General features: G+C 73.3%; 111 protein-coding genes and 4 tRNA genes (1 of these 115 only partly in view). 62 read left to right on the forward strand and 53 right to left on the reverse strand.

The genetic code is table 11. The annotated features are described in order from the left end of the window. Positions 1-110: 110 nt before the first annotated feature. Entirely contained in the window at positions 111-767 is a 657-nt protein-coding gene (locus LIV55_RS07975; protein WP_123093085.1) for a DedA family protein, read from the reverse strand. 143 nt (positions 768-910) lie between these two features. Between LIV55_RS07975 and LIV55_RS07980 the strand changes: the two genes are divergently transcribed. Beyond that, positions 911-1,558 carry a TrmH family RNA methyltransferase gene (locus tag LIV55_RS07980; protein ID WP_123093087.1) on the forward strand — a complete coding sequence of 216 codons (648 nt, stop codon included), beginning with the start codon at positions 911-913 and terminating at the stop codon, positions 1,556-1,558. A gap of 65 nt (positions 1,559-1,623) precedes the next feature. Here LIV55_RS07980 and putP read toward each other — a convergent pair whose 3' ends face one another. Next, positions 1,624-3,132, reverse strand: a complete 1,509-nt coding sequence (gene putP, locus LIV55_RS07985) for a sodium/proline symporter PutP (protein WP_191563553.1) — start codon at positions 3,130-3,132, stop codon at positions 1,624-1,626. A 251-nt stretch (positions 3,133-3,383) separates the two neighbouring features. Between putP and LIV55_RS07990 the strand changes: the two genes are divergently transcribed. Beyond that, entirely contained in the window at positions 3,384-4,205 is an 822-nt protein-coding gene (locus LIV55_RS07990; RefSeq protein WP_123093091.1) for a response regulator transcription factor, read from the forward strand. Between the two features lie 164 nt (positions 4,206-4,369). Here LIV55_RS07990 and LIV55_RS07995 read toward each other — a convergent pair whose 3' ends face one another. Continuing rightward, positions 4,370-5,668, reverse strand: a complete 1,299-nt coding sequence (locus LIV55_RS07995; RefSeq protein ID WP_191563554.1) for an acyltransferase family protein — start codon at positions 5,666-5,668, stop codon at positions 4,370-4,372. Positions 5,669-5,762: 94 nt separating this feature from the next. Here LIV55_RS07995 and LIV55_RS08000 point away from each other — a divergent pair, with 94 nt between their 5' ends. After that, positions 5,763-6,383 (forward strand): LysE family translocator, encoded by a 621-nt coding sequence (locus LIV55_RS08000; RefSeq protein WP_123093095.1) that lies wholly within the window; start codon positions 5,763-5,765, stop codon positions 6,381-6,383. Here the strand turns inward: LIV55_RS08000 and LIV55_RS08005 are convergent. Together LIV55_RS08005 and LIV55_RS08010 are read right to left on the reverse strand one after the other, a co-directional pair. Beyond that, a complete protein-coding gene (locus LIV55_RS08005; RefSeq protein ID WP_229299859.1) occupies positions 6,343-7,821 on the reverse strand; it encodes a hypothetical protein in 1,479 nt (492 codons plus the stop codon). The genes LIV55_RS08000 and LIV55_RS08005 overlap by 41 nt on opposite strands. After that, complete coding sequence (locus LIV55_RS08010; RefSeq protein ID WP_123093099.1) at positions 7,818-8,342, reverse strand: SigE family RNA polymerase sigma factor; 525 nt, start codon at positions 8,340-8,342, stop codon at positions 7,818-7,820. The genes LIV55_RS08005 and LIV55_RS08010 overlap by 4 nt, the downstream gene beginning before the upstream one ends. Positions 8,343-8,455: 113 nt before the next feature. Here LIV55_RS08010 and LIV55_RS08015 point away from each other — a divergent pair, with 113 nt between their 5' ends. The 5 genes from LIV55_RS08015 to LIV55_RS08035 all read left to right on the forward strand — a co-directional run bounded on the left by LIV55_RS08015 (position 8,456) and on the right by LIV55_RS08035 (position 13,047). Further along, entirely contained in the window at positions 8,456-9,655 is a 1,200-nt protein-coding gene (locus tag LIV55_RS08015) for an aminotransferase class I/II-fold pyridoxal phosphate-dependent enzyme (RefSeq protein ID WP_229299860.1), read from the forward strand. Between the two features lie 108 nt (positions 9,656-9,763). Further along, positions 9,764-10,390, forward strand: coding sequence for a hypothetical protein (locus LIV55_RS08020; RefSeq protein WP_229299861.1), 627 nt, complete (start codon positions 9,764-9,766; stop codon positions 10,388-10,390). A 114-nt stretch (positions 10,391-10,504) separates the two neighbouring features. Then, positions 10,505-11,539 (forward strand): class II fructose-bisphosphate aldolase, encoded by a 1,035-nt coding sequence (fbaA, locus tag LIV55_RS08025; protein WP_123093105.1) that lies wholly within the window; start codon positions 10,505-10,507, stop codon positions 11,537-11,539. A gap of 1 nt (position 11,540) precedes the next feature. After that, the gene (locus LIV55_RS08030; protein WP_123093107.1) at positions 11,541-11,948 is read left to right on the forward strand and encodes a DUF3151 domain-containing protein; all 408 of its coding nucleotides are present in this window, start codon (positions 11,541-11,543) and stop codon (positions 11,946-11,948) included. A 313-nt stretch (positions 11,949-12,261) separates the two neighbouring features. Then, positions 12,262-13,047 (forward strand): helix-turn-helix transcriptional regulator, encoded by a 786-nt coding sequence (locus tag LIV55_RS08035; protein ID WP_163562428.1) that lies wholly within the window; start codon positions 12,262-12,264, stop codon positions 13,045-13,047. 33 nt (positions 13,048-13,080) lie between these two features. Here LIV55_RS08035 and LIV55_RS08040 read toward each other — a convergent pair whose 3' ends face one another. Continuing rightward, positions 13,081-14,370: an adenylosuccinate synthase gene (locus tag LIV55_RS08040; protein WP_123093111.1), complete on the reverse strand. Its 1,290-nt coding sequence runs from the start codon at positions 14,368-14,370 to the stop codon at positions 13,081-13,083. Positions 14,371-14,556: 186 nt separating this feature from the next. Here LIV55_RS08040 and LIV55_RS08045 point away from each other — a divergent pair, with 186 nt between their 5' ends. Beyond that, complete coding sequence (locus tag LIV55_RS08045; protein WP_068272198.1) at positions 14,557-14,736, forward strand: DUF5302 domain-containing protein; 180 nt, start codon at positions 14,557-14,559, stop codon at positions 14,734-14,736. An 82-nt stretch (positions 14,737-14,818) separates the two neighbouring features. Here the strand turns inward: LIV55_RS08045 and LIV55_RS08050 are convergent, their stop codons facing one another. Together LIV55_RS08050 and LIV55_RS08055 are read right to left on the reverse strand one after the other, a co-directional pair. Continuing rightward, positions 14,819-17,056: a HelD family protein gene (locus tag LIV55_RS08050; RefSeq protein WP_229299862.1), complete on the reverse strand. Its 2,238-nt coding sequence runs from the start codon at positions 17,054-17,056 to the stop codon at positions 14,819-14,821. An 83-nt stretch (positions 17,057-17,139) separates the two neighbouring features. Beyond that, positions 17,140-18,144 carry a LuxR C-terminal-related transcriptional regulator gene (locus tag LIV55_RS08055; RefSeq protein ID WP_229299863.1) on the reverse strand — a complete coding sequence of 335 codons (1,005 nt, stop codon included), beginning with the start codon at positions 18,142-18,144 and terminating at the stop codon, positions 17,140-17,142. Between the two features lie 269 nt (positions 18,145-18,413). Here LIV55_RS08055 and purD point away from each other — a divergent pair, with 269 nt between their 5' ends. Next, positions 18,414-19,694 (forward strand): phosphoribosylamine--glycine ligase, encoded by a 1,281-nt coding sequence (purD, locus tag LIV55_RS08060; RefSeq protein ID WP_229299864.1) that lies wholly within the window; start codon positions 18,414-18,416, stop codon positions 19,692-19,694. An 89-nt stretch (positions 19,695-19,783) separates the two neighbouring features. Here purD and LIV55_RS08065 read toward each other — a convergent pair whose 3' ends face one another. After that, positions 19,784-21,196: an MFS transporter gene (locus tag LIV55_RS08065; RefSeq protein ID WP_229299865.1), complete on the reverse strand. Its 1,413-nt coding sequence runs from the start codon at positions 21,194-21,196 to the stop codon at positions 19,784-19,786. A 54-nt stretch (positions 21,197-21,250) separates the two neighbouring features. On the opposite strand from LIV55_RS08065, the gene soxR reads away from it, so the two are divergent. From soxR to LIV55_RS08080, 3 genes are all read left to right on the forward strand, one after another. After that, positions 21,251-21,715 carry a redox-sensitive transcriptional activator SoxR gene (gene soxR, locus LIV55_RS08070; protein ID WP_229299866.1) on the forward strand — a complete coding sequence of 155 codons (465 nt, stop codon included), beginning with the start codon at positions 21,251-21,253 and terminating at the stop codon, positions 21,713-21,715. Positions 21,716-21,822: 107 nt separating this feature from the next. After that, the gene (locus LIV55_RS08075; protein WP_151914995.1) at positions 21,823-22,293 is read left to right on the forward strand and encodes a hypothetical protein; all 471 of its coding nucleotides are present in this window, start codon (positions 21,823-21,825) and stop codon (positions 22,291-22,293) included. 166 nt (positions 22,294-22,459) lie between these two features. Beyond that, positions 22,460-23,425, forward strand: a complete 966-nt coding sequence (locus LIV55_RS08080; protein WP_229299867.1) for a phosphoribosylaminoimidazolesuccinocarboxamide synthase — start codon at positions 22,460-22,462, stop codon at positions 23,423-23,425. A gap of 68 nt (positions 23,426-23,493) precedes the next feature. Here the strand turns inward: LIV55_RS08080 and LIV55_RS08085 are convergent, their stop codons facing one another. Together LIV55_RS08085 and LIV55_RS08090 are read right to left on the reverse strand one after the other, a co-directional pair. After that, positions 23,494-25,254: an alpha/beta hydrolase gene (locus LIV55_RS08085; RefSeq protein ID WP_229299868.1), complete on the reverse strand. Its 1,761-nt coding sequence runs from the start codon at positions 25,252-25,254 to the stop codon at positions 23,494-23,496. Positions 25,255-25,446: 192 nt separating this feature from the next. Then, positions 25,447-27,210 (reverse strand): alpha/beta hydrolase, encoded by a 1,764-nt coding sequence (locus LIV55_RS08090; protein WP_229299869.1) that lies wholly within the window; start codon positions 27,208-27,210, stop codon positions 25,447-25,449. Positions 27,211-27,738: 528 nt separating this feature from the next. On the opposite strand from LIV55_RS08090, the gene LIV55_RS08095 reads away from it, so the two are divergent. The 4 genes from LIV55_RS08095 to purL are packed head-to-tail and all read left to right on the forward strand — an operon-like array spanning position 27,739 to position 31,363. After that, a complete protein-coding gene (locus LIV55_RS08095; RefSeq protein WP_229299870.1) occupies positions 27,739-28,086 on the forward strand; it encodes a hypothetical protein in 348 nt (115 codons plus the stop codon). Between the two features lie 42 nt (positions 28,087-28,128). Then, positions 28,129-28,422, forward strand: a complete 294-nt coding sequence (gene purS / locus LIV55_RS08100) for a phosphoribosylformylglycinamidine synthase subunit PurS (RefSeq protein ID WP_123093754.1) — start codon at positions 28,129-28,131, stop codon at positions 28,420-28,422. Then, positions 28,419-29,090 (forward strand): phosphoribosylformylglycinamidine synthase subunit PurQ, encoded by a 672-nt coding sequence (purQ, locus tag LIV55_RS08105; RefSeq protein ID WP_191564764.1) that lies wholly within the window; start codon positions 28,419-28,421, stop codon positions 29,088-29,090. The genes purS and purQ overlap by 4 nt, the downstream gene beginning before the upstream one ends. After that, positions 29,087-31,363, forward strand: coding sequence for a phosphoribosylformylglycinamidine synthase subunit PurL (purL, locus tag LIV55_RS08110; protein ID WP_191564765.1), 2,277 nt, complete (start codon positions 29,087-29,089; stop codon positions 31,361-31,363). The genes purQ and purL overlap by 4 nt, the downstream gene beginning before the upstream one ends. A 31-nt stretch (positions 31,364-31,394) precedes the next feature. On the opposite strand, the gene LIV55_RS08115 is transcribed toward purL, so the two are convergent. Continuing rightward, a complete protein-coding gene (locus LIV55_RS08115; protein WP_191564772.1) occupies positions 31,395-32,570 on the reverse strand; it encodes an MFS transporter in 1,176 nt (391 codons plus the stop codon). A 123-nt stretch (positions 32,571-32,693) separates the two neighbouring features. Between LIV55_RS08115 and LIV55_RS08120 the strand changes: the two genes are divergently transcribed. Then, the gene (locus LIV55_RS08120) at positions 32,694-33,158 is read left to right on the forward strand and encodes a MarR family winged helix-turn-helix transcriptional regulator (protein ID WP_229299871.1); all 465 of its coding nucleotides are present in this window, start codon (positions 32,694-32,696) and stop codon (positions 33,156-33,158) included. A 22-nt stretch (positions 33,159-33,180) separates the two neighbouring features. Beyond that, entirely contained in the window at positions 33,181-33,855 is a 675-nt protein-coding gene (locus tag LIV55_RS08125; RefSeq protein WP_191564767.1) for an HAD family hydrolase, read from the forward strand. On the opposite strand, the gene LIV55_RS08130 is transcribed toward LIV55_RS08125, so the two are convergent. The 5 genes from LIV55_RS08130 to LIV55_RS08150 all read right to left on the reverse strand — a co-directional run bounded on the left by LIV55_RS08130 (position 33,816) and on the right by LIV55_RS08150 (position 38,850). After that, the gene (locus LIV55_RS08130) at positions 33,816-34,676 is read right to left on the reverse strand and encodes an ABC transporter ATP-binding protein (RefSeq protein WP_191564768.1); all 861 of its coding nucleotides are present in this window, start codon (positions 34,674-34,676) and stop codon (positions 33,816-33,818) included. The two genes, LIV55_RS08125 and LIV55_RS08130, sit on opposite strands and share 40 nt — an antisense overlap. After that, positions 34,673-35,686, reverse strand: a complete 1,014-nt coding sequence (locus tag LIV55_RS08135) for a FecCD family ABC transporter permease (RefSeq protein ID WP_191564769.1) — start codon at positions 35,684-35,686, stop codon at positions 34,673-34,675. Before LIV55_RS08135 ends, LIV55_RS08130 begins: the two co-directional genes overlap by 4 nt. Positions 35,687-35,757: 71 nt before the next feature. After that, positions 35,758-36,813, reverse strand: a complete 1,056-nt coding sequence (locus LIV55_RS08140; RefSeq protein ID WP_123093748.1) for a FecCD family ABC transporter permease — start codon at positions 36,811-36,813, stop codon at positions 35,758-35,760. Positions 36,814-36,820: 7 nt separating this feature from the next. Then, complete coding sequence (locus LIV55_RS08145) at positions 36,821-37,861, reverse strand: iron-siderophore ABC transporter substrate-binding protein (RefSeq protein ID WP_191564771.1); 1,041 nt, start codon at positions 37,859-37,861, stop codon at positions 36,821-36,823. A 176-nt stretch (positions 37,862-38,037) separates the two neighbouring features. Next, positions 38,038-38,850 (reverse strand): spermidine synthase, encoded by an 813-nt coding sequence (locus LIV55_RS08150; protein WP_229299872.1) that lies wholly within the window; start codon positions 38,848-38,850, stop codon positions 38,038-38,040. A 33-nt stretch (positions 38,851-38,883) separates the two neighbouring features. Here LIV55_RS08150 and LIV55_RS08155 point away from each other — a divergent pair, with 33 nt between their 5' ends. Beyond that, positions 38,884-39,243, forward strand: a complete 360-nt coding sequence (locus tag LIV55_RS08155; RefSeq protein WP_229299873.1) for a sterol carrier family protein — start codon at positions 38,884-38,886, stop codon at positions 39,241-39,243. 1 nt (position 39,244) lies between these two features. Here LIV55_RS08155 and LIV55_RS08160 read toward each other — a convergent pair whose 3' ends face one another. After that, positions 39,245-40,324: a Gfo/Idh/MocA family protein gene (locus LIV55_RS08160; protein ID WP_229299874.1), complete on the reverse strand. Its 1,080-nt coding sequence runs from the start codon at positions 40,322-40,324 to the stop codon at positions 39,245-39,247. Between the two features lie 60 nt (positions 40,325-40,384). Between LIV55_RS08160 and LIV55_RS08165 the strand changes: the two genes are divergently transcribed. Together LIV55_RS08165 and purF are read left to right on the forward strand one after the other, a co-directional pair. Further along, positions 40,385-40,693 (forward strand): hypothetical protein, encoded by a 309-nt coding sequence (locus tag LIV55_RS08165; RefSeq protein WP_201467850.1) that lies wholly within the window; start codon positions 40,385-40,387, stop codon positions 40,691-40,693. A gap of 39 nt (positions 40,694-40,732) precedes the next feature. Then, entirely contained in the window at positions 40,733-42,304 is a 1,572-nt protein-coding gene (purF, locus tag LIV55_RS08170) for an amidophosphoribosyltransferase (RefSeq protein ID WP_123093744.1), read from the forward strand. A 129-nt stretch (positions 42,305-42,433) separates the two neighbouring features. Here purF and LIV55_RS08175 read toward each other — a convergent pair whose 3' ends face one another. From LIV55_RS08175 to LIV55_RS08185, 3 genes are read right to left on the reverse strand one after another with little or no spacing between them, the layout of a single operon-like run. Beyond that, positions 42,434-43,645 carry an MFS transporter gene (locus tag LIV55_RS08175; protein ID WP_229299875.1) on the reverse strand — a complete coding sequence of 404 codons (1,212 nt, stop codon included), beginning with the start codon at positions 43,643-43,645 and terminating at the stop codon, positions 42,434-42,436. Between the two features lie 14 nt (positions 43,646-43,659). Beyond that, on the reverse strand, positions 43,660-44,100 hold the full coding sequence (locus tag LIV55_RS08180) for a MarR family winged helix-turn-helix transcriptional regulator (RefSeq protein WP_229299876.1): 441 nt from the start codon (positions 44,098-44,100) through the stop codon (positions 43,660-43,662). Positions 44,101-44,148: 48 nt separating this feature from the next. Next, positions 44,149-44,706, reverse strand: a complete 558-nt coding sequence (locus LIV55_RS08185) for a DinB family protein (protein ID WP_191562991.1) — start codon at positions 44,704-44,706, stop codon at positions 44,149-44,151. Positions 44,707-44,845: 139 nt separating this feature from the next. Here LIV55_RS08185 and purM point away from each other — a divergent pair, with 139 nt between their 5' ends. Both purM and LIV55_RS08195 read left to right on the forward strand, forming a co-directional pair. Next, on the forward strand, positions 44,846-45,952 hold the full coding sequence (purM, locus tag LIV55_RS08190) for a phosphoribosylformylglycinamidine cyclo-ligase (RefSeq protein WP_123093741.1): 1,107 nt from the start codon (positions 44,846-44,848) through the stop codon (positions 45,950-45,952). Beyond that, positions 45,952-46,572, forward strand: coding sequence for a helix-turn-helix transcriptional regulator (locus LIV55_RS08195; protein ID WP_229299877.1), 621 nt, complete (start codon positions 45,952-45,954; stop codon positions 46,570-46,572). Before purM ends, LIV55_RS08195 begins: the two co-directional genes overlap by 1 nt. An 18-nt stretch (positions 46,573-46,590) precedes the next feature. On the opposite strand, the gene LIV55_RS08200 is transcribed toward LIV55_RS08195, so the two are convergent. From LIV55_RS08200 to LIV55_RS08220, 5 genes are all read right to left on the reverse strand, one after another. Then, on the reverse strand, positions 46,591-46,788 hold the full coding sequence (locus LIV55_RS08200) for a DUF3073 domain-containing protein (RefSeq protein ID WP_123093739.1): 198 nt from the start codon (positions 46,786-46,788) through the stop codon (positions 46,591-46,593). Positions 46,789-46,939: 151 nt separating this feature from the next. Continuing rightward, a complete protein-coding gene (locus tag LIV55_RS17175) occupies positions 46,940-48,079 on the reverse strand; it encodes a glycosyltransferase (protein ID WP_229299878.1) in 1,140 nt (379 codons plus the stop codon). Then, positions 48,076-49,806, reverse strand: a complete 1,731-nt coding sequence (locus LIV55_RS17180; RefSeq protein ID WP_308012891.1) for an ATP-binding cassette domain-containing protein — start codon at positions 49,804-49,806, stop codon at positions 48,076-48,078. Before LIV55_RS17180 ends, LIV55_RS17175 begins: the two co-directional genes overlap by 4 nt. Beyond that, positions 49,793-50,668: an ABC transporter permease gene (locus LIV55_RS08215; RefSeq protein WP_229299879.1), complete on the reverse strand. Its 876-nt coding sequence runs from the start codon at positions 50,666-50,668 to the stop codon at positions 49,793-49,795. Before LIV55_RS08215 ends, LIV55_RS17180 begins: the two co-directional genes overlap by 14 nt. Before the next feature lie 32 nt (positions 50,669-50,700). After that, positions 50,701-51,960 carry a nucleotide sugar dehydrogenase gene (locus LIV55_RS08220; protein ID WP_229299880.1) on the reverse strand — a complete coding sequence of 420 codons (1,260 nt, stop codon included), beginning with the start codon at positions 51,958-51,960 and terminating at the stop codon, positions 50,701-50,703. A gap of 132 nt (positions 51,961-52,092) precedes the next feature. On the opposite strand from LIV55_RS08220, the gene LIV55_RS08225 reads away from it, so the two are divergent. Beyond that, positions 52,093-53,496 (forward strand): UDP-N-acetylglucosamine--LPS N-acetylglucosamine transferase, encoded by a 1,404-nt coding sequence (locus LIV55_RS08225; RefSeq protein WP_229299881.1) that lies wholly within the window; start codon positions 52,093-52,095, stop codon positions 53,494-53,496. On the opposite strand, the gene LIV55_RS08230 is transcribed toward LIV55_RS08225, so the two are convergent. Beyond that, a complete protein-coding gene (locus LIV55_RS08230) occupies positions 53,484-54,041 on the reverse strand; it encodes a hypothetical protein (protein WP_191562984.1) in 558 nt (185 codons plus the stop codon). The two genes, LIV55_RS08225 and LIV55_RS08230, sit on opposite strands and share 13 nt — an antisense overlap. Before the next feature lie 104 nt (positions 54,042-54,145). Here LIV55_RS08230 and LIV55_RS08235 point away from each other — a divergent pair, with 104 nt between their 5' ends. The 4 genes from LIV55_RS08235 (at position 54,146) to LIV55_RS08250 (ending at position 59,549) form a co-directional block, all read left to right on the forward strand. Next, positions 54,146-55,120, forward strand: coding sequence for a glycosyltransferase (locus LIV55_RS08235; RefSeq protein ID WP_229299882.1), 975 nt, complete (start codon positions 54,146-54,148; stop codon positions 55,118-55,120). Beyond that, positions 55,117-56,274 (forward strand): glycosyltransferase family 2 protein, encoded by a 1,158-nt coding sequence (locus LIV55_RS08240; RefSeq protein ID WP_229299883.1) that lies wholly within the window; start codon positions 55,117-55,119, stop codon positions 56,272-56,274. Before LIV55_RS08235 ends, LIV55_RS08240 begins: the two co-directional genes overlap by 4 nt. Positions 56,275-56,337: 63 nt before the next feature. Next, a complete protein-coding gene (gene wecB, locus LIV55_RS08245) occupies positions 56,338-57,429 on the forward strand; it encodes a non-hydrolyzing UDP-N-acetylglucosamine 2-epimerase (RefSeq protein ID WP_123093730.1) in 1,092 nt (363 codons plus the stop codon). After that, positions 57,426-59,549 (forward strand): acyltransferase family protein, encoded by a 2,124-nt coding sequence (locus LIV55_RS08250; RefSeq protein WP_229299884.1) that lies wholly within the window; start codon positions 57,426-57,428, stop codon positions 59,547-59,549. Before wecB ends, LIV55_RS08250 begins: the two co-directional genes overlap by 4 nt. A 154-nt stretch (positions 59,550-59,703) precedes the next feature. On the opposite strand, the gene LIV55_RS08255 is transcribed toward LIV55_RS08250, so the two are convergent. The 12 genes from LIV55_RS08255 to LIV55_RS08310 all read right to left on the reverse strand — a co-directional run bounded on the left by LIV55_RS08255 (position 59,704) and on the right by LIV55_RS08310 (position 71,560). Beyond that, on the reverse strand, positions 59,704-61,866 hold the full coding sequence (locus LIV55_RS08255) for a glycosyltransferase family 4 protein (protein ID WP_229299885.1): 2,163 nt from the start codon (positions 61,864-61,866) through the stop codon (positions 59,704-59,706). A 20-nt stretch (positions 61,867-61,886) separates the two neighbouring features. Beyond that, positions 61,887-63,764 carry a glycosyltransferase family 2 protein gene (locus LIV55_RS17185; protein ID WP_229299886.1) on the reverse strand — a complete coding sequence of 626 codons (1,878 nt, stop codon included), beginning with the start codon at positions 63,762-63,764 and terminating at the stop codon, positions 61,887-61,889. Positions 63,765-63,831: 67 nt separating this feature from the next. Then, positions 63,832-64,734, reverse strand: a complete 903-nt coding sequence (locus LIV55_RS08265) for a cation diffusion facilitator family transporter (RefSeq protein WP_229299887.1) — start codon at positions 64,732-64,734, stop codon at positions 63,832-63,834. After that, a complete protein-coding gene (locus LIV55_RS08270) occupies positions 64,731-65,135 on the reverse strand; it encodes an ArsR/SmtB family transcription factor (RefSeq protein WP_191562977.1) in 405 nt (134 codons plus the stop codon). Before LIV55_RS08270 ends, LIV55_RS08265 begins: the two co-directional genes overlap by 4 nt. Positions 65,136-65,246: 111 nt before the next feature. Then, positions 65,247-66,110 (reverse strand): NAD(P)-dependent oxidoreductase, encoded by an 864-nt coding sequence (locus tag LIV55_RS08275; RefSeq protein WP_229299888.1) that lies wholly within the window; start codon positions 66,108-66,110, stop codon positions 65,247-65,249. Positions 66,111-66,184: 74 nt separating this feature from the next. After that, positions 66,185-67,636, reverse strand: coding sequence for an HNH endonuclease signature motif containing protein (locus LIV55_RS08280; RefSeq protein ID WP_229299889.1), 1,452 nt, complete (start codon positions 67,634-67,636; stop codon positions 66,185-66,187). 132 nt (positions 67,637-67,768) lie between these two features. Beyond that, positions 67,769-68,326, reverse strand: a complete 558-nt coding sequence (locus LIV55_RS08285) for a DUF2231 domain-containing protein (RefSeq protein WP_229299890.1) — start codon at positions 68,324-68,326, stop codon at positions 67,769-67,771. Between the two features lie 252 nt (positions 68,327-68,578). Further along, positions 68,579-68,652 (reverse strand) — tRNA-Phe (locus LIV55_RS08290). A 25-nt stretch (positions 68,653-68,677) separates the two neighbouring features. Beyond that, a tRNA-Asp gene (locus tag LIV55_RS08295) sits at positions 68,678-68,751 on the reverse strand. 44 nt (positions 68,752-68,795) lie between these two features. Next, positions 68,796-68,868 (reverse strand) — tRNA-Glu (locus LIV55_RS08300). A gap of 102 nt (positions 68,869-68,970) precedes the next feature. Next, positions 68,971-70,035, reverse strand: coding sequence for a PHP domain-containing protein (locus LIV55_RS08305; RefSeq protein WP_229299891.1), 1,065 nt, complete (start codon positions 70,033-70,035; stop codon positions 68,971-68,973). Between the two features lie 88 nt (positions 70,036-70,123). Further along, on the reverse strand, positions 70,124-71,560 hold the full coding sequence (locus tag LIV55_RS08310) for a GuaB1 family IMP dehydrogenase-related protein (RefSeq protein WP_229299892.1): 1,437 nt from the start codon (positions 71,558-71,560) through the stop codon (positions 70,124-70,126). Between the two features lie 40 nt (positions 71,561-71,600). On the opposite strand from LIV55_RS08310, the gene LIV55_RS08315 reads away from it, so the two are divergent. The 7 genes from LIV55_RS08315 (at position 71,601) to LIV55_RS08345 (ending at position 76,366) form a co-directional block, all read left to right on the forward strand. Next, the gene (locus LIV55_RS08315; RefSeq protein WP_229299893.1) at positions 71,601-72,866 is read left to right on the forward strand and encodes a DUF445 domain-containing protein; all 1,266 of its coding nucleotides are present in this window, start codon (positions 71,601-71,603) and stop codon (positions 72,864-72,866) included. Between the two features lie 47 nt (positions 72,867-72,913). Continuing rightward, complete coding sequence (locus tag LIV55_RS08320; protein WP_123093599.1) at positions 72,914-73,351, forward strand: VOC family protein; 438 nt, start codon at positions 72,914-72,916, stop codon at positions 73,349-73,351. A gap of 1 nt (position 73,352) precedes the next feature. Further along, on the forward strand, positions 73,353-73,952 hold the full coding sequence (locus tag LIV55_RS08325; protein ID WP_123093587.1) for a helix-turn-helix domain-containing protein: 600 nt from the start codon (positions 73,353-73,355) through the stop codon (positions 73,950-73,952). A gap of 75 nt (positions 73,953-74,027) precedes the next feature. Further along, positions 74,028-74,966: a hypothetical protein gene (locus LIV55_RS08330; RefSeq protein ID WP_229299894.1), complete on the forward strand. Its 939-nt coding sequence runs from the start codon at positions 74,028-74,030 to the stop codon at positions 74,964-74,966. Between the two features lie 2 nt (positions 74,967-74,968). After that, positions 74,969-75,331 carry a hypothetical protein gene (locus LIV55_RS08335; RefSeq protein ID WP_123093585.1) on the forward strand — a complete coding sequence of 121 codons (363 nt, stop codon included), beginning with the start codon at positions 74,969-74,971 and terminating at the stop codon, positions 75,329-75,331. A gap of 92 nt (positions 75,332-75,423) precedes the next feature. Next, positions 75,424-76,131 carry a response regulator transcription factor gene (locus LIV55_RS08340; RefSeq protein WP_229299895.1) on the forward strand — a complete coding sequence of 236 codons (708 nt, stop codon included), beginning with the start codon at positions 75,424-75,426 and terminating at the stop codon, positions 76,129-76,131. Positions 76,132-76,293: 162 nt separating this feature from the next. After that, positions 76,294-76,366, forward strand: a tRNA-Lys gene (locus tag LIV55_RS08345). Positions 76,367-76,381: 15 nt separating this feature from the next. Here LIV55_RS08345 and LIV55_RS08350 read toward each other — a convergent pair. Continuing rightward, a complete protein-coding gene (locus LIV55_RS08350) occupies positions 76,382-77,113 on the reverse strand; it encodes a FadR/GntR family transcriptional regulator (RefSeq protein WP_123093583.1) in 732 nt (243 codons plus the stop codon). 146 nt (positions 77,114-77,259) lie between these two features. Here LIV55_RS08350 and LIV55_RS08355 point away from each other — a divergent pair, with 146 nt between their 5' ends. From LIV55_RS08355 to LIV55_RS08395, 9 genes are all read left to right on the forward strand, one after another. Continuing rightward, entirely contained in the window at positions 77,260-79,005 is a 1,746-nt protein-coding gene (locus LIV55_RS08355) for an L-lactate permease (protein ID WP_191562968.1), read from the forward strand. Further along, a complete protein-coding gene (locus LIV55_RS08360) occupies positions 79,002-79,802 on the forward strand; it encodes a (Fe-S)-binding protein (protein ID WP_123093581.1) in 801 nt (266 codons plus the stop codon). Before LIV55_RS08355 ends, LIV55_RS08360 begins: the two co-directional genes overlap by 4 nt. Further along, positions 79,799-81,262: a lactate utilization protein B gene (locus LIV55_RS08365; RefSeq protein WP_191562966.1), complete on the forward strand. Its 1,464-nt coding sequence runs from the start codon at positions 79,799-79,801 to the stop codon at positions 81,260-81,262. The genes LIV55_RS08360 and LIV55_RS08365 overlap by 4 nt, the downstream gene beginning before the upstream one ends. After that, on the forward strand, positions 81,259-81,909 hold the full coding sequence (locus LIV55_RS08370; protein WP_229299896.1) for a LutC/YkgG family protein: 651 nt from the start codon (positions 81,259-81,261) through the stop codon (positions 81,907-81,909). Before LIV55_RS08365 ends, LIV55_RS08370 begins: the two co-directional genes overlap by 4 nt. A 14-nt stretch (positions 81,910-81,923) precedes the next feature. Continuing rightward, positions 81,924-82,655: an enoyl-CoA hydratase/isomerase family protein gene (locus tag LIV55_RS08375; protein ID WP_163562421.1), complete on the forward strand. Its 732-nt coding sequence runs from the start codon at positions 81,924-81,926 to the stop codon at positions 82,653-82,655. Positions 82,656-82,714: 59 nt separating this feature from the next. Further along, a complete protein-coding gene (locus tag LIV55_RS08380; protein WP_123093577.1) occupies positions 82,715-83,263 on the forward strand; it encodes a hypothetical protein in 549 nt (182 codons plus the stop codon). 255 nt (positions 83,264-83,518) lie between these two features. Continuing rightward, complete coding sequence (locus LIV55_RS08385; protein ID WP_123093576.1) at positions 83,519-83,716, forward strand: hypothetical protein; 198 nt, start codon at positions 83,519-83,521, stop codon at positions 83,714-83,716. Between the two features lie 78 nt (positions 83,717-83,794). Then, positions 83,795-84,418, forward strand: coding sequence for a DUF47 domain-containing protein (locus LIV55_RS08390; RefSeq protein ID WP_229299897.1), 624 nt, complete (start codon positions 83,795-83,797; stop codon positions 84,416-84,418). 3 nt (positions 84,419-84,421) lie between these two features. Continuing rightward, positions 84,422-85,414: an inorganic phosphate transporter gene (locus LIV55_RS08395; RefSeq protein WP_068269976.1), complete on the forward strand. Its 993-nt coding sequence runs from the start codon at positions 84,422-84,424 to the stop codon at positions 85,412-85,414. A 101-nt stretch (positions 85,415-85,515) separates the two neighbouring features. On the opposite strand, the gene pstB is transcribed toward LIV55_RS08395, so the two are convergent. The 8 genes from pstB to LIV55_RS08435 all read right to left on the reverse strand — a co-directional run bounded on the left by pstB (position 85,516) and on the right by LIV55_RS08435 (position 94,589). Beyond that, entirely contained in the window at positions 85,516-86,295 is a 780-nt protein-coding gene (gene pstB, locus LIV55_RS08400) for a phosphate ABC transporter ATP-binding protein PstB (protein WP_123093575.1), read from the reverse strand. Positions 86,296-86,323: 28 nt separating this feature from the next. Then, entirely contained in the window at positions 86,324-87,442 is a 1,119-nt protein-coding gene (gene pstA / locus LIV55_RS08405) for a phosphate ABC transporter permease PstA (protein WP_123093574.1), read from the reverse strand. Further along, entirely contained in the window at positions 87,442-88,386 is a 945-nt protein-coding gene (gene pstC, locus LIV55_RS08410; protein ID WP_123093573.1) for a phosphate ABC transporter permease subunit PstC, read from the reverse strand. The genes pstA and pstC overlap by 1 nt, the downstream gene beginning before the upstream one ends. 96 nt (positions 88,387-88,482) lie before the next feature. After that, complete coding sequence (pstS, locus tag LIV55_RS08415) at positions 88,483-89,595, reverse strand: phosphate ABC transporter substrate-binding protein PstS (RefSeq protein WP_224766741.1); 1,113 nt, start codon at positions 89,593-89,595, stop codon at positions 88,483-88,485. A gap of 201 nt (positions 89,596-89,796) precedes the next feature. Then, positions 89,797-90,756, reverse strand: coding sequence for an NUDIX hydrolase (locus tag LIV55_RS08420; protein WP_191562961.1), 960 nt, complete (start codon positions 90,754-90,756; stop codon positions 89,797-89,799). Then, complete coding sequence (locus tag LIV55_RS08425) at positions 90,756-93,005, reverse strand: RNA degradosome polyphosphate kinase (protein ID WP_123093571.1); 2,250 nt, start codon at positions 93,003-93,005, stop codon at positions 90,756-90,758. The genes LIV55_RS08420 and LIV55_RS08425 overlap by 1 nt, the downstream gene beginning before the upstream one ends. A 7-nt stretch (positions 93,006-93,012) precedes the next feature. Then, positions 93,013-93,900, reverse strand: a complete 888-nt coding sequence (mshD, locus tag LIV55_RS08430) for a mycothiol synthase (protein WP_229299898.1) — start codon at positions 93,898-93,900, stop codon at positions 93,013-93,015. Next, positions 93,897-94,589, reverse strand: a complete 693-nt coding sequence (locus LIV55_RS08435; RefSeq protein WP_068269953.1) for a winged helix-turn-helix transcriptional regulator — start codon at positions 94,587-94,589, stop codon at positions 93,897-93,899. The genes mshD and LIV55_RS08435 overlap by 4 nt, the downstream gene beginning before the upstream one ends. A gap of 42 nt (positions 94,590-94,631) precedes the next feature. On the opposite strand from LIV55_RS08435, the gene LIV55_RS08440 reads away from it, so the two are divergent. Then, positions 94,632-95,459 carry a hypothetical protein gene (locus LIV55_RS08440; RefSeq protein ID WP_229299899.1) on the forward strand — a complete coding sequence of 276 codons (828 nt, stop codon included), beginning with the start codon at positions 94,632-94,634 and terminating at the stop codon, positions 95,457-95,459. 80 nt (positions 95,460-95,539) lie between these two features. Then, a complete protein-coding gene (locus tag LIV55_RS08445) occupies positions 95,540-96,034 on the forward strand; it encodes a heme-binding beta-barrel domain-containing protein (protein ID WP_068269948.1) in 495 nt (164 codons plus the stop codon). Positions 96,035-96,064: 30 nt separating this feature from the next. On the opposite strand, the gene LIV55_RS08450 is transcribed toward LIV55_RS08445, so the two are convergent. Further along, positions 96,065-97,084 carry an LCP family protein gene (locus LIV55_RS08450; protein ID WP_229299900.1) on the reverse strand — a complete coding sequence of 340 codons (1,020 nt, stop codon included), beginning with the start codon at positions 97,082-97,084 and terminating at the stop codon, positions 96,065-96,067. 55 nt (positions 97,085-97,139) lie between these two features. Here LIV55_RS08450 and LIV55_RS08455 point away from each other — a divergent pair, with 55 nt between their 5' ends. The 7 genes from LIV55_RS08455 to LIV55_RS08485 all read left to right on the forward strand — a co-directional run bounded on the left by LIV55_RS08455 (position 97,140) and on the right by LIV55_RS08485 (position 101,743). Continuing rightward, complete coding sequence (locus LIV55_RS08455; RefSeq protein ID WP_123093567.1) at positions 97,140-97,577, forward strand: Fur family transcriptional regulator; 438 nt, start codon at positions 97,140-97,142, stop codon at positions 97,575-97,577. Beyond that, positions 97,574-98,602, forward strand: coding sequence for a CAF17-like 4Fe-4S cluster assembly/insertion protein YgfZ (ygfZ, locus tag LIV55_RS08460; RefSeq protein ID WP_229299901.1), 1,029 nt, complete (start codon positions 97,574-97,576; stop codon positions 98,600-98,602). Before LIV55_RS08455 ends, ygfZ begins: the two co-directional genes overlap by 4 nt. A 194-nt stretch (positions 98,603-98,796) precedes the next feature. Then, entirely contained in the window at positions 98,797-99,321 is a 525-nt protein-coding gene (locus tag LIV55_RS08465; protein WP_229299902.1) for a helix-turn-helix domain-containing protein, read from the forward strand. Positions 99,322-99,344: 23 nt separating this feature from the next. Further along, positions 99,345-99,962 carry a hypothetical protein gene (locus LIV55_RS08470; protein ID WP_068269933.1) on the forward strand — a complete coding sequence of 206 codons (618 nt, stop codon included), beginning with the start codon at positions 99,345-99,347 and terminating at the stop codon, positions 99,960-99,962. Positions 99,963-99,996: 34 nt separating this feature from the next. Beyond that, complete coding sequence (locus LIV55_RS08475) at positions 99,997-100,977, forward strand: asparaginase (protein WP_229299903.1); 981 nt, start codon at positions 99,997-99,999, stop codon at positions 100,975-100,977. 2 nt (positions 100,978-100,979) lie between these two features. Further along, positions 100,980-101,438 carry a D-aminoacyl-tRNA deacylase gene (dtd, locus tag LIV55_RS08480; protein WP_229299904.1) on the forward strand — a complete coding sequence of 153 codons (459 nt, stop codon included), beginning with the start codon at positions 100,980-100,982 and terminating at the stop codon, positions 101,436-101,438. Further along, the gene (locus LIV55_RS08485; protein ID WP_068269924.1) at positions 101,435-101,743 is read left to right on the forward strand and encodes a DUF2516 family protein; all 309 of its coding nucleotides are present in this window, start codon (positions 101,435-101,437) and stop codon (positions 101,741-101,743) included. The genes dtd and LIV55_RS08485 overlap by 4 nt, the downstream gene beginning before the upstream one ends. Here LIV55_RS08485 and LIV55_RS08490 read toward each other — a convergent pair. Beyond that, entirely contained in the window at positions 101,732-102,535 is an 804-nt protein-coding gene (locus LIV55_RS08490) for a class I SAM-dependent methyltransferase (protein WP_229299905.1), read from the reverse strand. The genes LIV55_RS08485 and LIV55_RS08490 overlap by 12 nt on opposite strands. 33 nt (positions 102,536-102,568) lie before the next feature. Here LIV55_RS08490 and LIV55_RS08495 point away from each other — a divergent pair, with 33 nt between their 5' ends. The 4 genes from LIV55_RS08495 to LIV55_RS08510 are packed head-to-tail and all read left to right on the forward strand — an operon-like array spanning position 102,569 to position 105,917. Next, positions 102,569-103,357, forward strand: a complete 789-nt coding sequence (locus LIV55_RS08495; protein WP_201467801.1) for a hypothetical protein — start codon at positions 102,569-102,571, stop codon at positions 103,355-103,357. Between the two features lie 20 nt (positions 103,358-103,377). Next, complete coding sequence (gene mshA / locus LIV55_RS08500; protein ID WP_229300359.1) at positions 103,378-104,619, forward strand: D-inositol-3-phosphate glycosyltransferase; 1,242 nt, start codon at positions 103,378-103,380, stop codon at positions 104,617-104,619. After that, positions 104,616-105,176: a type III secretion system chaperone family protein gene (locus LIV55_RS08505; RefSeq protein WP_229299906.1), complete on the forward strand. Its 561-nt coding sequence runs from the start codon at positions 104,616-104,618 to the stop codon at positions 105,174-105,176. The genes mshA and LIV55_RS08505 overlap by 4 nt, the downstream gene beginning before the upstream one ends. A gap of 9 nt (positions 105,177-105,185) precedes the next feature. After that, positions 105,186-105,917, forward strand: coding sequence for a phosphoglyceromutase (locus tag LIV55_RS08510; protein WP_191680641.1), 732 nt, complete (start codon positions 105,186-105,188; stop codon positions 105,915-105,917). A gap of 186 nt (positions 105,918-106,103) precedes the next feature. Here the strand turns inward: LIV55_RS08510 and phoU are convergent, their stop codons facing one another. Continuing rightward, positions 106,104-106,763, reverse strand: a complete 660-nt coding sequence (phoU, locus tag LIV55_RS08515; protein WP_123093558.1) for a phosphate signaling complex protein PhoU — start codon at positions 106,761-106,763, stop codon at positions 106,104-106,106. 165 nt (positions 106,764-106,928) lie between these two features. Here phoU and LIV55_RS08520 point away from each other — a divergent pair, with 165 nt between their 5' ends. Next, on the forward strand, positions 106,929-108,107 hold the full coding sequence (locus tag LIV55_RS08520; protein WP_191562948.1) for a sensor histidine kinase: 1,179 nt from the start codon (positions 106,929-106,931) through the stop codon (positions 108,105-108,107). Beyond that, entirely contained in the window at positions 108,104-108,784 is a 681-nt protein-coding gene (locus LIV55_RS08525; protein ID WP_068269902.1) for a response regulator, read from the forward strand. Before LIV55_RS08520 ends, LIV55_RS08525 begins: the two co-directional genes overlap by 4 nt. Positions 108,785-108,901: 117 nt before the next feature. On the opposite strand, the gene LIV55_RS08530 is transcribed toward LIV55_RS08525, so the two are convergent. Beyond that, positions 108,902-109,426, reverse strand: coding sequence for a hypothetical protein (locus tag LIV55_RS08530; RefSeq protein WP_229299907.1), 525 nt, complete (start codon positions 109,424-109,426; stop codon positions 108,902-108,904). 127 nt (positions 109,427-109,553) lie between these two features. On the opposite strand from LIV55_RS08530, the gene LIV55_RS08535 reads away from it, so the two are divergent. Together LIV55_RS08535 and ispD are read left to right on the forward strand one after the other, a co-directional pair. After that, on the forward strand, positions 109,554-110,036 hold the full coding sequence (locus tag LIV55_RS08535; RefSeq protein WP_068269899.1) for a CarD family transcriptional regulator: 483 nt from the start codon (positions 109,554-109,556) through the stop codon (positions 110,034-110,036). Positions 110,037-110,046: 10 nt separating this feature from the next. Next, positions 110,047-110,760 carry a 2-C-methyl-D-erythritol 4-phosphate cytidylyltransferase gene (gene ispD, locus LIV55_RS08540; protein ID WP_229299908.1) on the forward strand — a complete coding sequence of 238 codons (714 nt, stop codon included), beginning with the start codon at positions 110,047-110,049 and terminating at the stop codon, positions 110,758-110,760. Here the strand turns inward: ispD and LIV55_RS08545 are convergent. Then, on the reverse strand, positions 110,699-111,515 hold the 3' portion of the coding sequence (locus LIV55_RS08545; protein WP_229299909.1) for an NAD(P)-binding domain-containing protein. Its footprint extends 305 nt past the window's final position; the window shows 817 of its 1,122 coding nt (coding positions 306-1,122); the start codon falls outside the window, past its right edge; its stop codon occupies positions 110,699-110,701. The two genes, ispD and LIV55_RS08545, sit on opposite strands and share 62 nt — an antisense overlap.

Below are 111,515 nucleotides of genomic sequence, written 5' to 3' on the forward strand. Positions count from 1 at the left end.
CCCCCCGTGTTCATCCCCTGGCCCGCCCCCTTGCGCCCGCGGGGGTTGGCCAAGGGCCGCGCGGCGGGGGGTCATGGGAGCCCGATTGCCATACCTCGGCGAGCCGGGGCTCAGCGATCGGTGCCGGCCTCGAGGTCGATGTGGTCGTCCGGGTCGTGCGAGCGACGCCGCGAGCGGCGCACGAGGAAGCCGACCCACACGAGGAAGGTCACGATGATGAGGACGTAGACGACCTTGCTGATCGGGTCGATGTACTGCTCCACGAGGTGGTAGCGGCTGCCCAGCGCGTACCCGGCGCTGACGAGGGCGGTGTTCCACAGCGCGCTGCCTGCCAGGGTCATGAGGAAGAAGCGCCCCATCGGCATGCGGTCGACACCGGCGGGGATGGAGATGAGGCTGCGGATTCCGGGGATGAGCCGGCCGAAGAAGACCGCCTTGCTCCCGTGCTTGCTGAACCACACGTCGGCCTTGTCGACGTCCGAGACGTCGACGAGCGGCATCTTCTGGGCGACGAGGCGCAGCCGGTCCATCCCGACGACCGCGCCGATCGCGTACAGCAGGAGCGCGCCGGCGACCGAGCCGAGCGTGGCCCAGGCGATGGCCTCGACGATCGTGTACTCGCCGTTGGCGGCGGTGAACCCCGCGAGCGGCAGGACCACCTCGCTCGGGATCGGCGGGAAGACGTTCTCGAGGAAGATCGCCAGCGCGATCCCCGGACCGCCGACGGACTCCATGACCGAGAGGACCCAGTCGATGAGCTGTTGCATGCCGCCCTTCCCGCGGTTGGTGGCCGTCCCGGTCGGGACGGGCCGCGACCCAGGGTAGAGGTCCGGGCCTGGGAGAGCGCTGGACGGACCGCCGGGCGAGGGGGCGAAGGGGGACCCGCCCGCCCCGCGTAGGTTGGGCCCCCGTGAGCGAGGAGCGCGAGGTCGGGGTCGGTCCGTGGCAGGGCCCGTGGCCGCAGGACGACCGTCTCGACCCGGCCCTGCTCGAGGCGGGGGACCGGCGCAACGTCGTCGACCGCTACCGGTACTGGAGCCATGACGCGATCGTCGCCGACCTCGCGACACGACGTCTCGGCTTCCACGTCGCCATCGAGAACTGGGAGCACGACTTCAACATCGGCTCCGTCGTGCGCACGGCGAACGCGCTCGGCGCCGCCGCCTTCCACGTCGTCGGGCGACGCCGGTGGAACAGGCGGGGCGCGATGGTCACCGACCGCTACCAGGTCGAGCACCACCACGCCGACGCCGAGGCGCTGCACACGTGGGCCCAGACGGCGGGAGAGGGGGGCGCACCCCTTCGCCTCGTCGCCGTCGACAACGTGCCCGGCGCGCTGCCGCTGGAGACCTACGACCTGCCCCACGGGTGCGTCCTCGTCCTCGGGCAGGAGGGGCCGGGCATCACCGCGGAGATGCTCGCGGTGTGCGACGACGTCGTCGAGATCGGTCAGCACGGCTCGACCCGCTCGATGAACGCCGGGGCCGCCGCCGCGATCGTCATGCACGCGTGGGTGCGCCGCCACGTCCACCACCAGCGCCCCGTCGCCTCCGGCTGACGGCCCCGTGACGCACGACGCCCTCCCCGGGTGACCCGGGGAGGGCGTCGTCGTGAGGTCTGCGCTCAGACGGTGACGCGGGGGCGGTCGAGCTCGACCATCATCTGGTCGAACTCCTCGTCGACGCCCGGCTGGTCGGTCGCCGTGAGGCGGCTGACGACGACGGCGACGAGCAGCGCGGCGAGGAAGCCGGGGACGATCTCGTACATCTCGTCGGAGAGGGCGTCGATGTTGCCCCAGACGAAGACGACGACCGCGCCGGTGATCATGCCGGCGAGGGCGCCCATGGCCGTCAGGCGGCGCCAGTACAGCGACAGCAGGACGATCGGGCCGAAGGCGGCGCCGAAGCCGGCCCACGCGAAGGCGACGAGCTCGAGGATCGCCGAGTCGGAGTCGAGCGCGAGGACGAAGGCGACGAGCGCGACGGCGAGGACGCCGAGGCGGCCGTACGCGAGGAGACGCTCAGGGCTGGCCTTGCGGCCGGTGAGGTTGACGAGGTCCTCGACGAGGGCCGAGGAGCACACGACGAGCTGGCTGCTCATCGTCGACATGATCGCGGCGAGCACCGCGGCCAGGACGAGACCGGCGATGAGCGGGTGGAAGAAGATCTGGCTCAGCAGGAGGAAGACCGTCTCCGGGTCCTCGATCGGCTTGGCGGGGTCGCCCGCGAAGTACGCGATGCCGATGAGGGCGGTGCCGACGGCGCCGAGGGCGGTGATGACCATCCACGTCGTGCCGACGCGACGGCCGATCTTGGCCTCGGCCGGGGTGCGCAGCGCCATGAAGCGCACGATGATGTGCGGCTGCCCGAAGTAGCCCAGGCCCCACGCCGCGGTGGAGATGATCCCCACGACCCACGCGATCGCGCCGCCGTCGATGCCGGTGAAGAGGTTGAAGGCGTCGGGGTTGACGCTCTCGGCCTGCGCGACGACGTCACCGAGGTCGCCGAGCTTGACGAGGGCGACGACCGGCACCGCGACGAGCGCGGCGAACATCAGCAGGCCCTGGGCGACGTCGGTGAGCGTGGCGCCGAGGAAGCCGCCGAAGAGCGTGTAGGCGAGGGTGATCACTGCGACGAGGACCATCCCGCTGAGGTAGCCCCAGCCGAAGGAGCTCTCGAAGAACTTGCCGGCGGCGACCATGCCCGAGGACACGTAGAAGGTGAAGAAGACGAGGATGACGAGGGCGGCGACGACGCGCAGCAGCCGCGTCGTGTCGCGCGTGCGGCGCTCGAAGAAGCTCGGGATCGTGATCGAGTCGCCGGCGATCTCGGTGTAGGCGCGCAGCCGGGGCGCGACGAAGGTCCAGTTGAGGTAGGCGCCGATGGTCAGGCCGATGGCGATCCATGCCTCGATGAGCCCCGAGGTGTAGATGGCTCCGGGCAGACCCATGAGCAGCCAGCCGGACATGTCCGAGGCGTTCGCGGACAGGGCGGCGACCGAGGGGCGCAGCCCGCGCTCGGCGAGCATGTAGCCGTCGATGTTCCGCGTGCGGGTGTAGGCGTAGTAGCCGATGCTCAGCATCGCGGCGAAGTAGATCGCGATGGCGATGAGCTGGTATGTCGTCTCTGACACGAGGTCGTGCCCTTCTGGTGTGTGGCGTGGCCGTCGCAGGGGATCGCGGCGGGTGGCACCCTACCCACGACTCCCCTTATCACACCAAACCGCCCGAAGGGGGAGATACGTGACGAACTCGCGGCGACCCCTTCGCGACCTCTCGGTGGACGGGATCGCGGGTGCCGCACGCGGTCACGGGTCGCACGCCGGTGGGATGCTGGGCGGAGGCGGGCCGCGGAGGGGTGGCCCCGGCCCGGAGGGGGCCGTCGATGGTGGCCGACCCGTACGCCCGGCGCGCCGCGCTGGTGCGCGAGACCGCTGAGATCGCCCACGCCGTCGTCGACGGCGACGACGTCGGGCCCGACCTCCTGGCCCTGCTCGCGCGGCACGTCGGCGCCGACACGACGACCCTGTCGGTCGACCTCGGCCTCGACCTCGTGCACCCGGTGCCGCGGGTCCTCGTGCACGGCGACGACCTCACCGAGACCGAGCGTGCGCGGTGGCGGGAGCTGCTCCCGACCCACCCCTACGCCCGGTACCTCGCGAGCCGGCCGACGCTGACCACCCGGATGACCGAGTGCGTCGTGCCCGAGGACGTCTGGGGGTCGCAGGTCTACGAGGAGCTGCTCGCGCCGCGCGGGATGCGCTACCAGGCAGCCGCGACGCTCGGGAGCGGGCCGACGACGATGACGCTGGTGTGCCTGTGGCGCCAGACCCACGACTTCGACGACGCGGCGCTCGAGGTCGTCGAGGGGGTGCGGGCCGCCGTGCACGACGCCGTGCTCCTGCGCCGCCGCCTCGTCGGCCTCGCCGACCCGGCGCAGCCGCGCTCGGACTGGTCGGGCGGGCCGGACGAGGTGCGGCTGACCCCGCGCCAGCTCGAGGTCGTCGTCCTCGTCGCCCGTGGGCTGACGAACGCGCAGATCGGTCGCAGGCTGTCGATCTCGGAGCGCACCGTGCGCAAGCACGTCGAGGACCTCTTCGAGCGGGTCGGGTGCGCGAGCCGCTCGCAGCTCGCGGCGTGGTGGAGCCGAGGTGGCGCATTCGCCACCTCGACCGATCCTCCTGCGGCGCCGATCCTGGAGCCCTGACCGTGTGGGCGAGCACAGGGGGCTCACTCGTGCGGCCAGGGCAGGCGACGAGGGCATGACCGCGGAGGGGTTCGACGGCCGGCCGACGCCGTACCGCCGCGCGCGCCGGTGCCGTCACACGACGGCACCGGCGCTCTGCGTGGTCTGCCCGGGTCGCGGTCGGCTCAGATCCCGGCCCGCCGGCGAAGGGGGATCACCCGCGTCGCGACGAGCCCGGCGACGGGCAGCAGGGGCCACACCCACTGGACGCCGTCGTCACCGACGATCCCCGACCTCGCCATGACGGCGAGCCCGCCGCAGACGGCGACCGTCGCGAGGAGCGGCTGCCAGGTGCGCGGGGCGGGCCGCGTCTCGGCCGGCGGGTCCTCGAGCCGCCCGAGCCCGGCGACGAGGGCGAAGGTCACCGCGGCGAGCACGGCGACCCAGACCGGACGGGTCTGCCACCACTGCGCCGTGCCCGGATCGATGTCCATCCCCGGCCCGCCGAGGAGCACGCCGACCCCGACGACGACGACCATCGCCGTGAGGTGCCACAGGTAGAGCGTCATGATCCGGGCGTTGACCGCGACCGTCGCCGTCCACGGCCCGCGACGCTGCAGCCAGCGCTGCAGCGGGGCCTCGGCGAGCAGGGCGAGCCCGATCTGGGCCATGCCGAGCAGAGCCATCGTGATGCGCGTCGGGTAGGAGTTCTCGACCTCGCCGCCGATGCCGATCATCGACAGCGGGTAGGGCCCGAGCGCGACGAGGGTCGTCACGCCGACGAGCCCGACGAGCGAGAGGCCGAGCCGGCGGCCGGTGCCGTCGAGGCGCCCGTCGCGCCAGGCGTAGCCGAGCTGGTGCACCGTCGCCCAGACGACGAGGTAGTTGACGAAGCCGACGAGCACCTGACCGGTGCTGATCGAGACGTAGTCGACGAGTCCCCCGAGCGTCAGACCGCCGAGCACGCTCCACCAGCCGAGGCGCTCCCACAGCCGCAGGGTCACCGGGGTGACGGCGACGACGAGGACGTAGGCCGCGAGGAACCACGTCGGCACGAGCGCCGTCTGCGACGCGGTGCGCAGCAGGTCGGCGGGCACCCCGGCGGCGTGCGCGACGCTCACCATGACGAGCCAGGTGAGGAGCAGGGGCACGACCGGGGTCATGAGGCGCCGCAGCCGGGCCCGCTGCCACCCGGCCCAGGTCGCCCCCTTCGCCCGCGCGGAGCGCCACGACGTGGCGTTCGCGTAGCCGCCGACGAGGAAGAAGAGGGGCATGACCTGGAAGACCCAGGTGAGCCCCTGGAGGACCGGCACCCGCTCGAGGGTGTTGACGAGGCTGACGTCGCCGCCGCGGACGACGACCGCTGCCATGAGCCAGTGACCGAGGACGACGACCGTGATGGCGACGGCCCGGTAGAGATCGACGACCCGGTTGCGGGTCTGCGGCGTCGCCTCGACGAGGCGGCTGACGGTGTGCGTGGTCATGCCCTCGAGCCTGGCGAAGGGGGACCCGCCCCGCCTGAGTCCGAATACCTGACATCTCTGGTGCGGCGGGCTCGTGCGGCCCTACGCTCCGTCGGTGAGCCAGTACCTGTCCTTCGTCGCCTTCGCCGCGCTCGTCGCCCTCGCGCCGGGGCCGGACACCTTCCTCACCCTGCGCAACACCGTCGTCGGCGGTCGGGGTCGGGGGACGTGGACGGCGATCGGCATCTGCCTCGCCGGCACCGTGCAGGGGCTGCTCGCCGCCGCCGGTCTCGGCGCGGTCATCGCCCACGCCGAGCCGGTCTTCGAGGCGATCCGCTGGGCGGGCGTCGCCTACCTCGTCTACCTCGGCTCGGTCGCGATCCGCGCGGCCCTGCGCCGCGGCGAGGGCTGGCAGGTCGAGGGGCTGCGCCCGCGCGCCCGCCGGCCGTGGCGCGAGCTGCGCTCGGGATTCCTCAGCAACATCACCAACCCCAAGGTGCTGATGTTCAACCTCGCCGTGCTGCCGCAGTTCGTCGGCGCGAAGGCCTCGGCGCTCACCTTCGCGATCTACGCGATGACCCTCGTCGCGCTCGGGGCGGTCGTCCTGCTCGGCGTCGTCCTCGCGGCCGACCGGGCGAAGGGGGCGCTGCAGCGCTCCCGGGTGCGCCGCGGCGTCGACGGTGGCACCGGTGTCGTCATGCTCGGCTTCGCCGGCGCTCTCGCCATGGAGGCCTGACCGGGCGAGAGTCGTTGCTCAGGACCCACCACACGACGAGCACCGATGCGACGGCGATGAGGACAGACCACCACGGGTGCCAGGCGATGGCTGCGTCCCAGGTGCCGAAGGGCGAACGGCTCGCCCGCCCCTGTGCGTAGACCTCGGGGGCGATGACGTAGGTCCCGCCGAGCGAGGGGTCGACGACGGTGAGGGTGCGTCGCTGCGTGACGTCGGCCGGGTCACCGAGCCACACGTGGCCTGCACCGGAGCTGCCGACGACCGCCATGGAGTCGCCGACGTCGTAGATCTGCCCGTACCACGTGTCGTCCTCGCCGGTCGAGCGCTCGGTATGACGGCAGCACTCCAGCGTCCCGCGCTCGCCGGTCCGGGTGAGGTCGCGGTAGATGCTCCAGCGCGAGATCTTCGAGGCGTTGGTGGCGACGGCGAGGGACCCGTCGTAGACGGTGACCTTCGGTGAGCCGTACCCGCCGTTGCCGTAGCCGGACGTGTCCTTGCCCGGCTGGTGCGGCAGGTGGGTCATCCGTCCCGTCGCGGCGTCGGCCTGCGTGGGCCATACCGCCCGGCTGCGAGCCGAGAGCGTCGCGAGGAGCACCGTGTCGTCGTCGGTCCACCCGGCGAGGAAGACCGTCCTCGATCCCTTCGCATACCGCTCGTGCGACGCGTTGGTGATCGCACTCCGGATCGCGCCGTCCGCCCCGACGACGGCGAGGCCCCCGCTGTCACCGAGCCGGACGGCGACACTGCTGGCGTCCGGGCTCCATGCGAGGTCGTACAGGTCGTACCTCAGACCGATCCGTCGGCCCTCGACGACGTGGTGCTCACCGGTCGAGAGGTCGTGGATGTGGAGGTCATAGCTCGAATCCCTCGACATCGAGTCCGAGAGGACCGTCGCGGTGTGGCGCACGGCGGCGATCTTCGTCCCGTCGGGGGAGAGCGCGACGGGATCGAGGATCTCGCTGGCCTGGTCGGGCCGGAGGTCCCCGGCGGGGATGACGTCGTCGAGGCTGCGCAGCTCGCCGCTCGGCAGCACGGCCTGCCAAGAGCTCCCGCCGTTGACCACCGGGTAGCCGATCGGGGCGTCGTCCGCCGCGGCGGCCTCGTCGTCCACACCCACCGAGATGAGCCCCGCGACCGGGCCGGAGCGCAGGGGCAGCTGGGGCGGGTCGGCCTGGAAGCGGACCCGCTCGGGGTACCCGACCGGCCCGGTCGGCGCCGCCGGCAGGGTGTCGACCCGCGACACCCCGCCGAAGGAGACCCACGCGAGGAGCACGGTGACCGCGGCCGCGGCGAGCAGCGCGACCGAGCGGCGGCTCAGCGAGCGACGACGCTCTACCCGCGCCGTGGACCAGGCGCTCTCGGCGAGCCCGCCCGGCACGTCCTCGGGCACGATGTCGTCGGCGAGCTCGGCGAGCGCGTCGTGCAGCGAGGTGCTCATCGCCGCACCTCCTCACGGTCGAAGGTCTGCGCCAGCTCGGGCGCGAGCGTACGCAGCCGGGCCAGCGCGTGCCGGGTCTGAGACTTCACGGTGCTCGTCGAGCAGCCGAGCACCCGCGCGGTCTCGACCTCGGTGTGCTGCTCGTAGAAGCGCAGCACCAGCACGGCCCGCTGGCGCGGTGTCAGCCGGGCGAGCGCGTCAGCGAGGGTGAGCCGGGCAGCGGCCTCGGAGTACGCGTCACCCTCGAGCGGGGTGTGCTCGCTCGGCTCGCCGACGACCCTCGGGCGCACCGAGCGCCGTCGCCAGCCGTCGATCGCTCGGGTGTGCAGGGCCGTGCGGACGTAGGCCTCGGGGTTGCCCTCGCGGGCCACCCGTCTCCAGTGCCGGGCGAGGGCGACGAGCGCCTCCTGCAGCAGGTCCTCGGCGTCGGCGCGGTCGCCCGTCAGCAGGTAGGCCGTGCGCAGCAGCGCCGTCGACCGCTCGCGGACGAAGGCGGTGAACGCCTCCTGGTCCTGCTCCATCGACACCCCTTCGCCCCTGACCCAGTCACCCTCTCACCGGGTCAGACGCACGGCACCTCGATCCGGGTGGATGCGGCGCTCGCTCGATCCGGGCGAAGGTGGAGGATGACCCCATGTCGAGGCCGTCACCGTCGCGTCGCAGCCAGGTCACCCCCTTCGAGGTCATGGAGGTCCTCGCCCGGGTCGCCCGGATGCGCGAGGAGGGACGTGACGTCATCTCGCTGTGCGCGGGCGAGCCGGCCGGGGGCGCGCCGACCGCGGTCTCGCGGGCCGCCGCCGCGATCCACGAGTCGCGCGAGCCCCTCACGTACACACCGGCCCTCGGCCTGACCGAGCTGCGCAGCGCCATCGCCCAGCACTACCGCGACTGGTACGGGCTGGACCTGCCGGCCGAGCGGGTCGCGGTGACGACAGGGAGCTCGGGGGCCTTCGTGCTGACCTTCCTCGCCGCCTTCGACCAGGGCGACCGGGTCGCGCTCGCCCGGCCGGGCTACCCCGCGTACCGAAACATCCTCAGCGGGCTCGGCTGCGAGGTCGTCGACCTCGACTGCGGGCCGGAGGTGCGCTACCAGCCGACCGTCGAGCAGCTCGCGGAGGTGCACGCCCGCCAGCCGCTCGCCGGGCTCGTCCTCGCCTCGCCGGCGAACCCGACGGGCACGATGATCGGCCGCGCCGAGCTCACCGCGATCGCCCGGTGGTGCACCGAGCACGGCGTGCGCCTCGTGAGCGACGAGATCTACCACGGCATCACCTACCCCGAGCCGGGTGCGCCCGACCCCCGCGGCGTGTGCGCGCTCGAGGTCGACGACGACGCGGTCGTCATCAGCTCCTTCAGCAAGTACTGGGGGATGACCGGGTGGCGGCTGGGCTGGGCCGTCGTGCCGCACGACCTCGTCGGGCCGGTCGACGCGCTCGCTGGCAACATCGCCCTGTGCCCGCCCGCGCCGGCGCAGATGGCCGCGCTCAGCGCGCTCACCGACGAGGCGCTGCTCGAGTGCGAGGAGGCGGTGGCCGGCTTCGCGCGCACCCGCGAGGTGCTGCTCGAGCTCGCACCGCGGCTGGGCTGGGGCGAGGCGGCCCCGGCCGACGGTGCCTTCTACTACTACGCCGACCTCGGGCCGCAGCTGGAGCGCTGGCCCGACTCCGCCGCCTACGCCGCGGCGCTGCTCGAGGCGACCGGCGTCGCCGTCACCCCGGGCGGTGACTTCGACGAGCGCGCCGGCGACCGCCACGTCCGGCTCAGCCTGGCCGCCGGGCCCGAGGCCGTCGCCGAGGCGGTCGAGCGCATCGTGGCCTGGCAGGCCGGTCTCTGAGGCGCTCCTGGTCGCGCCGTGACGGGCAGGCGGCGGGCAGGTCGATACCTCGCGCCCCGGCTCGTCTACGGTGACCCGGCCACCCCCGACGTCGCCAGGAGCCCCTTCGTGATCACCACGTCCTCGACCCGTGCGGCGACCGCCCTCGCCGCCGTCGCCCTCCTCGCCGGCTGCGGCGGGGGCGACGCGCAGGACGCCGGGTCCTCCCAGTCACCCGCGTCGTCGTCCTCGTCGGCGATCCCCGCGCCGGGCAGCCCGACCGTGCCGCTCGACGCCCCGGGCGACGACCGGCTCGACGAGGCCCGCTCCGACGTCACGCTCGAGGGGGCGGCGTCGAGCATCAGCTGGCGCCTGCCCGCGGACTGCTACGAGGCGACGAAGCCCTCGAGCGCGCGGTGCGACGACGACGGCACCGCCTTCCAGCTCGTCGTCGGCGGCAAGCCCGGGATGGACCTCGTCGACAGCGAGCTGGACTACCGCGAGCTCGCCGAGGAGGACTCGACCGTCCAGCAGACGACGGTCGACGTCGCTGGTCGCACCTTCACCGTGCTCGTCGACGACGGCGGGGGCGCCGAGGGCGACACGGGGATCATGACCTTCCTCCACCAGCCCGAGGGCTCGCCCGACACCTTCGCCGTCGTGCTGCTCACCGAGGCGCCGGTCACCGACCTGCCCTCCACGCGGGTCGACGAGCTCTACCAGGTGCTGGGCTCGCTCGAGCTCGAGCCGGCCTGACCCGGGCCCGCCGGGTCCCCCTTCGGGCACCTGACGGGCAGGGGAGCGGCGTGGCGGGGCGACGTGGAAGGATCGTGGGCAGGACCACACATCGCTGACAAGGAGCACGACGCCATGCCCATCGCCACCCCTGAGGTCTACCGGGACATGCTCGACCGCGCGAAGGCAGGCTCCTTCGCGTACCCGGCCATCAACGTCACGTCCAGCCAGACCCTCAACGCCGCGATCCGCGGCTTCGCCGAGGCCGGCTCCGACGGCATCGTCCAGGTCTCCACCGGCGGCGCGGAGTACCTCTCCGGCCCGACGGTCAAGGACATGGTCACCGGCTCGCTCGCCCTGGCCGCCTACGCCCGCGAGGTCGCGAAGAACTACGACGTCAACATCGCGCTGCACACCGACCACTGCCCCAAGGACAAGCTCGACGGCTTCGTGCGCCCGCTCCTCGCCGCGAGCCAGGAGCACAAGGACACCTTCGGCACCCCGATCTTCCAGTCGCACATGTGGGACGGCTCGGCCGTGCCGCTCGAGGAGAACCTCGAGATCGCCCAGGAGCTGCTCGCCCTGGCCGCGGCGGCCGACATCATCCTCGAGGTCGAGATCGGTGTCGTCGGCGGCGAGGAGGACGGTGTCGCCAACGAGATCAACGACCAGCTCTACACGACCCCCGAGGATGCCCTCGCGACCGTCGAGGCGCTCGGTCTGGGCGAGCAGGGCCGGTACATGGCCGCGCTGACCTTCGGCAACGTCCACGGCGTGTACAAGCCGGGCAACGTCAAGCTGCGCCCCGAGATCCTCAAGCAGTGCCAGGACGCGATCGTCGCGAAGTACGGGTCCGACAAGGGCGAGCGCCCGCTCGACCTCGTCTTCCACGGCGGCTCCGGCTCGACGGCCCAGGAGATCTCCGACGCCGTCGACTTCGGCGTCGTGAAGATGAACGTCGACACCGACACCCAGTACGCCTTCACCCGGCCGGTCGTCGGCTACATGATGAAGAACTACGAGGGCGTGCTCAAGGTCGACGGCGAGGTCGGCAACAAGAAGCAGTACGACCCCCGTGCCTGGGGCAAGGAGGCCGAGGCCGCGATGGCCGCGCGCATCGTCACCGCGTGCGAGAACCTTCGCTCCGCCGGCACCTCCGTCAAGGCCTGACGTGGCGGGCGAGAACCTCCTGGGCATCCCGGAGACCTACCTGCCCGAGGACCCGGCCGCCGGGCTGCTCGCCGACGGCGCGCCCGCGGCCGACGTCGCCGCGGCGCACCCGACGTCCTCGCTGGCCTGGGCCGTCCTCGCCGAGGAGGCCCTCGACGACGGCCACCGGGTCGAGGCCTACGCCTACGCCCGCACCGGGTACCACCGCGCGCTCGACTCGCTGCGGCGCAGCGGCTGGCGCGGCCAGGGACCCGTCCCGTGGAGCCACGAGCCCAACCGCGGCTTCCTGCGCGCGCTGGCCGCGCTCACGCGGGCCGCCGACGCGATCGGCGAGGTCGACGAGGAGGAGCGCTGCCGCACCTTCCTCTCCGACAGCTCCCCCGAGGCAGCCCGCGAGCTGCTCGGCTGAGCCGACCCGAGAGCAGTGCGAAGGGGGACCCCGGTGGGGTCCCCCTTCGTCGTGCTCGGGGTGAGACGACCCCGGGCGCAGCAAGGGGCCCGGCCCGGTCGATGACGACCGGAGCCGGGCCCCGGGCCCGCGCCACCCCCTGTGGACACGGGTCCTGCTGGTACACGCCACCCCCTGTGGACATGTACCGGAGCGACACCGTCTGCAGAAGTCCCCTGATCCGCAACCGGTGATGTGCTCCCGATGAGTTGTATTGTGCACGACTTCTCGCCTGACGCACCCCGCTTTTCGGCATCGAGATGACACTGGCACTATGATGACAGACGTGCCCGGCATCGGCCCCCGTTCCCCGTTGCAGCGCCTGGAGTCCATGCTCGCCTCCGAGCTCGAGCGGCTCGGCCGACGACGTGACGAGCTGGCCGACCTCGGTGACGCGCTCCTCGCGCTGCGCAGCCAGGTCGCGACGGAGGACTCCCCGGTGCGCCTGGGCGTCGAGGTGCTCGAGCAGCCCGTCGCCGCGCCGGTCCTCGGACGGATCGCGATGTCGGTCGGACAGGTCGACAGCGTCTTCCTCGACGGCGAGGTGGGTGCGGTGACCGACGTCGAGCACGCGAGCCACGCGCTCGACCGGGCCCGGGACGGCCAGCGTCAGCGCACGATCTACACCCGGGCCGTCATCGACGTGGCCGACAGCACCCGCCGCCTCGACGCGCTGCGCAACGCCGGGCAGGAGCAGCACGTCGTCGAGACCTTCGAGCACGAGTTCGCGATCTTCGGCGACGAGGTCGTGGTGACCCCCTCGACGTGGGGCGACCCCGGCTCGGCCTACCTCGTCATCCGCAACCCCGTGCTCATCGGGGCCTTCCAGGGCTGGTTCGACCACGTGTGGAGCGCGACACCGACGCGCGACCACGGCGCACCGGTCGACCAGCGCATCGTCGAGCTGCTCGCGCTCGGCTACAAGGACGAGGCCATAGCCCGCCACCTGGGGGTCGCGCTGCGCACCGTGCGTCGGCGGGTCGCCGGCCTCATGGACGACTACCAGGTGCACACCCGCTTCCAGCTCGGGGCGGCCCTGGCGCACGACGACCGCGCCTGACGCCCGCCGCGTCGTGGGGCGGGCGCCCGGCGGTCAGCTGTCGAGCAGGGGGTGGCGCTGGATGATCTCGTCGCGGGCCGGCCCGACGCCGATCGCCGAGACGCGGGCGCCGATGAGCTCCTCGACGCGCAGCACGTAGTCCTGCGCCGCCTGGGGCAGCTCCTCGAAGGTGCGGCAGCCGCTGATGTCCTCCCACCAGCCCGGCATCGTCTCGTAGATGGGCGTCGCGTGGTGGAAGTCGCTCTGGCTCACCGGCATCTCGTCGTGACGCACGCCGTCGACGTCGTAGGCCACGCAGATCGGCACCTGCTCCAGGCCCGTGAGGACGTCGAGCTTGGTGACGACGAAGTCGGTGACGCCGTTGATCCGCGTCGCGTACCGCCCGATGACGGTGTCGACCCAGCCGCAGCGGCGCGGGCGCCCGGTCGTCGTGCCGTACTCGTGCCCGGTCTTGCGCAGGAACTCGCCGTCGTCGTCGAAGAGCTCGGTGGGGAAGGGGCCCTCGCCGACGCGGGTCGTGTACGCCTTGAGGATCGCGATGACGCGGCTGACGCGGGTCGGGGGGATGCCCGACCCGGTGCACGCGCCGCCGGCGGTCGCCGAGGAGGAGGTGACGAAGGGGTAGGTGCCGTGGTCGATGTCGAGCAGGGTCGCCTGCCCGGCCTCGAGCAGGACGTTCTGGCCGGCGTCGAGCGCCTTCTCCAGCTCGAGGGTCGTGTCGCCGACCATCGGGGCGAGGCGGTCGGCGTAGGAGCGCAGCTCCTCGACGACGCGGTCCACCTCGGCGCCACGGGTGTTGTAGACCTTGACGAGCACCTGGTTCTTCAGCGCGAGCGCGGCCTCGACCTTCTGGCGCAGGATCGACTCGTCGAAGATGTCCTGCACGCGGATGCCGGTGCGGTTCATCTTGTCGGCGTAGGTCGGGCCGATGCCGCGGCCGGTCGTGCCGATCTTGCGCGACCCGAGGAAGCGCTCGGTCACCTTGTCGAGGGTGCGGTTGTACGGCGCGATGACGTGCGCGTTGGCGCTGATCCGCAGCTTGCTCACGTCGACGCCGCGGGCGGTGAGGCCCTCGAGCTCCTCGAAGAGGACGGCGAGGTCGACGACGACGCCGTTGCCGATGACCGGCGTGCAGTTCGGCGACAGGATGCCCGAGGGTAGCAGGTGCAGGGCGTACTTCTCGCCGTCGATGACCACGGTGTGGCCGGCGTTGTTGCCGCCGTTGAACTTCACGACGTAGTCGACGTCGCGGCCCATGAGATCGGTGGCCTTGCCCTTGCCCTCGTCGCCCCACTGGGCTCCGACCAGCACGATCGCCGGCATGTGTACTCCTCGTGGCCCTGCGGCCCTCGTCGGTGGTGGGTGCCCGTCGCGGCCGTCGGCCGCGCGACCCCGTCACTGTACCGGCGGGCCCGATACTGCGTTGCGCCCGGCGGCCGTGGCTGGGAGCGTGGTCGCTCCGGGCGGCACGCGCCGTCGCGGCAACCCCGACACGAGGAGGTGGTGCGCATGAGCAAGCACGAGAGCGCCCCCGAGGACGTCAAGGAGAAGTTCCGGCAGGCGCTGGAGCGCAAGCAGGCCCATGCGGGCCGGGACGTCTCGGCAGAGGGAGGGCACGGCAAGGTCGAGTCCTCCCACGGCCCGGAGACCTCCGGCTCCCAGCAGATGTTCCGCCGCAAGTCGGGCTGAGCGCACCCGGAGGGGGCGGCCCGTGCGTCACGCACCGGGTCGCCCCCTTCGTCGTGCCCGGGCGAAGGGGGACCCGGCCCGGTCAGGCGGTCGGGCGCAGCACGCTCATCCGGTGGGCGGCGCGGGTGAGCGCCACGTAGAGCACGCGCGCGCCGCCGGGGGACTCCGCGACGATCGCGTCGGGGTCGACGACGACCGTGGCGTCCCACTCGAGGCCCTTCGTCGACATCGGGTCGAGGACGACGACCCGGCCGCTCTCGTGCGCGACGAGCGGTGCGACCCGCTCGAGGTGACGGGCGGGGGCGATGACCGCGACCGAGCCGTCGACCTCGTCGACGAGCGCGTCGACGGCGGCGCGGGCGGCCGCGTCGACCGATGGGGCGGAGGTGTCGAGGGCGTCGCCGAAGCGGGTCTCGACCGGCTCGACCCCGGTCTCGCGGACGGCGTCGGGGATGTCCGCGTCGGGGACGACGGGCAGGATGACGTCGCGCGCGTAGTCGAAGATCTCGCGGGCGTTGCGGTAGTTCGTGCTCATGTGGAAGCGACGCCGCTCGTTGCTGCCGAAGGCGTCCTCGCGCGCCGCCTCGGCCTCGCGCGCGTCGGCCCACGAGGCCTGGGCGGCGTCGCCGACGACGGTCCACGACGCGCGTCGACCACGACGCCCGACCATGCGCCACTGCATCGGCGAGAGGTCCTGCGCCTCGTCGACGAGGACGTGGGCGTAGGAGCCGGGGCGGCCCACCCGTCCGGTGAGGAGGCGCTCGCGGGCCAACGTCGGGGTCACGTGGCTCTCGACGTCGCGGACGCGGACCGCCGAGCCCATCGTCGTCAGCTCGCGCTCGGCCGCACGGCCGTCGAGCTCGTCGATCTCGTAGAAGCCGCGCTCCTCGTCGGCGGCCTCCTCGACCTGGCCGAGGCGCACGGCGAGCTCGTCGACGACGGCGACGTCGGCCACCGACCACGTGCCGAGCTCGAGCGCCTCCCGCATCGAGTGGGCCAGCGCCGCGGCGTCGCCCTGGGAGAGCACGCCCTGGGTGATCCGGTAGGCCCGCTCCGTGTCGGCGAGCCACAGCAGGGCCTGGCGCGGGTCGACCTGGGGCCACCACGCCTCCATGAAGGAGTCGACGGCGATGGACTCGTCGAAGGCGTCGAGGAACTCGTCGCGCTCGCCCTCGCGGTGGCTGGCCCACGCGGCCTCGGCGAGCATCTCTCGGGCGGCCTTCGTGCCCTGGTTGCGGGTCCGGTCGCGCAGGACGCGACGGCGGATCGACGCGAGGGCGTCGGCGCCGATCCGGATGGCGATGCCGCCGACGAAGGTGCGCAGCTCGGTGGGGGCGTCGGGGACCGGCTCTTGGAGCAGGCGGGCGACGACGGTGCGCATCCGCAGCGAGCCCTTGATCGCGGCGACCTCGGGGGTGTCGAGGCGCTCGGTGCCGATGGCGTCGACGAGGTCGCCGAGGGCCCGCAGGGCCACGGAGTCCTCGCCGAGCGAGGGCAGCACCCGCTCGATGTACGCCGTGTAGGCGGCGGACGGGCCGACGACGAGGATGCCGCCGCTCTCGTAGCGCCGGCGGTCGTTGTAGAGCAGGTAGGCCGCGCGGTGCAGGGCGACGACGGTCTTGCCGGTGCCGGGACCGCCGGTGATCTCGGTGACGCCCCGGTCGCTGGCGCGGATCGCCTCGTCCTGGTGGGCCTGGATCGTCGCGACGATGTCGCGCATCCGCGTGCCGCGGGCCCGGGTCAGGGCCGCGAGCAGCGCGCCGTCACCGACGACGACGATGTCCTCGGGCGCCTCGGGGACCATGAGGTCGTCCTCGACGCCGACGACCGTGTCGTCCTTCGAGCGCAGCACCCGGCGGCGGATGACCCCGTGGTTGGCGACGGGGGTCGCGCGGTAGAAGGGGGAGGCGGCCGGGGCGCGCCAGTCGATGACGAGCGGCTCGTACTCGTCGTCGCGCACGCCGAGGCGGCCGACGTAGCGGATCTCGCGGTCGGCCGGGGCCATGGCGTCGCCGTGGTCGATGTCGAGCCGGCCGAAGACGAGGCCCTCGTGCTGGTGCTCGAGCGTGGCCAGGCGCCGGGCCGCCTGGTAGACGAGCGCGTCGCGCTCGAAGAGGCCCGACATCTCCTCGTCGCGCACGTCGCCCGTGCGATCGGTGCGACCGCGCGACATGCCGTCGGTGGCGACGAGACCGGCGCGGGTCTCGGCCTTGACGAGCTCGTCGCGGACCCGGTCGAGGTGGGCCTGCTCGGTCGCGATCTCGGTCGCGACGTGCGGCGGGACGTCGGTGGTGGAGGGGCGAAGGGAGCCGTCGGTCACGTCTGCTGCTCTACCTGTCTCACGTGTGTCGCGCGGCGGCGACCTGGGCAGCCATCGAGTCTAGACGCCGGCACCGACGTCGCTCAGACCAGGCCGCGCCGCACGGCCTCGACCCCGGCCTGGAGCCGGGACTGGGCGCCGAGCCGCTCCATGACGACCCGGACCCGCCGCTCGACGGTGCGCACGCTCACCCCGAGCTGGCGGGCGACGTTGGCGTCCGATGCGCCGGCGGCGAGCAGGGTGAGGATCGTCTGGTCGCGCTGCGAGTACAGCTCGCCGTCGACGTCGAGGTCGACGGCGGGCAGCGGGAGGCTGCGGGCGTGCAGGCGCTCGACGAGGTTGCCGATGCCGGTGATGAGCGGGCTGTCCCACAGGGAGACCGACCCGGCGCCCGAGGGCTCGATGTTCGTCAGGTCGACGACCGCCTGGAGCCCGTCGACGACGATCGCCGAGAAGGGCACGTCCTCGGCGATCCGCACGTCCTCGCCGGACGCCTGCCGACGGCGCAGGGTCTGCAGGGCGTCGTCGAGCTCGAGCAGGCGCGAGTCGTACACGGCGAGGTAGCGCAGCGGCTGGCCCGCGCTGTCGAGGGTGGCGCTGTCGTGGTCGACCAGGGGCGAGGTGAGCAGCTGGATGCTGCGCTCGCCGTACGCGCGCATCGCGAGGATCGAGCGCTCGGCGCCCGCGACGACGGCGATGCTCGCCGAGCGGATCTCGGCGAGGGAGTCCAAGGTGCTGGCGCGCAGCGGGTTCGTGCGCGCGTCCTCGAGCGCGCGGACCCTGCGGTGGATGAGTCCGAGCTGGGGTGCCGAGGCCCGCACCCGGCGCAGCTGACGCTCGACCTCGGCGGTGTAGGCCGCGAGGGCACCCTCGGGCGGGGGGATCGAGATCGCCCCGTCGTCGACCTCGGCCAGGCCCCGGTGGGTGAGGATCTGCAGCCCGAGGTCGACCTGCGCGGCGCTGATCCCCGCAGCCACCAAGGACTCTCGCGTCGCGGCCGGGTCATGGATGAGCGCGAGGTAGAGCCGGGTGATCTCCTCCTCGGGCATCGCGACGTCGAGGTGGACCGGGAGGTCGGGCGCGGACATGACGAGAAGTATGGCGACTAGCCGACATCGTCGGGAGACCGACAGCGTCAGGTTGATTTCGCCCTCGGATTTGGTCACACTCGCATCTGCTGGCCTTCGGGTCGGCTCGCTGCGCGGGACGTCCCCCCCTGGTCCCGCGCGAGCGATCGGGGCGCGAGGTCGAGCCAGCGAGACCCCCCTGCACGCTGGCTCCTTCGCGCCCCCCTCGCGCATCTCGGCGGGGGCGACCCTCGGGTCGCCCCCGCTGTTCGCGTCCTAGGCTGCGGGGCGTGAAGGTACTCGTCATCGGTTCAGGTGCCCGTGAGCACGCCCTCGTCCGCGCGCTGCTCGTCGACCCCGCCGTGGACGCCGTCGTCGCGGCGCCCGGCAACCCCGGCATCGACGTCGTCGCCCTCTGCGTGCCGGTCGACGCGCAGGACCCGCAGGCGGTGACCGACCTCGCCCGCGAGCACGGCGTCGACCTCGTCGTCGTCGGCCCGGAGGCCCCGCTCGTCGCAGGCGTCGCCGACGCGGTCCGCGCGGCCGGCATCGCGTGCTTCGGCCCCGACCGGGCCGCGGCCACCCTCGAGGGGAGCAAGGCCTTCGCGAAGGAGGTCATGGCCGCCGCCGAGGTGCCGACCGCCCTGGCCCACGTGGCACGCACGGAGGCCGAGCTCGCCGAGGCGCTCGACGCCTTCGGCGCCCCGTACGTCGTCAAGGACGACGGGCTCGCCGCCGGCAAGGGAGTCGTCGTCACCGACGACCGTGGTGCCGCGCTCGCGCACGGCCTGGCCTGCCTGGCGAAGGGGGAGGACGCCCAGGTCGTGGTCGAGGAGTTCCTCGACGGCCCGGAGGCCTCGCTCTTCTGCATCTGCGACGGGCAGCGGGTCGTGCCGCTCGACCTCGCCCAGGACTTCAAGCGCGTCTTCGACGGCGACGAGGGCCCGAACACCGGGGGCATGGGCGCGTACTCACCGCTCGACTGGGCGCCCGAGGGGCTCGTCGACGACGTCGTCGCCCGGGTCGCGCAGCCGGTCGTCGACGAGATGGGGCGGCGGGGCACCCCCTTCGTCGGGGTGCTCTACGTCGGCCTCGCGCTCACCTCGCGCGGGCCTCGGGTCATCGAGTTCAACGTGCGCTTCGGCGACCCCGAGACCCAGTCGGTGCTCGCGCGGCTCGCGACCCCGCTCGGCGGGCTCCTCCACGCGGCGGCCCAGGGCCGGCTCGGCGAGGTCGAGCCGCTGCGCTGGCGCGAGCAGGCGTCGGTGACCGTCGTCGTCGCGGCGGCGGGCTACCCGGCCTCGCCGAGCACCGGCGACCCGATCGGCGGTCTCGAGCTCGTCGGCGACACCGACACCTACGTGCTGCATGCCGGCACAGCCGCCGGCCCGGACGGCACCGTCGTCAGCGCCGGTGGCCGCGTGCTCTCCGTCGTCTCCCTCGGCGCCGACCTCGACGAGGCGCGCGAGCATGCGTACGCCGGCGTCGCGAAGGTCGAGCTCGAGGGCAGCCACCACCGCACCGACATCGCGCTGCGCGCCGCCCGCGGGGAGATCCGCACGCCCCGCTGACCGGTTACCCCCTCCGCCCCCGCCCCCGCCCCCGCCCCCCTTCGCCCCGCCCGCCCCGGCGCCCCCTCGCCCCGCCCGCCCGCTCGGCGTCAGGAGGAGCCGACCCGGTGGGCCGCGGCGGCCCCGACGAGCCCGAGGACGGCGCCGGCGGCGACGACGACGGCGAAGGGGGACCCGGTGAGGTGGTCCGCGTGCGCCGCGACGAGCGCGCCGCCGCCGGCCGTCGCCAGGGCGGTGCCGATGGCGGCGGCGAGCGTCGCGGCGGCGTTGACCTCGCCCTGCCGCTGCGCCGGTGCGAGCTCGACGGTGCGCACGCTGAGCGTGTTCGTCGCGACACCCATGCCGAGCGCGCTCACGCACCACCCGATCATCGAGGGGGCGAGCCCGATCGCGCCGAGGGCGAGCAGGAGCGGTCCGGTCGCCCCCGCGGCCATGAGCAGCAGGCCGGCGCGCAACCGCTGGACCGCGCTCGTGCGCTCGCGGACGGCGTCGCCGCTCGCCACGCTCGAGCCGAGGGCCCAGCACACCCCGGTCACCGCCAGGCTCGTCCCGGCCAGCCGTGGCCCGGTGCCGTGGACCTCGACGAGGAGCAGCGGGAGGTAGGTGCCCATCGCGGCGAAGGTCGCACTGACGAGCAGGCGCAGTCCGACCGCCGCGGGGATGCCGGCCGAGAGCGTCGCCGTGCCGGCGGGGAGCAGCCGGCGCCCGGCGAGGACGAGCACGACGGCTCCGGCGGCCGCCGTCGGAGCGGCGAGGGTGGACGTCGCCCATGCAGCTGTGCCCCAGGTGAGGGCGCCGACGGCGGCGGCGACGAGCAGCGCGGCCCCGACCGTCGCGCGGTCCCGAGCGCTCCACCGGCCACCGGGGCGGGGGAGGGCGTCGCGCAGCGCGGTGAGCAGAGGCGGCAGCGCGACGGCGAGGAGGACGAGCGGGGTGATGAAGACCGCCCGCCACCCCCAGTGCTCGGCGACGAGCCCCGCGGCGAAGGGGCCGAGCAGCGAGGGCAGCACCCACGCCACGGCGAAGCCGGCGAAGACCCGGGCGCGCAGGTGCTCGGGCACGACGTCGGCGACGAGCACGACGAGACCGATGTCGAGCAGCCCCTCGGCGACGCCGGAGGTCGCGCGGCCGAGCAGCAGCACCGGCATCGACGGGGCGAGCCCGGTGAGCACCTGCGCGACGACGAAGGTGACGACCCCGGTGAGGATGAGCGCGCGCGGGCCGCGGTGGTCGCCGAGGACCCCCGCGACGGCGGTCGCGACGAGGAAGGTCAGGCTCGAGACGCCCGTCGCCAGCCCGTACCACTGCAGCCCGTCGAGCTCGCGGGCGACGACGGGCAGGACGGTCGTGACCGCCCTGTTCTCGTAGGCGCCGAGGGTGACGACGCACAGGGCGGCGAGCACCATCGGCAGGTGGGCGGGTGACAGGAGGCGGTCGCGCGGGGGCGTGTGGACGTCGGCGGGCGCCGTCGCGGGGGGTGTGGTGGGGGACTCGGCGGTCATGCCGCTGATGCTCGATGCTCAAGCGCGCTTGAGGTCAACCGCTATCGTCGGGGCGTGGACCAGCGGCACAAGGACGACCTGCTCCCCGTCGGCGAGATCGCGCACCGCGCGGGCATCAGCGTGCCGACGGTGCGCTTCTACGAGGAGCGCGGGCTCATCGCCTCGACCCGCACGGCGGGCAACCAGCGCCGCTTCGCGCGCCACACCCTGCGCCGCATCGCCTACGTGCGCGCGGCGCAACGCTTCGGGCTGAGCCTGGCCGAGATCCGTGAGGCGCTCGACACGCTCCCCGCCGACCGGGCCCCGACGAAGGGGGACTGGGCTCGCCTCTCGCGGCGCTGGCACGACGTGCTCCAGGAGCGCATCGAGGCGCTCGAGCGGCTGCGCGACACGACGGACGGCTGCATCGGGTGCGGCTGCCTGTCGACCACCCGGTGCCCGATCTACAACACCGACGACGAGCTCGCCGCCACCGGCTCGGGCGCCCGACGCTGGCCCGACGCCCTGCGCGAGGGGTGAGCGGGTCCCCTTCGCCCCCGCCTACCCACCCGTAAGCGGGGTGATCACCCCACCTACGGGTGGGTAGCCGGGTGCCAGGATGGCGCCAGCCGACCGAAGGGGGACCCGTGACGACCACGACCGACGACGCCAGCCCGTACCGCCTCGAGGGGAGACCCCGCTCGCGCGGGCTCGCCCGCGCGCTCTCGCCGCTCGTCGCGGTCGCGCCGTGGCTCCTCACCGTCGCGGGGATCGCTCTCGCCGGGGAGTGGCAGCGCGGCGTCTACGCCCGAGGCGAGCGGTCGCTCGGCCTGCTGCTCGCCGCGCTCGTCGTCCTCCTGCTCGCTGCCCTGCTGTGGGCGGCGGTCACCGCGTGGTCCTCGGTCGGCACCGTCCTGGCGGGCGTGCTCACCGTCGTGCTCGCGCTGGCTCTCGGCGCACCGGGGCCGGTCTCCCGGGCGATCAGCCAGAGCGTCCTCGAGGCCGGTCTGCCCTACCGCGCCTACGCCGTGCTCGTCGCGCCCGTGCCCTTCCTCGTCCTGGGCACCACCCTCGTCGCCGCCGGCCTCGCGGCCGCCGCCGTCCGCCGCCTGCGCTGACCCCCCCGTCGCCCTCCCTCCCCCTTCGCCTCCGTCCTGATCTCCGCCTACCCCTCCGTACGTGGGGTGATCACCCCACGTACGGAGGGGTAGGCGGAGGTCGAGGCGGGTGGGGTGATCGCGGACCTGCTGCTCGGGTGAGGGCGAGTCACGGCAGGATGGGCGCATGGCTGACGGCTCGCACCCCACCCTGCCCGGCTTCGCGCACGTCTACTCGGGCAAGGTCCGTGACCTCTACGCACCGCTCGACGACGCGGGCGAGGCGCGCGCGGACCGGCTGCTCCTCGTCGCGAGCGACCGGATGAGCGCCTACGACTTCGTCCTCGACAGCCCCATCCCCGACAAGGGCGCGGTGCTCACGCAGCTCTCGCTGTGGTGGTTCGACCAGCTCGCCGATCTGCTGCCTCACCACGTCGTGAGCACGGACGTGCCCGACGAGGTCGCCGGCCGCTCGGTCCTCGTCGAGCGGCTCGACATGCTGCCCGTCGAGTGCGTCGCCCGCGCCTACCTCACCGGCGGCGGGCTCTCCGAGTACGAGGCGACGGGCTCGGTGAGCGGTGTCGCGCTGCCCGAGGGCCTCGTCGACGGCTCGCGCCTGCCCGAGCCGGTCTTCACCCCCTCGACGAAGGCGCCGATGGGCCAGCACGACGAGCCGATCCCCTTCGAGGGCGTCGTCGCCGAGATCGGCCCTGAGCTCGCCGAGCGCGTGCGCGATCTCACGATCGCGATCCTCGCGCGCGGCAACGACGTCGCCGCCGAGCGCGGGATCCTGCTCGCCGACACGAAGGTCGAGTTCGGCCTGCGCGGTCTCGACCTCGCGCCCGGCGAGGACCTCGGCGAGGCGATCCGCGCGCGCGGCGCCGCCTGCGAGATCGTCCTCGCCGACGAGGTGCTCACCCCCGACAGCTCGCGCTTCTGGCCGGCCGACGCGTGGGAGCCCGGCCACCCCCAGCCCAGCTACGACAAGCAGTACGTCCGCGACTGGCTCACCTCCGTCGCCTCCGGCTGGGACCGGCACTCGGGCGAGGCTCCGCCGGCTCTGCCGGACGAGGTCGTGGCCGCCACCCGCGCCCGCTACGTCGAGGCCTACGAGCGGCTCACCGGCACCCCCTTCGTGCCCGCGGGGCGCTGACCGCCCGAGCACGACGAAGGGGGCGTGGACGGCTGTCCACGCCCCCTTCGTCATGGGTCGTCGAGACGTCAGTCCACGACGACGGGCTCGGGGAAGGTCTGCTCCCCGGCCCCCTTCGGCAGCTCGGTCATCTCCGCGATCTCCGGAGCGGTCTTGCGGGCCCGCTCCTCGCGGGTCGGGAAGGCCGGGGTCTCGGCCGCGCACGTCCGGTCGCGCGCGGGCGAGGAGCCACTGACGAGGTAGGTGTCGACGGCCTTGGTGACGCAGCTCGAGACGCCGTAGGCGGTGTGGCCCCACGAGTCGCTGGACACGAGGCGCGAGCGGCCGAGGATCTTGCGGGTCTCGACGGCGCCGGTGTACGCGGTGGCGGGGTCCCAGTAGTTGCCGACGATGAGCACGCCCTTGGGCGTGTACCGGTCGTACGGGCCGACGTAGGCGTCCTCGTCCTGGCCGGTGAAGGCGTCACCGGCGCAGCCGGAGGAGCTCCACAGCCAGGCCTTCCCGAAGTGCGGGGCCGTCGTCTGAGCCTGGGTGTCGTACCGCGGGTAGTCGGCCAGGCGGGTCGTCTCCTGCGAGTCCGTGCACGTCACGGACAGGAAGGCGTCGTAGGAGTTGTCGTACATGGCGCGAGCCGGCGCACCGACCGCGTCGTCGACCGCCGCGAGGAGGACCTGCCGCGTCGCGCGGGTCGGCTTCGGGGTCTTCGCCCGGCCGCCCTGCGCCTCGGTGGCGGCGTAGTCGAGCTCGGTGAGGATGGCGTCGACCTGCGTCGGGGCGTCGGACCCGTACATGACGCTGAGGAGCGCGCCGATCATCGTGGGGTAGTCGACCGTGAACTTCTGGCCGCTGTCGGGGTCTCTCAGCACGAGCGGCGTGCGCTGGACCTGGGCGACGAGGGCGTCGAAGCGCTTGCGCGTGTCGCCGACGGCGGCGAACTCGCAGCGCGGGTCACCGGCCTTCTGGCACTCGGCGAGGACCTGCTTCATCGCCTTCCACGCGCCCTTGCCCGAGCCGAGGCGGAAGTCGAGCGGACGGCTCTTGTTCCACGGCGTGCCCGACCAGGAACGGGGGTTGATCGTGCCGTCGATGACGATCGAGCGGAAGTTCGAGGGGAACATGTTCGCGTACGTCGCGCCGAGCTGCGTGCCGTACGAGAAGCCCATGTAGCTGAGCTTGCCCTGGCCGAGGGCGCGCCGGACCATCTCCATGTCGCGGGCGACCTCGGCGGTCGACATGGCCGTGGCGAGCTTGTTGGTGGAGCAGGCGCGGGCGATCTTCTTCATCGAGCCCATGTAGCGCTGCTGCTTCGTCCACCCGACGGGGAAGACGTCCTCGAGCGGCGCGAAGGTCGACTGCTGCTGCCAGGGCTGCAGGCAGCGCACGTTGTCGCTCGCGCCGATGCCGCGCGGGTCCACCCCGACGACGTCGAAGCTCTTGCGGATCGTCGGGCTGGCCCACCTGCTCGCCGCCTGGGCGAGGTCGGTCGAGGACCCGCCGGGCCCGCCGGGGTTGACGAAGAGGGTGCCCACCCGCTTGCCGGTGGCCTTCGTGCGCAGCACGGCGACCTTGGTCTTCGGGCCCTTGGGGTTGTCGTAGTCCAGCGGGAGGTCGACGGTGGCGCACTCCGAGGTCGCGTAGCACCGGAACCATTTCAGCTTCGGCGTCGGCGTCTTGTTGAGCTTGGCGTTCTCGGAGGGCTTCGTCGCGGTGCTCGCGGCGGCGGCGCTCGGTGCGCTGCTCGTCGAGGGTGCCGCGCTCGCCGTGGCGAGCGTGCCGGCGAGCATCGAGGCGGCGACCGCCCCGACGACCAGCGTGCGTGGTGCTCTCATGATCGGTGGTTCCCCTGCTTCTTCGGTGGGCGCCGACGGCGCTCAGACGCCGCCCAACGTAGTGGGGCGGCGCGCCGGGCACATGCACATCCGCGCGATCGGGCCCGGGCGCGCAGGCGAGGGTGACCGTCCGCACACGACGAAGGGGGCGTGGACGGCTGTCCACGCCCCCTTCGCCCGGGTGGCCGTCGCTCAGCGCACGACGGTCGGCTCCGGGAAGGACTGGCCCGCCGGGGCCTTCGGCAGCTTCTTGGTCTCGGCGACCTGGGGCGCGCTGACCCGGGCCTCCTCCTCACGGGTGGGGAAGGCCGGCGACTCCGCCGGGCAGGTGCGGTCGCGCAGCGGCGAGGCGCCGGTGACGAGGTAGGTGTCGACGGCCTTCGTCGCGCAGGCGGACACGCCGTAGGCGGTGTGGCCCCACGAGTCGCTGGAGACGAGGCGGGAGCGGCCGAGGACCTTGCGGGTCTCGACGGCGCCGGTGTAGGCGGTGGCGGGGTCCCAGTAGTTGCCGACGATGAGGACACCCTTGGGCGTGTACCGGTCGTAGGGGCCGACGTAGGCGTCCTCGTCCTGGCCGGTGAAGGAGTCGCCGGCGCAGCCGGAGGAGCTCCACAGCCAGACCTTGCCGAAGTGCGGCGCCGTCGTCTCGGACTGCGTGTCGTACCTCGGATAGTCCGACAGGCGGGTCGTCTCCTGCGAGTCCGTGCAGGTCACCGACAGGAAGGCGTCGAGCGAGCTGTCGTAGGCGAAGTCGCGGCGGGGCACCCCGGTCGCCTTCGAGACGGCGGCGAGGAAGGCCTTGCGGGTGGCCTTGGTCGGGGCCGGGGTCTTCGCCGTGCCGCCCTGAGCCTCGGTGGCGAGGTAGTCGAGCTCGGTGAGGAGCGAGTCGACGAACTGCGGGGCGTCGGACGAGTACATCGCGCTGAGCAGGGTCCCGACCATCGTCGGGTAGTCGATGGAGTACTTCTCGCCCGTGTAGGGGTCCACGACCGGCAGGGGCTTGCGCTCCAGCTGTGCCGCGAGCTCGTCGAAGCGCTTGCGGGTGTCGCCGACGGCGGCGAAGTCGCACCGGTCCTCGCCGGCCTTCTGGCACTCGGCGAGGATCTGGCGCATCGCCGTCCACGCGCCCTTGCCGGAGCCGAGGCGGAAGTCGAGCGGTCGGCTCTTGTTCCACGGCATGCCGGACCAGGAGCGCGGGTTGATGGTGCCGTCGATGACGATCGAGCGGAAGTTCGAGGGGAACATGTTCGCGTAGGTCGTGCCGAGCTGCGTGCCGTACGAGAAGCCGATGTAGCTGAGCTTGCCCTCGCCCAGCGCACGCCGGACCATCTCCATGTCGCGGGCGACCTCGGCAGTCGACATCGCGGTGGCGAGCCTGTTGGTGGAGCAGGCGCGGGCGATCTTCTTCATCGAGCGGATGTAGCGCTGCTGCTTCGTGTAGCCGACGGGGAAGGCAGCGGCGAGCGGGGCGTACGTCTCGTCCTGCTCCTCGACGGGCAGGCACTGCACGGTGTCGCTGAAGCCGATGCCGCGCGGGTCGACACCGACGACGTCGAAGTTCTTGCGGATGGTCGGGCTGGCCCACAGGTCGGCGAAGTAGGCGAGCTCGGTGGCTGAGCCGCCGGGGCCACCGGGGTTGACGAAGAGCGTGCCGAGGCGCTTGCCGGTCGCCTTGGTGCGCAGGACCGCGACGTCGGTCTTCGGGCCCCTGGGGTTGTCGTAGTCCAGCGGCAGCGCGACCTTCGCGCACTCGGCGCCGCCGTAGCAGCTGAACCAGCGCAGCCGTGGCGTCGCGGTCTTGTCGAGCTTGGCGTTCTCGGACGGCTTCGCCGCGGTGCTCGCGGCGGCGGCGCTCGGTGCGCTGCTCGTCGTGGGCGCGGCGCTCGCCGTGGCGAGCGTGCCGGCGAGCATCGAGGCGGCGACCGCCCCGACGACCAGCGTGCGTGGTGCTCTCATGATCTGTCCCCTGCTCTGCCGTGAGCGCCGGCGGCGCCCGGTGCGCGTCAACGTAGTGGCCCCCGCCCCGGTCCGCACGGCGAGCGGTTGAGCCGCCACCAGGTGGACATCTCAGGGCCGTCTGGGCAGCGCGTGATCGGCGCCCGACCGCCTCCGGCTGGCTAGCCTGCGGCCATGACGGGGGACGAAGGGGGAGCCCGCCGCGCCCCACGGGAGCGGCGCGTGTCGGAGAGCGACGACGTCTTTCGCACGTCGGGGTCGACGGGGCGTCGGGGCGAGCCCCGCGCCGGCGCGCGACGGCCCCGGTCGGGCGCGTCGTCGCCTGCGACGCCGCAGGGGTCGTCCCCGTCGCGATGGACCGACCCGGCGCCGACGAGCGGGGTGTGGGACCCGCGCGGAGCGACCCCCGAGCAGCGGCGTGAGGTGTACGAAGACACGCTTCGGCGGAGCAGGGGATGGTCATGGGGTGCTCTCGTCCTGGCGGCCGTCTTCTTGCTGGGCTCGGTGTGGTCCGCATCCGACGGAGACGTGCAGCTCTTCCCCACCCTCGCGCAGGGCCTCCTGTGGGCGAACCTCGCCGTCGCCGGTGCGGTGCGTGCCCGCCGTATCGGCGACATCCTCGGGTCGGACCCGGAGGAGCCCGTCGAGCAGGTGATGGCACGGGCGAAGGAGGTCAACGCGCACGACGTCTTCCCGGCGCTCGCCATCTTCGACGCGACGTGCGCGGTGCTCGTGCTGCTCCTCGCCCCGGCTGTCTGGCCGCTGGCCGCTGCTGCCTCCGCGACCGCCGTGCTCTTCGCCGTCGCCTGGTGGCGGGCCCGTCGACGCGGTGACCACGACTCGGCCGTGGTCGACCCCCCTTCGGCCCGTCGATAGACTCGCTCGAAGGCCCCCCGAACCCTCTCCACAGGAGCCCCAGTGGGACGCATCGTCGTCGACGTCATGCTCAAGCCAGAGATCCTCGACCCCCAGGGCCAAGCGGTCCGCGGCGCGCTCCCGCGCCTGGGGCTCACGGACTTCACCGACGTGCGGCAGGGCAAGCGCTTCGTGCTGTCCGTCGACGGCGAGGTCACGCCCGAGCACCTCGCCCGCGCCCGTGAGGCCGCCGAGACCCTGCTCTCCAACCCCGTCATCGAGGACGTCGTCGACGTCCACGAGCTCGTCCACGACGAGCCCGAGCAGGCCCCGCTCACCGGCGAGGGCGCCCGGTGAAGATCGGCGTCGTCACCTTCCCCGGCTCGCTCGACGACCACGACGCCCGGCGCGCGGTCGACCTGTGCGGCGGCGAGGCCGTCGCCCTCTGGCACCGTGACGCCGACCTGCGCGGCGTCGACGCCGTCGTCATCCCCGGCGGCTTCTCCTACGGCGACTACCTGCGCGCCGGTGCCATCTCCCGCTTCGCGCCCGTCATGACCGAGGTCGTGCGCGGCGCCGAGGCGGGCATGCCGGTGCTCGGCATCTGCAACGGCTTCCAGATCCTGTGCGAGTCGCACCTCCTGCCCGGCGCGATGATCCAGAACGACCACCGCACCTTCGTGTGCCGCGACCAGCGCCTGCGCGTCGAGTCGACGAGCACCGCGTGGACCGGCGACTTCGAGGACGGCGAGGAGATCACCATCGTCCTGAAGAACCAGGACGGCCAGTTCGTCGCCGACGCCGACACCCTCGACCGGCTCGAGGGCGAGGGCCGCGTCGTCTTCCGCTACCTCGGCGCCAACCCCAACGGCAGCTACCGCGACATCGCCGGCATCTCCAACGCGCGCGGCAACGTCGTCGGCCTCATGCCCCACCCCGAGCACTGCGTCGAGGAGGGCTACGGCCCGAGCCTGGACGGCCGGCGCTTCTTCACCTCCGTCCTGCAGGAGATGGTCTCCGCGTGAGCACGCTCGACACCGTCGCCCACGCCGGGCAGACCCCCGACCTCGACCAGCCCTGGGCCGACCTCGGTCTCAAGGAGGACGAGTACGCCCGGATCCGCGAGATCCTCGGCCGCCGCCCGACGATCGCCGAGCTCGCGATGTACTCGGTCATGTGGTCTGAGCACTGCTCGTACAAGTCGAGCAAGGTCCACCTGCGCCGCTTCGGCGACCTGCCGCAGACGACGCCGCTCGGCGACACCCTCGCCGGCATCGGCGAGAACGCCGGCGTCATCGACGTCGGCCAGGGCTGGGCGGTGACCTTCAAGGTCGAGTCGCACAACCACCCGAGCTACGTCGAGCCCTACCAGGGCGCCGCGACCGGCGTCGGCGGCATCGTCCGCGACATCATGGCGATGGGCGCCCGCCCGGTCGCCGTCATGGACCCGCTGCGCTTCGGCGCCATCGACCACCCCGACACCGCCCGGGTCCTGCCCGGCGTCGTCAAGGGCATCGGCGGCTACGGCAACTCCCTCGGCCTGCCCAACGTCGGCGGCGAGATCGTCTTCGACGAGTGCTACCAGGGCAACCCGCTCGTCAACGCCCTGTGCGTCGGCACGCTGCGCCACGAGGACCTCCACCTCGCCAAGGCCTCCGGCGCCGGCAACAAGGTCGTCCTCTTCGGGGCGAAGACCGGCGGCGACGGCATCGGCGGCGTCTCGGTCCTCGCGTCGGAGACCTTCGACGAAGGGGGACCGACGAAGCGCCCCGCCGTCCAGGTCGGCGACCCCTTCGCCGAGAAGGTCCTCATCGAGTGCTGCCTCGAGCTCTACCGGGCCGGTGTCGTCGAGGGCATCCAGGACCTCGGCGGGGCGGGCCTGTCCTGCGCGACCTCCGAGCTCGCCTCGGCGGGCGACGGCGGGATGAGTGTCGAGCTCGACCGGGTCCCCCTTCGCGACTCCACGCTGCGGGCCGAGGAGATCCTCATGTCCGAGAGCCAGGAGCGGATGATGGCCGTCGTCGCGCCCGACCAGGTCGACGCCTTCATGGCGATCACCGACCGGTGGGACGTCGAGGCCACGGTCCTCGGCGAGGTCACCGGCACCGGCCGGCTCGTCATCACGTGGCACGGCGAGACGATCGTCGACGTGCCGCCGCGCTCCGTCGCCCACGACGGCCCCGTCTACGACCGTCCGATGGCCCGGCCGCAGTGGCTCGACGCCGTCCAGGCCGACTCGAGCGCCTCGCTGCCGCGCCCCGGCACCGACGAGCTGGGCCAGGTCGTCCTCGACCTGCTCGCCTCGCCGAACCTGTGCGACAAGTCGTGGGTCACCGACCAGTACGACCGCTACGTCCTCGGCAACACCCGCCAGGCGATGCCCGCTGACGCCGGTCTCGTGCGCATCGACGAGCGCACCGGTCTCGGCATCGCCGTCTCGACGGACTGCAACGGCCGCTTCGGCCGGCTGGACCCGTACGCCGGCGCGCAGCTCGCGCTCTCGGAGAGCTATCGCAACGTCGCGACGACCGGCGCGCTGCCGCTGGCCGTCACCGACTGCCTCAACTTCGGCTCGCCGGAGGACCCCGAGGTCATGTGGCAGTTCGAGCGCGCGGTCGCCGGCCTCTTCGACGCCTGCCTCGAGCTCGGCATCCCCGTGACCGGCGGCAACGTCTCCTTCTACAACCAGACCGGCGACGTCGCGATCCACCCGACGCCCGTCGTCGGCGTCCTCGGCGTCATCGAGGACGTGGCGAAGGGGGTCGGCGCCGGCTTCGCGCACGACGGCCAGGTCGTCCTCGCCCTCGGTCGCACCCGCGACGAGCTCGACGGCGGCGAGTGGGCGCACGCCCTGCACGGCCACCTCGGCGGCGTGCCGCCGCAGGTCGACCTCGCTGCGGAGAAGGCGCTCGCCGACTTCTTCGTCGCCGCGGTGCGCGCCGGTGTGCTCACGAGCTCGCACGACGTCTCCGACGGCGGTCTGGCGATCACCCTGGCCGAGTCCGCGCTGCGGCACGGCGTCGGCGCGAGCCTCGACCTCACCCCCGTGTGCGAGCGCGACGGGGTCGACCTGACGACCGCCCTGCTCTCCGAGTCGGTCGCCCGCGCGGTCGTCACCGTCGCCGACGAGCAGTCGCTCGCGACCGTGGTCAACCTCGCGGCGGAGCACGGGGTGCCCGTCGCGCGGGTCGGCACGACCGGCGGGTCGACCCTCAAGGTCAAGGGAGCCCTCGAGCTCGAGGTCGACGCGATGCGCCTGGCGCACACGGCGACGATGCGCTCGTACTTCGCGTCCTGACACCCGCACGACCGGCCGTCTGACCCGCGGGTCAGACGGCCGTCGTGCGTCCGGGGGTGCGCGACGACGCGAGCCGCTCCGCCACGACGACGACGAGCAGGGCGAGCGCGGCCATGCCCGCGCCGACCCAGATCGGCGAGGTGTAGCCCAGGCCCGCCGCGATGGTCGTGCCGCCGATCCACGCGCCGATCGCGTTGCCGACGTTGAAGGCCGCGATGTTCGCCCCCGAGGCGAGCGTGCGCGCCTGCCCGGCGTGGCTCATGACTCGCATCTGCAGCGGCGGCACTGTGGCGAAGCCGAAGCCGCCCATGAGCACGAGCGCGACGACCGTGAGCACCTGCGACGACGCGGTGAGCGCGAAGCCGGTCATGACGACGGCGAGCATCCCGAGGGTGACGACGAGGGTGCGCGGCACCGAGACCTGCGCGGCGCGCCCGCCGAGCGCGTTGCCGGCGAGCAGCCCGACGCCGAAGAGCACGAGCAGCCACGGCACGGTCGTCGCGGCGAAGCCGGACACACCGGTGAGCGTGTACGCGATGTAGGTGAAGGCGCCGAACATCCCGCCGAAGCCGAGCACGGTGACGAGCAGGGAGAGCCAGACCTGAGAGGACCCGAAGGCGGTGAGCTCTCGGCGAAGGGAGGTCGTCCCCTCCTCCTCGCCGGCCCCCTTCGGCACGAGGAGCGCGATCGACGCGAGGGCGACGACGCCGATGACGGTGATCGCCCAGAAGGTCGAGCGCCAGCCGAGCTGCTGGCCGAGCAGGGTGCCGAAGGGGACGCCGAGGACGTTCGCCGCGGTGAGACCGGTGAACATCACGGCGATCGCGCCGGCCTGGCGCTGCGGCGGCACGAGGGAGGCGGCGACGACCGAGCCGATGCCGAAGAAGGCGCCGTGGCACAGCGCCGCGAGGACGCGACCGGCCAGCATGACGGCGTACGTGTCGGCGAGCGCCGACAGGGCGTTGCCCGCGACGAAGAGGACCATGAGGGCGAGGAGCACCTGGCGGCGCGGCAGCCGGGTCACCGCGGCGGTGAGCCCGAGCGCCCCGACGGCCACGGCTAGTGCGTAGCCGGAGATGAGCCAGCCGGCGGTGGCCTCGTCGACGGCGAAGTCCGCGGCCACCTGCGGCAGCAGGCCCGCGATGACGAACTCCGTGAGGCCGATGCCGAAACCGCCGACCGCGAGGGCGACGAGCCCCGCGGGGATGCGTCGGGCCGGCGCCCCGTCTCCGGTTTCAGGAGCAGGTAGTGAGCGTGTGCAAGTAGTTTCCACGCGGTTGAAGGTAGTTGCACACGCGGACTACTGCAAGTCGTTGATAAACTCGGCGCCATGGGTATCGCTGATGACGCCGTGGAGATCCGGGCCCGGGGGTGGCGCACGCTCGCCGCGCTCCACGGGCTCGTCGAGACCGCCATGGAGCGCGAGCTGCAGCGCGAGCACGGCATCTCCGTCGTCGAGCTCACCGTCCTCGACGCGCTGGACCGCCAGGACGGGTGGCACATGAGGATGCAGCAGCTCGCCCGGGCCGCCGCCCTGTCGAGCAGCGCGACCACCCGGCTCGTGACCCGGCTCGAGGACCGCGGTCTGCTGACCCGCGTCCTGTGCGCCGACGACCGCCGCGGCATCTACACCGAGCTCACCCCGGCGGGCCGCGACGCGTTGCGCGAGGCCCTGCCCACCCACGACCGGGTCCTGTCCGAGACGCTGGCCACGGCGTCGGGGCGTCCCGAGCTCGCCCCGCTCGTCGAGGCCCTCCACGCCCTGCCGGCCGCCCCGGAGCCCGCCGATGCCTGAGTCCGCGATGCCTGAGCACCCGATGTCTGAGCCTCATGGGCCCGCGGGTCTGGTGATCTTCGACTGCGACGGTGTGCTCGTCGACTCCGAGCGCCTCAACGTGCGCACCTGGCGCCGGATGACGACCGACCTCGGTCTCGACCTCACCGACGAGGACGTCGTGCACACCTTCGTCGGCAAGGCCTACGCCGACAACAGGGTGCGCCTCACCGAGCTCGTCGGGCGTGATCTCGACCCCGCCTGGGAGCGTCGTTTCCGGGCGGAGTTCCGCGCGAGCCACGCCGAGCTCGAGATCATCCCCGGGGCCCGGCACGCGCTCGAGGCCTGCGTCGCGGGCGGTCTCGAGGTGTGCGTCGCGTCGGGGTCGATGCGCCAGGCGCTCGAGTACAAGCTCGAGGCGACCGGGCTCGCCGGGCTGCTGCCGCCGTCGGCCCGCTTCAGCAGCGAGGAGGTCGAGCGCGGCAAGCCCGAGCCCGACGTCTTCCTCCTCGCCGCCCGCACGACGGGTCACGACCCCTCCCGGTGCGTCGTCGTCGAGGACAGCCTCGCCGGCGTCGCCGCCGGTCGGGCGGCCGGGATGCGGGTCGTCGGCTACGAGTCCGACATGACCCCGCACGCGTGGTTCGCCGACGCCGACGCCGTCGTCACCGACATGGCTCAGGTCCCCGCGGTGGCCGCCGACCTGCTCGCCGGCTGACCCCCTTCGCCCCGGGCCGCGTGATGACGGCCGATGGGGATCATGAGGGGCTTGCCCGAGACGGGGTCGACGATGACCGAGCTCTCGATGCCGAAGACGGCCTCGACGAGCTCGGGGGTGAGGATCTCGCCGGGCTCGCCGCACGCGTGCAGCCCGCCCTCGCGCAGCGCGACGAGGTGGTCGGCGTAGCGGGCGGCGAGGTTGAGGTCGTGCAGGACCATGACGACCGTCGTGCCGCGGCTGCGGTTGAGGTCGGTGAGCAGGTCGAGGACCTCGACCTGATGGCTGACGTCGAGGAAGGTCGTCGGCTCGTCGAGGAGCAGCACGCCGGTCTCCTGCGCGAGGGCCATGGCGATCCACACCCGCTGGCGCTGCCCGCCCGACAGCTCGTCGACGGCCCGGTCGACGAGCTCGACGGTGCCGGTCGCCTCGAGGGCGTGGCCGACGGCCCGCTCGTCCTCGGCGCTCCAGCGGGCCAGGGCGCGCTGGTGCGGGTGGCGACCGCGCGAGACGAGGTCGCCGACGGTGATGCCCTCGGGGGCGATGGGCGACTGCGGCAGCAGGCCCAGATCGCGGGCGAGCTGCTTGGCCGGGGTGCGGTGCACCTCGCGGCCGTCCAGCAGCACGTGCCCCGCGCGGGGCCCGAGGAGGCGCGACATCGAGCGCAGCAGCGTGGACTTGCCGCAGGCGTTCGGCCCGACGATCGCCGTCATCGCCCCGGTGGGCACGGCGAGGTCCAGCCCGGTGATGACGGCGGGCGCACCCGGGTAGCCGACGGTGAGGTCCTCGACGACCAGGCGGGGCTGAGGTACAGGGCTCATGACGTGCCTCCGACGCGGTTGATCCGGACGATGAGGTAGAGCAGGTACGGGGCGCCGAGGATGCCGGTGACGACGCCGACGGGCAGGCGGGTGCCGAAGGCGTGCTGGCCCGCGAAGTCGGCGACGAGCGTCAGCAGGGCGCCGACGAGAGCGGCCGGCACGAGGACCGAGCCGTGCGGGCCGACCACGCGGGCCGCGATCGGCCCGGAGAGGAAGGCGAGGAAGGCGATCGGCCCGGCCGCCGCGGTCGCGACGCAGACGAGCCCCACCGCTGCGACGACGGTGAGCAGGCGCAGCCGCTCGACCCTCACGCCGAGGGCGCTCGCCGCGTCGTCGCCGAGGTGCGAGATCTCGAGCCTGCGCGCCTGGAGGAGCACGACGGTGCCCAGGACGAGCAGGGCCGCGGTGACCGGCACGACCTCCTGCCACCGCGCGCCGTTGAGCGAGCCGGTGAGCCAGCGCAGGGCCTGGAGGATCTGGGTGTTGGTGGCCCGCTCGAGCTGCCAGGCGATGACGCTCTGCATCATCGCCGCGATCCCGATGCCGACGAGGATGAGCCGGGTGCCGGCGGCGGTGCCTCGGCGGTAGGCGACGAGGTACATCGTCAGCGCGACGGCGAGACCGGCGCCGACGGCCAGGCCCGAGACGGTGAGCCCGCTGAGCCCGAAGGACACGATGGCGATGGCGGCCGCGGCGCTCGCGCCCTCGGTGACCCCGATGATGTCCGGGCTGGCGAGGGGGTTGCGCAGCAGGGTCTGGAAGGCCGACCCGGCCAGTCCGAAGCTCAGCCCGACGACCACGGCGAGGCAGGCGCGAGGCAGCCGCAGCTCACCGACGACGAAGCTCGCGCCGGGGACGCTCTCGCCGAGGACGACCCGCAGGACCTCGCCCGGGCTGTAGGTCTTCTGGCCCAGGCAGAGGCTGAGGACGAGGGCGACGAGCACGAGTACCGCGAGCGCGGTGACGACGGCTGCGCGGCGGACGCGTCGTTGCCGGTGTCCGGTGCGCATGAGGTGCACGGTGCGCTCGCTCGGTGCCGGGCGCGGGACCTGGCCCGGGACAGGGGCGGTGGCCGGGGCGCTCACAGCTCACGCACCCGGCGCTGGCGGACGACGGAGATGAAGACGGGGGCGCCGACGAGGGCGGTGATGATGCCGACGTCGACCTCCGAGGGCGGCGCGACGACCCGGCCGAGGACGTCGGCGACGAGGAGCAGGCAGGCACCGCCGAGCGCGGCGAAGGGGAGCAGCCACCGGTGGTCGACACCGACGAGGAGTCGGCAGAAGTGCGGGACGACGAGCCCGACGAAGGCGATGGGCCCGGCGATCGCGGTCGTCGCCGCGGCGAGGACGACGGCGCCGAGGGCGGCGACGAGACGGGTGCGGTGCACGTCCTCGCCGAGCCCGGCTGCCATGTCGTCGCCGAGGCCGAGCATGTTCAGGCCCCGGGCCTTCCAAGCGCACAGGAGCGCACCGACGGCGAGGAAGGGCAGCATCTGCCACAGCTTGTCCGCGGTCGCGCCGCCGACCCCGCCGATCTGCCACGAGACGACGTTCTCGGAGATGTCGGGGCGGGGCAGGACGACGGCGGTGACGAAGGACGTGAGGGCGACGGTGGTCGCTGCGCCGGCGAGGGTGAGCTTGAGCGGAGTGGCGCCGCCGCGCCCGGAGGAGCCGACGCCCCACACGAAGGCCGAGCTGATGGCGGCCCCGAGGATCGCGACCCAGATGTAGCTCGTCGCCGACGCCAGGCCGAACCACGCGATGCCGGTGACGACGGCGAGGGAGGCGCCGGTGTTGACGCCGAGGATGCCCGGGTCGGCGATGGGGTTGCGCGTGATGCCCTGGAGGACGAGGCCCGAGACGGCCAGGGCCGCGCCGGCGAGGGCGGCGAGCGCGGTGCGCGGCACCCGCTTGGCGACGGCCGCCTGGGCGTACGTGTCGGTGGAGCCGGTCGCCCCGGCGACGACGTCGGACCAGCCGACGCCGCGCGAGCCGAGCACGACCGACAGGGCGCACAGCGCGAGGAAGACGACGGCGGTGACGGCCAGCCAGGTGGCACGGACCCGCCGAGAGCGCTGCAGAGGTGCAGCGCTCTCGGCGGGCGACGTGGTGGCCGCGGTCTCGGCCTGGGTCACGCGTGGGTCACTTCGTCGTGTACGCGGCGGCGTCGTCGAGCAGGGTGACGTAGTCGCCGATGAGCGCCGGCAGCGACAGCGCCGTCGGGTTGGCGGCGGTGCCGATCGGCTTCGTGCCGTCGAGGTTGACGATCGCCTTGTTCTTCACGGCCGGGAGCTTCGAGAGCACGGGGTCGCCCTCCAGCGCGCTGATGAGCTCGTCGCCGCCGTAGGTGATGATGACGTCGACGTCGGCGAGCTCGTCGGCCCGCTCGGCGCTCATCGAGCCGGAGAAGTCCTTGCTCTTCCCGCTGGCCTTGACCACGCTCGGCGCGATCTCCATGCCGAGGTCCTCGACGTACTGCGAGCGGGTGTCGGCGGCGCTGTAGAAGTTGATCTCGCTGAGGTCGGACGTGTCGACGTGGGTCATGAACATCGCGGTCGTGCCCTCGAGGTCCGGGTGCTCGGCGAGCGTCTCCTCGATCTGGCCCTCGAGGTCGGCGACGAGCTCCTCGCCCTCCGCTTCCATGCCCAGGCCCTTGGCGTTCTGGACGATCGAGTCGCGCCACGGGGTCGCCCACGGGGCGTCCGGGTAGGCGACGACGGGGGCGATCTTCGAGAGCGTCTCGTAGTCCTCCTTCGACAGGCCCGAGTAGCCCGCGAGGATGACGTCGGGCTCGGTGGACGACACGGCCTCGAAGTCGATGCCGTCGGTCTCGTCGAAGAGCACGGGCGTCTCGGCGCCGAGCTCCTCGAGCTTCTCCGCGGTCCACGGCTGCACGCCGTCGCCGTCGTCGTCGCCCCACGTCATCTTCGACATGCCGACGGGCACGATGCCGAGCGCGAGGGGCACCTCCTGGTTGGCGAAGTCGACCGTGGCGACCCGCTCGGGCTTCTCCTCGATCGTCGTCGAGCCGAAGGCGTGCTCGACGGTCACCGGCTCCCACTCGCTGCTCGCCGAGCCGGACCCGGAGGCCGCGTCGGTCGAGCTCGAGGTGTCGGAGCCGCAGGCGGCGAGGGTGAGGGCGAGGGTGACCGCGGCGGGGGCGGCGAGGCGGGACAGGCGCATGAGGTGAGTCCTTCGGTTAGGTAAGGCTTACCTGAACCGTAGAGCACCTCCGGAGTGCCGCGCGCACCACCCCCTTCGCCGAGGTATGGGGATCGGTCGGCTGAGATGACTGCGGAGGGCAAATTGCCATACCTCGGCGAAGGGGGGAGGGCGAAGGGGGAGGGGGCGGGGCGCGGTCAGCGCACGCGCCACGCGCCGGGGTCGGGCGCGGTGGGCGGGGGCACGTCCTCGCCGTCGTGGATCGGGCGGGCCCCGCCGGCGCGGGCGAGCAGCTCGCCCGGCGTCATGACCCCCGAGGGGAAGGGCCAGCGGCGCAGCTGCCGGGTGATCGCGTCGGCGTCGACCCCGTCGGGGGAGGCCACGAGCACGGCGTTGCCGTAGCGACGGCCCTTGAGCACGTCGCGCAGCGCGACGAGGGCGACCGGGCCGACCCCCTCGCGCATCCCGGCGGCGACCCGCGCGAGGTAGCGCAGCCCCGGGTCGTCGGGGCAGTTCATGAGCAGGACTCCGCCGGGTCGTAGCACCCGCGCGACATCGGCGAAGAACTCCTGGGTCACGAGGTCGGCGGGCACGGCCCCGTCGGCGAAGGCGTCGACGACGACGACGTCCGCGCTCGCGTCGGCGAGGGCGGCCACCCCTTCGCGCCCCCGCTGCGGGCGCACCCGGATCCGGTGCCCGCGGGGCAGCGGCAGCTCGCGGCGGACGAGCTCGGTGAGGGCGGTGTCCGGCTCGAGGACGACCTGGGGCGAGCCCGGACGGGTGGCGTGGACCCAGCGCGGCAGGCTCAGGCCGGCGCCGCCGACGTGGGTGATCGCGACCCGCGGGTGGGCCGGGGCCGGCAGGATGGCGTCGACCACGGCGGCGAGGTGCTGCACGTACTCGAAGACCAGGCCCTCGGGGTCGTCGAGCGAGACGTAGGACTGCGGCTGACCGCCGACGACGACGCTCACACCACCGTGCTCGTCATGGACCAGCTCGACCTCGCTCACGCCCTCACCCTAGGTGTGGGCGAGGATGTGGCCATGCCACGACGGATCAGCGACGAGGACGGCCGCGCCGCCCTGGCCCGGTGGGCCGCGACGGAGAGCCCGGATCGCTCGACGACGGGGACGGCGGTGCGATGGACCCTCACCCTGCTCTCCGAGGCGGCCCCGGGCCGCTCGGTCGAGGTGCGGGTCCCTCCCTTCGGGGCCGTGCAGTGCGTCGAGGGCCCGGTCCACACCCGCGGCACGCCCCCGGCGGTCGTCGAGACCGACGCCGCGACCTGGTTGCGCCTGGCCACGGGCGAGACGGCCTGGGCCGACGCCCAGTCGGCCGGGGCCCTGCGCACCAGCGGCAACCGCACCGACCTCTCCGCCCACCTCCCCCTACGCGAAGGGTGAGTCAGGCGAGCTGGGAGCGGATCGAGTCCATGTGCTCCATGAGGGCGACGGACTCGTCGAGGGGCATGAGCGGCGACTCGGTCTCGCCCGCGGCGACGCGAAGGGCGACCTCGCAGGTCTCGTGGCGCAGCCCGCGGTGCATCTCGACGGGGTCACCGGTCATCTCGTCGAGCACGACGTCGTCGCTGCCGACGAGGCGCATCGTCGTCGGCCCGTAGAACTCGCCGTCGAGCTCGAGGCGGGCCCACCGGCCGGCGATCACCGCGGTCGTCGGCGTGCGCGTCGACATGTCGCACGACAGCGACCCGACCGCGCCGCTCGGGCCGCGGACCGACATCGCGACGCGGGCGTCGACCCCTTCGTCGGTGAGGGTCCCGGCGGCGGCCACCCGGTCGATCCCGCCGAGCACCATCGAGGCGAAGGAGAGCGGGTAGATGCCGAGGTCGAGCAGCGAGCCGCCGGCCAGGGCCGGGTCCGCGAGGCGCCGTGGCCCGTCGGGCCACAGTCGCTGGCCGTGGTCGGCGAGCACGGTGGACAGCTCGCCGAGCAGCCCGAGGTCGAGCACCTGCCGGATGACGTCGTAGTGGGGCAGGAAGCGGCTCCACATCGCCTCCATCCCGAAGACCCCGGCCTCGCGGATCGCCGCGACGAGCTCGCGGGCCTGCGCGGCGTCGGCGGTGAAGGCCTTCTCGACGAGCACGTGCTTGCCGGCGCGCACGGCGAGCAGCGCGTGCTCGAGGTGCTCGCTGTGCGGGGTCGCCACGTAGACGACGTCGACGTCGGGGTCGGTGACGAGATCGACGTACGACCCGTGGGCGCGCACCGGGCCGTGCTCGCGCACGTGGGCGCCGCAGTGCTCGTCGACGAAGGCCTGCGCCCGCTCGAGGTCGCGCGAGCCCACGGCGACGACCTGCTGCTGGGTGCTGCCGTGCTCGCCGACCTCGATCGCGTGCACCATCTCGCTGGCGATCCAGCCCGCGCCGAGCACCCCCCACCGCAGCCCCGGCACCTGTGCCGGGTCGGGCCGGGTCGAGGTCGGCAGCTTCATCTCGGGCACGTCGGCCGTGCGTCGTCCGCTCATCGTCACTCCTGCTCAGGTGGTCGCAGGCGACGCTACTGCCCGCGGTGAGACCATGGAGGGGTGAGACCTGACGACCAGACCGGTGAGACCCCCGTCGTGACGGGGGAGGAGCAGCCCGTGCCCGAGCGCGTGCGCCGCCGTCGGCGGCGCGGGGCCCCGATGGTGTGGCGCTGGATCGGCACCGGGGCGATCATCGGCTTCGCGCTGCTCGGCGCCTACGCGATGACGAGCGACAACGTCAACGAGGCGACCCGGCAGTCGTACTCGGCGACGACGGCTGTCGGCTTCATGGGGATGCTCGGCGCGTGCATCGGGGCGCTCGTCGCCGCCGTCGTGCTCGCGCTCGTCATGGGCCGCGACCGCCGGTAGAGACCTGGGCAGCACGCCCGCTGTGGGAGGATGAGGCACGTGGCTCGCGGAGACGGACAGCTGTCGCACGACCTCATGCCCGGGGAGAAGGGGCCGCAGGACGCCTGCGGCGTCTTCGGGGTGTGGGCACCCGGCGAGGAGGTCGCCAAGCTCACGTACTACGGGCTCTACGCCCTCCAGCACCGCGGCCAGGAGTCGGCGGGCATCGCGACCTCCGACGGTCGCTCGATCCTCGTCTACAAGGACATGGGCCTGGTGAGCCAGGTCTTCGACGAGCGAGCCCTCGGTGCCCTGCGGGGTCACCTCGCGGTCGGCCACTGCCGCTACTCGACGACCGGCGGCTCGACGTGGGAGAACGCCCAGCCCACCCTCGGCGGTCATGACGACGGGACCGTGGCGCTCGCCCACAACGGCAACCTCGTCAACTCCGCCGAGCTGCGCGACCTCGTCGACGCCCGCCTCTCCGAGCGCGGTCGTCCCGCCGAGGACGGCACGTGGCGCGACGCGACGCCCAGCGGTGAGTTGCGCTACGGCAACACGACCGACACCGCGCTCGTCACCGCGCTGCTCTCGGACAACCCCGACCGCACCCTCGAGGCCGCGGCGCTCGACGTGCTGCCGCGCTGCAAGGGCGCCTTCTGCTTCGTCTTCATGGACGAGCACACCCTCTACGCCGCCCGCGACCCGCAGGGCCTGCGCCCGCTCGTCATCGGCCGGCTCGAGCGGGGCTGGGTCGTCGCCTCCGAGACCGCGGCGCTCGACATCGTCGGCGCCTCGATGGTCCGCGAGGTCGAGCCCGGCGAGCTCATCGCCATCGACGAGGACGGCCTGCGCAGCCACCGCTTCGCGAAGGCCGAGCCGAAGGGCTGCGTCTTCGAGTACGTCTACCTCGCCCGCCCGGACACGACGATCAACGGTCGCGCCGTCCACGAGGCGCGGGTCGAGATGGGCCGGGCGCTCGCCCGCGAGCACGCCGTCGAGGCCGACCTCGTCATCCCCACGCCGGAGTCCGGCACCCCCGCGGCGATCGGCTACGCGCAGGAGTCGGGTATCCCCTACGGCCAGGGCCTGGTGAAGAACGCCTACGTCGGCCGGACCTTCATCCAGCCCAGCCAGACGATCCGACAGCTCGGCATCCGGCTCAAGCTCAACCCGCTCAAGGACGTCATCAAGGGCAAGCGTCTCGTCGTCGTCGACGACTCGATCGTGCGCGGCAACACCCAGCGCGCCCTCGTGCGCATGCTGCGCGAGGCCGGGGCCGCCGAGGTGCACGTGCGCATCTCGAGCCCGCCCGTGCGCTGGCCCTGCTTCTTCGGCATCGACTTCGCGACCCGGGCCGAGCTCATCGCCACCGGCCTCGGCACCGCGGAGATCTGCACCTCGCTCGGCGCCGACAGCCTCGGCTACATCAGCGAGGACGGCATGATCGCCGCGACCGAGCAGCCCCGCGAGGCGCTGTGCACCGCGTGCTTCTCCGGCGTCTACCCCATCGAGCTGCCGTCGAGCGAGCGTCTCGGCAAGGGCGTCCTCGAGCTCCAGCTCGGCATCGACGAGCACGCCGACGTCACCGAGGTCGGCACGCTCGACGTCGAGCGCGCGACCCGGGGCTGACCCCTTCGCCCCTCGGCACGGTCTCCCGCCCCGACCGCCCCACCTCCGACGCGAGCTACCACGCAGTACTGGTCGTGATGACGACCAGTACTGCGTGGTAGCTCGGTGGGGCGAAGGGCGAAGGGGGAGTCAGGTCCCCGCGGTGACCGCGGCCGCCTCGACCTCGGAGCCGACCGGCTCCGCGCCGTGGTCGGGCTGGTCGTCGATCGCCCGCACGAGGGTGCGGCCGGTGAGCAGGACCGCGACCCCGAGGAGCACGGCGACCGCGCCGACCCAGAAGGGCAGGTGCGCCGAGCGCTCGCCGAGGACGCCGGCCATCCACGGCGCGACCGCGCCGCCGGCGAAGCGCACGAAGCTGTAGGCGGCCGAGGCCACGCTGCGCTCGACCGGGGCGATCTTCATGACCGTCTCGGTGATGAGCGTGTTGTTGATGCCGAGCAGGGCGCCGCTGGCGATCGTGCCGACGACGAGCACCGGCTTGTGCTCGGTCCACACACCCATGACCGCGAGCACCGCGGCGAAGGCGACGAGCGCCCCGGCCATCCCGGCGAGCGCTCCGACCCGGCGCTGGATGACGGGCGCGACGACGACGGAGAAGACCGCGAGCAGCAGCCCCCACCCGAAGAAGACGAGACCGACCTGGCGCTCGGAGAGGTCGAGCGGGAAGGGGGTGAAGGCGAGCAGGGTGAAGAAGCCGACGTTGTAGAGCAGGGCGGTGAGGCCGACGGTCAGCAGGCCGCGGTGGCGCAGGGCCCGCAGCGGGGCGCCGAGCGAGGTGGGTGGGCCGGCCGGCTCGGTGTCGGGCAGGGTCACCCACGTCACGACGAGGGCGACGAGCATCAGCGCGCTCACGCCGAAGAACGGCCAGCGCCACGAGACGGAGCCCAGGGCCCCGCCCATGAGCGGGCCGGCGGCGATGCCCAGGCCGAGGGCGGCCTCGTAGAGGACGATGGCCTGGCCGACCGACCCCTTCGCCGCCTGGACGATCGTCGCGAGCGCGGTCGCGACGAAGAGCGCGTTGCCCAGTCCCCACACGGCGCGGAAGCCGACGATGCCCCCGATGGAGTCCTGGGCGCCGGCCAGGCCGGCGCCGACGATGATGATCGCGAGGCCGAGCATGAGCGTGCGCTTGGGCCCGATCCGGCTGGAGACCCAGCCGGTGGCGAGCATGGCCACGCCCATGACGGCCATGTAGCTCGTGAAGAGCAGCGAGACCTGCGACGGGGTCGCGCCGAGCTGGTCACCGATGGGCTTGAGGATGGGGTCGACGAGGCCGATGCCCATGAAGGCCACGACGCTCGCGAAGGCGACGGACCAGACGGTCCGGGGCTGACGCCACATGTGAGGAGTCCTCTCTACGAAGGGTCCGACGCCGGCCGGGTCGCCTCGAGGAGCTCGCCGAGGACCGCGACGGCGTCGCGCAGCCTCGTCTCGTCGACGGCGGCCCGCTCGACGACCGGGGCCAGCGCCGCGCCACGCGACCGGCGGATGCCGGCGATGCGCTCGGCGCCGGCGGCGGTCAGCGTCACGAGGGTGGCGCGCGCGTCGGCGGGGTCAGGGGTGCGTGCGACGAGACCGAGGCCCTCGAGGCGCTGGACGGCCGTCGTCATCGACGGCTGCGAGCTCTCGTCGGCGTCGGCGAGCGCGGTGACCCGCGCGGGACCGATCTCGTCGACGAGGACGAGGACGCGCGCCTGGGCCGAGGGCATGCCGAGGTCGGCCGCGCGGGTGGCCCAGCGGGACAGCCGGGCGGAGGTCCGCAGGAGCTCGTCGGGCAGGGTGTCGGAGGTCGTCACCTCCCGACTATTACATAGATAACCTATTTAAATCCACCGGGATGGACGTCAGCCCATCGTCCGCTGGCCGTCGATGCTCTCGCGGATGATGTCGGCGTGGCCCGCGTGCTGGCTGATCTCGGCGAGGAGGTGCAGGGCGACCCGGCGCACCGACCAGCTGGCCCCGGGCTCGAACCACGGCGCCTGCGGCAGCGGGCTCGAGCGGTCGAGGTCGGCCTCGCGCAGGAAGTCCTCGGTGCCGGCCGCGACCTGCTCGACCCGGCTGCGCAGGTGCGCGAGGGTGTCGCCCTCGCGCAGGACGAAGCGGGTGTCCTCCCACTCGCTGCCCGACCAGTCGCCGTCGTTGCTCGCGCCCTCCGCCGCCACCGCCTCCCAGTCGACGTCGGACTCGTACACCCCGGACCCGCCGAAGGCGTCCGCCCCTCGTCGGGCGAAGTCGACCCACTGCTCCTCGGTGTCGGCGACGTGCTTGAGCAGCGACGCGATGGTCAGCGCGCTCACCGTGCTCGCGGTGCGCGCCTGCTCCTCGCTCAGCCCCTCGGCGGTCTGGAGCAGGAAGCCGCGATGCCGCCCCAGGCTCTCGATGATGTCGTCCCGCTCGGCCATGCCCGTCCCCTTCGTCGACCGGCGGGCGCTCCCCGTGCCCGCTGCACATCTCTCACGGTAGGGGCGACCACCGACGACGTCACCCCCTGCCGGCCGGACCAGCGGTGGCCCGACGCCGCCGACGCACTACCCTGGCCGCGTGAGCGAGCCCATCACCTATGCCTCCGCCGGTGTCGACGTCGAGGCGGGCGACAAGGCCGTCGAGCTGATGAAGGAGTCGGTCCGGCGGGCCCAACGCCCGGAGGTCCTCGGCGGGCTCGGCGGCTTCGCCGGCATGTTCGACGCCTCCGCCCTCGTCGGTATGCGATCGCCGGTCCTCGCGACGAGCACCGACGGCGTCGGCACGAAGGTCGCCGTCGCCCAGGCGATGGACCGGCACGACACCATCGGCCAGGACCTCGTCGCCATGGTCGTCGACGACATCGTCGTCTGCGGCGCCGAGCCCCTCTTCATGACCGACTACATCGCGACCGGCTCCGTCGTCCCCGAGCGCGTCGCGGCGATCGTCAGCGGCATCGCGAAGGGGTGCGAGCTCGCGGGGGTCGCCCTCGTCGGCGGCGAGACCGCCGAGCACCCCGGGCTGCTCGAGCCCGACGAGTACGACGTCGCGGGCGCCGCGACCGGTGTCGTCGAGCGCGACGCGATCATCGGGCCGCAGACCGTGCGTCCCGGCGACGTGGTCCTCGGTCTGGCCTCCTCGGGCCTGCACTCCAACGGCTACTCCCTGGTGCGCGCCGTCCTCGCCCAGGCGGGGTGGTCCTACGACCGTGAGGTGCCCGAGCTCGGCCGCGCCCTCGGTGAAGAGCTGCTCGAGCCGACCCGCATCTACACCCTCGACCTGCTCGACCTCATCCGCTCCGACGTCGACGTCCGGGGCCTCAGCCATGTCACCGGCGGCGGGCTGGCGGCCAACCTCGCGAGGGTGCTGCCGGCCGGCACGCTCGCGCGCGTGGACCGGGCGTCGTGGACCCCGCCGCCGATCTTCTCGCTCGTCGGGTCGTTGGGCCAGGTGCCCCGCGCCGATCTCGAACGCACGCTCAACCTCGGCGTCGGCTTCGTGGCGGTCGTGCCGCCGGAGCACGCCGACGCGGCGATCGCCCGGCTCGCCGAGCGCGACCTGCCGGCCTGGGTTCTCGGCGAGGTGCACGAGCGCGAGGGGGCGCCGGTCGAGGACGGCGTCGAGGTGGTCCAGGGCGCGAAGGGCGTCGACGGGGGAGCGGTCCAGGTCGTCGGCGAGCACGGCTGATGCTGCGGGTCCTCGTCGCGGACGCCGACCCCACCTCACGATCGGGGTGGGTGGCGCTGCTCGAGGCCGAGCGCGACCTGCGGGCCCGGCCCGCCGTGAGCGCCGCGGAGCTCGTCGAGAGGTGCGAGTCCGCCGACGTCGTCCTGCTCGTCGTCGGCGACCGCACGGCACCCCGGATGCCCGAGCTGCTCGCCGCCGTCTCCGACCGCAGCGGGACCCCGGTCGTCGTCCTCGCCGCCACGGCGACGGACGAGCTCGTGCCGCAGGCCATCGAGCAGGGAGCTGCGGGAGCTCTCGTCGCCGATGCAGCGCCGACGCAGGTCGTCGCCGCGGTGCACGCGGCCGCCGGTGGTGCGAGGGTCGACACCGACACGGGCATGGTCCCCGTCACGGGGCCGCTCGTGCAGCGCGTGAGCCACGAGGCCAGCCCGCTGACCGCCAAGGAGGTGGAGATCCTCGCGCTCGCCGGTGAGGGGCTGAGCAACCAGGAGATCGCCGGTCGGCTCTACGTCAGCGTGTCGACGGTGAAGTCGCACCTCTCGCACGCCTTCGGCAGGCTCGGGGTGCGGCACCGGGCTGCGGCGATCGCCGAGGCCCGCAGGCGCCGGATGCTCCCCTAGGGGCGCACCCGGCTGAGATCACCTGTCGCGAGGGGCCCACTCGTCGTAGCCGTCGTCGTCATCCGAGGTGCGGTCGTCGCCGACGGACCGCCGCTCGTCGTGACCGGTCTGTGTGTGGAGTTCCCGCTCAAGCGCCCGGAGGTCGGTGTCAGGCGAGTAGTACTTCAGCTCGCGTGCGACCTTGGTCTGCTTGGCCTTCGCTCGGCCGCGCCCCATGGCGTGACCCCCTCATGCGTAGTGCGGGACGGCCATGACCTCTCATGAGGCGAACTCACGAGCGGCTGGGCGGTCCCGGATCTGTGGTGTCTGTCGTGGGCCTAACGCTACATGAGACGGCGACGATTCCGCGCCTCGGCCCGGCCCGCCCCTACGCGTCGCGCAGAGGCCGCGCCGCCGCTGACACGGCGGCGACGAAGAGGGGCGCCTGGACGGCCCAGTCGTAGCGCTCACGGGCGAGCGCGTGGCCTCGTCGGCCCATCTGCGCGGCCCGCTCGGGGTCGGCGTGCAGGGCGAGGACCGCCCCCACCGCGGCGGCCGCGTCGCCGAAGGGGACGACGACACCGCCGTCGCAGGCCTCGACGAGCTCGACGGCGAGTGGCAGCGGCGTCGTCACCGCGGGCACGCCGTGCGCGAGGTACTCGACGACCTTCGTCGGGGTGCTCGGCCGGTAGTTCGGCAGGTCGTGGAGCAGCGAGAGCCCCGCGAGCGCGCCGTCGAGCATGGCGCCGGCCTGCTCGGCGGGCACGAAGCCGTGCCACACGAGGTCGCCGGTCGCCACAGCCTCGGCCAGGGCGTGCTGCGTCGCGGCGTCACGCGCCGGGCCGATGACGTGCAGCACCGGCGCCTGCGGGCCGCTCGTGCGCAGGGCGCGCCCGACCTCGACCATCTCGGCGGCACCACGCGCCATCGTCACGTTGCCGAGGTAGACGACCCGGTCGCGACCCGGTGCGGCAGCCCGAGGGGGGACGCTCGCGGCGTTGGGCACGACGGGATGGGTGCGCGCGAAGCGCTCCTGGTAGCCCGGCTCGGCGAGCAGCAGCTGCCACCGACGCTCGACGAGGCGCTCGAGGCGGCGCCATCCGCGCGCGACGACCGGGCGAAGGGGGCGCGGCAGCCAGTCCTTGACGACGAGGGCCGCCGCCGGGTCCTCGTGGACGTCCCACACGCGCCAGCCCCGGGCCAGACCGGCGAGAGCCGGGACGAGCTCGGGGTCGTGGACGACGACGACGTCGTGCTCGGGGGCGAGTCGTCGCACGAGCCGGCGGGCCGCGACGGCGGCGCGCAGGCGCCGGCGCCCGGCCGCCCGGGGCAGGTCGACGACGGCGAGCCCTTCTGCAGGGTCCGGCGCGACGTCGTACCCGGCGAAGGGGGCGGCGTAGGTGACCTGCCAGCCCGCGTCGAGCAGGGCGCGGACCTCGCGGTGGCGGATGCGCGAGTCCGAGGGGTGGTGGACGACGGTGACGACGAGCGCGCGTCGCGGCGCGCCGGAGAGCTGGGCCGGGCTCACTGCTCGCCGACGAGCTCGCCGAGCTCGCGGCGCACCCCGTGGCCGACCCGGTCGGGCCCGCCGACGACGACGACCGACCGCGGGCGCAGCCGGCGCACCTCGTCGAGCACGGGCGGGGGCACCTCGTCGGTGAGCAGCCACAGGACGGGGCGTCCGGTCTGCGCGGCCGCGAGGACGGTGACGAGGGCCTCGCCGGTGGCGGTGACGAGGGTCGTGAGGAGCGCGTCCGGCGCGGTCCGTCCGGTCGCGGCGGAGCGGTCGACGAGCTGCTGCATCGGGCCGCGTCGGGCGTCGTGCTCGACCGGTGCGATCGCGCCCAGCCGCTCGACGTCCGTCGCCGGGAGGACGCCTTCCTCGCCGCCGACGACGACGCGGGCCGGGGCCCACGACGCGACCGCGGCGAGCGTCTCGTCGTCGAGACCGGCGTCGTCGACGACGAGCAGCGGCTGGCCGTCGAGGGCCGCCTCGGCCGAGTACAACGTGCTCATCGAGCCCGGGTCGTCGCGCAGCACCCGCAGCGTCGCGCCGGGCTGCGGCGGGGCGATCTCGAGCACCCTGCGGCCGATCTCGGCCGAGGTGCGGCCGTCGACCCGGTCGGTCGGCCCGATCTTGCGCAGCTGGTCGACGACCTGGCTGCTCAGCTGGTCCTCGTCGCCGACGACGACGACCCGCGCGGGCTGCAGCCGCGAGAGCTCGTCGCGGGTCGAGCCCGGGGCGTTGCCCTTGTGCGAGAAGAGGACGGGCCAGCCCAGCCGGGCGGCGGCCGGCACGACCTGACGCATGATCGCGGCGCCGCGGCTCGGCACGACGAAGGCGCCCTCGACGCCGCTGTCGTAGGTGCGCGCGCTGAGACGGGCGGCCGTCTCGACGCGATTGCGCCCGCCGACGCGCTCGACGCCCGGCACGTCCGGCTCGGAGGGGGTGGGGTCCTCCCCCTTCACCCGACGGCGCTGCCGCTTGGGCAGGGTCTCCTCGTACGCGCCGAGGACCTCCTCGGTCGGGCCGTCCATGACGAGCCGGCCCTGGTCCATCCACAGCACGCGGTCGCAGATCTGGCGGATGCTGCCGTTGGAGTGCGAGACGAGGAAGACGGTGCCGGCGCTCTCGCGGATCGAGGCGATCCGCTCGGCGCTGCGCTCGCGGAAGTCGGCGTCGCCGGTCGCGAGCGCCTCGTCGATCATCAGCACGTCGGGCGCGGCGGAGGTCGAGATGGCGAAGCGCAGGCGCGCACCCATGCCGGAGGAGTACGTGCGCATCGGGCGGTAGACCGCGTCGCCGATGCCGGAGAAGTCGACGATCTCGTCGAAGCGCTCGCGGATCTGCGCGCGGCTCAGACCGAGTGCCTGACCGCCGATGTAGATGTTGCGCTCGCCGCTGAGCTGGCTCATGAGGACGGCGTTGACGCCGAGCAGAGAGGGCTCGCCGGCGACCCAGATCCGCCCCTTCGTCGGGGGGATGAGGCCGGCGACGGCCCGCAGCAGGGTCGACTTGCCCGAGCCGTTGCGCCCGATGATCCCGATCGACTCGCCGTGGTGGGCCACGAAGCTCACGTCGGTGACGGCGGGCACCTCGCGGGCGACCGCGGGCTGGTCGCCGCGGCGGCGCAGCCGGGAGACGAGGCCGCCGTCCCCGCTCGTCGTCGACGCGCGCCGGCTGCCGCCGACGACGCGGTAGACGATGTCGAGCCCGTCGACGACGACGGTCGGGCGCTGCTCAGCCTCGGCCATAGCGCGCCTCGTCGATCCAGAAGACGACCATGCCGACGGCGAGCAGCCCGACCGCCCACGCGGCCAGCGCCCACCACACGGTGAGGTCGAAGGGGTGGTCGGCCGGCGACATGAGGGCCTGGCGGGCGGCCTCGAGCGGCAGCGCGAAGGGCTGGTAGACCAGCACGTCGCCCCACAGCCCCGGCAGCCGGTCGGCGTACTGCGCGACGGGGAAGAAGACCCCCGAGGTGTAGCGCAGCAGGCGCACGACGACAGGGATGAGCTGGCCGATGTCCTTGCTCGCGTTGACCAGCCGTGAGCCGATGAGCGCGAAGCCCGCGAGGACACCGGTCTGCAGGAGGATCGCCGGGACGAGCAGGAGCCAGCGCACGCTCGGCGTCTCGTTCGTGAGCACCATGACGACGAGGAGCAGCGCGAAGGCCGGCAGCGCGGCGATGAGCTCGGTGAGCGCGACCGACAGCGGCAGCACCGCGCGGGGGAAGTGCAGCGCCCGCACGAGGTTGAGGTTGCTCGTGACCGACTTCGAGCCCCGGGTGATGACGCTCGAGGTGAAGGTGAAGAGCACGACGCCGATCGAGAGGAAGCCGACCTTGTTGCTCACCGAGCCGGTCGTCCCGAGCAGCACCCCGAAGATGAGGAAGTAGCTCGCGATGAGCAGCGCCGGGTTGAGCAGGTTCCACAGCTGGCCGAGCCGGTTGTCGTGGTTCTTCGCGTACGACTGCGCCGACGACAGGGTCCACAAGAAGGCCCTGCGTCGCCACAGGTCACGCAGGTAGCGCCCGAAGGGGGGCCGGGTGCCGAGCTCGGTCAGCCCGTGGCGCTGCGCGAGGGCCGTCGCCTCGGCACTGCTCAGGCTCGGCACCGGGGTGAGGGGGGCCCGGGACGGGCCCGTCGTCACAGCCGCTCGACCCGCTCGCCGTCGGTGGCGACACCGCGCGTGTCGAAGAAGCGCTTGGCCTTGGCCGCGAGGGCGTCGACGTCGTAGCCCTTGTGGTTCTGCACGAGGATCGTCAGGTCGGCGTCGCCGACGGCCGCGTCGAGGTCCGTGACCCGCTCGGCGTCCGGCACCGCGCGCCACTGCTCGACCTTGTCGTCGTGGTAGCGCACGGTGGCGCCCTTCGCGACGAGCTGCTGGGCCAGGGGCACGGCGGGCGACTCGCGCTGGTCGGCGATGTCGGGCTTGTAGGTCACGCCGAGGAGCAGGACCGAGGAGCCGCGCAGCGACTTGCTGTCCTCGTTGAGGATGTTCTGCGCACGCTGCACGACGTAGGCCGGCATCGTCGAGTTGATCTCCTGGGCCAGCTCGACGAAGCGGAAGGGGTAGCCCAGCTTCGCGCGGACGTTGTAGGAGAGGTAGTTCGGGTCGATCGGGATGCAGTGACCGCCGACGCCCGGGCCGGGGTAGAAGGCCTGGAAGCCGAAGGGCTTGGTCTTCGCCGCGTCGATGACGTCCCACAGGTCGATGCCGAGGTCGTGGCAGAAGCGCGCCATCTCGTTGACGAGGGCGATGTTGATGTGGCGGTAGGTGTTCTCGAGCAGCTTGGCCGTCTCGGCCTCGCGGGTGCCCTTCGCGCGCACGACGGTGTCGACGAACTGGCCGTAGAAGGCCTCGGCGGCGTCGCCGCAGGCAGGGGTGTGGCCGCCGACGACCTTCGGGGTGTTCTTCGCGCCGAAGGTCTCGTTGCCCGGGTCGATGCGCTCGGGCGAGAAGGCGAGGTGGAAGTCGGTGCCAGCGGTCAGGCCCTTGGCCTCGAGGACGGGGCGGACGACCTCGTCGGTCGTGCCCGGGTAGGTCGTCGACTCGAGGATGACCGTCTGGCCCGTGGTGAGGTGCTCGGCGATCGTCGCGACGGCGGCGTTGACGGGGCCGAGGTCGGGGCCGCCGTCCTCGGCGAGCGGGGTGGGCACGCAGATGACGAGGGTCTTGACCTCGCCGAGCTTGCTCGCGTCGGTCGTGGCCTCGAAGCCCGCGCCGATCATCTCGGAGATGTGGTCGTCGGTGAGGTCGTCGACGTGGGACGTCCCGGCGTTCAGGGCGTCGACCACGCCCTGGTTGACGTCAAAGCCGAGGACCCTGAGGCCGACACGCGAGGCCTCCTGCGCCAGGGGCAGGCCGACATAGCCCAGCCCGATGATCGCGACGTCGAATGCCACAGTCGTTTCCTTCGTCAGTGCGGACCCGACCGGTGCCGGGACGTGCAGGTGCGCCCCCGGCGGCGCCAGGGGCGCGTCGAGCATACCCGCCAGCCCGCTCCCGCCCCGCACGCCGCGTCTAGCATGACCGCCATGCCGCACCCCCTGCCCGTCCTGCTCGTCACGAGCAACGGCGTGGGCATGGGGCACCTCACCCGGCAGCTCGCCGTCGCGGCCAGCGCGCCCGCCGAGCTCGACCCGGTCCTCATGTCCCTGTCCGGTGCGCTGCCGACCGTCGCGTCGGCCGTGGCCCGGGGCGCCCTGCCCGAGCTCGCCGGACTGCGCACGGAGTACTGCCCGAGCCGGCGCAGCGGGTGGCTGCCCCGGCGCGGCCCGGCCGCCGCGCTGCGGCGGCGCTACCCGCCCTACCAGTGGGAGCCGTACTTCCGCGACCGGCTGCGGGCGCTCGTCGCCGAGACCGGGGCACGCCTCGTCCTCTTCGACGGGGTCGTGCCGTACCGCGGGCTGCGCGAGGCGCGCGAGGCCCTGCCGGGGACCCCCTTCGTGTGGATGCGGCGCGGGATGTGGCGCGCCGGGGTCGGCGCCGACTGGCTGACGCACGCCGCGGTCTTCGACCACGTCCTCGAGCCCGGTGACGTCGCGGCCGCCCGCGACCGAGGGCTCACCCATGAGCGCGACGACGCCCAGCGGATCGCCCCCATCTCGATCGCCTCGGCGCTGCACCTGCACGACCGCGCGCAGGCGCGCGAGGCCCTCGGGCTCGACCTGGACCGGCCCGCGCTGCTGCTCACGCCCGGCACCGGGGCGCTGGAGGACGTCGCCTCACCGGTCCGGGCGGCCCTGGCGACCGTGCGGCGCGAGCAGCCGGACTGGCAGGTCGCCGTGACGAGCCCGGCGCTGGCGCGTCACGGCCTCGGCGACGAGGCCGACGTCGTGCTCCTGCGCGACACCTACCCCCTCGCCCGCTCGCTCGCGGCCTTCGACGCCGCGGTGAGCGCGGCCGGCTACAACTCCGTCCACGAGCTGCTCGGCGCCCGGGTGCCGACCCTCCTCGTGCCGGGTCTGGCGCTCGGTGCCGACGACCAGCTCGGTCGCGCCGCGGGGGCCGCGGACCTCGGTGCGGCCCTCGTCGCCCGTCCGGACGACCCGACCGCGCTCGAAGGGGGAGTGACCCGCCTCCTGCGGGCGGCCACTCGTGAGGACCTCGCCGCGGCGTGCGCCGCCCTGCCGGCCCCGACCGGCGCGGCCGAGGCCGCGCAGGCGCTCGGCGCGCTGGCGGCCGGCGCTCCCGCCCCGGCCGGGCTCGGCGACGGCGAGGGCCTCGGCCCGCCGCGCTGGCGCTCGGCGCTGCCCGACCTGCGCACCCCGGTGAGCGTCGACGGGGCGCGTCAGCGCCGCGACGCGCCGACGCTCCACCTCACCCAGGACCTGCCCGACCGGCTCGGCGACGAGCCCGTCGAGCACCTCGTCGCGGGGTCCTCGCCGCAGTACCGGCGGGCGCGCGCCCGGGTCGCCCGCTGGGTCTACCGCTCCTGAGAGCGCCGGTCCCTGCGCCGGGAGAGACCTCGGCGCACGCCGCCGAGCACCTGCCGGGCGCGGGTCCTCGCCCGGCGCGCGGGGGAGTGCGCCCGGCGCACCGCCGCCTGCCACTGCGGCGTCGCCGCCCCATGGGCCCGCACGCCGACCGCCTCTCCGTCGACCCAGTGCCGCCAGGCGCCGGTCGTGAGGTCGGCGACGTCGGTGACCGAGGCGTCGGGGTCGAGGCCCAGCACCTGCGCGAGACGCGCGTCGAGGTCGTCGCCGGCCGCGAGGAGCTGCTCGACGGGGACGGCGACGAGCGCGGCGGCGAGCAGCTCGCGGTCGAGGGCGACGCAGCGCGCCGGTGCGCACGCGACCCGCACGACGCGGCGGCCCGGTCGGGAGAGCTCGGCGAGCAGGCGCTGCGCCGCACCGTCGGCGAGGTCGACGCCGTCGTGCACGAGGACCGCGGCGACGTCCGGGTCCGTGGCGGCAGCCCTCAGGGGTGCGGCGTCCTGCGGCCCGGAGACCACGCGCAGCGACGACGTGCTCGTCCGGCTCATACGGCGCAGGGTAGCGGCGGCACCGCACCGGCCGGGGGCCTGCACGGTAGCCTCGCTGCCGCCGAGCCGGGCGTGGGTCCCGGGGCGCAGGGGAGGGTGCAGCGATGAGCGACGAGCTCGCGTCGACGCAGAAGAAGGCGCAGTACCACGCGGCGCGCTCGAAGGCCCGGGCCGCGCGCATCGCCGAGCTCGAGGAGCAGCTCGAGCAGGCCCGTGCGGCGCTCCCGGTGACCGACCGGGTGCCCCCGGTCTACGGCGCGACGCGCTACAGCGTCTTCGTCCCCGGCAGCCTGGAGTGGCAGCTGTCGTCGACGGGCGAGGACGAGCAGGCCTACCGGGAGCGGCTGTGGTCGGCCGAGCGGATGGGCCCGCGCCAGCAGGTCTTCCTCGAGTGGGCGACGCCGATCTACCAGGGCTTCCACGACGCGTACGGGTACCGCCATGTCGTGCAGTACAGCGCCGAGATGCCGGCGCGGTGGCGCGACGCCCTGCTCGACGCCGCGGCGACCTACCCCGTGCTGCTGCCCGTGCCCTCGCACCGCTGGCAGGACCGGGTCGGGGCGATCCGCGAGGACCTGCGCGCCCGCGACGCCGGGCCCGGCCCGGTGGCCTGGCTGCGCGTCGACGACGACGACCTGCTCGCGACGACCTTCCTCGACCGGCTGGTCCCGCTGGTGACGGCCGCCCACGACGGGTGGTCGGTCTCCTTCGGCAAGGGTCTGACGGCCGAGTACGAGGACGGTCGGCTCCACCGCTTCGGGCTGACCAACCGCACGATGGCCTCGATGGGGCAGACCTTCGTCGGCACGGTCGACCGCTCCGGCAGCCCGACCTTCCCCCCGCTCGTCAGCCACGTGCGCGCGCACCGCGAGATGCCCGTGGCCGTCGACTCCCGCGAGGTCGCCTACCTGCGCCTGCTCCACGACCAGCAGGACCGCGAGCTGTCGGTCGAGGCGGTCGAGAACCCCACCGACATGTATGAGGTCGAGGACCTCGCCGGTGATCTCGCCCGTCTCTTCCCCACCGTCGTCGCGCACAGCGAGCTGCCGACGCAGTCGCTGACGGTCGAGCGCCGATGAGCGATTCGGTGCTCGAGCCGGGGGACACGCCGGTCGGGCGGGTCCCCGGGGCCGGCGTGGAGCGCCGCGCCCGCCTCGGGCTGTCGCGCGAGGGCTGGGTGCTGCGCCGCCCCCGTCGCCCCCCGCGCCGCGGACGGTGGGCCGACGGGCCGGCCGCGCTCGCGGCCCGGGTGGGTGAGCTCGACGACGTCCACCGGCTCGAGGTGCGGGCGTGCGACGACCCGGGGGACAGGGTGGCCGCCGCCGACGTCGAGACGGTGGTCGCCCCCTTCGCCCGACGGGCCGTGGCCCGCGGGACCCTCGTCCTGGCCGACCTGCCCGACGCGCTCGGCGGGGCCGTGCCCGTCGCGCTGCGCGGGGTGGCCGGTGCACCCGGCGACCTCGCCCACGACCTCGCCTCCGTCGGGCAACGACGGGGCGTCCTCGCCGCCGCCCTGCCCGCGGACCTGCCGACCGTCACCGCCGTCGTCGCCACCCGGCGCCCTCAGCTGCTGGGCCGGGTGGCCGCGATGCTCGCCGCGCAGACCTACGGGCCGCTCGACGTCGTCGTCGTCGTCCACGGCGGCGACCCCGACGCCCTCCCCCCGGTCGACGTGCCCGGACGGCAGGTGCGGGTCGTCGCCGCGCCCGCCGAGGCGAGCCTCGGGCGGGCGCTGCAGGTCGGCTGCGACGCCGCCGAGGGCGAGCTCGTGACGAAGTTCGACGACGACGACCACTACGGGCCCGACCACGTCCTCGACCTCGTCCTCGCCCATCGCGTCTCCGGCGCGACGCTCGTCGGCAAGAGCACGACGATCGTCCACCTCGAGGACCTCGACGTCACCGTCCGGCGGGTCTTCGGGACGCCGGAGTCCTACGTGCACCGCGTCGCCGGGGGCACGATCCTGCTCTCCCGGGCCGACCTCGCCGAGGTGGGCGGGTGGTCCGACGTGCCGCGGGCCGTCGACAGCGCCCTCATCCGCAGCGTGCGCTCGGCGGGCGGGCGGGTCTACCGGCCCCACGACCTCGGTTACGTCTACGTGCGCCACCGCCGGCCCGAGGGCTCGGCCGAGGGGCACACGTGGGCGGCCGACGCCGGGCACTTCCTCGTGAGCGCGCGCGAGCAGTGGCTCGGCCTCCTGCGCCGCCCGGAGCTGGGCACGACCGCGACCTGAACGGCCCACGGTGGGCGCCGTGACAAACTGGAGCGTCATCATCACCGAGGCAGAAGGGCTCTCATGGCTCCGCTTGTCGTGCACGTCACCGGCGCGCGCCCCAACTTCCCCAAGGCCGCTCCGGTCCTCAAGGCGCTCTCCGCCTACCCCGTCGAGCAGCTCCTGGTCCACACGGGTCAGCACTACGACGACAAGATGTCCGACGTCTTCTTCCGTCAGCTCGGCATCCCGAAGCCGGACGTCAACCTCGGCGTCGGCTCCGGTGCGCACGGCGCGCAGACGGCCAAGGTCATGGAGGCCCTCGAGGAGCTCTTCACGCAGCGCCGCCCCGACCTCGTCGTCGTCTACGGCGACGTCAACTCCACGGTGGCCGCCGCGCTCGTCGCCTCGAAGATGGGCATCACCTTCGCCCACGTCGAGGCCGGGCTGCGCTCCTTCGACATGACGATGCCCGAGGAGATCAACCGCCTCGTCACCGACAAGCTCTCCGACCTGCTGCTCACGACGAGCACCGACGCGATCGCGCACCTCGGCAACGAGGGCACGGCGCCGGAGAAGATCCACTTCGTCGGCAACCCGATGATCGACACGCTGCTCACGCACCGCGAGCGCTTCGACGCCGAGGCGGTGCGCGCCGATCTGGGCATCGAGGGCGACTACCTCGTCGCGACCCTTCACCGCCCGGGCAACGTCGACGACCCGGACGACGTCCGCGCGCTCGTCGCCGCGATGCACGCCGTGGCCGACCAGGCCCAGGTCGTCATCCCGCTGCACCCGCGCGGCCGCGCCCGTCTCGAGGAGGCCGGCTTCCTCGACCACCCGGGCATGCGCGTCGTCGACCCGCTCGGCTACCTCGAGTTCATGGGGCTCGTGCGCGGCTCGGTCGGCGTCGTCACCGACTCGGGCGGTGTGCAGGAGGAGACGACCATCCTCGGCGTCCCGTGCCTCACCCTTCGCCCCAACACCGAGCGCCCGGTGACGATCACCCACGGCACCAACCAGCTCGTCACCCGCGACACCCTCGCCGAGCGCGTCCGCGAGATCCTCGCGGCCGGCAAGCTCACGCAGTGGCCGACGCCGCCGCTCTGGGACGGCCACGCCGGCGAGCGCATCGCCGACGTGCTCGCCGGGTCCCTCGGAGTGACCCGGTCGTGAGCGGGGCCCCCGGCGTCGCCGCCCCCGCCGCCGCGAGCGAGGGCCCCTCGGAGGCCAAGCCGGCGAAGAAGCCGCACCTGCGCGGAGACATCGAGGGCCTGCGGGCCGTCGCGGTCGGCACGGTGCTGCTCTTCCACATGGGCGTGCCGTGGGTCGACGGCGGCTTCGCCGGGGTCGACATCTTCTTCGTCATCTCCGGCTTCCTCATCACCTCGCTGCTGCTGCGCGAGGCGGGGCGCAGCGGGAGCATCTCGATCGTCGACTTCTACGCCCGCCGGGCGCGGCGGCTGCTGCCGGCCGCGAGCGTGGTGCTCCTCTTCACCGCGGTCGCCGGGTACCTGCTCATGCCGCCGGCCGGCCGGGGCGACCTCGGGACCGACGTCATCACGGCGACCCTCTACGTCATCAACTGGGGGCTGGCCTTCCGGGCGGTCGACTACCTCAACGAGGGCGCCGACGTCTCGCCGCTGCAGCACTACTGGTCGCTGTCGGTCGAGGAGCAGTACTACGTCTTCTGGCCGCTCATCATCCTCGTCGGGCTCGTCGTGGCCCGGCGTCTCGGCGTGCGCCCGATGCGGATGCTCTTCGGCGTCCTCGCCGTCGTGGCCGCCGCGTCGCTCGCGTACTCGGTCCTGCACACCGCGGCCGACCCCGCGACGGCGTACTTCTACACGACGACCCGCGTGTGGGAGCTCGCCATCGGCGCCCTCACCGCCTTCGCCGTCGACCGCCTGCGGCGCACGCTGTCGCACACGGTCGCGACGGTCATGGCCACCGTCGGGCTGCTGATGATCGCCTACGCGGCGCTCGTCTTCTCCAAGGGCACCCCGTGGCCCGGCTCGGCGGCGCTCGTGCCGACCGTGGGCACCGCCCTGATCATCGCGGCCGGCTGCGCCAGCCAGACGACGATCCCGGCGCGGCTGCTCAGCCTCAAGCCGATGACCTGGCTCGGCGGCCTGTCGTACTCGGTGTACCTGTGGCACTGGCCGCTCATCACCATCGCGGCGGCCCGGTGGCCCGACATCCGCATCCGGCACAAGATCGCGCTCGGCCTGCTCTCCGTCGTCCTCGCCTGGGTGACCAAGAAGCTCGTCGAGGACCCGATCCGCTTCAACAAGGGCATCTCGGCCCAGCCGCGCAAGGCGCTCACCATGGGCGGCGTGCTCATGACGGTCTGCGTGCTCGCGGGCTTCGCCGTCATGCGCACGGTGCCCGACCTCGGGACGACGAAGGACGTCGAGGGCGCGACCGCGCTCGTCGCCGACACCTCGGCCTCGACGTGGGAGGTGCGCTCCGACCCCGAGTCGGTCTTCACCACCTCGGGCGAGCTCACGCCCAACCCTGCGGTCGCGACGAAGGACGTCCCGTCGTACTACGACGACGACTGCCAGGTGCTCGCGGGCGACACCGCCGTCAAGACCTCGTGCACCTACGGCGACACGGGCTCGGACAAGGTCATGGCGCTCGTCGGCGACTCGAAGATGGGCCAGTGGTTCCCGGTCTTCGACGAGATCGCCAAGCGCGAGGGCATGCGGCTGGACCTGTACCTCAAGTCCGCGTGCGCCTTCGGCGAGGGCGCGAGCATCAAGGACGAGTGCGCGGAGTTCACCGGCAACGCCGTGACGGCGATGGGCGAGGGCGACCGCACGCCGGACGTCGTCGTCAGCTCGGCCGGCACGGACGACGCGAAGGCCGCCGACCTGGCAGCCCCGCTGAAGACGCTCCAGGACGGCGGTGCGAAGGTCGTCGTCCTCTCGGACAACATCCACCCCGGCTCCGAGGTCTACAACTGCGTGGCCGAGGCCGGTGACGGCGACTACGCGTCGTGCGGCTTCCCGCGCGAGGACACCGACGCGAGCCTGGGCCAGGCCGCCGACGAGCTCGGCGCGACCTTCGTGCCCGTCGACGAGTGGATCTGCCCCGAGGGCGTCACGGAGTGCCCGCCGGCCGTCGCCGGCACGCTCGTCTACCGCCAGGGCTCGCACGTCACCGCGACCTACGCCCGGACGATGACGCCGATCATCTGGCGTCAGCTCTCCGCGGCGAAGGTCACCTCCACCCCCGTCGCCGACATCACCGTCGACGACATCCCCGCCCCCACCGGCTCCGCCAAGGGCTGAGCGGGGGTCGAGCAGGGCGAAGGGGGAGCCGAGAGGCTCCCCCTTCGTCATGTCCGGCGGGCCGTCCGAGACCACCGGCGCCAAGCCCCCCCCCCGGGATCGAAGAAGGACCGTCACCTCGAGGTGACGGTCCTTCGTCGAACCAGCGGCGAGATCAGCCGAACAGACGGTGGTACTCGCGGTCGACGATCTGGGTGACGTCGCTCCAGTCACGCTCGGCGAGGACCCACTCGCGGGCCTGGCGGCCCATCCGCTCGCGCAGCTCGGGGTCGTCGAGGTAGCGGCGGATCTGGGTGGCCAGCGAGCCGGCGTCGCCCTTGTCGAAGACGAGACCGCGCTCGTCGGCCTTGACGATCTCGGCGAGCGCGGCGACCGAGCTCGAGATCATCGCCTTGCCCATCGCCATCGACTCGAAGGGCTTGATCGGGCTGATGAGCTCGCAGACCGGCAGCGGCAGGCGCATGAGCGGGGTGATCTGGAAGATCGAGAGGTACCGCGCGACGTCCTCGTGGGGCACGCGCCCGGTGAAGGTCACGACGTCCATGACGTCGAGCTCGCGGGCCAGCCGGTGCAGGAAGCCCTCGTGGTGGCCGTCGCCGACGATGATGACCGCGAAGTCCGAGCGCTCGGTCTTCAGCTGGGCCGCGGCGCGCAGCAGCAGCTCGATGCCCTCGTAGTCGACGAGGCTGCCGGCGTAGCCGATGACCGTCTTGCCCTGGATCCCCAGCTCGTCGATGAGCGCCTGGTCGGGCTCGCGCGGCTCGAACTGGCTCGTGTGCACGCCGTTGGGCAGCACCTTGATCCGGTCGGCGGGGCCGCCGCGGGCGATCATCTCCTCGCGCAGCGCCTCGGTGATGACGAAGGTGAGGTCGGCGTTCTGGACGACGTGCAGCTCGAGCGTCGTCATGTACCGGTACGCGTCGGTGCGGCCGAAGGCCGGGTTGCGCGAGATCTTCATGAGGTCCTCGAGACCGCGCATCTCGTAGACGAAGGGGATGCCCAGGCGGCGGGCGGCGCGCAGACCGGCGAGCCCGTTGTTCTGGAAGCTGCTCGCGTGGATGAGCCCGGCGCGGTGCTCGCGCGCGGTCTCCTCGATGCGGCGGGCGAAGCGCTCGATGTACCCGGCCATCGGCACGGTCTCGTAGACCCGCTCGCCCGGCTCGAGCAGACGCACGTAGGGCACGCCGTCGACGACGTCGCGCTCCTCGACGACCCGCTTGTCGGCCGGCGACCAGAAGTCGTAGGGGAAGCCGAGGCGGGTCGCGGCCTGCATGTCCCAGCCGAGGGCCCGCAGACCGGTGAGGACGCCGTGGCTGCGGGTCGCGTAGCCGCCGGAGCGGTGGGGCAGCGACTGGGCGAGCACGGAGAGCACGGCGCCGGGACGCGGCTCGTAGGAGCGCTCCTGCGCCTCGTCGACCGGCCAGCCGGTGCGCCCGATGGCGATCTGGTCGCTCACGCGGGCGTGCAGGGCGCGGGCGCGCTTGTCGTTGCGCTCCTCGATGACCCGGCCGGCGATCGTCTGGGCGGTGTCGAGCCAGCCGGCGCGGGCCGCCTTCGCCGCCATGGGCAGGACGTTCTTGTGGTGGATCGCGCGCAGGTGGTCCGCGGGGGCGGCCGCGTAGAGCTCGCGCAGCTCGTCGTACCCGGCGATCTCGTTGAGCAGGGTGACGGCGGCCTTGAACTTCACCTGCCCGCCCTCCTGCCCGACGGCGAAGGCCTCCGCCGCCTGAGCCTCGCGGTCGCCGGCAGAGCGGATGCGGGTCTCGGCCTTGATCCGGTCGAGGCTGGAGCGGGTGTAGCTGACCTGCCAGCTCTCGACGTGGTCGATGAAGCGCTGCGCGACCACGGGGTCGGAGGTCGAGAACCACGAGATGATCCGCTCGGCGTCGCGCGTCGTGCTCGGCACGACCGTCATGGCGAGCTCGCGGGCCCGGTCGTGCAGCTCGTCGTCGTGACCACGGCGGGCCACGGCGAGGACGAGGCCGGCCGCCTCGGCGTCCGGGCCGAGGTCGAGCGCGCTCCGCGCGTGCGGCAGGGCGAGGTCGACCTCGCCGAGGTTGAGGTGGCTCCACGCGAGCATCGCGTGCCCGGTCGCGCCGAGCGCCGGCTCGGGCAGGCGCGACAGCAGGCGCACGCCGCGGGCGTGCTGCGAGCCGTTGACCATGAGCATCCGCGCCTGGGTGAAGACGGCGCGCTGCCCGACCGCGCCCCCGGAGGAGGGCAGGGTCGCGACGGGCCCGAGCGGGGCACGACGCACGACGGCTCGTGCGGCGCGGCGCCCTGCGCTCTTGGCGGATGCGGGGTCGATGCTGGCCATGGTGTCCTTCGAGTCGACGATCAGATGCTGACGTGCGTGGTGGGGTCGCCGTAGAAGAGCAGGCGGCCCGTGGCGGTGAAGAAGGTCGAGTCGGTGACCGTCCACGTGTGGGCGAGGCGGTCGTCGCCGCGCACCGACACGTAGTTGTACCGGTCGCCGGAGTAGATGCGCACGCCGGCCTCGGCGCTGCGGTCGAGGATGTCGGAGTCGACGGCGCGGGGGATGTCGGAGAAGCGCACGTCGCGCACGACGTCGCCGGCGAAGAGCATCGACCCACCCTGGATGCGGCGCTCGTAGCGGTGCTCGGAGTCGGGGTAGCGCAGGACGACGGCGCCGGTGGAGCGCAGCCACACGTAGTGCGCCCACTTCCCGACGACCCCGGCGTCGGTGTACGCGAAGGTCGCGAGCAGATCCGAGAGGTAGCCCGGGCCGTAGATGTTGTCGTCGTCCATCTTCGCGACGTACTGGCCGATCGCGGCGTCGACGCCGAGATTCATGCACGCGCCGAGCGTGAGACCGGCGTCGGCGTGCACGAGGGTGAGGTGCTCGACCCCGGCGTGCTGCGCGCGGCGACGCAGGTCCTCGTCGTCGGTGTCGAGGCCGTGGAGCACGAGGACGAGCTCGAGCGCCTCGTGGCGCTGACGGCCCAGGTTGGCGAAGACGTTGTCGAGCTCGTGGGTGCGGTTGGTCGGCACGACGGCGGAGATCGTCGGCACCGTGAGCGGCGTCGCTCGGTCGGGCAGCACGGCCTGGGTGATCGCCCGGGCGCGGTGCGCCGCGGTGTGCCCCTGGAGCACGGCGCGCTGGAGGAGGAGGCCCTCGCGGGAGACGAGCTCCTCCTGGTGGATCCGGGCGACGACCTCGCTGCGCAGGGCCTTCTCGTCCTCGACGCGGGGGACGAGCGCTGCGATCTCGGGCGGGGCGGCGCTCGTGAGGGAGGTGAGACCGACGACGGGGGTGCGGGCGGTCGCCGCGGCCACGGTGGTCCACGCCGAGCCGGGGGCGCCGTCGCCGAGGTCGACGAGGACGCGCGCGTCGGCGAGGACTCCGGCCTCCGCGGCCCACGGGCCGTGGGCGACCTGGCGCTCGGCGAGGGTCGGCGGGAGGGTGACCGAGGCGGACTTGCCGGACAGCCGCACGAGGGCGGCCTGGCTCGGGGCGAGCGGGGCGATGCCGCGAGCGACCTCGCGCAGCGCGGTGTCGTCACCGAGGCGGCCGAAGCCGTCGACGACGAGCAGGGCCCCGCCGCGACGGGTCGTCGTCTCGTCGTCGCGGGCGAGCCCGGACTGGCGCGGCTGACCGGCGGCGGGCCACAGCTGGGCGGCGGTCCCGGCGCCCTCGAGGGCGGAGACGGTGGCCTCGTCGACCCCGCCGACGACGTCGGCCGCGACGAGCAGCTCGGTCGGGGGGACGGCCCGGTCGGTGACCCACAGGGCGATCCGCGCGCCCGCGTCACGGGCGGCCGACAGGGCGGTGACGAGCTCGTCGACCGCACCGGTCCACCCGGTGACGGCGCCGGCGCAGTGCTCGACGAGGACGAGGTCGGGGGCGGTGCCCTCGAGCGTCGCCCGCCAGCCGTGCCGGTCGAAGGGGTGCTGGCGCCACTCGGGCGCGAGGAGCTCGGCCAGACGCGGGCTGACCGCGGCGGTGACGTCGAGGTCGAGGGGGGCGAAGGGGGAGTACGGCGCCCCGACGGAGGTGACCGGTCGCCCTTCGACGACCCGGTGCGGACCGCTCGGGCGGGCTGGCTTGGGCGCCGGTGCCGGGGTCGCGGGCTGCGCGGGGGCCGGCGCTGCGGCGCGGGGGTCGGCTGCGGGCGCCGCGGCCGACGCCAGCGTGGTGGCGCTGCGGGCGACGGCTCGGCGCAGCTTGGTCACGGCGGAGTCCCTGGTGCTCACGGGCACACATCCTCGCACCCCGCGTGGCGCGCGCCACTCTGGCGCACCGCGCCGGGCACAGCGCAGGTCACCAGTCGACGCCCTGGCACTGCCGAGAGCCCCGGGTCTCGACCTGCAGGGTGGCGTGCGCGATGCCGAAGCGCTCGCGCAGCACGGCGCTCGCTGCGACGAGGACGCCGTCCGCGTCGTCGTCGGCGACGAGGTGCGCCGTAGCGACGTCCATGCCCGAGGTGAGGGTCCACACGTGGAGGTCGTGGACCTCGGCGACCCCGTCGACGGACTCGAGCGCGCGGGTCATGTCGTCCGGCACGACCCCTGCCGGGGCGTGCTGCCCGAGGACGGCGAGCACCTCTCGACCGAGGTGGAGCGCGCGGACGAGGACGAAGACGCCGATCGCGAGGGCGACGACGGTGTCCCAGACCGCCGAGCCCGTCGTCATGACGAGCAGCGCTGCGACGATGACGCCGACCGAGCCGACGGTGTCGGCGACGACCTCGAGGTAGGCGCCCTTGACGTTGAGGCTCTCCCCGGCCCCGCCGCGCAGGAGGAGCAGGGCGACGACGTTGACGGCCAGGCCGAGCCCGCCGACGACGAGCATCGCCGTCGAGCCCACCTCGGGGGCCGAGCCGATCCGGCTCAGTGCCTCGACGACGACGTAGACCGAGACCCCGATCATCATGAGGACCGCGAAGCCGGAGGCGAAGATCTCGGCACGGTAAGAGCCGAAGGTGCGCCGCCCGGTCGTGTCAGGACGCGTCGCGACCCAGGTGGCGACGAGCGCCGCCCCGAGCGTCACGACGTCGGCGGCCATGTGGCCGGCGTCGGAGAGCAGCGCGAGCGAGCCCGAGACCAGACCCGCGGCGAGCTCGACCCCGAAGAAGGAGCCCACGAGCACGAAGGCGACGAGCAGGCGCCACCGGTGCCGTCCGCCGGCGTGCCCTGCCGCGCCGTGCGAGTGCCCGCCGCTCATCGGCGCGGCCGGGTCGGGGCGTCGTCGGGCGCGGCGGTGTGGACGACGTGCTCGCGGGTGACGTCGAGGAGCATCCGCACGTGCCCGTCGGAGAGCCGGTAGTAGACGTTGCGACCCTCGCGCCGTCCGGTGACGACCCCGGAGGCCCGCAGCATCCGCAGCGACTGGCTCACCGTCGACTCGGCGGTGCCGGTCGACGCGGCGAGGTCGCAGACGCAGAGCTCGCCGGCCTCGAGGAGGGCGTAGAGCAGCCGGGCTCGCGTCGGGTCACCGAGCAGCCGGAAGACACCGGTGACGGTCGCGAGCTCGTCGGGGTCGGGCGCCGCGGCGAGCACGAGCGCGACCTTGTCGGGGTGGACGCCCTCGACGGCGCACCCGTCGAGCGAGGAGACCGGGCGCATGAGCCCTCCATGTCTGAGCGGATGATCAGATGTCATCGTCGACGAGGGTCGTCCGGGAGTCAAGCCGCCCTGGTGCGGTCGGTGTCGGGAGGGCGGCGGGTCGGTGCCCGGTCAGCGGCGCCTGGTGAGGGCATCCAGCACCGCGTCGAGATCGGTCGCGCTCGCGGCCTCCTCGGGGGTCGCGGCGCCCGCCGCGCTCGCGTCCGCTCGTTCGAAGACCTCCGCGACGGCCTCGTACAGCTCTGCGCCGGCACCGGCCGCCGCCTGGGTGCTCGCGATCTCGCGCATCTCGGCGGGGAAGCGGTCGGACTTCGAGGCGGCGACGGCCAGGTCGCGGGCGAGGTGCGCGGTGAGCTCGGGGGCGCCCGTCGAGAGGTCCGCGACGACCGCGTCGAGCACCCCGTGGTGGCGTGCGGTGAGCAGGGACTGCAGGAGCAGGGCCTTCGTGCCCTTGTAGATCGCCGCGGTGCTCATCTTCGTCGCCGAGGCGGCACCGACCTCGTTGCCGACGACCACCGCGCGCAGGCCGGGTGCGGCGAGATCGGCGAAGGGGGAGCAGCTCGCCCCGGAGAGGAGGAGCGCGGTGTCGCCGTCCGGCCTCGGCGGCGGGCCGCTGATCGCGCCGTCGACGACGACGCACCCCACGTCGTCCAGGACGGACGCGACCTGCGCCATGGTCACCGGGGAGATCGCGTTGAGGTCGGCGACGACGGGGGTGCTCCCGGTGCGCCGGACCGCGGCCGCGATCTGCTTCGCCTGGGTCACCGCGTGCGCCGGGGGCACGACGCTGACGACCGCGTCGCTCGCCCGGACGACCTCCTCCAGCGAGCCGAGGGCGGTGAGGTCGCCGGCGAGAGCACGCGTGCGTGCGCTGCGTCCGTCGAGGCTCGTGACGACCTCGACCCCCGCCGAGCGCCAGGCGCGTGCGAGCGCGCTGCCCATCGCGCCGGGCCAGAGGATGCCGATGGTCGTCATGACCCGATCCTGCCAGCGCCCGTGGCGGGCGAGCCGTCACCGCGGTCTCGGTCCACGGCGGCGCGGGGTCGTCCTCAGCCGGCGCGGGGGAGGATCGTCAGGGCGTGGTCGTAGGAGCCGGGGGTGAGGTCCCAGACGACGTGTGGTGGCCCGTTGTCGGGGGGCTCGGTGTCGAGGTGTCCGTGGAGGCGGCGGGTGTGGACGAGGGTGTGGTGGCGGGCGCAGAGCAGGGCGGCGTTGCTGAGGTCGGTGGGTCCGCCGTCGGCCCAGTGGATGAGGTGGTGGGCGTCGGTCCACCGGGCGGGGGCGGTGCATCCGGGGTAGGTGCAGCCGCCGTCGCGCAGCCACAGCTGGCGGGTCGTGGCGGGGGTGAAGAGCCGGACGGCGGTGCCGTGGTCGAGGACCTGGCTGCGGCTGCCCAGCACGACGGGGATGACCTCGGCGTCGCAGGCCAGGCGGCGCACGGTGCCGGGGGCGAGGAGGGTGCCGGTGTCCAGGCCGCCGAGGGTGCGCGCCGCGCCGGTCTGCGTGCGCAGGTCTTGCAGGCTCATGGTGAGCAGCAGGGTGGCCTTGGCTCCGCGTCCGGCCCTGGTGTCCATGCCTGCCACCGCGGTGCGCACCACCTCGACGAGGGCGTCGGCGCGGCGCTGGTCGCTGGTGCGCAGGTCGGGCTCGCGGGCGCCGGTGTCGGGGTCGTGGGCGGGTGCTGGGGCGGACAGGGCCTCGATGGCGGCCTCGAGGACGGCGGCGCCCTCGGGGTCGAGGACGAGGCGGTACTCGTGCAGCCCGTCGTCGACGACGGGCCGGGACAGTGCCCGGGCTCGGCGCAGCCGGTCCTGCTCGGTGTCGAGCTCGCCGGGGATCCCGTGGCGGGCGAGGAGCTCGGGGCGCACGGATCGCACCCCGGGGGAGCCGTGCAGGTGGCCCATCTCGATCATCGCGGTCAGGACGCTGTCGCGGGCTCCGTCGACGAGGCGGGACTCGATCCGGGAGATCTCGGTGATGACGGTGCGCGCGACGGGCAGGGTCACGGTGCCGTCCTCGACCGCGTCGCGCAGCAGGGTGTTGGCGGGTCGGGACAGGTCGAGCACGGCCTGGGCGATGGTGCCGCACCCACCTTGGCGGGTGCTCGTGGCGTGCTGGCGGACCCAGGCGGGCAGGGACGGGGCGTCTGACTGGGCGACCTCACCACGCTCGTGGGCTTGCGCGGTGACGACGTAGCGCCCAGCGGCGGCCAGGGTGGTCAGCTCGTCCAGGACGGTCATGACCTCCATGAGCTCGGGTCCGTTGGCCTGGTGGATCGCGCTGCTCAAGCCGCGCAGGGCCCGCACCGCGGCGTCGAGCGCGTCGCGGCGCTCGGCCCAGGGGATCGGGTCGTCGGGCGCGGTGCCGGCGCCAGTGGCGGTCGCCTGTCGGATCGGGACGCCGGGAGCCGGACCAGCACAGGCCCAGCCGCCCGCGGCGCTGCCCGTGGGCACGGACCACACACCCCTGACGGGGGTGGTCGGAGCGGGCGTCGGTGCCATGGACCAACGCTAGGGGCGACCACCGACAACGCATCGATTCTGATGACGCACCCGAGCCCTGACGACGCACCCGAGCCCGACGACATCCCGGGAGCGGATCCTCCCCGGCGAACGGGCGTCCCCCGAGGTGGCTCAGCTCTCGTCGAAGGCGGGGTGGTTGCTCGCGACGTCGCGAGCCGACGCGAGGTGGCCGCCGAGGTACGCGCCGACCCCGGAGACGGTCGCGCCGACGAGGGCGAGCCGGGCCCCGGTGCTGTGCCGGCCGCTGCGCCGGGCCAGCCACGACCCGGTGTACGCGCCGATCGCCACGGCGTTGGTCGCGGCGTGGACGAGGCCGACCCGCTTGTCGCGCCGCCCGGTCTGCGACCACTCCGCCCAGCCGGTCCAGGCCGTCGGCCCGACGGCGAGCAGCCCGATGCCCACGAGCGTCTTCGCCGCGGTCGAGGACTCGCGCCCGCCCACGAGGTCGAGGACGCTCGCCGAGACCCACGGGCCGACGACGAGGTCGGTGAGGATCGGGTGCAGCGCGTGCCCGAGCCACTCGCCCCGCAGCAGCTCGCCCCGTGCCCCGTTGCCGAAGGCGGCCTGGATGCTCGGCTCGATCGCGTCGACGACCCCGTCGAGACCGGTCGTCTCCTCGAGCCGGCGGGTCCACCGCACGATCGCGGGGGTGTGCTCCGTGAGGCTCATCGCTGCTCCTTCGCCCGGGGTGCGGCGCGGACGCGCCGCCCTCACCGTGCCCCGGCCGAAGGGGGTGGCTGCACACCCGTACGGGTGGCCCCCTTCGCCCCGCTCGACCCGGTCGCCCTTCGCCTGCCGCGACGAGGGCGCCCTTCGCACCGCTCGACCCGGCACCCCTTTGCCCCGGGAGGTCCCCGCCGTCCCCGGAGCACGCGAAAGGCGCCACGCGATGTGCGTGGCGCCTTCGTGAGGTGCGATGTGTGGCCAGGGGCGGGGTCGAACCGCCGACCTTCCGATTTTCAGTCGGACGCTCGTACCAACTGAGCTACCTGGCCGAGTCACGTCCGACGACGTGACGAGCGACCCCGACGGGACTCGAACCCGCGACCTCCGCCGTGACAGGGCGGCGCGCTAACCAACTGCGCTACGGGGCCTTGATGGTGCAAGGCCGATGTGCTGCGATCAAACCAGTACTGCGTATCCCCAACGGGATTCGAACCCGTGCTACCGCCGTGAAAGGGCGGGGTCCTAGGCCGCTAGACGATGGGGACCAATCTCTTGGACCCCTCGCCACGCAGCAGGCAGCGCCCGGATCCGTCGAGGACGTTCAGGAGCATACGTGCCGATCGGCGCGGATGCCAAAACGGCCCCGCTCACCCTCGTCGGCGGGCCGACCACTCGAGCAGTCGCTCGACCTCCCACGTCGTGATGATGCGGTCGGCCTCGATGCCCAGGGCTGCCGCCCGTGCGCACCCGTAGGCCTTCATCTCCAGCTGGCCGGGGGCGTGCGCGTCGGAGTCGATCGCGAAGGTGCAGCCCATCTCGGACGCGAGGATCAGCAGGTCGTCGGGCGGGTCGCAGCGCTCGGGGCGGCTGTTGATCTCGACGGCGACGTCGTGCTCGAGGCACGCGCGGAAGACGGCCTCGGCGTCGAAGTCGCTCTGCGGTCGGGTGCCTCGACCACCGGTGACGAGGCGCCCGGTGCAGTGGCCGAGGACGTCGACGCGCGGGTTGGTCACCGCGCCGAGCATCCGCGTGGTCATCGCGCCACCGGGCATGCGCAGCTTGCTGTGGACGCTCGCGGTGACGACGTCGAGCCGGCCGAGCATCTCCTCGCTCTGGTCGAGAGCGCCGTCGTCGAGGATGTCGACCTCGATGCCCTTGAGCAGGCGGAAGCGGTCGCCGAGCGCGTCGTTGATCCCGTCGACGAGGGTCAGCTGCTTGGCGAGGCGCTCGGCGCTCAGCCCGTTGGCGATGCGCAGCCGGGGGGAGTGGTCGGTGAGCACCTGCCACTCCTGGCCGAGCTCGACGGCGGCGAGGACCATCTCCTGGATCGGCGAGCCGCCGTCGGACCAGTCCGAGTGGGTGTGGCAGTCACCGACGACCGCCTCGAAGAGCGCGGCGGCGTCGTCGTCGAGCTCGACGAGCGGACCGCCGTGCTCGTCCTGCTGGCGCTCGAGGTAGGCGGGCAGCTCACCGGCGACGGCCTGCTCGATGACGCCGGCCGTCGAGGAGCCGATGCCCGGGAGGTCCGTGAGGGTGCCCTGGCGGGCCCGCTCGGCGATCTCGTCCTCCCCGACCTCGGTGACGACCTTCGCCGCCCCGCGGAAGGCCTCGACCCGTCGGCTGTGCTGCCGGCTCCGCTCGAGGACGAAGGCGGTGCGCCGCAGCGCCTCGTGGGGGCCGACCCCGGCCTCGAGGGGGCTCAGCGAGTGCACGTCGACCCCCCTTCGCCGCCGGCTACCACGCAGTACTGGTCGTCATCGCGACCAGTACTGCGCCGTAGCACGCGGGGCGGACGGGTGGTCACCACGACGTGTGGAGCGGGCGGCCCTCGGCGTAGCCCGCGGTCGACTGGACGCCCACGAGGGCGCGGGAGCGGAACTGCTCGAGGGAGGCGGCGCCCGCGTAGGTGCACGAGCTGCGCACGCCGGCGACGATCTGGTCGATGACGTCCTCGACGCTCGGCCGGGCCGGGTCGACATACATCCGGGCCGTCGAGATGCCCTCCTCGAAGAGGCCCTTGCGGGCTCGCTCGAAGGGGGAGTCCTCGGCCGTGCGGTTGCGCACGGCTCGGGCGGAGGCCATGCCGAAGGACTCCTTGTAGCGCCGTCCGTCGGCGTCGGTGAAGAGGTCCCCGGGCGACTCGAGCGTCCCGGCGAACCACGAGCCGATCATGACGTTGCTCGCGCCCGCTGCCAGCGCGAGGGCGACGTCACGGGGGTGCCGCACGCCGCCGTCGGCCCACACGTGGGCGCCGAGCTCGCGCGCCGCGGCGGAGCACTCGAGGACGGCGGAGAGCTGGGGGCGGCCGACCGCCGTCATCATCCGCGTCGTGCACATCGCGCCCGGCCCGACGCCGACCTTGACGATGTCGGCGCCCGCCTCGACGAGCTCGCGGGTGCCCTCCGCGGAGACGACGTTGCCGGCGACGACCGGCACCTGCGGGTCGAGCGCGCGGACCGCCGCGAGCGCCTCGAACATCTTGGCCTGGTGGCCGTGCGCCGTGTCGACGACGAGGACGTCGACGCCCGCGTCGAGCAGGGCCTGTGCCTTGCCGGTGACGTCGCCGTTGATGCCCACGGCGGCGCCGACGCGCAGCCGGCCTTGGGCGTCGAGGGCCGGGCGGTAGAGCGAGGAGCGCACGGCGCCCATGCGGGTCTGGATGCCGACGAGCCGACCGTCGGCCCCGACGACAGGGGCGACGCGGCGGCGGGCGTGGTGCAGCTCGTCGTACGCGGCAGCCGGGTCGTGGTCCTCGGCGAGCGTGACGACCTCGGTCTGCATGACGTCGCGCACCTGGGTGAAGCGGTCCACCCCGTCGAGGTCGCTGTCGGTGACGATGCCGACCGGGCGGCCGTCGACGGTGACGACTCCGGCGCCGTGGGCGCGCTTGTGGATGAGGACGAGCGCCTCGCCGGCCGTGACGGTCGGGTCGAGCTCGATCGCGGTGTCGTGCACGAGGTGGCGCGACTTCACCCACGCGACGACCTCGGCGACGACATCGGTCGGGATGTCCTGCGGGATGATCGTCAGCCCGCCGCGGCGGGCGGTCGTCTCGGCCATCCGCCGCCCGGCGATGGCCGTCATGTTCGCGACGACGAGCGGGATCGTCGTCCCCGTGCCGTCGACGCTCGCGAGGTCGACGCCGTGCCGCGAGGTGATCTCGCTGCGGCGCGGCACCATGAAGACGTCGTCGTAGGTGAGGTCATGGGGCGGCTGGTGTCCGGGCAGGAAGTCCACCCGGCGAGTCTAGGGAGCCGGGCTGGGGTTCAATCGCCCCGTGAGCTTCCTCGTCGAGACCCCCGCGGACCAGGCCCGACGGGCCGGTCTGCGCCGCATGCGCGTGGTCGCCACCTCCCTGCTCGTCCTCGCCGCGGTCGTCTACCTGCTCACCGTGCGGATGGACCACGACGGCGTGTGGGGCTACGTCAACACCGCTGCCGAGGCGGCGATGGTCGGCGCGATGGCCGACTGGTTCGCCGTCACCGCGCTCTTCAAGCACCCGCTCGGCCTGCCGATCCCGCACACCGCGCTCATCAAGCGGCGCAAGGACGAGCTCGGTCGCAGCCTCGAGGAGTTCGTCGCGCAGAACTTCCTCACGGAGGAGATCGCCCGCGAGCGTCTCGCGAGCGCCGAGGTCGGGCTGCGGCTGGGACGCTGGCTCGCCCGCCCGGCGAGCCGCGAGCGCGTGCTCACGGAGATCGCCCGCGCCGGTCGCCCGGCCCTGGAGCGCATGTCCGACGAGGACGTCGAGGACTTCCTCACCTCGCTGCTCCTCCCGCGCCTGGCCCGCGAGCCGATCAGCCCGATCGCCGGCTCGCTGCTCGACTCCGTCGTCGCCCAGGGCACCCACGCCGGTCTCGTCGACCTCGGGCTGGACCAGGTGGGCGCCTGGCTGGCGGAGAACCCCGAGGCCTTCGCCGACGTCGTCGGCGAGAAGGCCCCGTGGTGGACCCCGCCGTGGCTCGACGACCGCGTCATCGGCTGGGGCTACAAGCAGGCCGTCGAGTGGCTCGCCGAGGTGCGCAGCGACCGCGACCACCCCGCCCGCAAGGCGCTCGACGACCTGCTGCGCCGGCTCGCCGACGACCTCCAGCACGACCCCGAGGTCCAGGCCAGCGCCGAGCGGCTCAAGGAGGCGCTGCTCGCCCACCCGCAGGTGCCCCGCAGCGCCGTCGCGATCTGGCAGTCGCTCAAGGTCGCGCTCGTCGGCGCGATGGAGGACCGCGAGAGCTACTTCTGGTCCCGCGGCGAGGAGCTGCTCGCCCACCTCGGCGAGCACCTCGAGCAGGACCCGGCCTGGCGCGACCGGCTCGAGGGCCATCTCGGCGAGGCCGTCGCCTTCGCCGTGAACACCTACGGCGACGAGCTCGCCCAGGTCATCTCCGTCACCGTCGGTCGGTGGGACGCCGACGAGGCGAGCAGCCGCATCGAGCTCTACGTCGGGCGCGACCTGCAGTTCATCCGGATCAACGGCACGGTCGTCGGCGCGCTCGTCGGTCTCGTCATCCATGCCGTGAGCCAGCTCGTCACGTGGACCGGATGACGGATGCGCACTGGTGTGCGCATCGTATGTGCACTAACGTGCTCGTCATGAGCGAGAACGAGCGCAGCCGTCCCCCCTTCCACCTGGCCATCCCGGTCCACGACATCGAGGCCGCCCGGCACTTCTACGGCGAGGTCCTCGGCTTCGGTCGCGGCCGTGAGGACGAGCGCTGGACCGACTGGGACCTCGAGGGCCACCAGGTCGTCACGCACATGGTCGACGACCACTCCAACGCGGTCGCGGGCCACAACCCCGTCGACGGGAAGATGGTCCCGGTGCCGCACTTCGGCCTCGTGCTGCCGGTCCCGCGCTTCCAGGAGCTCGCCGCGCGCCTCCAGGGCGCCGGTGTCGAGTTCGTCATCGACCCCTACGTCCGCTTCGAGGGCACCCCCGGCGAGCAGTGGACGATGTTCTTCCTCGACCCCTCCGGCAACGCCCTCGAGTTCAAGGCCTTCGCCGACCTCGACCAGCTCTTCGCGGTCTGACGTGGGTGCGGAGCGGACCGACGAGGGGGCGCTGAGCGAGGGATTCCTCGCCCAGGTCGGCGCCCGGGTGCGGTCCGCCCGCACCGAGCAGGGCCTCACCGTCCAGCAGCTCGCCGACCGCGCCGAGATCAGCCGCCGGCTGCTCACCCAGGTCGAGCACGGCCAGGCCAACCCGAGCCTCGTCTCGATCACCCGGGTCGCCCGCGCGCTCGGGACCGAGCTCACCGAGCTGCTCGACCCCCTTCGCCCCAGCGGTGCGATCTCGGTCGTCGAGGCGGGCGCGGAGGTCCTCGTGTGGTCCGACGAAGGGGGCAGCAGCGCCCACCTTCTTGTCGCGACGAGCCACGGGCGGGCCGCCGACCTGTGGCGGTGGCGTCTCGAGCCCGGCGCGGGCTACCAGGGGCTGGCCGACCCGGCCGGCTCGCAGGAGCTCTTCCACGTCCTCGAGGGTGAGCTCACCCTCACCGCGGACGACGACCGGGTCGTCGTCCGTGCCGGCTCCTCCGCCCGGCTGCTCAGCGACCGGGCCTACCGGTACGCCAATGCCGGCGCGACGGCGTGCGTCTTCGTGCGCACCGTCGCCCTGTCCGGCGCCCGCTGAGCCGCTCGCCGGTCGAGGTGGCACGGCCCTGTGAGCCTCGAGACCACGACCTGTCCCTCCTGAGAGACTGCCGCCATGAGGCTCTTCGACCGATGGCAGCGACCGACCCCGCCCCCGACGGGCGGCCACGAGGGGTCGGTGCTGCCCGCGCTCGCCCCCGACGCGGCGGACCGGCTGCTGGCCCTCACCCGATCGGAGCTCGCGAGCCGCGGGCTGGAGGCGACGATCGACGCCGGGGCCCTGCAGCTGTCGGGCGGGCAGGTCTTCGGGCTGCACAACCTCTCCGTCGTCGCCGCCGGTACCCGTGAGCGACGGTGGCCGCAGGTCGTCGCCTCCCACCTCGACGCGCTGCTCAACCCGCCCGACACGAGCGGCCCGCCCGACCCCGGTCAGGTCCTCGCCCAGCTGCGGACCCGCAGCGAGATCCCGACCCAGCCGGCCTACCCGGCCCAGGAGCCGCTGCCGGGCGTCATCGCGATGATCGCCCTGGACTTCCCCGACCACGTCGTCGAGTCCGTCGACCTGCCCGACGGCATCCCCGACACGGCGACCGCGATGACGCTGGCGCGCAGCAACCTGCGCGAGCTGCCTCCGCCGGAGCACCAGAGCTACTGCCCCGAGGAGGACGACCCCACCTCGCAGGTGCACCTCTTCGTCACCGACGACTTCTTCGGCGCCGCGCGCCTGCTCGTCCTCGACGAGCTGCTCGAGCGGGCCGGGGTCGAGGTCGGCCCGGGCGGCGTCCTGCTGTGCGCGCCCTGCCGCCACGTCCTCGTCGTCCACCCGCTGGTCGGGCCTGGCGTCCTGGCCGCGCTGCGCTGGATGGTCGCCTTCGCCCGCGGTGAGCACGAGACCCAGCCCGGCCCGGTGAGCCCCCACGTCTTCCACCGGGCCGCCGACGGGCAGGTCGTCCAGGCGACCCAGGTCGACGAGGCGGGGCACATCTCCGTCGTCGCCGAGGACGGTCTCGCCGACGCCCTCACCGAGATCCTCGGCGAGCCCGAGGACGACTAGCGATGGACGAGCCGGCCCCGACCAGCTCCTTCGCGGCGCTCGGGCAGGGCACGTGGTGGGTCGACGTCGAGGACCGGCCGCACCGGCTCGCCGAGATGACCGACGAGTACCTGAGCAACGTCATCGGTCACCTCCTCGTGCACGCCGACACCTATCGCACGTGGTGGCAGGTGGGCGTGACCCATGACGACACGGCGACGGTGGCCGAGGGCCGGTGGGCCGCCGAGCTCGTCGCCCGGTCGGCCGGTGCGCCGGCCCCGTGGGAGATCACCTCGGCGGCCTGGCTCGAGGCCACACCGCTGGTGCGGGCGCTGCGCGCCGAGCTGCGCAGACGCCACCCGGAGCACCCGGCTGGTCGTGGCTAGGCCGTGGCCCGAGGTCGGGGCGCTGCTCGACCGGCCCAGGGGGTCACGTCACACCACGTCGAGCCCCCCACGCCGGGGACTAGTGTCACAAGATGAGCCCTGCTACAGATGTAGAGCCGGTCCGGATCGCGGTGCTCAACGACTACGAGGTCGTCGCCCTGGGTGTGGCGGCCATGCTGGCCGACTACCCGAGGCGTGTCCGTGTCGCCGAGGTGAACGTGTACCTGCACGTCTCCGAGCCCGTCGACCTCGTGCTCTACGACGCCTTCGCCAGGACCAAGAGCGGTGTCCACCTCGACCTCGACCTGCTCATGTCGAACCCTCTCGCCAGTCGGGCGGTGCTCTACACCTGGGAGGTCACCGCGCAGTCGGTGGAGTTCGCGGAGGCCCACGGTCTGTCCGGTGTCGTGTCGAAGTCGGTCGGCGCCGGTCGACTCGTCGAGGCCCTCGAACGGATCCACGCCGGAGAGCGGGTGGTGCTGCCCGCCGACCCCGGAGAGCCCCACGACGACCAGCCCAGCTGGAACAACTGGCCCGGCAAGGCCCAGGGGCTGACCCCCCGCCAGTCCGAGATCATCACCCTCGTGGTCGCGGGTCTCGACAACAGAGACATCGCGAGCAGCTGCTACCTCAGCACGAACACCGTGAAGTCCTACATCCGCGCCGCGTACCGGACGATGGGCGTGCGCTCACGCACCCAGGCGGTGCTGTGGGGCGTCGACCACGACTTCCGGAACAGCTCCCGATCGCGGTTCATGCTCGCCGACGACCACGAGCCCACGTCGTGCACGCGTGGCTGACGGCCGCTCGACCACCTCTGGGTGCGTCCCCGCTGCTCGGGTCCGTGACGGACGTCGCCTCGGCGTCCTCGGCTAGTCTTCGCCAGGCAGGTCGTCGGGACGGTCGGTGGTCGTCCCGCGGGTCGTCCGGTGGACGTCCCGGGAGGCGACCTGGCGCAGCAGGGGCCTCTAGCTCAGTTGGTAGAGCTACGGACTTTTAATCCGTTGGTCGTCGGTTCGAGCCCGACGGGGCCCACCGGCGAAGGGGCGGTCACGCCCCCGTCGACAGCGCCGCCCAGGCGGAGCGGATGTGGGTCTCGACCTGCTCCTGCGCGGCGTCCCCGTCGCCCGCCGCCACGGCGTCGAAGATCGCCTGGTGGTCGCGCCGCAGCTCGTCGGCGACGTCGTCCCAGGACGCGAGGGTGCGGAAGCGGTCGAGGATGGGCAGCTGCATCGACTCGCGGATCGCGGCGGTGAGGTCGGTCGCGAGCCGGTTGCCGGCCGCCCGGGCCAGTGCGACGTGGAAGGCCGTGTCGTGGTCGTTGAAGACCCGGCGGTCGACGTCGGGGTCGGCCATCGTCTCGAGCAGACCGCGCATCGTCTCGAGGTCGTCCTCGGTGGCGTGCGCGGCGGCGAGCCGCACGCTGAGCCGCTCGAGCGCGATGCGCACCTCGAGCACGTCCGGCAGCTCGAAGTGGGTGAGCGAGACGTGCAGGCGCAGCAGTCGCCCGAGGGCGTCGCTCGGGACCGAGGTGATCGTCGTCCCCCCGGCCGCCCCCGCCCCGACGGACGAGCGCACGACGCCCTGCGCCTGGAGGGTGCGCACGGCCTCGCGGACCGCGGAGCGGCTCACCTCGAGCTGCTGGGCCAGGTCGCGCTCGGCGGGCAGCTGGTCGCCGACGCCGAGGTCGCCGGCGAGGATCCGCTCCTCGACCCAGGCGAGGACGACCTCGAAGGCGCGTCGGCTCTCACGGGCCTCGGGCAGGGGATGAGCGGTCGTCACCGACCGATCATCGCACGACGAGCGGTCAATGGTCCGACCATTCTTGACGGCGGGACGCGGTGACCCCTATCGTCATCTTCCGTCGAATGGTCCGACCATTCGGTGCGCCGACTCAACGCCGCGTCCAGCGCCCTTCGGAGGCCCCCATGACCGCACCAGCCGCATTCCAGCCCGACCTGTCACCGGTCGCCGACAGCCTCCTGCTGTCCGCGCTCGTCGCCCTGCTGCCGCTCCTCACCGTCTTCACCACCCTCGGGGTGCTGCGGTGGAAGGCCCACTGGGCCGGGCTCAGCGCCGTCGCGGTGGCGGTCGCCGTCGCCGTCCTCGCCTTCGAGATGCCGGTCCACCTCGCGGTGCTCTCGGCATCAGAGGGAGCGGTCTTCGGCCTCTTCCCGATCATGTGGATCGTCTTCACCGCGATCGTGCTCTACCAGGTGACGGTGAGGTCGGGCCGCTTCGAGGACCTGCGGGCGACCTTCCACCTCATCTCCGACGACCCCCGGGTGCAGGCGATCATCATCGCCTTCTGCTTCGGCGGCCTGCTCGAGGCGCTCGCCGGCTTCGGCGCACCCGTCGCCATCACCGGCGTCATGCTCATGGCGGTCGGCTTCTCACCGCTGCGCGCCGCCGCCGTCGTCCTGCTCGCCAACACCGCGCCCGTCGCCTTCGGCGCCATCGGAACCCCGATCATCACCGCCGGCGCCCTGACGAAGATCCCCTACACCGAGATCGGCGCGTACGTCGGTCACCAGACCCCGGTCATCGCGATCTTCGTGCCGCTGCTCCTCGTGCTCATGGCCGACGGCCGCCGCGGGGTGCGCCAGACCTGGCCCATCGCCGTCGTCGTCGGTCTCGCCTTCGCCGTCGCCCAGTGGGTCTCGGCGACGTGGATCTCCGTCGAGCTCGCCGACATCGTCGCGGCGCTCGCCGGCCTGGCCGCCGCCGTCGTCTTCCTGCGCGTGTGGCAGCCCACCGGCCGTGAGGAGGCCCTCGAGGTGCTCGAGGTCGAGCGGCAGCGCGACCTCGCCCTCGTCGGCGCGAAGGGGGACGCGTCGACGGGCACCCCCTCGACCGGCGCCGTCGACAAGGCCGGCACCGACCACTCGGTCTCCGTCGCCGAGCTCGACGCCCGCGCCCGCTCCCTCACCCCGGGCCGCATCGCCATGGCGCTCTTCCCCTACGTCCTCGTCATCGCCGTCTTCTCCGTGGCCAAGCTCGTCCCCGCCGTCAAGGAGTGGCTCCTCGGCACCGACGTGAAGATCGCCTGGCCGGGCTTGTCCGGCGAGGTCCTCACCGCCGCCGGCACCCCGAGCACGGCGACGACGTACACCTTCGCCTGGCTCAGCTCGCCCGGCACGCTCCTGCTCCTCACCGCGCTCGTCGTCGCCCTCGTCTACCGGGTCGGCGTGAGCGGGCTCGGCGCGGAGATGGCGGCGACGGCCCGCCAGATGCGCTTCGCCTTCCTCACCGTCTCCAGCGTGCTCGCCCTCGCCTACGTCATGAACCTCTCCGGCCAGACCATCGCCATCGGCACGTGGATCGCGGGGGCGGGCGGGGCCTTCGCCTTCCTCTCCCCGCTCCTGGGCTGGATCGGCACCGCCGTCACCGGCTCCGACACGAGCGCGAACGCGCTCTTCGCCACCCTGCAGCAGGCCGCCGCGCAGGAAGCCGGGCTCGACCCGACCCTGCTCGTCGCCGCCAACACCTCCGGAGGAGTCGTCGGCAAGATGATCAGCCCGCAGAACCTCACGATCGCGGCCACGGCCGTCGGTCTCGTCGGCCGCGAGGCCGACATCCTGCGCAAGGTGCTGCCGTGGAGCGTCGGGCTCATCCTCGCCGTCTGCCTCCTCGTCGGTCTGCAGTCGACGATCCTTGCTTGGATGCTGCCATGAGCGCGCGCACCCCGAGCCCGGCCACCGGGCAGCCCGGCACCCCGAGGACCACCGGTCTGCGGGTGGCGCTCTTCGCCACCTGCTTCAACGACACGATGTGGCCCGAGACCCCCAAGGCGACCGTCCGCCTCCTCGAACGGCTCGGCTGCGAGGTCGACTTCCCGCAGGCGCAGACGTGCTGCGGCCAGATGATGACGAACACCGGGTACGCCGACCGCGCGCTGCCCCTCGTGCGCCGCTTCGTCGACGTCTTCGGCGGCTACGACGCGGTCGTCGCCCCCTCCGGGTCGTGCGTCGGGTCGGTGCGCCACCAGCACCGCACCATCGCGGCGGCTGCCGGTGACGCCGACCTCGTCGCGCAGGTCGACGCCGTCGCCCCGAAGGTCTACGAGCTCTCCGAGCTGCTCGTCGACGTGCTCGGCGTGACCGACGTCGGCGCGTCCTTCCCGCACCGCGTCACCTACCACCCGACGTGCCACTCGCTGCGGATGCTGCGGGTGGCCGACCGGCCCCTGCAGCTCCTCCGCGCGGTGCGCGGGATCGACCTCGTCGAGCTGCCGGGCGCAGAGGAGTGCTGCGGCTTCGGCGGGACCTTCGCGATGAAGAACTCGGACGTCTCGGTCGCGATGGGCACGGACAAGGCCCAGCACGTCGTCGAGACCGGCGCCGAGGTCGTCGTCGCCGGCGACAACTCCTGCCTGGCCCACATCGGCGGGATCCTCGGCCGTCAGCGCACCGGGGTGCGCACGATGCACCTCGCCGAGATCCTCGCCTCGACCGAAGGGGACCCCGCATGAGCATCGGACCGGTCCAGCAGACCTCGCCGACCTTCGTCGGCATGCCGGCCTTCCCCGAGGCCGCCCGGGAGGCGCTCGCGAACACCCAGCAGCGCGCCAACCTCCACCACGCCACGCGCACGATCCGCGCCAAGCGTGCCGGCGTCGTCGGCGAGATCGAGGACTGGGAGGCCCTGCGGGTCAGCGGCGCGGCGGCCAAGGACGAGGCGCTGCACCACCTCGGCGACTACCTCGAGCAGCTCGAGGCGAGCCTCACCGCCGCCGGCGCCACCGTGCACTGGGCGCGCGACGCGGCGGAGGCCAACGCGGTCGTCGTCGAGATCGCCCGCGCGAAGGGGGCCGACGAGGTCGTCAAGGTCAAGTCGATGGCCACCCAGGAGATCGAGCTCAACGAGGCGCTCGAGGAGGCCGGGATCAGCGCCTGGGAGACCGACCTCGCCGAGCTCATCGTCCAGCTCGGTCACGACCGCCCCAGCCACATCCTCGTGCCCGCGATCCACCGCAACCGCAGCGAGATCCGCGAGATCTTCGCCCGCGAGATGGGCGAGGTGGGCCGCCCGGCGCCCGACGACCTCACCGACGACCCTGCCCGGCTCGCCGAGGCCGCGCGCCTGCACCTGCGCGAGAAGTTCCTCCGCGCGAAGGTCGCCGTCTCGGGCGCGAACTTCGCCGTCGCCGAGACCGGGACGCTCGTCGTCGTCGAGTCCGAGGGCAACGGCCGGATGTGCCTCACCCTGCCCGAGACGCTCGTCAGCGTCGTCGGCATCGAGAAGGTCCTCCCCACGTGGGCCGACCTCGCCCCGATGCTCCAGCTGCTGCCGCGCTCGAGCACGGGGGAGCGGATGAACCCGTACACGACGATGTGGTCCGGGGCGCACGACGGCGACGGGCCGCAGGACGTCCACGTCATCCTGCTCGACAACGGTCGCAGCCACGTCCTCGCCGACGCCCTTGGTCGTCAGGCCCTGCGCTGCATCCGCTGCTCGGCCTGCCTCAACGTCTGCCCGGTCTACGAGCGCACCGGCGGGCACGCGTACGGCTCGGTCTACCCCGGGCCGATCGGCGCGGTGCTCAACCCCCAGCTGCGCGGCACGGCGAGCGAGGTCGACCAGTCCCTGCCGTACGCGTCGAGCCTGTGCGGGGCGTGCTTCGACGCCTGCCCGGTGCGCATCGACATCCCGGAGATGCTCGTCCAGCTGCGCGGCGAGGTCGTCCAGCAGGGCGGCCACCGTGCCGAGTCCGCGGCGATGAGCGCCGCAGCCTGGGTCCTGTCGGACCCGCGCCGGCTCGCCGCCGCGCAGAAGGCCGCCACGGTCGCCGGACGGCTCGTCGGCGACCGCACCATCCGCTCCGTCCCGGGCCTGGGCGCGTGGAGCGACGCCCGTGACGTGCCGACGCCGCCGAAGGAGACCTTCCGCCAGTGGTGGGAGCGCGAGCGCGCAGAGGGGGGCGAGCGATGAGCGCCCGTGACGAGATCCTCGCCCGCGTGCGGGCGGCGACCGCCGACATCACGACGGCGAAGGGGGAGCGACCAGCCCCCGTCGTCGTGGAGGAGACCGCGTCGAGCCCGAAGGCGACGCTCGAGCTCTTCGTCGAGCGGGTCGCCGACTACCGCGCGAGCGTCCTGCGCGCCCAGGAGCACGAGGTCGCCGACGTCGTGGCCGGCGCGCTGCGCGACCTGGGCCGGACCTCGGTCGTCCTGCCCGACGGGCTCGACCCCGCGTGGCGGGCCGCGCTCGAGCAGGTCGCGACCGTCGTCCCCGAGGGCCGGGGGGCCTCGGCGGGTGCGCTGGACGCCGTCGACGCGGTCGTCACCGCGAGCGCTCTGGGCATCGCGGCGACCGGCACGATCGTCCTCGACCACGGGCCCGACCAGGGACGCCGGGCGCTCACCCTCGTGCCCGACTGCCACGTCTGCGTCGTGCGCGCGGACCAGGTCGTGCACGACGTCCCGGAGGCCGTCGCCCGCCTCGGCGGGCAGGCTCACCGGGGTCGTCCGCTCACCTGGGTGAGCGGCCCGAGCGCGACGAGCGACATCGAGCTGCAGCGGGTCGAGGGGGTGCACGGGCCGAGGACCCTCGTCGTCGTGCTCGTCGAGCACTCCTGACTAGGCTGTCCGACGTGTCTGACAACCGCGCCTACGTGACCTACTCCGCCTCCGACGGCGTCGCGCACATCGAGCTGGCCCGGCCGGAGTTCGGCAACACGCTCGACCTGACGATGACCCACCAGCTGCGCGACGCGGTGCAGCGCGCGCTGCGCTCGCACACGGTCGACGTCCTCGAGCTGACGTCGACCGGCGGCGACTTCTGCGTCGGCACGGACACCGAGGCCGCCCGTCAGGCGGACGACCCGACGACCCAGGTCTTCGAGCAGGCCGCCGCCCTCGACGAGATGTTCGGCATCCTCAACGCCTCGACCAAGCCCGTCATCGCCGGGGTGCAGGGGCTGGCCGCCGGCTCCGGCCTCGGCATCGCGCTCGCGGCGGACATCTGCCTGTGCACGCCCGACGCGACCTTCCGCGTCGCACCCCACGGCGGTCTCGGCGCCCCCGACCCGGGCCTGGCCTGGCAGCTGCCGCGCGCCATCGGCCAGCAGCGCGCCCTCTCCTTCGCCCTCGGCCGGCGCACCATCGACGCGACGACCGCGGAGAGCTGGGGCGTCGTCACCGTCGTCGAGGGCGACCTCCCGGCCGCGGTCGACGGGATCGCCCGCTCGCTCACCGGCGAGGGCCTGTGGGCCAACGGCGAGACCCGTCGCCTGCTCCGGGCGTCGTGGGACACCGACCGCACCTCCCTGGCCCAGTCCGAGGCCGCGACGATGGTCCGCGCGATGCTGCGGGCGAAGGTCTGACCCTGACCGGCGAGGAGCCCCGGCGCCCGCGCCGTCCGCTGCACTACGGACCGCAGGCCATGGAGGCGCACGGCGGCACGACCCCCGGCCCGGCCGAGGCGGCCGAGGCCGCTCACGCCGCGGCGATGCTCGTCGTCGACGCGGGCCGCAGCGCCGACCCGCAGGTCGGCGCCCGGCTCGTCGGGCTCGTCCAGGAGGTCGGGCTCGACACCCTCGCCGAGCTGTGGTCGCACCGCCCGGCCCGCAGCCTGCCGGGTGCGCTGTGGCGGCTCTACCTCGTGCGGGAGTGGGTGCAGCGCAGCCCCGACAGCGCCAGCCGGGAGTACGCGACCGGCATGCACGTCGCACCCGTCGAGCACGTCATCGCCGGTGTCCCCGACCCGCCGGAGCCCGGCGAGGTGCGCGAGATGATCGACGGCGTCCTCGGCGGGGCCTTCCACCGCGACCTCGACGTCGCCCTCGACCGGTGCGCGGCCTTCTGCTCCGTCGCGGCGACCGGACGGGCCGCCGACGAGCGTTCCGACGTCGGCTCGGCCGCGGCCCTGGCGACCACGGCCGACGACCTCGCGGCGTGCGCCGTGCTCTGGCGGGCCGGCCAGCTCGTCTGAGCCCGCCGGCTCCTGCGACCTGCCGGCGTCCGAGGCACCCCGTCCGGGGATCACCCCCGTCCGGGAATGCTCCCCGGGGGAGAGGCGTTACTCTCGTCTGTGCGCCGGGTCGCGGTAGCCCCGGGTCCCAAAAATAGCCGCCACGAGCGGCCTCGTGCCGAGAGGCGCTCCCGGCCCGGCGCACATCAGACCGTTCGGCGCACGGAGGGGCCGTCGCGACGCCGACGCCCCGCAGCAGGCTCCTACCGTGGTCGCATGTCCACGACAGAGCAGGGTGCCGACGAGGCAGAGCCCGGTGTCGTCGCCCCGGGTCATGACCGAGAGCTCGTGCGAGCCCTCATCGAGGTCGCGCGTGACGCCGACCACCCGCTGAGCCAGCCCGAGATCGACGCAGCGCTCGGCGTGCAGCCTGGCAGCAGCCCCGACGGCCGGCCCCGGACGACCTCCGGCTGAACTCCGGGTTAGCAGGAGGTGTCGGGGAGCGCCTACGCTTGCGACGACCGTCTGCCCCTCACGCACCGGAGCTCCCCCGTGGCCTTCCGCCTCACCCCGTCGGACACCTCTTTCTTCGACCTCCTCGCGACGGCCGCGCAGCACGGCGTCGAGGCCTCGCGCCTGCTCACCGACCTCCTCGGGGCGCGCGGCGAGGAGGCGCTGCGGATCACCGAGCAGCTGCGTGACGTCGAGGCCGCGGCGGACGAGACCACCCACGAGGTCGTCCGCAAGGTCAATGCCGCCTTCATCACCCCCTTCGACCACGTCGACATCGTCGAGCTCGCCGCGGCGATCGACACCTGCGTCGACGAGATCGAGAGCGTCGGCTTCCTCATCGGGCTCTACCGGATCCCGGACCTGCCCGCGGACGTCGTCGCGGTCATCGAGATCATCTCGCGCATGGCGCAGGTGACCGCCGACGCGATGCCCCGCCTCCAGTCGATGAAGTCGCTCGACGACTACTGGATCGAGGTCAACCGCCTCGAGAACCAGGCCGACCAGCTCTACCGCCGGCTGCTCACCCAGATCTTCGACGGGTCGATCACCGACCCGATCCAGGTCGTGCAGCGCAAGGACCTCATCGAGGGCCTCGAGCGCGCTGCCGACTCCTTCGAGCTCGTCGCCCAGCACGTCGAGATGATCGCCGTCAAGGAGTCCTGACCGGTGGACTGGATCCCCGTCGCCCTCGTCGTGCTGCTCGCGATGGGGTTCAACTACACGAACGGCTTCCACGACGCGGCGAACGCGATCGCGACCTCGGTCTCGACCCGCGCGCTCACCCCCCGCGCCGCGCTCGCCATGGCTGCCGTCGCCAACCTCTTCGGCGCCTTCTTCGGCACGAAGGTCGCCCAGACCGTCGGCAAGGGCATCATCGACGCGCCCTCCGGCACCCTCGGTCTGAAGATCTGCGCCGCGGCCCTCGTCGGCGCCATCGTGTGGAACCTCCTCACGTGGTGGTTCGGCCTGCCGTCCTCCTCCTCGCACGCCCTCATCGGCGGGCTCGGGGGCGCGGCCCTCGTCGGCGGTGGTGTCGTGCACTGGCTCGGGATCTTCGAGAAGGTCGTCGTCCCGATGGTGCTCAGCCCGATCATCGGCGTCATCGTCGGCTACCTCGTGATGACGACGATCCTGTGGGCCTTCCGCCACTCCCACCCGGGCCGCACGCGGCGCGGCTTCCGCATCGCGCAGACCGGGTCAGCCGCCGCCATGGCCTTCGGCCACGGCATGCAGGACGCCGCGAAGACCGCCGGCGTCGTCGTCCTCGCCCTCACCGTCGGCGGCTTCCAGACCGTCGGCGACGACTCGATCCCGCTGTGGGTGCTCGTCATGAGCGCCGTCGTCATCAGCGCGGGCACCTACGCCGGCGGGTGGCGGATCATGCGCACCCTCGGCCGCCGGATCATCGACCTCGGGCCGCCGCAGGGCTTCGCCGCCGAGGCGACCGCCGCGGCGATCCTCTACACGGCGACCGCGCTGCACGCCCCCATCTCGACGACCCACGCGATCACCTCGGCGATCATGGGCGCCGGCGCGACGAAGCGGCTCAAGGCCGTGCGCTGGGGCGTCGCGAAGTCCATCGTCGGCGGCTGGGTGCTCACCTTCCCCGGCGCCGGCATCTCCGCCGCGGTCACCATGGGCCTGCTGCGCCTCTTCTGAGACGACGGGGGTGCGAGCTCCCTTCGCCCGCCGGCACGACAAGAGGGCCGGTCGCACCTCCCTGCAGGTGCGACCGGCCCTCGGTCTGGGTGCTGGCCCGGTCAGCCGAAGCGGCCCGAGATGTAGTCCTCGGTGGCCTTCTGGGACGGGTTGTTGAAGATGTGGGTCGTCTCGTCGTACTCGACGAGCTGGCCCGGCTTGCCCGTCGCCTCGAGGTTGAAGAAGCCGGTCATGTCCGAGACGCGCGCCGCCTGCTGCATGTTGTGCGTGACGATGACGATCGTGTACTCGTCCTTGAGCTCGTGGATGAGGTCCTCGATGGCGAGCGTCGAGATCGGGTCGAGGGCCGAGCACGGCTCGTCCATGAGGACCACGTCGGGCTTGACCGCGATCGTCCGGGCGATGCACAGGCGCTGCTGCTGGCCGCCGGACAGGCCCGAGCCGGGCTTGTCGAGCCGGTCCTTGACCTCGTTCCACAGGTTGGCGCCCCGCAGGCTCGACTCGACGAGCTCCTCGGCGTCCGCCTTCTTGATCTTCTTGTTGTTCAGCTTGACCCCGGCGAGGACGTTCTCGCGGATCGACATCGTCGGGAAGGGGTTGGGGCGCTGGAAGACCATGCCGATCTTGCGTCGGACGTTCACCGGGTCCACCCCCTTGCCGTAGAGGTTCTCGTCGTCCATGAGGACCTGCCCGTCGACGTAGGCGCCGGGGATGACCTCGTGCATGCGGTTGAGCGAGCGCAGGACGGTGGACTTGCCGCAGCCGGACGGGCCGATCATGGCGGTGACGCTGCGGGGCTGGATGACCATGTTGACCCCTGCGACGGCCTTGAAGTCGCCGTAGTAGATGTCGAGGTCGCGGATGTCGATGCGCTTGGACACGTCGTTTGTCTTCCTTCTGCAGGCCGGGTCAGCGGCCGGTCTTGGGGGCGAAGTACTTGCTGATGAGCCGGGCCACGATGTTGAGCAGCATGACGATCGCCATGAGCGTCAGCGCAGCGGTCCACGCGAGGTCGAGGCTGTCCTGCTTGTTCAGGCCCGGGCTGGAGTACGAGCTGTAGGCGAAGAGCGGCAGGGCCGACATCGAGCCCTCGAAGGGGTTGAGGTTGACCCCCTTCGCCGCGCCCATCGTGATGAGCAGCGGCGCGGTCTCGCCGATGACCCGCGCGATCGCGAGGGTGACGCCGGTGGCGATCCCGGCGATGGCGGTCGGGAGGACGACCTTGGTCACGGTGAGCCACTTCGGCACGCCCAGCGCGTAGCTCGCCTCACGCAGCTCGTTGGGCACGAGGCGCAGCATCTCCTCGGTGGAGCGGACGACGACGGGGATCATGAGCACCGCGAGCGCGACTGCACCGACGATCCCGGCCTGGTAGGCCGGCCCGAAGAAGAGGGTGAAGAGCGAGATGGCGAAGAGGCCGGCGACGATCGAGGGGATGCCGGTCATGACGTCGACGAAGAAGGTCAGCGCCTTGGCCAGCCTGCTGCCGCGCCCGTACTCGACGAGGTAGATCGCCGCGAAGATCCCGATCGGGATCGAGATGACGGCCGCCAGGCTCGTGACGATGAGGGTGCCCATGATCGCGTGGTACGCGCCGCCGATCTCCCCGGCCCCGACCCCCCGCATGGAGAAGGTGAAGAACGCGCCGTCCAGCCGGTTGACGCCCTTGGAGACGATCGTCCAGATCACCGACAGCAAGGGGGTGAGCGCGAGGAGGAACATCGTCGTCACGACAGCGGTGACGAGGCGGTCGGTCGCGTGCCGGCTGCCCTCGACCACACGTGCGGTCGTGTAGATCGCGACGGAGTAGACGAGCGCGGCGACCGCCATGACGCCCAGCAGGTTGAAGCCCCACACCAGGGTCACCAGGGCGGCACCGGCGAGGACGGAGCACGCGAGGACGGCCCAGCGGACGGTCTGGCTCAGGGCGCCGGCCCGCGGACCGGATCCCAGGCTGCTCGACCCGGTGAGCGTCTGGCCGGTGGTCGTCGGGGCCGCGTCGGGGGCCTTGTCGTCGATGTCGGTCATCAGTTGGCTCCGGAGAACTCGGACCGGCGCGAGATGATCCACCGGGCGAAGATGTTGACGAGGAGGGTGACGGCGAAGAGCGCCAGCCCGGAGACGAAGAGCGTGCTGCGCTCCACGCCGAAGGACTCGGGGAAGTTCAGCGCGATGTCCCCGGCGATCGTGCCCGAGGCGTTGGAGCTGAGCAGCTCCCACGAGATGACCGAGCCGCTCGCCGACAGCACGATGGCCACGGCCATCGTCTCGCCGAGGGCCCGACCGAGGCCGAGCATCGCCCCGGAGATGACACCGGACTTGCCGAAGGGGATGACCGCCTGGCGGATCATCTCCCACCGGGTCGCGCCGAGGGCGAGCGAGGCCTCCTCGTGCAGACGCGGCGTCTGGAGGAAGACCTCGCGGTTCACCGCGGTCATGATCGGCAGGATCATGATGGCCAGGACGATCCCGATCATGAGCATCGTGCGACCCGTCACCGTGACGTCGCCGCCGAAGGGCGGGAACCACCCGAGGTTGCGGTTGAGCCACCCGAAGGCCGGCACGGCGTTGCCGGCGATCTGCAGGCCCCACAGACCGAAGATGATCGACGGCACGGCGGCGAGCAGGTCGATGACGTAGCCGAGCCCGGCGGCCAGACGACGCGGGGCGTAGTGGGTGATGAAGAGCGCGATCCCGATCGACAGGGGCATCGCGATGAGCAGCGCGATGATCGACGAGTACAGCGTGCCGAAGATCAGGGGCGCGACATAGCTGGGCAGGCCCTCGCCCCCGCGCACGTCGGTCGAGTCGGCGGTCACCGCGGGCATCGCCATGTAGACGAGGAAGGCGGCGACGGCAGCGAGGGTCGCGAGGATGAGGATGCCGGACCCGACGGACAGGCCGGAGAAGATCCGGTCGCCGCGGCGGGTCACCGCCTTCGCGGGGCCGCTGGTGGGGGTTGTCGTGCTCACGTGGGGGTCCTCAGGAGATCAGGGAGAGGGGCAGACCGACGGCCCCGGACGGGTGTCCGGGGCCATCGATGCGTGGTCGAGGAGCGTCCAGGGGACTCAGTCGACCTTGATGTTGCTCAGCGCGCTCTTGGCGTTCTCCTGCGCGGCCTCGGAGAGCGGGGCGTTGCCGGCAGCCTCGGTGGCGGCGTCCTGGCCCTCCTGCGAAGAGATGTACTCGAGGTAGGCCTTCGTCGTCGTGGCCGCCTCGGCGTCGTCGTAGTCGGTGCACGCGATGGCGTAGGACACGAGGACGACCGGGTAGACGCCGTCCCCGGCGTTGGCCTGGTCGAGCTCGACGGCGAAGTTGGTCTTGCTGCCCTCGTCGGTGCGCTTCGCGGTCTCGAGGACCTTCGCCGCGGCCTCGGGGCTGTACTCGATGAACTCGTCGCCGGCCTTCACCTTGGCCGCACCGAGGTCACCGATCTGCGAGGCGTCCGCGTAGCCGATGGTGCCCTCACCGGCGCCGATGGCGTCGACGACACCAGAGGTGCCCTTGGCCGCCTCGCCGCCCTTGACCGGCCAGGCGTCACCCGGCTCGTGCGGCCAGTTCTCCGGCGCAGCAGCGGCGAGGTAGTTCTGGAAGTTCTCGGTGGTGCCGGAGTCGTCAGAACGGTTGACCGTCGTGATCTTCGTCGAGGGCAGCTCTGCGTCGGGGTTGTCCGCCTTGATCTTCGCGTCGTCCCACTGCGTGATCTTGCGGTTGAAGATGTCGGCCATGACCTCCGGCGAGAGGTTGAGCTCGTCGACGCCCTCGAGGTTGTAGGCCACGGCGATCGGGGAGACGTAGACCGGGAACTGGATGGTCTCGCCGGTGCACCCCTTGTCCTTCGCCTGCGCCATCTCCTCCTCGTCCATCGCCGAGTCGGAGCCGGCGAAGTTCACCGCGCCGTTGATGAACTTCTCCCGGCCGGTGCCGGAGCCGTCCGGCGAGTACTCGACGGTGGCGTCGGGGTTGGTGTCGGTGAACTTGGCCATCCACTCGCCCTGGGCCTTCTCCATCGAGCTGGCGCCCGCGCCCTTGATGGACCCGGCGGCAGAGGAGCCGGAGCTCTCGCTCGAGCCGCCGGCGCTGGAGGAGGTCTCGTTGGCGGCGCCGCAGGCGGCCACGCCGAGGACGAGGGACATCGCGGCGAGGGACATGCCACCGCGCTTCATCGTGGAGCTCTTCACGAAAGGGCCTCTCTGAGGTTCTCGCCCGGTCCTGGGCGAAGGGAGTATGAGGACGGCACCCGTGCCGTACACCGAGGACGCTAGGGAGCGTCGGTGACCGGATGGTCGGTCGACGGTGAACGAGCAGTGAACGGTGGTTGCACAGAGCATCCCCAGGCCGCCCTCAGGAGGCGGGACCACCCGCACCTGGGGTATCGCGGCTCAGGCGCGGTCCTCCGGGTGGTGCCGCTCGGCGGCGACGACCCGGGCGTCCGCCCCGGTCCCGACGACGTGGCAGACGAGGACCTCCCCCTTCGCCATCCCGTCCTCGGCGTGGTCCTGCAGGACCGCGCGGGCCAGCGTGCGCTGACGCCTCGGCCCGTCGACGCGGGCGAGGAGGGCGGTGACGAGGTCGGGCAGGACGGGTCCGTGCGAGACGAGGGCGGCGGGCGTGCCGCGCTCGAGCAGCCGCTCGAGGTGGTGGACCGCGCGGGTCGGGTCCTCGGCGTAGCCCTCCTCCGACAGGCCGGGCTTGAGCCGCAGCCGGGTGCCGGTGCTCTGCACGAAGGGGGAGACGGTGCCGGCGGCGCGCACGGACGGCGAGCTGACGACCCGCTCGACCCCGAAGGCCCGCAGCAGGGGCACGAGCTCGTCGGCCTGACGCAGCCCGCGCTCGTCGAGAGGGCGAAGGGAGTCCTCCCCGGTCCACCGGGAGCGGGGGTGGGCCTTCGCGTGCCGTACGAGCGCGAGCGGCCACGTCGTGAGGGTGCGGGCGGCGTCGGCCTCGACGAGGGCCTCGAGCTGGTCGAGGTCGCGTCGGTACGTCAGCCGGCGCCGGGCGTCCTCGACGCCGAGCCAGGCGACCTCGTCGATCTCGTGCTCCAGCAGGCCGCGCCCGCCGACGACCTCGGCGCACCAGTACCGGACGTCCTTGACGACCGGCTCGCCGCAGCGGTCGCGCATGCGGTAGGTCGAGGAGGGCAGGGGCCGGCCGAGGCGGACCTCGAGACCGGTCTCCTCGTGGGTCTCGCGGGTCGCGGCGACGGGGAAGATCTCGCCCGGGTCGAGCTTGCCCTTCGCCCACGCCCAGTCGTCGTAGCGCGGGCGGTGGACGAGCGCCACCTGCAGGTGCCCGCGCCGACGACGCCACGGGAGCGTGCCCGCGGCGCAGACGACGGGCATCAGCGGCGCGCCTTGCGGCGCCGCTTCGCGTACATCGCGATGAGCTGGGCCTGCACGTCGGGCAGCAGCTCCTCCTCGCCGCGGTGCTGGCGGGTCCACCGGCCGTCGCCGCGCAGGCTCCAGTGCGCGTAGTCCCCGGACATCCCCTTCGCCATGAGCTCGAAGAGCTCGTCGACGTGCCGCGGGTCGCGCATCCGCACGAGCGCCTCGACGCGGCGGTCGAGGTTGCGGTGCATCATGTCGGCGCTGCCGATCCACGCCTCGCGGTGCTCGTCGGTGCCGAAGACGAAGACCCGGCTGTGCTCGAGGAAGCGCCCGAGGACCGAGTGGACCCGGATGTTCTCCGACAGGCCCTCGACGCCGGGGCGCAGCGCGCAGATGCCCCGCACCCACACGTCGACGCGGGCGCCGGCCTGACTCGCCCGGTAGAGCGCGTCGATGAGCTCCTCGTCGACCATCGAGTTGACCTTGATGCCGACGTAGCCGTCCTCGCCGGCACGGGCGCGCTCGGCCTCGCGCTCGATGCGCTCGACGAGACCGGGTCGCAGCGAGCGGGGGGCGACGAGGAGGCGCTTGAACTTGCTGCGCGGCGCGAGCCCGGAGAGCTGGTTGAAGAGGCGGGTGAGGTCCTCGCCGACCTCGGGGTCGGCGGTGAGCAGACCGAGGTCCTCGTACAGGCGCGCGGTCTTGGGGTTGTAGTTGCCGGTGCCGATGTGGCAGTAGCGGCGCACGCCCTCGGCCTCCTGGCGCACGACGAGCGAGAGCTTGCAGTGGGTCTTCAGCCCGACGATGCCGTAGACGACGTGGACCCCGGCGTGCTCGAGCTTGCGGGCCCACTCGATGTTGGCCTGCTCGTCGAAGCGCGCCTTGATCTCGACGACCGCGAGGACCTGCTTGCCGGCCTCGGCGGCGTCGATGAGGGCGTCGACGATCGGGGAGTCGCCGCTCGTGCGGTAGAGGGTCTGCTTGATCGCGAGGACCTTCGGGTCCGCGGCGGCCTGCTCGACGAAGGCCTGGACCGAGGTCGAGAAGGAGTCGTAGGGGTGGTGGAGCAGGACGTCCTGACGCGAGATCTTCGCGAGGATGTCGCGCGGCTTGGCCGACTCGGTGGGGGCCAGCTCGGCGTTCGTCCGCGCGACGAAGGGGGCGAAGTGCAGGTCCGAGCGGTCGATGTCGGCGATCGTGTTGAGCCCGCGCAGGTCGAGCGGGGCGGGCAGGCGGTAGACCTCGTCCTCGTGCACGGCGAGCTCGCGGGTGAGCAGCTCCATGACGTGGTCGTCCATGCCCTCCTCGACCTCGAGGCGCACCGGCGGCCCGAAGCGGCGCCGGGTGAGCTCGCGCTCGAGCGCGGTGAGGAGGTTCTCGTTGTCGTCCTCCTCGACCTCGAGGTCCTCGTTGCGCGTCACCCGGAAGGTGTAGTGCTCGTGCACCTCCATGCCGGGGAAGAGCTGGTCGAGGTGGGCCGCGATGACCTCCTCGAGCGCGAGGAAGCGGGCCTCGAAGAGCTCCGCGGTCACGCTGGCCTGGGCCGGGCGGACGGCGAGGAAGCGCGGCAGCGACGGCGGGACCTTGATCCGGGCGAAGTGCTCCTTGCCCGTCTTGGGGTTGATGAGCACGACGGCGAGGTTGAGCGAGAGCCCCGAGATGTAGGGGAAGGGGTGCGCCGGGTCGACGGCGAGCGGGGTGAGCACCGGGAAGATCTCGTGGGTGAAGATCTCGCTCACGCGGGCCTGCTCGGCGTCGTCGACCTCCGACCACGTGATGATCGAGATGCCCTCCTCGACGAGGGCGGGGCGCACCGACTCCTCGAAGATCCGGGCGTGGGCGGCGGTGAGGTCGTGCGACACCTTCGAGATCTGCTCGAGGACCTCGCGCGGCTCGAGGCCCGAGGCGCTGCGCACGGCGATGCCCGTGGCGATGCGGCGCTTGAGCCCGGCGACCCGGACCATGAAGAACTCGTCGAGGTTGCTCGTGAAGATCGCGAGGAAGCGGGCCCGCTCGAGCAGCGGCATGTCGGGGTCGGCGGCCATCTGCAGGACCCGCTCGTTGAACTGCAGCCACGAGATCTCGCGGTCGAGGAAGCGGTCCGCCGGCAGGCCGTCGGGGGCGGGCGGCGTCGCGCCGGTCGCGCGCACGAAGCGCCCGTTGGCGGCGCGGGGACGCAGGTCGGGGCTGTCGCCGGGGGAGGAGGTGACGGTCGAGATCTCGCTGCGACCCGTCTCGGACTCGGTCGAGGGCTCCGCGCTCATGCGCCCATCATGGCAGCGCGTCAGCGGTGGCACGCGCGTACATCGAGTGCACCGCGTGACGACCGAAGCCGGCGCGTGCGTAGGTCGCCAGCGCCGGGGCGTTGTCGCCCTCGACGTAGAGCTCGACGCCCTGCAGACCCAGGCCCGCGAGGTGCGCCAGGCCCACCGCGGTGACGTACCCGCCGAGGCCGTGGCCCTGGTGCTGCGGGCTCACCCCGACGACGTAGACCTCGCCGATGCTGCTCTCCGGGTCGGCGACCTTCGTCCAGTGGAAGGCGGCGAGGTCACCGCTCGCGTCCTCGACGAGGAAGAGACCGGCGGGGTCGAACCACGCCTGCTCGGTGCGCTGCGCCAGGCCCGCCCGGTCGAGGCGTCCCTGCTCGGGGTGGTGGGCGAAGGCCGCGGCGTTGATCGCGAGGAGGGCGTCCTCGTCCTGCCCGGGGCGGAAGGTGCGCAGGGCGAAGCCCTCGGGCGGGGGCGGCGCGTCGGGCACCCCGGCGAGCGGTCGGCGCAGCACGAGCAGCTCGCGCACGCGGGTCAGCCCGAGCCCGGCGGCGAGGGCCTGGGCGGCGGGCAGGTCGCCGTGCGCCCACAGCCGGGCCCGCGGCTCGCGGTCGAGGACCGCGCGGGCGAGCTCGGTGCCGAGACCGCGCCCGCGCTCGTCGGGGTGGACGACGAGCTCGGCGGCGCCGTCGGGGGCGATCCCGGCGTACCCGGCGAAGGGGGGAGCCCCCGGGCTCACGAGGTGGGTGCCCTCGTCGGTGCCCAGGCGCAGGAGGAAGTCTTCGCCGAGCGGGCCGACGCCGTCGGCCTCGGCCGCCGCGTCCGCGAGGGCGCGCACCCCCTGGGCCCCGGTCTCGTCGAGGGTCGTCGGGCGAGGGCTCTCGCGGGTCATGAGGTGGTCTCCATCTCCTCGGCGTCGGTGGCGTCCGGCACGAAGCGGTACCCGACGTTGCGCACGGTGCCGATGAGCACCTCGTGGTCGACGCCGAGCTTCGCCCGCAGCCGGCGCACGTGGACGTCGACGGTGCGGGTGCCGCCGAAGTAGTCGTAGCCCCAGACCTCCTGCAGCAGCTGGGCGCGGGTGAAGACCCGCCCCGGGTGCGTCACGAGGTACTTGAGCAGCTCGAACTCCTTGTAGGTGAGGTCGAGGGGCGTGCCGTCGAGGCGCGCGGTGTAGCTCGCCTCGTCGATGCTCACGCCGCCCGCGGCGATCTCGTCGTCGACGTCGGCGTTGGCCCGGCCCATCGCCAGGCGGATGCGCGCCTCGACCTCGGCCGGCCCGGCGGTGTCGACGACGACGTCGTCGACCGACCACTCGGCGGTGACGGCGGTCAGGCCCCCCTCGGTGAGGATCGCGATGACCGGCGCGGAGGACCCGGTGGCGTCGATGACGCGGCACAGGGTGCGCGCCTGGATGAGCTCGCGGCGGGCGTCGACCAGGCAGACGTCGATCTCCGGGGCGTCGACGAGGGCGGACGCCTCCGCCGGGAGGGTCCGCACGTGGTGCCCGAGCAGCGCCAGCGCCGGCAGCACCTCGGCGCTCGGCGCCAGGTCGTCGGTGAGGAGCATGAGCCTGGCCATCGGGCGTCAGTCTACGAAGGGGGCGTCGGATATGGTCGGCGCGTGTCGAACCCGGAGACCGCGCCGACCCGCGCCTCGCGCCGAGGTCAGCACGCGACCCGCTCCGAGCTGCCCGCCAGCGAGCCCTCCCGGCCCCGTCCGGTCGTCGCCGCGGCGAGCATCGTCCTCGGTCTGGCGCTCGCCCTCGCGGCCACGAACCAGTCCGATGCGTTGATGCTCGGGTCGTACATCGCTGCGGTTCTGTGCGTGGGGTGCGGACTGCCGCTCCTTGCGGCCGTCCCGGCCCCACGCTCCTCGGCTTCCGTCATCGTCGCCACGGGTATCGGTCTCGCCGTGTCCAGGGCGGCCACCGACACCGAGCCGCTGCTCGAGGTGGCGCCCGTCGCCGCCGGCATCGGCATCGTCCTCATGTGCCTCGTGCCGCTCGTGCACGCCCGCGCCCGCGCCCAGCTGACGCCGTGGCTCACGGCAACGGCCATGGGCATCGCCGTCGCCCTGTGCGGCATCGTGCTGACGATCGTCGAGAGCGACGAGCGGGCCCCGGTCGTCGTCGCCGGCGTGGCCGTCGCCGTCTCGGCGCTCGTCGACCTCGCGCTCGAGCGGCCCCGGCTGCACGTGTGGATGCTGCCCGTCGCGATGGTCGCCGGCGGTGCCGCCGGGCTCCTCGTCGAGCTCGTCGTCAGCGGCGAGGTGCTCCTGTGGGCCGTCCTCGTCGGTGTCCTCAGCGCTGGTGTCGCGCTCGCGGTGCGCCGCCTCGTCTCTCGTCAGCAGGCCCTCGAGCACCCCGTCGCCGCGCTCGCCGCCGGGGCGACCTCCGTGCTCGTCGTCGGCCCGGTCGTCCTCACCCTCGCCCGCACCTTCCTGGGCTGACCCCCTTCGCCCGAGATCTCGACACGCGCGCTGGTTGCAACCCGGGCGGCTGCCAACTTCTCGGGTCCTAGGCTGGCGCCGTGTTCACCATCGACCCCACCCTGCACCCGGACATCGCCCCCCTGGCCTGGCTCGTCGGCCGGTGGGAGGGGGCCGGCGTCGTCGGCTACCCGACGATCGAGTCCGCGAACTTCGGGCAGGAGATCATCTGCACCCACGACGGGCGGCCCTTCCTGCGGTGGGAGTCGCAGACCTGGCTCCTCGACGACGCGGGCACCCGGGTGCGCCCGCTCGCGACCGAGCTCGGCTTCTGGCGGCCGGGCGGGCAGGGCGAGGCCGAGCTGCTGCTCAGCCACCCGACGGGCATCGTCGAGATGTACTACGGCAGCGTCGAGCCGGCCCGCGTCGAGGTGCGCACCGACGGCGTCATCCGCAGCCCGCACGCGAAGGAGTACGCGGCGGCCTCACGGATGTACGGCTACGTCAACAGCAACCTCATGTGGGTCATGGACATGGCCGCGGTCGGCCAGCAGCTGCAGAGCCACGTCTCGGCCGAGCTCAAGCGCGTCGACTGAGGCGCTCGTCCCACCCCGGCGAAGGGGGGATCAGCGCGCCTCGTAGGTGTCCATCTCGTCGGCCTTGAGGGCGTCGCCGAGCTCGGCCATGCCCTCCTCGTCGAGGACGTCGATGGAGGCCCCGCCCGGGCTCGTGCCGTAGCCGGAGAAGGGCGCGGTGATGAAGTGGATGTCGTCGCCGCGGATGCTGCGCAGGGCGAGCGCCTGGTCGCGGATCTCCTTGCTCGTCAGGGTGTCGTCGACGACGGAGTTCGACGTGCCGGCCTCGACAAAGCTGGAGAACTTCATCGGGTTGAGCAGGACGCCGGGGGAGAGGGCCTTGGTCATGATCGCCTTCATCCAGGCCTGCTGGCGCTGGCCGCGCGAGATGTCGCCCTCGCTCAGCTGGTAGCGCTCGCGCACGAAGCCCAGGGCCTGCTCGCCGTCCAGGTCGTTCCACCCCTTCGTGATGGCCACCCCGCCGTTGCCGCTGGAGCCGCTCGCCTCCTCGGCGTAGACGCGCACGCCGCCGACGGCGTCGGTCATCTGCTTGAAGCCCTCGAAGTCGGTCTTGGCGACGTGGTCGATCTTCACCCCGACGAGGTCCTGGATGGTGCGCACGAGCAGGGGCGCCCCGCCGTAGGCGTAGGCCGCGTTGATCTTGTCCTCGCCCTTGCCGGGGATCGGCACGTACAGGTCGCGGGGGAAGTGCACGAGGTAGACGCCGCTGCTGTCGGCCGGCACGTGGACGAGCTGGATGACGTCGGCGCGCGACGCGGACTCGCCGGGGCGGGCGTCGGAGCCGATGACGAGGTAGTTCGTGCCGCGGCCGCTCACGAGCTTCGTGCCCTCGCTCGTCGTGCCCTCCTGGCCGTCCTCCTGCGTCGGCAGGAGCGGCTCGCGGGCGATGTCGTCCACCTTCGTGCTGAGGTAGCCGACGTAGCCGGCGACCCCGGCGAGGACGAGGACGACGACGCTGGCGATGACCAGCAGGGCGCGTCGCAGCCGCCGCTTCTTCTTCGGCGGCGGGTCCCGCTGGTCGTCGGGCTCGTCGAGGAGGTCGTCGATCACCCGGCCGAGTCTAGGTGCGGCACCTGGGATCTCGTCGGCGTCTAGATTTGTCGGCATGGCTGCCACCGACCCGCTCGGCGCGCTCGTCCGCTCTCGCGGGCTGCGGCTCACCGCTCCGCGACGCCGCGTGCTCGGGGTGCTCGCGCGGGGCGAGCACCTCACGCCCGAGGTCCTCACCCACCTCGTCGGACGCGACGGCGGCGCCGAGCTGCCGCCCTCGACGATCTACCGCACGCTGCAGAGCCTCGAGGACGTCGGCATCGTCACGCACACGCATCTCGACCACGGCCCGCCGACCTACCACCTCGCCCGCCCGCACGGCCACCTGCACCTCGTCTGCCGCAGCTGCAAGGCCGTCCTCGAGGTCGAGGTGCAGCGAGCCGACCCGCTCGTGGCAGCCTTGAGGCAGGAGACCGGCTTCCGCGCCGACCCGACGCACATGGCGATCCACGGGTACTGCGCGAGCTGCTCCGCGAGCGAAGGAGACAGATGAGCACCCCCAGCCCCCTGCTGCAGTCCCCGGGAGCCGTCGCCGGCGAGGGTCGTGACAGCGCCGTCGCCGCCCACTACGGCGACCCGATGCGCGAGCAGCGCCTGCTCGCCGAGGGCCTGGCCGCCGTCGACCTCGGCCACCGCGGCGTCATCACCCTCGCCGGGTCGGCCCGCCTGTCCTGGTTGCACTCGCTCACCACGCAGCAGGTCGCCGACCTCGCGCCGCGCACGAGCGCCCAGACCCTGATCCTCACGCCCAAGGGCCATGTCGAGCACGACCTGCACGTCGTCGACGACGGCGAGCAGACGTGGATCACCGTCGAGCCGGGCACGCACGAGGCCGTCGCCGGCTGGCTGGACTCGATGCGCTTCATGCTCGACGTCACGGTGACCGACCGCACGGGCGAGTACGTCGTCCTCGGCGAGGCGGGGTCGCGCGAGAGCGGCGAAGGGGAGCCCCTCGCCTGGGTCGACCCGTGGCCGGGCCCCGTGGGTGACACCTTCGAGTACGGGCCGCCGAGCGAGGAGCACCCGGGCCGGCTGTGGCGCACGCGCGAGCTGCTCGTGCCCGCCGGTGAGGTCTCGTCGGCGATCGGCGACCGCCAGCTCGCCGGTCTGTGGGCGTGGGAGGCGCTGCGCGTCGCCGCGTGGCGCCCGCGGCTCGGCGCCGAGACCGACCACCGCACCATCCCGCACGAGGTCGACTGGCTGCGCAGCGCCGTGCACCTGCACAAGGGCTGCTACCGCGGCCAGGAGACGGTCGCCCGGGTCAAGAACCTCGGTCGCCCGCCGCGCCGCCTCGTCGCCCTGCACCTCGACGGCTCGGGGCACCTGCTCCCCTCGGCCGGCGAGCCCCTGCGCCTCGGCGACAAGGTCGTCGGCCATCTCACCTCCGTCGCCCGTCACCACGAGGACGGCCCGATCGCCCTCGGGCTGATCAAGCGCAACGTCGACCCCACCGCGACCCTCGCCGCCGGCGAGGAGCACCCCGTGGCCGCCGCCCAGAGCGTCGTCGTCGCCCCCTGACCCACCCCCTTCGCGGGTCGAGGTGATCGAGCGAGCCCGGGCTCACCCGGGCACCTCGACCCCGGAGAGGCGCGCTCGCGGCCGGGCCCGGCCTGCCGAGCGGCACGACCGACGTCCAGCGGCCCAGGGTGAGGTCGGTCACGTGAGGTGCCCGGAGTTTGCATTGTGCTTGCTCTGGCAAGCACACTGGGGACATGGCACGAAATCCGTTGGGAGACCTGGGCAACGGCCTGGGTGACTACCTCCGCGAGCAGCGGCTCAGCGCCCGCCTGTCGGTGCGCCAGCTGAGCGAGCTCGCCGGGATCTCCAACCCCTACCTCTCGCAGATCGAGCGGGGGCTCAAGCGACCCAGCGCCGACATCCTCCAGCAGATCGCGAAGGGGCTGTCGATCAGCGCCGAGACCCTCTACGTCCAGGCGGGCCTGCTCGACCCGGACGAGGAGGCCCCGGCCGAGCGCCCGACCGCCCGTGAGGCGATCGCCGCCGACCTGCGGCTCACGAGCCGGCAGCGCCAGACCCTCATCGACATCTACGACTCCTTCGTCGGGTCGCCGGCGGACGCCCCGGCGCCGCCCCGCCCGGAGAAGACCGCCGCCCGCTCGCGGGAGGCCACCCCTTCGTCGACGACGCCGAAGAAGCGCACGACCACGCCCCGGAAGCGCACCAGCGCCACCCGGACCTCGAGCGCGACGTCGCGCTCCACGAAGACCACGTCCTGATCACAGCAGCAAGGAGCACCACCATGACTGTCACCACCACCGTCAAGAAGGTCGTCACCGACTACCCGTACGCCGCCCTCGGCGCCACCGACCTCGCGGTCGAGCGCGTCCGCACGGCGAGTGCCCGCGTGGAGTCGCTGCGCGACGAGGCCCCCGCGAAGGTCCAGGCCCGCATCTCCGGCGCCCCCGCCGCGGCCCAGAAGTCCTACGCCGACCTCGCCGCCCGTGGCGAGAAGCTCGTCGAGCGCGTCCGCAAGCAGAAGGCCACCCAGGACCTCGCCGGTCAGGCCCGCGCCACCGTCGCCCTCGGCAAGGGCCTGGTCACCACGGCCCGCGACGCGGTCGCCGAGGTCGAGCGCTCCGCCAAGGCCACGCTGACGATCGGTCGCAAGGAGGCCGCCAAGGCCGCCGACGCCGTCGCCGAGTCGGTCGAGGTCACCGTCGACACCGACGCCGCGCAGAAGGCCGTCAAGGACTCCGCGAAGCGCACCCGCACCGCCGCCAAGCGCACGACGACGACGGCGAAGAAGGGCGCGACCCGCACCCGCTCCACCGCGAAGTCCACCTCGACGAGCGCCCGCAAGACCGCGGCCAAGGCGACCACCGCCACCGAGAAGGCCGCCGAGAAGGTCGGCGACTGACGCCCTTCGCACCGGGCGGTTATCGTCAGGGCCCGTGAGCACCACGACCCCTGACACCACCGCCCTCGACGAGGCCCCCGTGCTGGTCCACGTGACCCGCGGGGGCCTCGTCGAGTCCGCCCACCACGGCCGCGTCGCCGCGGTCGACGCCGGCGGCCGGACCCGCCTCGCGGTCGGCGACACCGCGGCGGCGGTCTACCCGCGCTCCACCCTCAAGCCGATCCAGGCGCTCGCGATGGTCGAGCACGGCCTCGACCTCGCCCCCCACCACCTCGCGACGGTGTGCTCGAGCCACTCCGCGCAGGAGCGTCACCTCACCGCGGTGACCGAGATCCTCGCGAGCGTCGGGCTGGAGATCTCCGCCCTGCAGAACACCCCCGCCCTGCCCATCGGCGAGCTCGAGCACGCGCAGTGGCTCGCCGCCGGTCGCGCCCCCGAGCCGATCGCCCAGGACTGCTCCGGCAAGCACGCCGGCATGCTCGTCACGTGCGTCGTCAACGGCTGGTCGACGCACGACTACCTCGACCCCGAGCACCCGCTGCAGCAGGCCGTCATGGAGGTCGTCACCCGCGAGATCGGCCCGATCACGACGACGAGCGTCGACGGCTGCGGCGCCCCCCTGCCGGCCGTCCCGCTCGACGGGCTCGCGGCAGCCTTCGGTCGGCTCGCCGGTGCCGAGGAGGGCACGGCTGCTCGCCGCGTCGCCGACGCGATGCGCGCCCACCCCGAGCACGTGGGCGGCGACGGCCGCGAGGTCACCGACCTCATGGCCCGCACGCCCGGCCTCGTCGCGAAGGACGGGGCCGAGGCGGTCTTCGCCGCGGGCACGGCCGACGGGCTCGGCCTCGCCGTGAAGATCAGCGACGGCGCCCCCTTCGCCCGCGCGCGCACCGCGGTCCTCGCGGCCGCGCTGCTGCGCCTCGGCGTCGACTCGCCGGCCACCCGGGAGCACTCCACCTCGCCGACGCTCGGCCACGGCCGTCCGGTCGGCGAGGTCCGCGTCGTCGGGCTCTGAGCGTGCGCACCGTCCTGCAGCGGGTCAGCTCGGCCCAGGTCCGCGTCGACGACGAGGTCGTCGGCGCGATCGGCCCCGGTCTCGTCGCGCTCGTCGGCGTCACCCACGGGGACGGGCCGGACGAGGTCGCGACGACCGTGCGCAAGATCGCCGAGCTGCGCCTCTTCACGCCCGAGGGCGAAGGGGGAGAGCGCTCGGTCGAGGAGACCGGCGGCGAGGTCCTCGTCGTCAGCCAGTTCACCCTCCACGCCGACGTGCGCAAGGGGCGGCGGCCGTCGTGGGGCGCCGCCGCGCCCGGCCCGGTGGCCGAGCCGGTGGTCGCGGCCGTCGCGGACGGCCTGCGCGAGCGCGGGATCGGCGTCGCGACCGGTCGCTTCGGCGCGATGATGGAGGTCTCGCTCGTCGGGGACGGCCCCGTCACCATCGTCGTGGACGTGCCCCCCGTAGGCTCGCTCGCATGAACACCGTCGCGATGATCCAGGGGCTCGTCGTCATGGGCCTCGGCGTGATCGCCGTCGCCATCGAGGTCTACGCGCTCGTCCACGCGGCGACGCAGCGCGCCGACGCCTTCGTCGCTGCCGGCAAGCAGACCAAGCCGATCTGGCTGGGCATCCTCGCCGTCGCGGTCCTGCTCGGGGTCGCCACCTTCGGCGGCCTGGGTCTCTTCGGGCTCATCGGCGTCGTCGCGGCCGGGGTCTACCTCGCCGACGTCAAGCCGGCCATCGACCAGGTCATGGGACGGGGCAGCGGGCGCTCACGCTGGTGACGCCGGCGCGACCGGCTCCCATGCGAGCGTGAGCTCGCCGAGCCGCCAGCGCCGCGGCCCGTCGAGCACGGGCCAGCGCCGGGCGAGCAGCCCGAAGGCCTCGATCGCGTGCGCCCTGGCGCCGTACGTCGCCCAGCCGGCGGTGCGCGCCCACGCGTCGTCGAGGTCGCGCAGCAGGTCGTGGACCCCTTCGCCCGGCACGTTGCGGTGGATGAGCGCCTTCGGCAGGCGCTCGGCGACGACCGACGGGGGCGTCGCGTCGAGGTCGAGGTCGCGCAGCCGCCACGAGAGGGTGAGGCTGCGCGGTCCCTCGCGGTCGAGCATCACCCACGCGCCGAGCCGGCCGAGCTCGCTGCACGTGCCGTCGACGACGACCCCGTGCTCGTCGAGGGCCGCCTGCAGCCCGGCCCAGGCCTGGGCGACCTCGCCCTCGTCGTACTGGCGCAGGACGTTGAAGGCGCGGATGACGCGCGCGGGCGGGGTCGGCACCTCGAAGCCGCCGAGGACGAAGCGCAGACCGGGCCGGGCGAGCGGCTGGGCCGCGGCGACGCGATCGGGCGAGATCTCGACGCCGACGACGTCGAGGTCGTCGCGCACCGCGGCCAGACGGTCGGCCCACTCGCGCGTCGTCGTGCCGAGCCGGCCGTAGCCGAGGTCGACCATGACGGGAGGGTCGTCGCCCAGCCGGATGCGCGGCGCCTGGGTGCCGACGAGCCAGCGGTCGGCCCGGCGCAGCCTGTTCGGTGCCGTCGTGCCGCGCGTGGGGGACCCGACGGGGCGCTGGCTGGGCACGGGACCAGGGTAGGCGGCGCCTATGGTGGCCTCGTGCGTGTCAGGGAGCGTCGGGTCAGCTGGAGCATGCTCGCGCTCGTCGCCTCGCTCGCCGGGGCCGCGCTGCTCGGCGCGATCGGCTGGGTGCCCTCGCTCATCGGCAAGGACAGCGGGGTGCAGGCGGTGACGCCCGGCATGCTGACGATCGCCGACGGCGTCGGCGGGGTGATCACCCTCGGCGAGGGCCGGGCCGTCGCCCTCGACCAGAGCGGTCTGAGGATCACCGACGGCGACGACGTGCTCTACCGCACGGTCCGGGGCGGGTCCCCGGTCTCGGCGCTGCGCGGCACCCTCGACGACTCCGGCGACTCGCCGCGCGAGGACGTCGAGGACGCCGTGTCCGACCTGCGCATCGACCGGGTCGGCGTCTCGCCCGGCATCGCGCGCTACACCGGCACGCTGTCCTCCGACGGGCGCTCGCTGCCGACCGTCATCACCGTGACCTTCGACGACCGCTGGGTGCGCCTCTACGTCGACGTCCAGGGCGCCGACGCGGTCGTGCTCCACGGCGCCGAGGAGCTGGGCTCGCTCGGCTACCCGCCCGCCCTGCCCGACCGTCTGCTGCGCGGTCGTGCGTGGTGGGTCGAGCCCGGCATCGGCCGGGCCACCCCCGTGATGACGAGCGACCGCCGCACCGACCAGGCCCTCGGGCCCGAAGGGGTGGCCCGCGCGGTCGACCTGCGGCGCCGCGGCCACACCGACCTGCACGCCTGGGGCTCTGTGCTCGACCTCAGCGTCACGAGCTCGGCGCGGCCCGAGCCGGAGCCGGAGGAGGAGTCGTGAGCGAGCTGCACCGTGTCGCGATGCTCAGCGTCCACACCTCGCCCCTCGCCCAGCCCGGCACGGGCGACGCGGGCGGGATGAACGTCTACGTCCTCGAGACCGCCCGAGAGCTGGCCCGACGCGGCGTCGAGGTCGAGATCTTCACCCGGCGCACCGCCGCGGCCGACGACGACGTCGTCCACGTCGAGCCGGGCGTCGTCGTCCGCCACGTCCTCGCCGGGCCGTACGAGGGGCTGGCCAAGGAAGACCTGCCCGGTCAGCTGTGCGCCTTCACCGCCGGCCTCATGCGCGAGCTCGCCGCGCGCGAGGAGGGCTACTACGACGTCGTCCACTCGCACTACTGGCTCTCGGGTCAGGTGGGCTGGCTCGCCGCGGAGCGCTGGCAGGTCCCGCTCGTGCACACCATGCACACGATGGCGCGGGTGAAGAACGCCAGCCCGGCGCAGGGCGACGCCCTCGAGCCCCCGGGCCGCGAGATCGGCGAGGCGCAGGTCGTGGCCATCGCCGACCGGCTCGTCGCAAACACGCAGACCGAGGCCCGCCAGCTCGTCGAGCTCTACGACGCCGACCCCGCCCGCGTCGCCGTCGTGCCCCCGGGGGTCGACCTGCGCACCTTCGTGCCCGGCGACCGCGACGCCGCCCGCGACCGCGTCGGGGTCGCCCGTGACGCCGTGCTCCTGCTCTTCGTCGGCCGGATCCAGCCGCTCAAGGCGCCCGACGTGCTCGTGCGCGCTGCCGCCCGTGTCGCCGAGCAGCGCCCCGACCTGCGCGACCGGCTCGTCGTCGCCGTGCTCGGCGGGGCGTCGGGCAGCGGGCTGTCCGCCCCCACGTGGCTCGGCGACCTCGTCGACGAGCTGGGGCTGCGCGACGTTGTGCGGCTCGCGCCGCCGGTGAGCCGACCCGATCTCGCGCGATGGTTCCAGGCCGCCGACGTCGTCGCGGTGCCCTCGTACAACGAGTCCTTCGGCCTCGTCGCCGTCGAGGCCGCCGCGAGCGGGGCGCTCGTCGTCGCCGCCCGGCGCGGCGGGCTGCCCGACGCCGTCGGCGGCGGCGGCGTCCTGCTCGACTCGCACGACCCCCAGGTCTGGGCCGACGCCGTCCTCGAGGTCGTCGACGACCCGGACCGGGCCCGCCGGATGCGCGAGCGCGCGGTCGAGCGCTCGTCGCAGATGGGCTGGGAGCACACCACCGACGCCCTCGTGGGCGTCTACGAGGACGCGATCGCCGCCGCCCGCCAGGCGCGGCACGAGGAGGCTCGATGAGCACGCCAGGCACCACGCCCGAGGACCGAGGCGACGACACGGCTGTGGCCCGTGCCGCCGTCGAGTCCTACCTCGCCGGGGGCGACGTCGAGTGGGAGCGCGGGGCGCGCGACGGCGAGTTCGTCGTCACCCTGCCCGGCGAGCACAAGCTGCGCACCGTCGTCTCCCTCGTCGTCGGGGAGCGGGCGCTGTCGGTCTCCGCCTTCGTCATCCGCAACCCCGACGAGGGGCACGAGCAGGTCTACCGCTACCTCCTGCGCCGCAACCTGCGCATGCCGTGGCTCGCGTACTCGGTCGACTCCTCCGGTGACGTCTACGTCTCCGGGCGGCTCCCCCTTCGCTCCGTCGACGACGAGCTCCTCGACGGGCTGCTCGGCGTCGTCCTCGAGGCGGCCGACGGCCCCTTCGACGAGCTGCTCGTCATGGGCTTCCTGTCCTCGATGCGCAAGGAGTGGGACTGGCGGGTCAAGAACGGCGAGTCGCTGCGCAACCTCGAGGCCTTCCGCTCGGTCCTGCAGCGCCCGGACGACCCGGCGCCCGCTGCACCCGGTGACTAGGCTGGCGTCATGCCGACACTGATCCTGCTGCGCCACGGGCGCTCGGACTGGAACGAGAAGAACCTCTTCACCGGGTGGGTCGACGTCGACCTCATCGACCGCGGCCGTGAGGAGGCCGTGCGCGGCGGGCAGCTGCTCGCCGAGTCGGGGATCCTGCCCGACGTCGTGCACACCTCGGTGCTGCGCCGGGCGATCACGACCGCGAACCTCGCCCTCGACGCGTGCGACCGGCACTGGATCCCGGTGCGCCGCGACTGGCGGCTCAACGAGCGCCACTACGGCGCGCTGCAGGGCCTGGACAAGGCCGCGACGCGCGAGAAGTACGGCGACGAGCAGTTCATGCTGTGGCGCCGCAGCTTCGACACCCCGCCGCCGCCGATCGAGCCCGACGACGAGTACGCGCAGACCGACGACCCGCGCTACGCCGGCATCGACGTGCCGCGCACCGAGTGCCTCAAGGACGTCATCGAGCGTTTCATGCCGTACTGGGAGGGCCCGCTCGCCGAGGACCTGCGCGCCGGGCGCACCGTGCTCGTCGTCGCCCACGGCAACAGCCTGCGCGGTCTCGTCAAGCACCTCGACGGCATCAGCGACGAGGACATCGCGGGCCTGAACATCCCCACCGGCATGCCGCTCGTCTACGAGCTGGGCGACGACCTCATGCCCACGGGTCCCGGCCGCTACCTCGACCCCGAGGCCGCCGCCGCCGAGGCCGCCGCGGTCGCCAACCAGGGCCGCTGACCCCCTTCGCCTCGTCGCCTCACCCGTCACCAGTTTCTCGGGTCACCCGATAAACCCCGGCTTCGCATGAGTAAGAAACTCGTGCGAAGCCGGGGTTTGTCATGTCGAGCCGTCCTGACCCCACCATGGCGAAGGGGTGGCCCCGGGAGATCCCGGGGCCACCCCTTCGTCGTGCGGCGGCCTGCGTCAGTCCGCGAGGTCGGTGTGGACCTCCTGGCCGGTGACGAGGAAGCGCACGCGCTGCGAGATCGAGACGGCGTGGTCGCCGAAGCGCTCGTAGTAGCGGGCGAGCAGCGCCATGTCGACGGCCGCCTCGGTGCCGTGGGTCCACTGGCCGTCGGCGAAGTGGGCGTAGAGCCGGCGGTGCAGCTCGTCGAGCTCGTCGTCGACGAGCTGGATCTCGTCGACGAGCTCCATCGACTGGCTGATCAGGCAGTCGGCGACCTTCGCGACGATCCGCTCGCACACGTGAGACATGTCGGTGACGATCTCGCGCAGCTCGGTGGGCACGGCCGGCTCGGGGTGGCGCAGCCGGGCGAGCTTGGCCACGTGGCGGGCGAGGTCGCCCATCCGCTCGAGGTCGGCGGACATGCGCATCGAGGTGACGATGGTGCGCAGGTCGGTGGCGACCGGCGCCTGACGGGCGAGCAGGTCGATGGCGTGGGCGTCGAGGTCGTTGCGCTTGAGGTCGATCGCCTCGTCGGCGTCGATGACCTGCTCGGCGGTCTGGATGTCGGCGTCGAGCAGCGCGGTCGTCGCCTGCGTGACCGCCGAGGAGACGAGCCGGGCCATGCCGACGAGGTCCTCGGTGATCTGGGCGAGCTCGTCGTGGAAGACAGTGCGCATGGTGTCCTTCTCGGGTGGGCGCGGGGCCCGTCGGGTGCATCAGCGTGCCACTCTGCCCGGGATCTGTGAACGCGTGCTGGCGGGCAGGTGAACAACACCCAGCGCCCCGGAGCCCGGACGTGTGCGCTCCTCAGTGTGCCCGCCCCGACGCGTACTCTCGGTGACGTGGACCCGACGACAGCGGCAATTCTCGGTGGCCTCGCCGGTGTCGTCATCGTCGGTCTCGCCTGGGCGGGCATCGCCTGGAGCGACCACGAGCGGTCGGCCCCGCCGGCCCCCGAGCCCGAGCTGCCCTCCGGGGTCGGCGACGTCCTCGCCGTCCTGCGCTCGAGCGGCATCGTCGTCGACGCCGACAACCGTGTCGTCAACAACTCGCCCGCCGCGGTCGCCCACGGGCTCGTGCGGCACGGCCGCCTGGCCCACCCTTCGCTGTCCGACCTCGCCGGGGCCGTGCGCGCCGACGGCGTCATCCGCGAGGTCGAGCTCGAGCTCCACCGCGCCGACCAGCGCGCGGAGTCCCACGGCGCCGGCACCTTCGTCCACGCCCGGGTCGCCCCCCTCGGCGACAAGCACGTCCTGCTCCTCGTCGAGGACATGACGCAGGCCCGCCGCGTCGAGCAGGTGCGCCGCGACTTCGTCGGCAACGTCTCGCACGAGCTGAAGACCCCCGTCGGCGGTCTCGCCCTGCTCGCCGAGGCCGTCCTCGACGCCGCCGACGACCCCGTCGCCGTGCGCCGCTTCGCCAGCCGGATGCAGGTCGAGGCCGAGCGTCTCTCGGCCCTCGTCAAGGAGATCGTCGACCTCTCGCGCCTGCAGGCCCAGGAGGTCCTCATCGACCCCGAGCTCGTCGACGTCGAGGACGTCGTCGACGAGGCCCTCGACCACCTGCGGGTCGCGGCCAACGCGAAGGGGGTCAGCCTCGCCGACAAGTGCGCGGACGACCTCTACGTGCTCGGCGACCACACCCTGCTCGTCACCGCGGTGCGCAACCTCGTCGGCAACGCCGTCGCGTACTCGGGGGAGGGCACCCGGGTCGGGGTCGGCGCGCGCCTCGTCGGCGACCGGGTCGAGATCGCGGTCTCGGACCAGGGCCCGGGGATCCCCGCCGAGGAGCAGGGCCGCATCTTCGAGCGCTTCTACCGCATCGACGCCGCGCGCAGCCGCGCCACCGGGGGCACCGGCCTCGGGCTGTCGATCGTCAAGCACATCTGCGCCAACCACGGGGGCGACGTCTCCGTCTGGAGCTCGGGCGGTCACGGCTCGACCTTCACCATCCGCCTACCCGCCGCACAGGAGACTCTCGCCGCCGAGCGAGAGCCGCACGAAAGGGAAACCGCACGATGACCCGCATCCTCGTGGTCGAGGACGAGATCTCCTTCTCGGACCCGCTGTCCTACCTGCTGAGCAAGGAGGGCTACGACGTCGAGGTGGTCGACAACGGCCCCGCCGCGCTCGTCGCCTTCGACAGCAACGGCGCCGACCTCGTCCTGCTCGACCTCATGCTCCCCGGGCTGTCCGGCATCGACGTGTGCCGCTCGATCCGGCAGCGCTCGAACGTGCCGGTCATCATGCTCACCGCGAAGGACGGCGAGATCGACAAGGTCGTCGGTCTCGAGATCGGCGCCGACGACTACGTGACCAAGCCGTACAGCTCGCGCGAGCTGCTCGCCCGGATCAAGGCCGTCCTGCGGCGCAACGCCGAGCCCGAGGAGCTGCTGCCGTCGACCGTCGAGGGCGGGCCCGTGCGGATGGACGTCGAGCGCCACGTCGTCTCGATCGACGGCACCCCCACCCCGCTCCCGCTCAAGGAGTTCGAGCTGCTCGAGATGCTCCTGCGCAACGTCGGGCGGGTGCTCACCCGCGTGCAGCTCATCGACCGCGTGTGGGGCAGCGACTACGTCGGCGACACGAAGACCCTCGACGTCCACATCAAGCGCCTGCGCGCGAAGATCGAGCCCGACCCGGGCCACCCGGTGCACATCATCACGGTGCGCGGTCTGGGCTACAAGTTCGAGGGCTGACACCCCCAGGGGACGACGAAGGGGGCCGGTGACCCGGCCCCCTTCGTCATGCGTGCACCTCGAGGCTCAGTGCCCTACGAGGTTCAGTGCCCTACGAAGCTCAGTGCCCTACGAAGCTCAGTGCTCCTCGGACTCCGTCTCGGACTCCGACGGCTCGGCCGGCGGGGTGTAGCCGGGGGGAGCGAACTCCTCGTAGTAGCCGATGGGGGGCAGCACGGGCACGCTCACCGGGGTGACGTCGGAGGAGCCGGTGGCCACGGTCATCTCGGCCATCGCGCCTGGGGGCGCGGGGACCTTCGAGAGCTTGACGGCGTCGGAGCCCTCGCCGAGCAGGACGACCTCGCCCGGGGGCACGTCCGCGGTGACGGGCTCGCCGCCGTCGGCGACCGCGACCTGCAGCTGGACGTCCTTCGACCCGGTGTTGACCGCCGTGCCCGTGAGGGTGCCCTCGCCGCCCTCCTCGCCGCTCACGACGACGAGGTTGCGCAGCTCGAGGTCGCCGACGTCGACGGGCACGCCGTCGCCCAGCGACATCGTCTCATCGGTCTGGAAGGGGGAGGTGTAGCTGCACCCGGTGGTCGCAGCGACGGCCAGGAGCGCGGCTGCACCCGCGCGTGCACGCGTGGTCTGGGAAGGCTTCACGAGGCACAGCGTACCGGCCGCCGGATCGCCTGCAGCGGGGCGCCCAGGGGGCCCGTCGATCTCGTGAGCCCAGGAGTCAAGCGACACGCCGTGATATCCTGAGGGTCGCGAAAGGGGTTTCCTCCATATGGTTTTCAAGGTCGGCGAGACGGTCGTGTACCCCCACCACGGGGCCGCACTGATCGAAGAGATCAAGACCCGTTCCATCAAGGGTGTCGAGAAGCAGTACCTCAAGCTCAAGGTCGCCCAGGGCGACCTGACGATCGAGGTCCCGGCGGAGAACTGCGACCTCGTGGGTGTCCGCGACGTCGTCGGCAAGGAGGGTCTGGACAAGGTCTTCCAGGTCCTGCGCACGCCGCACGCCGAGGAGCCGACCAACTGGTCGCGCCGCTACAAGGCCAACCTCGAGAAGCTCGCCTCCGGCGACGTCATCAAGGTGGCCGAGGTCGTCCGCGACCTGTGGCGCCGCGAGAAGGACCGGGGTCTGTCCGCGGGCGAGAAGCGGATGCTCGCCAAGGCGCGGCAGATCCTCGTCTCCGAGCTCGCGCTCGCGGAGAAGACCGACGAGGACCGGGCAGAGGTCATGCTCGACGAGGTCCTCGCGTCCTGATCCACGACGCATGCTGACGCAGCACGTCACGCACGACGCCCGCACCGATGACGGTGCGGGCGTCGTCGTCGTGGCGGCGGGCTCGGGCACCCGCCTCGGCGCGGACCGCCCCAAGGCGCTCGTCGAGGTTGCCGGCGCGACCCTGCTCGAGCACGCGCTCGTCGGGGCGACCGGCTCGGGCGCGGGGCACGTCGTCGTCGTCGCCCCGGCCGACCACCTCGCGCAGGCCGAAGGGGTCGTGGCCCGCGTGCGCACCCAGGCCGTCCTCACCGTCGTGCCCGGTGGGGCCGAGCGCACCGACTCCGTCGCCGCCGGGCTCGCGGCGCTGCCGCCGGGTCTCGACGTCGTGCTCGTCCACGACGCGGCGCGCTGCCTCGCCCCGGCCTCTCTCTTCGAGCGGGTGACCGCCGCGGTGCGGGCGGGGGCTGCCGGCGCCGTCCCGGGTCTCGCCGTCGTCGACACGATCAAGGTCGTCGACGAGCGCGGGGCGATCACCGCGACCCCGGCCCGCGCGAGCCTGCGGGCCGTGCAGACGCCGCAGGGCTTCCGCGCCGACCTCCTGCGGGCGGCGCACGCCACAGGGGTCCAGGCCACCGACGACGCCGCGCTCGTCGAGGCGCTCGGTCACGAGGTGCTCGTCGTCGAGGGCGACGAGCGGGCCCTCAAGGTGACGACGGTCGAGGACCTGCGGCGGGTCGAGCGCTGGCTCGTCGAGGGGCGCTGACCTCCGTCAGCTCGGCGTCGAGCCGGTCCCGGACCGCCCGTGCCGCGGCGCGACCGGCCCGGTTGCCCCCGATGGTGCTCGCCGACGGCCCGTACCCGACGAGCTGCACCCGGGGGTCGAGCACGCTCGTCACCGTCGTCTGCACGTCGGACCCGCCCCGGCGAAGGGGGATCCCTCCCCTCGGGCCGCGCAGGCCGAGCGGCGCGAGGTGGCGCAGGGCCGGGCGGAAGCCGGTCGCCCACACGATCGCGTCCACCCGCTCGAGCCGCCCGTCGGCCCAGCGCGCCCCGTCGCGCTCCAGCCGCTCGAAGATCGGCAGACGCCGGTCGTAGACCCCCGTGCGGGCGGCTGCCTCCTCCTGCGGGCGCAGGTGCAGACCGGTGACGCTCACGACGCTCGCCGGGGGGAGCCCGGCGTCGAGCCGCTCCTGGACCGCTGTGATCGCCGCGCGCCCGGAGAAGTCCCCGTCGGACCAGCGCGGCGGCCGCCGGGTCGCCCACACGACGTCCGCGACGGTCGCGATCTCGCCGATGAGCTGCACGGCCGAGGCGCCCGCCCCGACGACGAGCACGCGCATGCCCGCGAAGTGCTCGCGGCCCGGGTAGGACACGGTGTGCCACTGCTCGCCGGCGAAGTCGCGCTGACCCGGGTAGGTCGGGACGAAGGGGTGGGTCCACGTCCCCGTCGCGTTGACGAGCGTGCGGCTGGTCCACGAGCGTCCGCCCGAGCGCACGACGAGCAGCCCGTCCTCGTCT

The organism is Janibacter melonis (genome assembly GCF_020567375.1).
GTDB classification, from domain to species: Bacteria; Actinomycetota; Actinomycetes; order Actinomycetales; family Dermatophilaceae; genus Marihabitans; species Marihabitans melonis.

Excerpts from the sequence above, each read along its gene's own strand:
- LIV55_RS08155 (WP_229299873.1), top strand. The coding sequence starts at position 38,884 with ATGCCACGACGGATCAGCGACGAGGACGGCCGCGCCGCCCTGGCCCGG.
- LIV55_RS08270 (WP_191562977.1), bottom strand. The coding sequence starts at position 65,135 with ATGCGCCCGGTCTCCTCGCTCGACGGGTGCGCCGTCGAGGGCGTCCAC.
- LIV55_RS08040 (WP_123093111.1), bottom strand. The coding sequence starts at position 14,370 with ATGCCGGCGATCGTGCTGGTCGGAGCCCAGTGGGGCGACGAGGGCAAG.
- LIV55_RS08120 (WP_229299871.1), top strand. The coding sequence starts at position 32,694 with ATGGGTATCGCTGATGACGCCGTGGAGATCCGGGCCCGGGGGTGGCGC.
- LIV55_RS08465 (WP_229299902.1), top strand. The coding sequence starts at position 98,797 with ATGGCACGAAATCCGTTGGGAGACCTGGGCAACGGCCTGGGTGACTAC.
- LIV55_RS08195 (WP_229299877.1), top strand. The coding sequence starts at position 45,952 with ATGCTGCGGGTCCTCGTCGCGGACGCCGACCCCACCTCACGATCGGGG.
- LIV55_RS08285 (WP_229299890.1), bottom strand. The coding sequence starts at position 68,326 with ATGAGCCTCACGGAGCACACCCCCGCGATCGTGCGGTGGACCCGCCGG.
- LIV55_RS08055 (WP_229299863.1), bottom strand. The coding sequence starts at position 18,144 with ATGTCCGCGCCCGACCTCCCGGTCCACCTCGACGTCGCGATGCCCGAG.
- LIV55_RS08200 (WP_123093739.1), bottom strand. The coding sequence starts at position 46,788 with ATGGGGCGCGGCCGAGCGAAGGCCAAGCAGACCAAGGTCGCACGCGAG.
- LIV55_RS08360 (WP_123093581.1), top strand. The coding sequence starts at position 79,002 with ATGAGCGCGCGCACCCCGAGCCCGGCCACCGGGCAGCCCGGCACCCCG.
- LIV55_RS08265 (WP_229299887.1), bottom strand. The coding sequence starts at position 64,734 with ATGAGCGGCGGGCACTCGCACGGCGCGGCAGGGCACGCCGGCGGACGG.
- LIV55_RS08380 (WP_123093577.1), top strand. The coding sequence starts at position 82,715 with ATGGAGGCGCACGGCGGCACGACCCCCGGCCCGGCCGAGGCGGCCGAG.
- LIV55_RS08145 (WP_191564771.1), bottom strand. The coding sequence starts at position 37,861 with ATGCGCCTGTCCCGCCTCGCCGCCCCCGCCGCGGTCACCCTCGCCCTC.
- LIV55_RS08135 (WP_191564769.1), bottom strand. The coding sequence starts at position 35,686 with ATGCGCACCGGACACCGGCAACGACGCGTCCGCCGCGCAGCCGTCGTC.
- LIV55_RS08035 (WP_163562428.1), top strand. The coding sequence starts at position 12,262 with ATGATGACAGACGTGCCCGGCATCGGCCCCCGTTCCCCGTTGCAGCGC.
- LIV55_RS08240 (WP_229299883.1), top strand. The coding sequence starts at position 55,117 with ATGAGCGATTCGGTGCTCGAGCCGGGGGACACGCCGGTCGGGCGGGTC.
- LIV55_RS07975 (WP_123093085.1), bottom strand. The coding sequence starts at position 767 with ATGCAACAGCTCATCGACTGGGTCCTCTCGGTCATGGAGTCCGTCGGC.
- LIV55_RS07995 (WP_191563554.1), bottom strand. The coding sequence starts at position 5,668 with ATGACCACGCACACCGTCAGCCGCCTCGTCGAGGCGACGCCGCAGACC.
- LIV55_RS08010 (WP_123093099.1), bottom strand. The coding sequence starts at position 8,342 with ATGGAGCAGGACCAGGAGGCGTTCACCGCCTTCGTCCGCGAGCGGTCG.
- LIV55_RS08320 (WP_123093599.1), top strand. The coding sequence starts at position 72,914 with ATGAGCGAGAACGAGCGCAGCCGTCCCCCCTTCCACCTGGCCATCCCG.
- LIV55_RS08470 (WP_068269933.1), top strand. The coding sequence starts at position 99,345 with ATGACTGTCACCACCACCGTCAAGAAGGTCGTCACCGACTACCCGTAC.
- LIV55_RS08420 (WP_191562961.1), bottom strand. The coding sequence starts at position 90,756 with ATGCCCGTCGTCTGCGCCGCGGGCACGCTCCCGTGGCGTCGTCGGCGC.
- LIV55_RS08455 (WP_123093567.1), top strand. The coding sequence starts at position 97,140 with ATGGCTGCCACCGACCCGCTCGGCGCGCTCGTCCGCTCTCGCGGGCTG.
- LIV55_RS08235 (WP_229299882.1), top strand. The coding sequence starts at position 54,146 with ATGAGCGACGAGCTCGCGTCGACGCAGAAGAAGGCGCAGTACCACGCG.
- LIV55_RS08355 (WP_191562968.1), top strand. The coding sequence starts at position 77,260 with ATGACCGCACCAGCCGCATTCCAGCCCGACCTGTCACCGGTCGCCGAC.
- LIV55_RS08085 (WP_229299868.1), bottom strand. The coding sequence starts at position 25,254 with ATGAGAGCACCACGCACGCTGGTCGTCGGGGCGGTCGCCGCCTCGATG.
- LIV55_RS08225 (WP_229299881.1), top strand. The coding sequence starts at position 52,093 with ATGCCGCACCCCCTGCCCGTCCTGCTCGTCACGAGCAACGGCGTGGGC.
- ygfZ (WP_229299901.1), top strand. The coding sequence starts at position 97,574 with ATGAGCACCCCCAGCCCCCTGCTGCAGTCCCCGGGAGCCGTCGCCGGC.
- LIV55_RS08365 (WP_191562966.1), top strand. The coding sequence starts at position 79,799 with ATGAGCATCGGACCGGTCCAGCAGACCTCGCCGACCTTCGTCGGCATG.
- LIV55_RS08330 (WP_229299894.1), top strand. The coding sequence starts at position 74,028 with ATGAGGCTCTTCGACCGATGGCAGCGACCGACCCCGCCCCCGACGGGC.
- LIV55_RS08280 (WP_229299889.1), bottom strand. The coding sequence starts at position 67,636 with ATGGCACCGACGCCCGCTCCGACCACCCCCGTCAGGGGTGTGTGGTCC.
- LIV55_RS08485 (WP_068269924.1), top strand. The coding sequence starts at position 101,435 with ATGAACACCGTCGCGATGATCCAGGGGCTCGTCGTCATGGGCCTCGGC.
- LIV55_RS08525 (WP_068269902.1), top strand. The coding sequence starts at position 108,104 with ATGACCCGCATCCTCGTGGTCGAGGACGAGATCTCCTTCTCGGACCCG.
- LIV55_RS08230 (WP_191562984.1), bottom strand. The coding sequence starts at position 54,041 with ATGAGCCGGACGAGCACGTCGTCGCTGCGCGTGGTCTCCGGGCCGCAG.
- LIV55_RS08370 (WP_229299896.1), top strand. The coding sequence starts at position 81,259 with ATGAGCGCCCGTGACGAGATCCTCGCCCGCGTGCGGGCGGCGACCGCC.
- LIV55_RS08275 (WP_229299888.1), bottom strand. The coding sequence starts at position 66,110 with ATGACGACCATCGGCATCCTCTGGCCCGGCGCGATGGGCAGCGCGCTC.
- mshD (WP_229299898.1), bottom strand. The coding sequence starts at position 93,900 with ATGACCCGCGAGAGCCCTCGCCCGACGACCCTCGACGAGACCGGGGCC.
- LIV55_RS08185 (WP_191562991.1), bottom strand. The coding sequence starts at position 44,706 with ATGGCCGAGCGGGACGACATCATCGAGAGCCTGGGGCGGCATCGCGGC.
- LIV55_RS08255 (WP_229299885.1), bottom strand. The coding sequence starts at position 61,866 with ATGGCCAGCATCGACCCCGCATCCGCCAAGAGCGCAGGGCGCCGCGCC.
- LIV55_RS08505 (WP_229299906.1), top strand. The coding sequence starts at position 104,616 with ATGAGCACGCCAGGCACCACGCCCGAGGACCGAGGCGACGACACGGCT.
- LIV55_RS08090 (WP_229299869.1), bottom strand. The coding sequence starts at position 27,210 with ATGAGAGCACCACGCACGCTGGTCGTCGGGGCGGTCGCCGCCTCGATG.
- LIV55_RS08160 (WP_229299874.1), bottom strand. The coding sequence starts at position 40,324 with ATGAGCGGACGACGCACGGCCGACGTGCCCGAGATGAAGCTGCCGACC.
- LIV55_RS08125 (WP_191564767.1), top strand. The coding sequence starts at position 33,181 with ATGTCTGAGCCTCATGGGCCCGCGGGTCTGGTGATCTTCGACTGCGAC.
- LIV55_RS08535 (WP_068269899.1), top strand. The coding sequence starts at position 109,554 with ATGGTTTTCAAGGTCGGCGAGACGGTCGTGTACCCCCACCACGGGGCC.
- LIV55_RS17180 (WP_308012891.1), bottom strand. The coding sequence starts at position 49,806 with ATGGCCGAGGCTGAGCAGCGCCCGACCGTCGTCGTCGACGGGCTCGAC.
- LIV55_RS07990 (WP_123093091.1), top strand. The coding sequence starts at position 3,384 with ATGGTGGCCGACCCGTACGCCCGGCGCGCCGCGCTGGTGCGCGAGACC.
- LIV55_RS08385 (WP_123093576.1), top strand. The coding sequence starts at position 83,519 with ATGTCCACGACAGAGCAGGGTGCCGACGAGGCAGAGCCCGGTGTCGTC.
- LIV55_RS08130 (WP_191564768.1), bottom strand. The coding sequence starts at position 34,676 with ATGAGCCCTGTACCTCAGCCCCGCCTGGTCGTCGAGGACCTCACCGTC.
- LIV55_RS08340 (WP_229299895.1), top strand. The coding sequence starts at position 75,424 with ATGAGCCCTGCTACAGATGTAGAGCCGGTCCGGATCGCGGTGCTCAAC.
- LIV55_RS08065 (WP_229299865.1), bottom strand. The coding sequence starts at position 21,196 with ATGACCGCCGAGTCCCCCACCACACCCCCCGCGACGGCGCCCGCCGAC.
- ispD (WP_229299908.1), top strand. The coding sequence starts at position 110,047 with ATGCTGACGCAGCACGTCACGCACGACGCCCGCACCGATGACGGTGCG.
- LIV55_RS08425 (WP_123093571.1), bottom strand. The coding sequence starts at position 93,005 with ATGAGCGCGGAGCCCTCGACCGAGTCCGAGACGGGTCGCAGCGAGATC.
- LIV55_RS08045 (WP_068272198.1), top strand. The coding sequence starts at position 14,557 with ATGAGCAAGCACGAGAGCGCCCCCGAGGACGTCAAGGAGAAGTTCCGG.
- LIV55_RS08005 (WP_229299859.1), bottom strand. The coding sequence starts at position 7,821 with ATGAGCACCTCGCTGCACGACGCGCTCGCCGAGCTCGCCGACGACATC.
- mshA (WP_229300359.1), top strand. The coding sequence starts at position 103,378 with ATGCTCAGCGTCCACACCTCGCCCCTCGCCCAGCCCGGCACGGGCGAC.
- LIV55_RS08335 (WP_123093585.1), top strand. The coding sequence starts at position 74,969 with ATGGACGAGCCGGCCCCGACCAGCTCCTTCGCGGCGCTCGGGCAGGGC.
- LIV55_RS08435 (WP_068269953.1), bottom strand. The coding sequence starts at position 94,589 with ATGGCCAGGCTCATGCTCCTCACCGACGACCTGGCGCCGAGCGCCGAG.
- wecB (WP_123093730.1), top strand. The coding sequence starts at position 56,338 with ATGGCTCCGCTTGTCGTGCACGTCACCGGCGCGCGCCCCAACTTCCCC.
- phoU (WP_123093558.1), bottom strand. The coding sequence starts at position 106,763 with ATGCGCACTGTCTTCCACGACGAGCTCGCCCAGATCACCGAGGACCTC.
- LIV55_RS08080 (WP_229299867.1), top strand. The coding sequence starts at position 22,460 with ATGGCTGACGGCTCGCACCCCACCCTGCCCGGCTTCGCGCACGTCTAC.
- LIV55_RS08510 (WP_191680641.1), top strand. The coding sequence starts at position 105,186 with ATGCCGACACTGATCCTGCTGCGCCACGGGCGCTCGGACTGGAACGAG.
- LIV55_RS08015 (WP_229299860.1), top strand. The coding sequence starts at position 8,456 with ATGTCGAGGCCGTCACCGTCGCGTCGCAGCCAGGTCACCCCCTTCGAG.
- pstA (WP_123093574.1), bottom strand. The coding sequence starts at position 87,442 with ATGACCGACATCGACGACAAGGCCCCCGACGCGGCCCCGACGACCACC.
- fbaA (WP_123093105.1), top strand. The coding sequence starts at position 10,505 with ATGCCCATCGCCACCCCTGAGGTCTACCGGGACATGCTCGACCGCGCG.
- LIV55_RS08175 (WP_229299875.1), bottom strand. The coding sequence starts at position 43,645 with ATGTGGCGTCAGCCCCGGACCGTCTGGTCCGTCGCCTTCGCGAGCGTC.